The organism is Peptostreptococcus sp. MV1 (assembly GCF_000758885.1).
Classification (GTDB): Bacteria; Bacillota; Clostridia; order Peptostreptococcales; family Peptostreptococcaceae; genus Peptostreptococcus.
Genome location: NZ_JRNB01000118.1, coordinates 1 through 108,797 on the forward strand (window position 1 = coordinate 1; position 108,797 = coordinate 108,797).

66 protein-coding genes and 2 other annotated features are annotated in these 108,797 nt (G+C 37.1%); of the genes, 4 read left to right on the top strand and 62 right to left on the bottom strand.

The features are described from left to right. Nucleotides 1-130 precede the first annotated feature (130 nt). The 16 genes from HMPREF1639_RS07765 to lepA form a co-directional block, all read right to left on the bottom strand. Nucleotides 131-14,449, bottom strand: coding sequence for a cell wall-binding repeat-containing protein (locus tag HMPREF1639_RS07765; protein ID WP_052045475.1), 14,319 nt, complete (start codon nucleotides 14,447-14,449; stop codon nucleotides 131-133). 193 nt (nucleotides 14,450-14,642) lie between these two features. After that, nucleotides 14,643-15,488, bottom strand: a complete 846-nt coding sequence (locus tag HMPREF1639_RS07770) for a CvfB family protein (protein ID WP_036765211.1) — start codon at nucleotides 15,486-15,488, stop codon at nucleotides 14,643-14,645. 34 nt (nucleotides 15,489-15,522) lie between these two features. After that, nucleotides 15,523-16,005 (bottom strand): Cys-tRNA(Pro) deacylase, encoded by a 483-nt coding sequence (gene ybaK, locus HMPREF1639_RS07775; protein ID WP_036765214.1) that lies wholly within the window; start codon nucleotides 16,003-16,005, stop codon nucleotides 15,523-15,525. 63 nt (nucleotides 16,006-16,068) lie between these two features. Next, a complete protein-coding gene (locus HMPREF1639_RS07780) occupies nucleotides 16,069-17,442 on the bottom strand; it encodes a DUF6056 family protein (RefSeq protein ID WP_036765216.1) in 1,374 nt (457 codons plus the stop codon). A gap of 145 nt (nucleotides 17,443-17,587) precedes the next feature. Further along, nucleotides 17,588-18,826 (bottom strand): 30S ribosomal protein S1, encoded by a 1,239-nt coding sequence (locus tag HMPREF1639_RS07785; protein ID WP_036765220.1) that lies wholly within the window; start codon nucleotides 18,824-18,826, stop codon nucleotides 17,588-17,590. 224 nt (nucleotides 18,827-19,050) lie between these two features. Then, nucleotides 19,051-20,544 carry a DUF1846 domain-containing protein gene (locus HMPREF1639_RS07790; RefSeq protein ID WP_036765222.1) on the bottom strand — a complete coding sequence of 498 codons (1,494 nt, stop codon included), beginning with the start codon at nucleotides 20,542-20,544 and terminating at the stop codon, nucleotides 19,051-19,053. A gap of 223 nt (nucleotides 20,545-20,767) precedes the next feature. After that, nucleotides 20,768-21,142 carry a DUF6483 family protein gene (locus HMPREF1639_RS07795; RefSeq protein ID WP_036765225.1) on the bottom strand — a complete coding sequence of 125 codons (375 nt, stop codon included), beginning with the start codon at nucleotides 21,140-21,142 and terminating at the stop codon, nucleotides 20,768-20,770. Nucleotides 21,143-21,277: 135 nt separating this feature from the next. Beyond that, nucleotides 21,278-22,270 carry an SPFH domain-containing protein gene (locus tag HMPREF1639_RS07800; protein ID WP_036765227.1) on the bottom strand — a complete coding sequence of 331 codons (993 nt, stop codon included), beginning with the start codon at nucleotides 22,268-22,270 and terminating at the stop codon, nucleotides 21,278-21,280. 5 nt (nucleotides 22,271-22,275) lie between these two features. Further along, entirely contained in the window at nucleotides 22,276-22,749 is a 474-nt protein-coding gene (locus tag HMPREF1639_RS07805; RefSeq protein ID WP_036765233.1) for an NfeD family protein, read from the bottom strand. A 53-nt stretch (nucleotides 22,750-22,802) separates the two neighbouring features. Continuing rightward, nucleotides 22,803-24,416 (bottom strand): bifunctional ADP-dependent NAD(P)H-hydrate dehydratase/NAD(P)H-hydrate epimerase, encoded by a 1,614-nt coding sequence (locus HMPREF1639_RS07810; RefSeq protein WP_052045476.1) that lies wholly within the window; start codon nucleotides 24,414-24,416, stop codon nucleotides 22,803-22,805. 187 nt (nucleotides 24,417-24,603) lie between these two features. Next, entirely contained in the window at nucleotides 24,604-27,084 is a 2,481-nt protein-coding gene (locus tag HMPREF1639_RS07815) for a U32 family peptidase (RefSeq protein WP_036765236.1), read from the bottom strand. Between the two features lie 212 nt (nucleotides 27,085-27,296). Beyond that, a complete protein-coding gene (gene zapA / locus HMPREF1639_RS07820; protein ID WP_036765239.1) occupies nucleotides 27,297-27,872 on the bottom strand; it encodes a cell division protein ZapA in 576 nt (191 codons plus the stop codon). A 154-nt stretch (nucleotides 27,873-28,026) separates the two neighbouring features. Beyond that, nucleotides 28,027-29,175, bottom strand: coding sequence for a radical SAM family heme chaperone HemW (gene hemW / locus HMPREF1639_RS07825; RefSeq protein ID WP_036765249.1), 1,149 nt, complete (start codon nucleotides 29,173-29,175; stop codon nucleotides 28,027-28,029). 90 nt (nucleotides 29,176-29,265) lie between these two features. Next, nucleotides 29,266-30,126 (bottom strand): nitroreductase family protein, encoded by an 861-nt coding sequence (locus tag HMPREF1639_RS07830; RefSeq protein ID WP_036765251.1) that lies wholly within the window; start codon nucleotides 30,124-30,126, stop codon nucleotides 29,266-29,268. Nucleotides 30,127-30,142: 16 nt separating this feature from the next. Then, a complete protein-coding gene (locus tag HMPREF1639_RS07835) occupies nucleotides 30,143-31,390 on the bottom strand; it encodes a CCA tRNA nucleotidyltransferase (protein WP_052045477.1) in 1,248 nt (415 codons plus the stop codon). 4 nt (nucleotides 31,391-31,394) lie between these two features. Continuing rightward, entirely contained in the window at nucleotides 31,395-33,200 is a 1,806-nt protein-coding gene (gene lepA, locus HMPREF1639_RS07840; RefSeq protein WP_036765260.1) for a translation elongation factor 4, read from the bottom strand. Between the two features lie 201 nt (nucleotides 33,201-33,401). Between lepA and rpsT the strand changes: the two genes are divergently transcribed. Next, nucleotides 33,402-33,668 carry a 30S ribosomal protein S20 gene (gene rpsT / locus HMPREF1639_RS07845; RefSeq protein ID WP_036765263.1) on the top strand — a complete coding sequence of 89 codons (267 nt, stop codon included), beginning with the start codon at nucleotides 33,402-33,404 and terminating at the stop codon, nucleotides 33,666-33,668. A 231-nt stretch (nucleotides 33,669-33,899) separates the two neighbouring features. Here the strand turns inward: rpsT and HMPREF1639_RS07850 are convergent, their stop codons facing one another. From HMPREF1639_RS07850 to HMPREF1639_RS07870, 5 genes are all read right to left on the bottom strand, one after another. Then, nucleotides 33,900-35,522 carry a protein adenylyltransferase SelO gene (locus HMPREF1639_RS07850; protein WP_242847304.1) on the bottom strand — a complete coding sequence of 541 codons (1,623 nt, stop codon included), beginning with the start codon at nucleotides 35,520-35,522 and terminating at the stop codon, nucleotides 33,900-33,902. Between the two features lie 42 nt (nucleotides 35,523-35,564). Further along, complete coding sequence (gene holA, locus HMPREF1639_RS07855; protein WP_036765264.1) at nucleotides 35,565-36,602, bottom strand: DNA polymerase III subunit delta; 1,038 nt, start codon at nucleotides 36,600-36,602, stop codon at nucleotides 35,565-35,567. 12 nt (nucleotides 36,603-36,614) lie between these two features. Beyond that, nucleotides 36,615-37,874: a ComEC/Rec2 family competence protein gene (locus HMPREF1639_RS07860; protein ID WP_052045478.1), complete on the bottom strand. Its 1,260-nt coding sequence runs from the start codon at nucleotides 37,872-37,874 to the stop codon at nucleotides 36,615-36,617. 103 nt (nucleotides 37,875-37,977) lie between these two features. Further along, nucleotides 37,978-39,162, bottom strand: coding sequence for a GNAT family N-acetyltransferase (locus HMPREF1639_RS07865; RefSeq protein ID WP_036765265.1), 1,185 nt, complete (start codon nucleotides 39,160-39,162; stop codon nucleotides 37,978-37,980). Between the two features lie 211 nt (nucleotides 39,163-39,373). Next, entirely contained in the window at nucleotides 39,374-40,279 is a 906-nt protein-coding gene (locus HMPREF1639_RS07870) for a DUF2156 domain-containing protein (RefSeq protein WP_036765266.1), read from the bottom strand. A gap of 323 nt (nucleotides 40,280-40,602) precedes the next feature. On the opposite strand from HMPREF1639_RS07870, the gene HMPREF1639_RS07875 reads away from it, so the two are divergent. Further along, a complete protein-coding gene (locus HMPREF1639_RS07875) occupies nucleotides 40,603-41,469 on the top strand; it encodes a ComEC/Rec2 family competence protein (RefSeq protein ID WP_036765268.1) in 867 nt (288 codons plus the stop codon). Nucleotides 41,470-41,504: 35 nt separating this feature from the next. Here HMPREF1639_RS07875 and HMPREF1639_RS07880 read toward each other — a convergent pair whose 3' ends face one another. The 21 genes from HMPREF1639_RS07880 to HMPREF1639_RS07980 form a co-directional block, all read right to left on the bottom strand. Further along, the gene (locus tag HMPREF1639_RS07880; RefSeq protein WP_036765271.1) at nucleotides 41,505-42,215 is read right to left on the bottom strand and encodes a tRNA threonylcarbamoyladenosine dehydratase; all 711 of its coding nucleotides are present in this window, start codon (nucleotides 42,213-42,215) and stop codon (nucleotides 41,505-41,507) included. A gap of 13 nt (nucleotides 42,216-42,228) precedes the next feature. After that, entirely contained in the window at nucleotides 42,229-43,383 is a 1,155-nt protein-coding gene (dnaJ, locus tag HMPREF1639_RS07885) for a molecular chaperone DnaJ (protein ID WP_036765274.1), read from the bottom strand. A 124-nt stretch (nucleotides 43,384-43,507) separates the two neighbouring features. After that, nucleotides 43,508-45,352, bottom strand: a complete 1,845-nt coding sequence (dnaK, locus tag HMPREF1639_RS07890) for a molecular chaperone DnaK (RefSeq protein WP_036765277.1) — start codon at nucleotides 45,350-45,352, stop codon at nucleotides 43,508-43,510. 164 nt (nucleotides 45,353-45,516) lie between these two features. Then, entirely contained in the window at nucleotides 45,517-46,131 is a 615-nt protein-coding gene (grpE, locus tag HMPREF1639_RS07895; protein ID WP_156955975.1) for a nucleotide exchange factor GrpE, read from the bottom strand. A gap of 30 nt (nucleotides 46,132-46,161) precedes the next feature. Beyond that, nucleotides 46,162-47,166, bottom strand: coding sequence for a heat-inducible transcriptional repressor HrcA (gene hrcA / locus HMPREF1639_RS07900; protein WP_036765280.1), 1,005 nt, complete (start codon nucleotides 47,164-47,166; stop codon nucleotides 46,162-46,164). 275 nt (nucleotides 47,167-47,441) lie between these two features. After that, nucleotides 47,442-49,367, bottom strand: coding sequence for a threonine--tRNA ligase (gene thrS, locus HMPREF1639_RS07905; RefSeq protein WP_036765282.1), 1,926 nt, complete (start codon nucleotides 49,365-49,367; stop codon nucleotides 47,442-47,444). Between the two features lie 150 nt (nucleotides 49,368-49,517). After that, nucleotides 49,518-49,732: a binding site (T-box leader), on the bottom strand. 145 nt (nucleotides 49,733-49,877) lie between these two features. Beyond that, a complete protein-coding gene (locus tag HMPREF1639_RS07910) occupies nucleotides 49,878-51,215 on the bottom strand; it encodes a sensor histidine kinase (protein ID WP_330371709.1) in 1,338 nt (445 codons plus the stop codon). After that, nucleotides 51,208-51,885, bottom strand: a complete 678-nt coding sequence (locus tag HMPREF1639_RS07915) for a response regulator transcription factor (protein WP_036765283.1) — start codon at nucleotides 51,883-51,885, stop codon at nucleotides 51,208-51,210. The genes HMPREF1639_RS07910 and HMPREF1639_RS07915 overlap by 8 nt, the downstream gene beginning before the upstream one ends. A gap of 26 nt (nucleotides 51,886-51,911) precedes the next feature. Then, nucleotides 51,912-52,574, bottom strand: coding sequence for a phosphate signaling complex protein PhoU (phoU, locus tag HMPREF1639_RS07920; RefSeq protein ID WP_036765284.1), 663 nt, complete (start codon nucleotides 52,572-52,574; stop codon nucleotides 51,912-51,914). Nucleotide 52,575: 1 nt separating this feature from the next. Beyond that, nucleotides 52,576-53,325 (bottom strand): phosphate ABC transporter ATP-binding protein PstB, encoded by a 750-nt coding sequence (gene pstB, locus HMPREF1639_RS07925; RefSeq protein ID WP_036765285.1) that lies wholly within the window; start codon nucleotides 53,323-53,325, stop codon nucleotides 52,576-52,578. A 30-nt stretch (nucleotides 53,326-53,355) separates the two neighbouring features. Next, nucleotides 53,356-54,216, bottom strand: a complete 861-nt coding sequence (gene pstA / locus HMPREF1639_RS07930; RefSeq protein WP_036765286.1) for a phosphate ABC transporter permease PstA — start codon at nucleotides 54,214-54,216, stop codon at nucleotides 53,356-53,358. After that, nucleotides 54,209-55,102 (bottom strand): phosphate ABC transporter permease subunit PstC, encoded by an 894-nt coding sequence (gene pstC / locus HMPREF1639_RS07935; protein WP_036765287.1) that lies wholly within the window; start codon nucleotides 55,100-55,102, stop codon nucleotides 54,209-54,211. The genes pstA and pstC overlap by 8 nt, the downstream gene beginning before the upstream one ends. Further along, nucleotides 55,103-55,996: a substrate-binding domain-containing protein gene (locus tag HMPREF1639_RS07940; protein WP_036765288.1), complete on the bottom strand. Its 894-nt coding sequence runs from the start codon at nucleotides 55,994-55,996 to the stop codon at nucleotides 55,103-55,105. It lies immediately after the preceding gene. 287 nt (nucleotides 55,997-56,283) lie between these two features. Next, a complete protein-coding gene (locus tag HMPREF1639_RS07945; protein ID WP_036765332.1) occupies nucleotides 56,284-57,414 on the bottom strand; it encodes an ABC transporter ATP-binding protein in 1,131 nt (376 codons plus the stop codon). A gap of 11 nt (nucleotides 57,415-57,425) precedes the next feature. Further along, on the bottom strand, nucleotides 57,426-58,067 hold the full coding sequence (gene pgmB, locus HMPREF1639_RS07950) for a beta-phosphoglucomutase (protein ID WP_036765290.1): 642 nt from the start codon (nucleotides 58,065-58,067) through the stop codon (nucleotides 57,426-57,428). A gap of 18 nt (nucleotides 58,068-58,085) precedes the next feature. Then, the gene (locus tag HMPREF1639_RS07955; RefSeq protein ID WP_036765292.1) at nucleotides 58,086-59,747 is read right to left on the bottom strand and encodes a glycoside hydrolase family 13 protein; all 1,662 of its coding nucleotides are present in this window, start codon (nucleotides 59,745-59,747) and stop codon (nucleotides 58,086-58,088) included. Between the two features lie 3 nt (nucleotides 59,748-59,750). After that, complete coding sequence (locus HMPREF1639_RS07960) at nucleotides 59,751-62,039, bottom strand: glycoside hydrolase family 65 protein (protein ID WP_036765293.1); 2,289 nt, start codon at nucleotides 62,037-62,039, stop codon at nucleotides 59,751-59,753. A gap of 23 nt (nucleotides 62,040-62,062) precedes the next feature. Then, nucleotides 62,063-62,884 (bottom strand): carbohydrate ABC transporter permease, encoded by an 822-nt coding sequence (locus HMPREF1639_RS07965; RefSeq protein WP_036765294.1) that lies wholly within the window; start codon nucleotides 62,882-62,884, stop codon nucleotides 62,063-62,065. Beyond that, entirely contained in the window at nucleotides 62,884-63,756 is an 873-nt protein-coding gene (locus tag HMPREF1639_RS07970) for a carbohydrate ABC transporter permease (RefSeq protein WP_036765295.1), read from the bottom strand. Before HMPREF1639_RS07970 ends, HMPREF1639_RS07965 begins: the two co-directional genes overlap by 1 nt. 78 nt (nucleotides 63,757-63,834) lie before the next feature. After that, nucleotides 63,835-65,124, bottom strand: coding sequence for an ABC transporter substrate-binding protein (locus HMPREF1639_RS07975; protein WP_036765296.1), 1,290 nt, complete (start codon nucleotides 65,122-65,124; stop codon nucleotides 63,835-63,837). Nucleotides 65,125-65,210: 86 nt separating this feature from the next. Beyond that, nucleotides 65,211-66,200: a LacI family DNA-binding transcriptional regulator gene (locus HMPREF1639_RS07980; RefSeq protein ID WP_036765297.1), complete on the bottom strand. Its 990-nt coding sequence runs from the start codon at nucleotides 66,198-66,200 to the stop codon at nucleotides 65,211-65,213. Between the two features lie 297 nt (nucleotides 66,201-66,497). Here HMPREF1639_RS07980 and HMPREF1639_RS07985 point away from each other — a divergent pair, with 297 nt between their 5' ends. Together HMPREF1639_RS07985 and HMPREF1639_RS07990 are read left to right on the top strand one after the other, a co-directional pair. Continuing rightward, entirely contained in the window at nucleotides 66,498-67,385 is an 888-nt protein-coding gene (locus HMPREF1639_RS07985) for an ROK family protein (protein ID WP_036765299.1), read from the top strand. Nucleotides 67,386-67,503: 118 nt separating this feature from the next. Further along, nucleotides 67,504-67,959 (top strand): low molecular weight protein-tyrosine-phosphatase, encoded by a 456-nt coding sequence (locus tag HMPREF1639_RS07990; RefSeq protein ID WP_036765300.1) that lies wholly within the window; start codon nucleotides 67,504-67,506, stop codon nucleotides 67,957-67,959. Between the two features lie 221 nt (nucleotides 67,960-68,180). On the opposite strand, the gene HMPREF1639_RS07995 is transcribed toward HMPREF1639_RS07990, so the two are convergent. From HMPREF1639_RS07995 to HMPREF1639_RS08090, 20 genes are all read right to left on the bottom strand, one after another. Then, nucleotides 68,181-69,512 (bottom strand): MATE family efflux transporter, encoded by a 1,332-nt coding sequence (locus HMPREF1639_RS07995; RefSeq protein ID WP_036765302.1) that lies wholly within the window; start codon nucleotides 69,510-69,512, stop codon nucleotides 68,181-68,183. Nucleotides 69,513-69,534: 22 nt separating this feature from the next. Further along, nucleotides 69,535-70,116, bottom strand: a complete 582-nt coding sequence (locus tag HMPREF1639_RS08000; protein ID WP_036765303.1) for a TetR/AcrR family transcriptional regulator — start codon at nucleotides 70,114-70,116, stop codon at nucleotides 69,535-69,537. Between the two features lie 141 nt (nucleotides 70,117-70,257). Beyond that, nucleotides 70,258-70,956, bottom strand: coding sequence for an ATP-binding protein (locus HMPREF1639_RS08005; RefSeq protein WP_052045479.1), 699 nt, complete (start codon nucleotides 70,954-70,956; stop codon nucleotides 70,258-70,260). A 40-nt stretch (nucleotides 70,957-70,996) separates the two neighbouring features. Then, entirely contained in the window at nucleotides 70,997-71,719 is a 723-nt protein-coding gene (locus HMPREF1639_RS08010; protein WP_156955976.1) for a DUF6873 family GME fold protein, read from the bottom strand. A gap of 4 nt (nucleotides 71,720-71,723) precedes the next feature. Then, complete coding sequence (locus tag HMPREF1639_RS08015; RefSeq protein WP_036765305.1) at nucleotides 71,724-73,052, bottom strand: HlyC/CorC family transporter; 1,329 nt, start codon at nucleotides 73,050-73,052, stop codon at nucleotides 71,724-71,726. 62 nt (nucleotides 73,053-73,114) lie between these two features. Beyond that, nucleotides 73,115-76,195: an AAA family ATPase gene (locus tag HMPREF1639_RS08020; RefSeq protein WP_036765307.1), complete on the bottom strand. Its 3,081-nt coding sequence runs from the start codon at nucleotides 76,193-76,195 to the stop codon at nucleotides 73,115-73,117. Next, nucleotides 76,182-77,405 (bottom strand): metallophosphoesterase family protein, encoded by a 1,224-nt coding sequence (locus tag HMPREF1639_RS08025; protein WP_036765309.1) that lies wholly within the window; start codon nucleotides 77,403-77,405, stop codon nucleotides 76,182-76,184. Before HMPREF1639_RS08025 ends, HMPREF1639_RS08020 begins: the two co-directional genes overlap by 14 nt. 16 nt (nucleotides 77,406-77,421) lie before the next feature. Continuing rightward, nucleotides 77,422-81,372 (bottom strand): helicase-exonuclease AddAB subunit AddA, encoded by a 3,951-nt coding sequence (gene addA, locus HMPREF1639_RS08030; protein ID WP_036765313.1) that lies wholly within the window; start codon nucleotides 81,370-81,372, stop codon nucleotides 77,422-77,424. Continuing rightward, a complete protein-coding gene (locus tag HMPREF1639_RS08035; RefSeq protein WP_052045481.1) occupies nucleotides 81,362-84,826 on the bottom strand; it encodes a PD-(D/E)XK nuclease family protein in 3,465 nt (1,154 codons plus the stop codon). Before HMPREF1639_RS08035 ends, addA begins: the two co-directional genes overlap by 11 nt. Before the next feature lies 1 nt (nucleotide 84,827). Continuing rightward, entirely contained in the window at nucleotides 84,828-85,499 is a 672-nt protein-coding gene (locus HMPREF1639_RS08040; RefSeq protein WP_036765314.1) for a PD-(D/E)XK nuclease family protein, read from the bottom strand. Nucleotides 85,500-85,521: 22 nt separating this feature from the next. Next, a complete protein-coding gene (locus HMPREF1639_RS08045) occupies nucleotides 85,522-87,756 on the bottom strand; it encodes an ATP-dependent helicase (protein ID WP_036765315.1) in 2,235 nt (744 codons plus the stop codon). A 27-nt stretch (nucleotides 87,757-87,783) separates the two neighbouring features. Further along, the gene (locus HMPREF1639_RS08050; protein WP_036765316.1) at nucleotides 87,784-89,526 is read right to left on the bottom strand and encodes a hypothetical protein; all 1,743 of its coding nucleotides are present in this window, start codon (nucleotides 89,524-89,526) and stop codon (nucleotides 87,784-87,786) included. A 347-nt stretch (nucleotides 89,527-89,873) separates the two neighbouring features. Further along, entirely contained in the window at nucleotides 89,874-91,163 is a 1,290-nt protein-coding gene (locus HMPREF1639_RS08055) for an FMN-binding protein (RefSeq protein WP_036765320.1), read from the bottom strand. Beyond that, nucleotides 91,163-91,687 (bottom strand): FMN-binding protein, encoded by a 525-nt coding sequence (locus tag HMPREF1639_RS08060; RefSeq protein ID WP_036765321.1) that lies wholly within the window; start codon nucleotides 91,685-91,687, stop codon nucleotides 91,163-91,165. The genes HMPREF1639_RS08055 and HMPREF1639_RS08060 overlap by 1 nt, the downstream gene beginning before the upstream one ends. A 77-nt stretch (nucleotides 91,688-91,764) precedes the next feature. Continuing rightward, on the bottom strand, nucleotides 91,765-92,508 hold the full coding sequence (locus HMPREF1639_RS08065; protein ID WP_242847305.1) for a ferric reductase-like transmembrane domain-containing protein: 744 nt from the start codon (nucleotides 92,506-92,508) through the stop codon (nucleotides 91,765-91,767). 235 nt (nucleotides 92,509-92,743) lie between these two features. After that, nucleotides 92,744-96,784 carry a cell wall-binding repeat-containing protein gene (locus HMPREF1639_RS08070; protein WP_036765323.1) on the bottom strand — a complete coding sequence of 1,347 codons (4,041 nt, stop codon included), beginning with the start codon at nucleotides 96,782-96,784 and terminating at the stop codon, nucleotides 92,744-92,746. A 942-nt stretch (nucleotides 96,785-97,726) separates the two neighbouring features. Further along, nucleotides 97,727-99,007 carry an O-acetylhomoserine aminocarboxypropyltransferase/cysteine synthase family protein gene (locus HMPREF1639_RS08075; protein ID WP_036765324.1) on the bottom strand — a complete coding sequence of 427 codons (1,281 nt, stop codon included), beginning with the start codon at nucleotides 99,005-99,007 and terminating at the stop codon, nucleotides 97,727-97,729. Between the two features lie 10 nt (nucleotides 99,008-99,017). Then, nucleotides 99,018-100,313, bottom strand: coding sequence for a branched-chain amino acid transport system II carrier protein (brnQ, locus tag HMPREF1639_RS08080; protein ID WP_036765325.1), 1,296 nt, complete (start codon nucleotides 100,311-100,313; stop codon nucleotides 99,018-99,020). A 128-nt stretch (nucleotides 100,314-100,441) separates the two neighbouring features. Beyond that, nucleotides 100,442-100,687: a binding site (T-box leader), on the bottom strand. An 83-nt stretch (nucleotides 100,688-100,770) separates the two neighbouring features. Beyond that, nucleotides 100,771-106,770 (bottom strand): cell wall-binding repeat-containing protein, encoded by a 6,000-nt coding sequence (locus tag HMPREF1639_RS08085; protein WP_036765326.1) that lies wholly within the window; start codon nucleotides 106,768-106,770, stop codon nucleotides 100,771-100,773. A 485-nt stretch (nucleotides 106,771-107,255) separates the two neighbouring features. After that, nucleotides 107,256-108,620 carry an MATE family efflux transporter gene (locus HMPREF1639_RS08090; protein WP_242847306.1) on the bottom strand — a complete coding sequence of 455 codons (1,365 nt, stop codon included), beginning with the start codon at nucleotides 108,618-108,620 and terminating at the stop codon, nucleotides 107,256-107,258. Nucleotides 108,621-108,797: the final 177 nt, after the last annotated feature.

Consider the following 108,797-nt stretch of genomic DNA (forward strand, 5'->3'; position numbering starts at 1 on the left):
AAGATGCTGTCGCATAAATTTCGGATTTTATTCATCAACGCTAGTTGACAAAGAAGCATTTTATTCATCAACGCTGGTTGACAAAGAAGCAAAAAAACCGGACACTAAGTGCCCGGCTAAAAATATTTTTTTATTCTTCTATGGCGTATTTGTGTGCTGTTTCAGCATAAATTGTATTCGTACCACCAATTATATATAGATATTCTATCTTAGATTTTTCTATATAATCATCAGTTACTTTTACTGGTGTTGATTTTGATAAAAGTATCGGTGCTTTTCTTTTTGCACACACAGGTCCGATTACCAATGCGTCAGGAAATACTTCTCCCGATGCTACAAATACTTCCTTAGAGTCAGGATATGTGTAACTTGCAACTAAAATTGCAGTTTCATATCTGTCTTGTCCGTTAAATCTTCTGATTACTTGTGGCAATTGAGCTTCCAATTTCTTGGATACTGAATTTTGTCCACCTGCAACGTAAACTCTCTTAATGTTCAAATCTTTAAGAGCCTTACTTACCTTCATGTCCATTTGATTTCTTTTAACCAATAGAATTGGTGCGATTTCTTTTGAACCAAGAGGTGCTGTTGCCAATGCGTCAGGGAAATTTTCTCCAGATGCAATGATGGCCTTGTTCACTTTGCCAGTTAATCTTTGGATTTCGTAAGCTAATTCTGATGAAGTTACATATCTGTCACGACCCCAAATTCTTTGAACTTTGTTTTGATCGTATTTTGCTAATTGTGATTTAACATTTTCAGAGATGGATTTGTGACCACCAACGATAATAACTTCACTAGCTCCTAATCTTACAATTTCTCTTGCAACATCATCTTCTAGATATCTTGTGTTATTCAACAATATTGGAGCGTCCAATACGTGAGCCAAAACAGTTGCAGTCAATGCGTCAGGATAATTTCCTGAGTCAGCAATGATTACATATCTTGATTTCTTGAAGAATCTCCTAGAAGTGTTGATAGCTGTGTGAACTCTGTTCTTTCCAGCAACACGTTCAATGTATCTGTGACCGTGTTTTTCAGGTTTTCCTGGAGTCGTTCCACCTGGTTGAGCAGGTGTTGTTCCCGGTTTGTTTCCTGGTTTGTCTCCTGGCTTGTCACCCGGTTTGTAGATAGCTTTGATTGTATCTCCGTCATTGTATTGGATAGGTTTTTCAATCGAAGCATCCCATCTTTCAAACTCATAACCTTTATTTGCAACAACTTCTGGAGCAAATCCTTTCAATACAAGAGCTTTATTTGGATTTACAAATACAGCTTTTGTTTTTGCAGTTGAATCTTTTATTTTTCCTTTTTCTGTTGTGTAGAATGTCACCTTAATATATCCAGCTGGTTTTTCAGAATCATCTTCTTTTGTCTTAGGAATTACATCATCTATAGCTTCGTATTGTGCAGTAACTGTCTTGTCAGCTTTTATTGCGAAGCTATCTTCTGTATCCCAAGATCTAAACTTGTATCCAGTTTCTGGAGCTACTCTAGGCTTAGTAATGTCTTCTAATTTCTTTCCAGCATTTGGATTTACAAAGTACGAAGTTTGTCCAATTAAGTTACCGTTAGTTCCCTTATCGAAGCTTACTGTAACATATCCTTCAGGTTGTGCATTTGGCTTACCTTTTTCATCAGTTGAAGGAATGATGTCTTCTAACTTTCTGAAGTTTCCTGTAACTGTTGTTTCTTTAGTATACTTAGCCTTTGCTGTAGTATCAATATCCCAAGCTTCAAATTCATAGCCTATTTCAGATTTTGTCTTAGGTTGAGGAATTGTTACTTCTTCATTTGGATTTACAAAGTATGTGATAGTTTCTCCATCTGCTATTTGTCCGCCTTTGCCTTTTATTACGAAGTTAACAGTTACATATCCGTCTGGTTTTTGTTGACCGTCTTCAGTTTTTGGAATTACTGAATCAACTGGGTTAAAGCTTGCAGTGATTGTTGTAAGCTTTTCAGTGTATTGAGTAGGAATTTCAGCATTTTGACTCCAACTTCCAAACTCAAATCCAGTGTTACCTTTTGCTGTTGGTGGTGTCAATTTTACATACTTAGTTGGATTTACGTAGTATGTTTTTTCTGTGACAGTTCCGTTTTCTCCTGCTACAAACTTAACTTCTACATATCCGTCTGGTTTTTCTACTCCTGGTTTTCCTTCAATAGCATCCGCAATTGGTGTTGATTTTGCTTTTACAACAACGTCTTTGTCTTCTATTTTAAGTGAATTTTCTTTATCCCAATTCTTGAATTCAAATCCAACTTTTGGCTTTACATTTGGTTTTGTAAGTTTTGCTAAAGTTACACCTGAATTTTTCTTTACATAGTAGTATTTTACATTTGATAAAGTAAGCCCATCATCTGCTTCAAATGTCACTCTTACATATCCTTCTGGTTTTGTGATAGGTTCACTTGGATTGTAAGGAATAATATTCTTAGCTTCATCATAAGTCGCAGTGATAGTTGTTGCTTCAGTAAATTTCTTAGCAGTTGATGGAGTGTAAACATCTCCGTCAGCTTTTTCGCCAATCTTCCATTCTTTAAATGTGAAGTGTTGTATTCCTGTTGGATTTGCTACTGGAATTGTAACTGCCTTGTCTGGATTTACCCGGAATATTTGTGCAGTAGAATCAGTCGCCTTATCCGTTGGAACAAATTTCACTTCAACAAAGTTGTTTGGAACATCTTTTGGTTTTTCTGTACCAGTTTGTGGTATTACATCTTTTGCATATTGCGCAACAAGTGTAATATCTTTTGTGATTTTATCCGTTTCTGGGTCAAAATCTTTTCCATCAACTTTCCATCCTATAAATGTATAGTTTGGTTTTTCAGGGTTTTTAACTTTTGTGATTAACTCATTGTGTTTTACTTTTTGTGATGGGATATAAGTTCCACCACCTGTATTAAATTCAACTGTATGAGTATCTGCATTCCACACAGCTGTTGCGACAGTATCTTCCTTAATCGTATATTTAGCGCCTGGTAAATAAGATTTATCACCAATCTTCCAAGCAACTAATACATAATTATCTTTCTTTAAGTTGACACTGCCAGCCAAAGTAATTTCTGTTCCTACATCATAGGATAAAGCTTCTGGAACATCTCCTGAAGTTTTGTCATCAGCCTTATAAGTCATAGTAACTTTATTAATCTTGAAAGTTGCTACATATTTCTTATCTGTTGTGATTTCTTCATTTTTATCGATATTTTCTAACCATTTATCAAACTTATAGTTGGCATTTGGTTTTGTTTTTGGAATTGGAAGCTTATCTGATCCTACTTTAACTTTCTTTGATGGGTTTACATAATAAGTCTTATCTCCACCTACAAGGCGACCATTTTCATCAGATGTGAATTCAACTTTTACATATCCATCAGGTCTTTCTGATTCATCATCCTTTGTCTTCGCAATTACATTAGGAAGTACTTTGAAATTAAACGTAATAACATAATCGTTATTAAACTTAGCATTTAGTCCTTTATCCCAAGTTCCACCTTCTGCAGTGTAACCTACATTTGGATTCTTAGTAATATCACCAGCTTTACTTGTTAAGTCTACATATTTTTCAGGATTTACATAGTAAACTGTCTTTCCTGTCAATGCTCCGTTAGCATCTGCCTTGAATGTTACTGTGTGATATCCGTATGGCTTGTCGCTTCCGTCAGTCTTTCCTTGTGGAACGATGTCAGCTAATGGCTTATAAGCTGCTGTAATTCTTGTGTCTTTTGTGAACTTTTGTGTTAATTTTTGATCCCAATCTGTAAACTTGTATCCAACACTTGCATTTACAGTTGGGGCTGGTACTGTTACTTTTTTATTAGGATTTACATAGTAAACTGTTTGTCCGCTTAATGTTCTTCCATGCTCGCCCTTATCAAATAACACTTTGATATAGCCAGCTGGTCTATCAGAACCATTAGGATTCTTTTGTGGAATTACATCGCCTTTTACATTGTAAAGAGCTTTGATTGTGTCGCCATCCTTGTATTGGATTCTCTTGTCGATTTGTGTATCCCAGTCAGCGAAGTCATATCCTGTTTTGCGAGTAACTTCTGGTGCATATAGCCTTAACACATGTGACTTATTTGGATTTACAAATAAAACTTTTTTAGTAATAATAGTAGATCCTATAGTTCCTTTTCCTTTATCAACAGTATCAAAAGTAACTTTGATATATCCATCCGGTTTTTGTGAATCATCATCGGCAGTTTTAACTATAACGTCAGGAAGTTCAGTATATTGTGCTTTAACTACAATATCTGCTGGTCCTGTTATTTGTGTTGTATCACTTGTATCCCAAGCGTCTGGAGTAGCTTTTTGCTTCCAGCCAGTTTCTGCTTTAACTGTTGGTTTTGTAATATCAGCAATAGTTTTATTTGCCTTTGGATTTACAAAGTAAACTTTTTGTCCTTTTATTTCTGTTCCATGTTCACCTTTTACAAATGTTACTGTTACATATCCTTCAGGTTGTACATTTGGCTTACCATCTTTATCAGTTGAAGGAATGATGTCAACTAACTTTTTGAAATTACCTTTAACTATTGTATCTTTAGTATACTTCTTAGCAGTTGTAACAGTATCTTTATCCCACTTATCAAATTCATAGCCTGTTTCTGCTAGAGTTTTTGGTTGTGGAAGAGTTACATCTTTAGCTGAATTTACATAGTAAACTGTAACTTCGTCTTTAACAATGCTTCCGCCTTGTCCTGTAATTTCAAAGCTAACTGTCTTGTAGCCGTCTGGTTTTGTGTTTTCACTTCCATCTGGATTTGTCTTTGGAATACGGTCTTTAAAGCCGTTGAAGCTTCCTTCAATTGTTGTTACATCATCTGTATAAACTGTCGGTCTTGTTGCATCTTTATCCCAAGCACCAAATTCAAAACCTGTTTCAGCCTTTGTAATTGGTGGATTAATTGTTACATATTCATTTGGCTTTACATAGAATTTTGTAACTCCTTCAAGTGTACCCTTAGTTGCGTCTGCATCCTTAACCTTAAATACTACCTCCTTGTAGCCTTCTGGCTTTTTGTTAGGAGTTCCATCTTTTTTTGTTTCTGGTATAGCTTTGTCAAGCTTAGTAGCTTTTGCAGTTACAAGTATATCTTCTGTGATTACAAGTGTGTCTTCCTTATCCCACTTTTCAAGCTTGTATCCAGTTTCAACTGTATATCCTGGTTTTACAAGATTAGTATTTCCAAGCTTTATACCTGCATCCTTCTTTACATAGTAGGCTTTTTGTTCTGTTAATTTTAATCCATCTTCTACTGCGAATGTTACTCTTACATAAGTGTCATCCGGTCTTGTTGTAGGATTGTTTACTGGATCGTAAGGAATTATATTTTGGTCATTTGTCCATTGCGCATAAGCTGTCGTATCTCCTTTTAGGTTGATTTGATCGCCGGCTAGATAAATTTTATCGCCTATCTTCCAACCTTTAAATCTTGAATCTTTCTTAGCAAGATTACCCTTGCCTGCAAGTCTGACATCTGCGTCATAATCAACTGTCAAAACAGGAGGTACCTCGCCTGTAACATCAGCTCCGTTTTTATCGTAAGTTAATTTTACTTCTTTTGGCTTAAACATTGCTATATGAACCCTACCTCTTGTTATAGGTGTAGTAGTGTCAATATCTGTACGCCATTGATCGAAGGTGTATTTATCAGGATCATTTGGAGTGGTGCTTGGTACTGCCAGTTGATCAGCTGTAGGTTTAGCACCAGCTTCTAACTTAGCAAGTTTAATACTCTTCTTAGGATTTACAAAGTAAACTATTTCATTTTCATTAGTTTTTGGATTAGTTTTATCTTCGTATGCTTTATTGCCTGTTATTGTACCTCTTCCATCAGTTTCAAAGATGATTACAACATAGCCATCTGGGGCTGTGTCTTTAGGTCCTGCTTTGATTATATTTGGAAGTTGCGTATACTTAGCTGTTACATTTGTATCCTTATCAATAACAGTTGCAAAGTCTGTATCCCAACCGTCATGCTTGTACGTTGGACTTGGCACTACAGTAATTCCTTTAGTATCAAGGTCTTTTAGCTTCTTGCCAGCCTTTGGATTGACATAGAATGTTGTTCGTCCATCTAATACGCCGTGATCTCCCTTTAGGAAGTTAACTATAACATAGCCTTCTGGTTTGGCATTCACTGTGCCATCAGGATTCTTAGATGGAATTATATCATCTAGCTTTTTGAACTCTCCTTTAACAGTTGTGTCAGTAGCATATTTCTTAGCTTCTGTTGTGTCCAAATTCCACTTTTCAAATTCATAGCCTGTGTATGCTTCTGTCTTTGGTGGATGAATTGTTACTGCTTCGCCCTTCTTTACAAAGTAAGTTATAGTTTCACTATCTGCAATCTTTCCAGCATCTTTGCCATCTAACTTTTCAACTACAAAGTTAACTGTAACAAAGCCATCTGGTTTTGTAACACTATCATCTGTCTTAGGTATAACATTGTTTTTAGTGTTAAAGTTAGCAATTATAGTTGTATCGTGCTCATATCTAATATAGTTAGCTAAGCTAAATGCTTTCTTATCACTCTTCCATGATCCGAATTCAAAACCTGTGTTTCCTTCAGTTTCAGGTGCTGTAAGTTTTACATATTTATTAGGGTTTACATAGTAAACTTTTTCTGTTATATCAGAACCATTTTCTTGGATCTTACCATTTGCTCCAGACTTGAATGTGACTGTTACATATCCATCCGGTTTTTTATTTGGAGTACCGTCATCTTTAAGAGCCGGAACGACATCATCAAGAGACTCATATTCTGCAACTACAAAGATATAATCTTTTATATCTATAGTATCTTTTACATCCCAACCTGTATGCTTCCAACCTGTGTCAGGTGTTACTGTAGGCTTTGTTAAGTCTCCTATAGTCTTGCCTGCCTTTGGATTGACATAATATAAGAATTGTCCATCCAACTTATTAGCGTGGTCTCCTCCGATGAATAAGACAGCTACATAGTCTATCGGTTGCAAGTTCGGTGTTCCATCGTCATTAGTTGCCGGTATGATGTCTTTTAGTTTAACGAAGCTACCATAAATAGTTGTGTCCTTCGTATATTGTCTTTGGTCAGCAGGTTTAATGATTTGGTCAGTAGGGTTTGTTCCCGATCTCCATTTATCAAACACATATCCTGTTCCAGCTACTGTCTTAGGAGCTTTTAGTGAAACTTGTCTACTTGGATCTACATAGTAAGTTGTGATTTCATTGTCCGCAATCTTACCGTCTGTGCCAGTTACTTCAAATGTAACTTCTACATATCCATCTGGCTTTGTTGAGCCTTCTAGTTTTGGATAAACTGCTTCCTTTTGGTTGAACATTGCAGTTATAGTTGTATCTTTAGTGTAGTTCACAAAGTTTGCTAGGCTAAAATCACTTTGAGACTTGTCGCTCTTCCATGTGCTAAAATCATAGCCTGTATTGCCGTCTGGTGTAGGTGCTGGTAAGTTTACATATTTATTTGGATTTACATAGTAAACTTTTTCGTCTATCTTATTACCATTTTCTTTTATTACACCATTAGCTCCTGCTTTGAAAGTTACCTTTACATAGCCAGGGTGATTTTCTGTGTCAACATCTTTTAATACAGTCGCCTTTGCAGTTACTACTATATCAGCGTCTTTTATTTCAGTAGTATCTTCTTGATCCCACTTATCAAACTTGTTACCAGTTTGTGCTTCATAAGCTGGTTTAGCAAGTTCTGCATCTCCAAGTGTAAGTGATTTGCCAGCTGCATTTTTTGCATTTTTCTTTACATAATAAGCTTTTTGCTCTGTTAATTTTAATCCATCATCTGCTGCGAAAGTTACTCTTACATATCCTTCTGGCCTTGGCATCGGGTCTGTAGCACTTGGGTCGTAAGGAATGATATTTTTTGAACTTGTATAAGTTGCAGTGATAGTTGTTAAAGCATCAGTAAACTTCTTAGGTGTTTTTGGATTGTAAGCATCTCCCTTAGCATCTTTACCTATCTTCCATTTATCGAATGTGAATGTAGCCTTAGCCACTGGGTCTGCAATCGGAATTGTTACATCTTTCTTAGGATTTACATAGAAAGTCTTTTCTGTAGCATCTTTTGCATTGTTAGTTGGTACAAATTTTACTTCTACATATCCGTTCGGTTTTTTTGTTCCATCTTCTGCAGGAATGACATCAGAATCTTTTTCATAGTAAATCTTAATTGTTGCTTTGTTCTTTAAGGCATATTTTCCATCTTTTGGATTAAGTTCAATTCTGTTGAACTTGTAGCCTGTAAACTTAGGTGCTGTTGTAGCTGTAAATACATCAGATTTTATTGCTTCGTCAGCTGTGCCAGCTTTTTCTGTTGGATATTCAACTCCGTCAATCTTAAATTCATCAGCAATAGGATTGCCATTTAAGTCAAGATATTTAACAAGAGCACTTGCCTTGCCGTAAGCTGCATAGAAAGTTTCTCCATTATTCCTATCTTTAAAAGTTATTGTATAGTCTTCTTTAACTTTTGTTCCATTTGTACCTTTGTCTTGCCATTCTATGAAAGTTTCATTTGCCTTGCTTGGCTTTTTATATTTTCCTTCGACTGCATCTCTTACTTCTTCAAAAGTTACAGGTTCAGGAGTTTTCTCATTGCCATCACAGTATACATAGACAGTAACTTTTGCTTTTCCACCTGTAAATGCACCTGTATTAGCATCAAATACAACTGGGAAGTGAACTTTTGATTTTGATTTGTCGTCTGTTGTTACTTTTTTATTGTATTGGTAAGTGATTGTAGCAGTCGCAGGGTCTGTATAATTTGCGGAGTTCTTATCTACACTTATTCCACTTATAATATAGCCTTTAAATTTAGGTGCTGCTTTTTCAGCGTCTTGATTATAGGCTGAATCTGGAATATTATCACCAAGCTTGCCAATTTTTTCTGTAGGGTAATCTACTCCTTCTATATGGTAAGAAGCATCGATTTCATTGTCATTTTCGTCAACATATTTAATCTTGGCTTTGCCTTGGCCATATTGGGCTATAATTGTTGAGTCCTCTGTAAATTGATGCCTGTCTTTAAGTTTATAACTAGTGCCATCACCTGTTACACGGTCTGCCTTCATTGTCCATCCTGTAAAATCTTCTTTTACACCTTCAGGGTCTTTGCCTGGTATTAGAACTTTAGCATCTGGATTTACATAGTAGAAATATTTTTGTGGGTCTTTTGCCTTTGTTGTTGGATCTAAAGTTACTTTTACATAGTTATCTGGAACATAGTCTGGCTTTCCTTCTTTAGTCTTTGCTTCGTAGATGTTCTTGATAACCTTAACTGGTATAGTAAGTGTTTGAACTTCTCCACTTGCAAAGGTAACTTTTACCTTTATATTTTCAGTTCTGCTTGGCTGAACGCCGTCGTCTTTTTCTTTTAGCTTTTCATATAGAGCAGCCTTTAATGCAGCATCATCTGCATAAGGCTTACCTGCATCATCTACTATAGTTGCAGTATCACCATCGCCTAAAGCTTTGGCCTCACCATTTTTTACTTGAACGGCTGCTTTAAGTTTGTCCTTTGTAAGCTCTTTATCAATAAAGTCGTTAACCCAATTGTTTTTACTATCTTTATATGATTCATGGGCTACAAGCTCACTTGTTTGTGAGAATCTTGGACTGATAAGTGTTTCTTCTATAAACTTGTGACGCTTTGCAAAATCGAACTTGCCGTTGGCTTTTTTATCATCATTTTGTCCAACTATATCTGCTGTCCAATTGATAAGTGTTGATGAGCCGTTTGGTTTAACTTCAGGAATATCTACCCAAGCTTTTGGATTTACGTAGTAAACCTTGTTGTCCTTGGATGACATATCACCTGTTGGTGCAACAGTTACTTTTACATATTCTCCAGTAATGTCCTTAAGGTCGCCCTTTTCTGCTTCACTTAGGAATAGTGGTTTCTTTCCTGTAGTCAATGCTTCGTAAACATTTTTGTAAACCTTAATCGGTATATCAAGTTCTTGTGGGTCCTTTCCATCTGTGAAAGTAACCTTAGCCTTGACTTTTACTGTGCGAATGAGCTCGTCATTGTCGGCTTTCTTCTTTTCATTTACTAAATCATAAACTTGTTTATCTTTTGTTAATTCATTGCCAGCTTCGTCAAATAATTGTATTTTTGCACCTGCTGGAAGATCTTTTTTCTCTCCTTTTTCCATCCAGACTAATTGTTTCTTTAAGTCTTCAATCTTTGGAGAAAAGTCATTTGTCCACTTGTTGTTAGGGTCTTTAAAGGCTTCTGTTCTTACTAGACCAGATGCACTTAGACCTGACCATTCAAACTTCGCAGTAAATACATAGAAGCCTTTTTTATCATTATCAACTATTGTGTTATTGTTTAATAATGGTTTTTCGTCCCATTTTATAAATTTCTTTCCAGTTTCTGGAGTGATATAGTACTTTCCTTCGACCTTATCATTAGGTGTTCCGTCAGCCTTTGTTCCCAATTCTTCTGGAACTGGAAGTAGGTCTGACTTAAGTCCCTTTATTACATCGTAGTTCAGTTCTGTAATATCTTTACCCTCAGCATCTTTACCAAAGGATCCGCCCTTGTCTGCCTTAAAGGTTACTCTTACATAACCATCTGGTGTCTTACCATTTTTTGGAACTTCGATTACTCTTACGTCTTTATAATAGAAGAATATTTGATCTGATCCGGTGCCGTTGATGCCTAAAAATTCATTGGTTTTTTCATTTACATCAAAGAAGAGTTGTTGCTGTGGGTCGCTTACAAGTTTCCATCCTGGAATAGGTCTGTAGTTTCTTGCATCATAATGACGATTACCATTGGAAACAGCTTCTGGAGCTATAATTTGGTATTCCTCAATAAGTTTCTCAAAAACTTTTCTCTTATCTTCAAATTTCTTTTTATTTTCTTCATTTGCTTTTAAAAGAGCGTCATCTTTTAAACCGCTTGTATCTATAAGCTTCAATCCCTTAAAGAAATCTTCGACTTTTGCTTTATATCTTTCATCTATATAGTTGACCTTGTAGTCACGAGTTCTAAATGGTCTGTAGAAGAAGTGGAAGACATTGTCTTTTGCTTTAGGATTGTCTATCGTTTTGCTTGAATCATTAGGATCAGGAATCTTTTCTGGCTCTACTTTAAAAGTTTGGAAGAAAGTGTTGTTAGCCTTTACTCTGTCATTATATTTTTTGTATAGTGCCTTTAAATTATCCGGTAGTTTTTCTTCAAGCTCTTCGTGATTTGCCAAGATATATTCTTCATTTTGCTTGTCTCCACTTGTAGCAACAAGGTAGCCTGTACGCTTGTTATGCAAAGTCTCAGGTATGGTTTTTATTTCTTTACTTAAATCCAAGCTTAGAATGTGATGTACTATATCTACATCTACTCTGTCGTTTGGAACCCAAATTGCCTTTAGATAGATTGGGGATACAACATCGTTGCCAAAGGAATAAAGTTCTGGAACCTTATAAGTGTCTTTATAACTTGTATCTTGTTCAGTAGTATAGTCACCTGTTTTGGCATCTTTCTTGTAGCGGATTACTTCCCAACCCATAAAGTCGTAGCCTTTTCTTGTAGGCTTATATTTCGGTTCTACAAGCTTTTGTCTTTGAATAACTGTAAAGACTTGCTTGTCGCCATCATTCTTTTCTTTTTTTGCAAAAGTTTTGGTCTCTTCTTGACCTTTGTCCCCTACTTGGATGGTCTTGCGTTTTTGAGTTACTTTTGCTTCGTCAATTGAACTTAGCTTACCACCGTTCGGGTCGAAAGTTACCTTCCATTGATAATCTGGTTCGCCCCATTTTGCGTATAGGTTAAGTGGGTGGAAAGGCATTGTTTCTTTTGGATTTTCCCAAATAAGTTTTGTTCCTGCAGGATCCAACGCCCAGCCCTTAAATACCATTTGATCCGAAAGACCTTCTGGACGCTTAACTTTTAACTTGCCATCTTTTGAATCTGTAAATACAAGATCTGATAGGCCTAATTTTTGTAAATTTTCCGGATTGTCTAATAAGTTTTTAGGACCTTCCTTTGTACCTACTTTCTTATACTCATCATTTGAATCTACATCAGGACTTAGGGCCTTGAGTGGGAATTCATAGAAGGTATCCAATTGGTTTTTAGAGTTAAAATAACTGTCATCTCTAATAATTGATGGGTCGTAATTAAATCTCAATGGATACTTGTTACGTTTGTATTTAAATTTAAGATATCCGTTTTCTGTAAATTCTTGACCACCTTTCTTTACGTCCCCATATTCATCGGAATCGCTAAAGAAGACTGATATAAAATCTAGTTGACCTATAGGAAGTTCAGTTCCGTAGTTGTTATAGTATGTCCCACAAGTGTTAGGAGTGATTTCATCACGCTCGTCGTTTAGCCCATTAATTCTATCTTCGTCCACACGGCCATCTTCCTGACTTCCCTCTGCAATTGCTGGCCATGCTTTCATAGGTTCATATCCATAAGGCGTGAAGCCTGTAACTTTCGGGTATCTGTGGCCATAGTCCAGGCCAGCTGTATCTGCCTTAGTTCTCACAAGGTCGTAACGTATTATGGTTTCATCTTTCTTGAAACCGTCCATCCAAAAGTCCATGTGGTGTGGGATGGAAGGTTTGTCCTGCTTAATACCGAAGGAAAGGGTTGTAAAATCATTCCCATTTAAATCTATGCTTGTTCCATCACCTTTATCTATATTCTTCGTATAGCCGCCCCAGCTAGTGTAGTTTTCCATGTCCAGGAATTCATCGGCATTTAATCGATAAGGAGGTGTATCCAAGTGAGTCGGCCAATTTGGAGTAGTATAGTTTGGTCCCCAACCAAAACTTTGATAACCAGGAGTGAATCCTTTGGTTTGTTTGGCATCGTTAGGCCACTTATACATCATCTCATTAAATCTCGCCTTGTAGTGGTATGGCTTACCCGGGCCGCCTAACATGACAGATTTTCCTTTTTTCGTATCGTATCCCCAAATTTCAGGGTAGATGGTGTTTTTTTCAGGTTGTGCATTGGACTTTGTAAAGTAGAGGTCGTAAACTTGTCTATCGTAGTAGATGTTGTAGACAGTCTTGCCTGTTGCGTCCACAGATTTAACTAGGTCTACATTTGCAGGGTCCTTGTTTTGGTTATGAGTTAAATCTTTATTGTAGACAAAGAATTTGTTTAGAAATAGATTTCTGCCACGATTAAATCTTGCGCCGGCCCAAATCTTATCTAGACGCTTTTGGTCTAGGTCTGGGAATTTTAATCCATTTACAGGTTCTATATCCAGGTTTGGCCTTGAACCTGTCTTTTGGTCCTTATAGACACGAGTTCCCATGTAGTCATATTTATCCAATAGACTTGCACCATCTGCATGGTCTGCCTTTTCTGCCCAGAATTGGACAGCGTAGTCTGCCTTTTCCTTGTCCTTCCACACTGCTGTGAAAGTAACTTTATTTGCTGGCATAATCAAATTGGCATCAAGATTTTTGCTAGCTTCATTAGTTCCAACTTTAATTATTTCATTTGCTTTAAATGTTCTTTCAACACCATTTAAAGTGCCCTTTAAATCAACAGATGGTTTCCAACCTTGGAACTCTCCGCCTACTTTTGTAGGAATAGATTCATCGGCAATTTTAGGAATCACTTGTTCATAATAAAGTGTACGAGCTGGAAGTGGAGTGCCGCCTTGTGTGTCAAAAACTACATCGTAGTGGGCACGGTTATAACGGTACTCTAAAATAAAGTTCTCAGCATTTTCTGGAACTTGCATATTTATATATTCAGCTTCCGGAATGAATCCTTTAATCTCGCTGTCATCCAGTGGCTTCACTTGCATAGTTGATCCAGTATTACCTCTTTGAATATTATAGCGGGCATGTTCATCACCTGTACTTCCATCTGGATTTGTGTACTTAGTAAAATCTTCTAAGTTTTGGAAGACGTGTTTGACTTTTATGCTGTTACTTTTAGCATCGTATTTAAAATCTTGATTGTAGGAATATCTTATTCCGTTAGCATCATTTCCTGTTGCGTTTTTTTCATCTGCAGCATCTTTTATAGTTTTGTAATTAATTGTAAAATCTTTTTGTGGTTCTTTATAACCTGCAATGTCAGGTAGAACGATAGGCTTATTGACCTTATCTTTTTCTGCTTGAGTTGCTGATGCACCTACACTGGCGATGTATGGTTGGTAGTCAACCTGATACTTCTCACCTCTTTGGACCTTGTAGTCGGTCCTTAGGGTATAGATTTTTGGCTGGTCTGGATTTTTTATTAAATCCGCAGCCATCTTACCTGCTTCTGGTTTTGCAACCTTAACAGGTGTTATGTTGTTTATGATTTCGCTTTTACTTTTTGACAAATCATTGTGATTGACATTAGCTGCCAATGAGTGTACCGGCATCGATGTCAATATCATTATCATAGTCATTAAAAAGCAAAGAAATCTTCTAATTTCTTTTCTAATCGAATGTCTCATAGCACCACCTCCTAAAATTTATTTTTAAATAGTTTGCCTATTGTCAAGCTTATACTAGTTATATCACAAAATCATTATTTTTTCAAGGTATTGTATTGGTATTCAGTATCTTATCTCAAAGATATAATGTCAAACTAAAAAATTTTACCATAGAAGGACCTAACAATTTTACAGACTTTTTTACGTAGACTCTCTATAGCAACCAAGTACCTTCATTATCCTGCCTGATAAGTCCAGCCTTCATGAGCCTTCCCAAACTTCTCTTGAAATTCTTTTTGCTTGTAGAAAATACCAGCCTTATTTCTTCGGGATCCGACTTGTCGTTAAACCTCATATATCCGTCGTTACCCTCCATATAGCTGACAATATTCTTTGCTAGCCTGTCCAACTCCTGACCTTTTTCAGCCCTAGTTGATAGACCTAGTTTTCCATCTTCATACTTCTTTATAACTCTTAGCCCATTTAAGTGATCTCCCTCTCTTAGACTAGTATAATATTCATCCTTAACTATTAGGCCATAGTAATTCGGTTCTATGCAGACAAGGGCTGTACCGTTACTTTGAAAGCCAAATACATAACCCTCACAGGTATCACCCTTCTTTAAAGGTGACTCCATATTCAGATATGGACCTACATCTGTTGTAGCAGCCAGCCTACCTGACTTGTCAACATATATATAGAAGGGATATTTTTCTTCTTCAAATATCTTGTACTTTCTCTCCCTAAAAGGCACCAATACGTCTCTTTCCAGTCCTATATCTATAAAGCTGCCAATTTCCGAATTGTCGCGAACTTCTAAAATAGCAACCTGGCCTGCCAAGGCCTTAGGACTTTTTTGTGTAGCCACTAGTCTATTCTGTGAATCCTTGTATATAAATACTTCTACTTCCTGATTTAAATTTATACTATTCTTATGTCTTATATTCTGGTTAGGCAGTAGTATATCATCATTTATACCCATAGTTTGTCCATCTAAAAAATATCCGTAGTCCTTTTTTCTCAGGACCTTTAATTTATTTATCTTACCTATTTCTATCAATTTTACACCTCATTAATTTTCTTATTAATACCTCCTAGGCTAGGAGGTCTGCATACTGACCACCTATCAAATCTATCAAATCCTGTGGACTCAATTCAACTTGGTAGCCTACTTTTCCTGCACTAACTGTAATAGCCTCCATATTTTGGGCCGACTGATCTACAAAGGTTGGATAAGCCTTCTTCATACCAATAGGTGAACATCCTCCCCTGATATAACCGGTCACCTTATTTATATCCTTCACATGGATCATTTCAATATTTTTTTCACCACATGCCCTAGCAGCCTTCTTTAAATTCAGATTCTCAGCTACAGGTATAACAAATACATAGTAGGCCTTTGAAGCTGCCTGCGTTACCAAGGTCTTGTATACAGACTTGGGGTCCTTACCCAAGCCGAGAGCAGCACTCACCCCATCCACGTGGTCCTTGCTGACAGGATAAGATAGCTCCTTGTGATTTATTTTTTCTATATCTAAAATTCTCATTACATTTGTCTTGACATTTTTCTTAGCCATTCTACCACCTCTTGCTAGTATTTCAATATTTCGTCTATATATACTTTCCAATCTATATATGAACTATCTTACTAAAACGCTCCCTACATTATAATACTTAGAAATATATTGGTTGACCCAGAATTTTGGGTCCTTGCTACAATCTAAACTTCTATAGGCTGCCATATAGGGATTGTTTGCCTTTATTTTTGGCACTTGAATATTTTCCAAATATCCATTCGTCCTATTATCTATTATAATAATCTCCCTTGCGCTATACTTGGATAAGTAGTTTTTATTAGCCAGAAGAGCATCAGGCAAACTCATGGAAAACAGAACCACATAAGCAAGCAAAACTAAACCTGTGAGTAGCATAGTGAATTTTAAATATCTTTTTCTTATAACGGAAAAGCTAATCAAAGAAGATATAATAAAAAATAAAATAGGAGCAAATGATGGGTTCTTTTCAGTAGATGAAAGCAGCGACATAGAAAAGAAGGACAAGATACCTGCAAGTAGGTAAATCTCCGCCTCCCAATTTTTTTCTACATAAACTAGTCTTGATATCACCAACAGCACAATAGCAACTAGCATAAAAACAAGTATATAATTTACAAATTCATTGTCAAATACAGACACCCTTGATAAACCATCATATAAATCCCTCTCTACAATCAAACTATCTTGAGTAACTATCTTCCTAGATGGAGATGACATCATTATTAAAAATCCTGTAAGCATACTGATCAAGGATAAAATCAGTATGACAAGATCCTCTTTTTTACTTAAAAAGGCCTTGACCAAATAAAAAATCATAATACTAATCACTGATATTGCCAAATTTTCCTGAGACCATCCTGCGAAAAATGATCCCAAAATCAATACCAACATCTTACTAATGCCCAAGGAGTCACCAACTTTGTCTTTTACTTCTTTATCTTTTAAGGCTATTTTTCTGGCCTCAATCAAAACTATCAAGCATATAATGCTTGTCCAAACATATTTGGCAAAACTAGATACACTCAAAAAAGTATTTCCAAATTTGGGCATAGAAACCCATATTACCAAAAATATTAAGCTTGTAATAGCACTATCTATTACTTTTTGACTACCAAACCTGTCCTTGTCAATCATACTATAGTTATACACCAAGTATATAAAGATACAAAAAACCATAGAATTTATTAAATTAGCTATGTTTTCATCCAGCAACAATAAAACTCCCGCTATAAAGTTCCCCACTTGATGAGGATTTACATATATATATTTATACTTTTCATTGGCTATGATATCCGAAATGCTTTCAATTTTAGTCATATTCTTTGAAAACATACTGACCATATCATCAACTGTTATAGGTGTATAGGCGTTAAGGGCTATCATAAGGAAAAATATTAAAAGAATGGCAGCCACCATAAAACAGTTGATATTCACATTTATTTTTTCTAATCGTACCACAAGATTCTCCTAAACTAATTAAAAACTGTCAACCTAACCTATATATAAAAGAGACTTTTTACTTGTATATTAACATAAGCACTTATAACTTACAAAAGAGGGTTGCACTTGCAACCCTCTTTACTAACTTAAGTTTATATTAAAATTATTCAGCTTCAGGTGTTTCATGCTTTTCTTTTAATACGTCTCCGATATTACCTATTGTATCGTCACCAACTGACATATACTGAGATAAATCCTCTTCTGGTTCTCTAGTTAATTCTCTTATTGAAAGCATCATTCTCTTGTTTTCGGCATTGAACTTGATTATGGCAGCCTTAACAGTATCTCCAACGTTTACTACGTCCTCTACTCTGTTAACTCTACCTTCACTCAATTCACCTATTGGTAGGTAAGCTTCAACACCTTCCTTAACCTGTAAGAAAGCACCCTTTTCAATGATTCTTAACACTTGCGCTTCTACAACTGTTCCAACTGATACTTCATCAGCTATAAGCTTCCATGGGTCTTTATCTGGATCCTTAAGGGCTAATGCTATTCTCTTTGTTTCTGGGTCAACGCTCTGAACAAATACGTCAACTTCATCACCAACATTTAATACAGACTCAACTGATTCAACTCTTGTCCAAGATAGATTGTTGATATGTGCTAGACCTTCTACCCCACCTAAATCTATGAAAGCACCATAAGGCATTATGTTTGTAACCTTACCCTTTCTCTTTTCGCCTTCAACTAATGAAGCGAACAGGGCCTCTCTTTCTGCCTTTATCTTCGCTCTTTCAGCTTCTCTCTCAGCCTTTATTCTAGCTCTTCTTTCTTTTCTCTCAGCATCTAAGATCTCCTGAGCAACTTCCCTATGAGAAACTATTATCCTGTTCTTTCTAGGGTTTACCTCTTTAACGTAAGCATCAAGGTCCTGACCAACATACTCACTAGTATCCTTTACAAATTTAGTGTCTATCTGAGATATCGGCATGAACATTGTATATGACTTGTACTGAACATATAGACCTCTGTCTAATGCCTTATAAGCATGTACGTTGATTACCTTGTGTTCATTTAAAGCATCTATTAGTTCCTTAAGATCACTTCTCTGTTCTAACTTGAGAACAGATATTTTAATTGTTGCATCCTTAGGACTGATATTTGTGATAATACCAGTAACTTCATCATCTATCTTATAAGCATCTTCTATGTCCTGACCTCTATCAAGATTTAGTTCACTGACAGGTACTAATCCGTCAAAACCAACTTCAAGACTCAAAATCAAGCTATCATGGTTGATCTTTACTACCTTTCCCGTAATTTCATCATCTACATTGATCTTGCTAAGCTCCTGCTCCTGCATATCTAGTAGTTCTTGCATTGTTAAATTGTTTTCCATTATTAATAACATCCTTTCGTCGCGTAGTATCCATATCTAATATTATAGCATAGAATTAACAAGATTTTACGATAAATTATATTTTTTTCTACTTTTTTTAAAAAAATTTTTTTTAAATTTATTCATGCAAAAAGGAACCTAGCAAATAGCGTGGTTCCTCGCATACATAAATTTATTAGTTAAAATATTGACTATTTTTAAAAAAATCATTTTTTGGATATTTTTTATCCTTCATATAAGTTAGTAGACTGATATTTATCATCGCATGTAACATCTATACCTAACTTTCCAAACACTTGCTCATCATCCTTATTCAAAATAACTGTAGAATGTGCCTGGGCTCCCTTCAAGTCAGATAGCTTGCTCATGGCAAACTGGGCAAGTGTATTGGTCACTGCACTAATACTCAAGGCCAACAAGACCTCTTCAGCATCTAGGGCAGTGTTCCTACTTTTAAGAACATTTTTCTTTAGGTTCAAAATAGGTTCTAGGACAAGTGGTGATATTAGGTGAATATGATCCTGTATGTCAGCTATAGCCTTGATAGCATTTAATATTGCTGCCGCTGATCCAGTCATAGTCTTTGAAAACTTACCCGTTATAATTCTTCCATCGACCAACTCTAGGGCCACTGACTGGCAATCTTCGCACTTACAATGGTCCTTGCTGTACTGTCTAGCAACATTTACAACCTTCCTGTCTTCACCCTTAAGGCCAAGCTCTTCCATGATCATCTTCATCCTGGATACTGCTTCCTTGTCTAGACTACCCTTTTTGTAATCGCATAGGGTCTTGAAATATCTTCTTATAATTTCTTGTATAGCAGCCTCTCTCACTACTTCATCATCTACTATACCAAAACCAACCCTATTTACACCCATGTCAGTAGGCGACTGGAACATACTCTCTCTTCCAGTTATCTTCTCTATTATTTTCTTCAAGACAGGGAATAATTCCAAGTCTCTGTTGTAGTTTATAGTTGTTTCTCCATATTTTTCTAGGTGGAAAGAATCTATCATATTTACATCTTTTAGATCAACTGTAGCCGCCTCATATGCTATATTTACAGGATGCTTTAGTGGCAGGTTCCATACTGGAAAAGTTTCATATTTAGAATAACCTGCTGTTATACCCATCTTATTTTCGTGGTACAACTGGCTTAAACATGTACCCAATTTACCACTATTAGGACCTGGTGCCGTCATTACAACTATAGGTTTTGTAGTTTCTATATAGGGGTTAATACCAAACCCTTGATCACTAACAATCATATCAACATCTGTTGGATATCCACTAGTAGGAGCATGCCTGTATACCTTTATACCCCTTCTTTCTAGCTTGTTGATAAATATTGTTGCTGCAGGTTGGTTCTCATACCTTGTGATTACTACTGAATTTACATCCAGATCATAACCTCTTAGGTCATCAATCAACCTCATAACTTCCATATCATAAGTGATACCAAGATCTCCCCTTACCTTGTTTCTCTCTATATCTCCTGCATAGACACAGATTACTACCTCTACTTTTTCTTTTATATGACTTAAAACTTTTATCTTTGCGTTTTCGTCAAACCCAGGTAAAACCCTCTTTGCGTGTAGGTCACCTATCAACTTACCACCAAACTCTATATAGAGTTTGTCATAGTTGTTTACTCTTTCTAATATATACTTAGATTGTTCTTCTAAGTACTTCTCATGGTCAAAGCCTATCTTCATTTATATAGCCACTCCTATCTTTTTATAATTTTTATAAAAACACTTGACAGACCGAGATATTTATACTAAAATAGAGTTCCATCACAAATTCTAATTGCATGCAGTCTCGACTGTGTGCTTTTTTCAAAAAATAACTTAAGTACTTATTATACATTTATAAGGAATAAAATGCAAGTTCTAGGGGCAAAAAAATAATATTTATTTTGCTCATTTTTAATATTTGCTATAGTTCCTTCTGTAAAATATGTATTTCTTCCTTCAATATCCGACCTATATCCTTGATACCCGCTATTATCTCTCCCCTGGAAAAATTCTTTTCTTCCAATTCCTTGTCAGACATCTCCATTAATAAGGTATAAAACTCTCCAGCTATAAAAATCGAATTTTTAGATTTGTTTTTTTCTATACTTGAAAATAGTAGATCCTCTGCCTGACCTATCTTACCTTCAAATAAAAGTCTCTTGACGCTGATCAGGGTGATTTCTTCCATAGGTGTATACACTAAGTCAAAATCATTTAAACTGCTGTATTTTTTACCCAAGAGCTCCTTATAGACCATCTCTCTTTTCTGACTCTCCATCCTATCTACTAGACCCATATTCTAACCTCCAATTATTAATCCCCAGACAAAGTCCAGGGATTAATACAAAATATATTTCTTATTTGTCTTTTTATATAAAATATCTATAGGAAAATATACCTCAATATGTCTTCTATCAACAAAAGTATATTTTTACTTCCTATTATCATCTGTCAAAACTTCTTTGATACCCTTAAATGTACCTAGGAAATTGACTGCATCTGAAGGAAGGACAAGCTTAGAAGATTCACTTTCACCAAGCTTAACCAAGGCTTCCATTGACTTAAGCGCTAGTATATTGTCATCTACATCAGATTCCTTCATAGCACTAAACACCATCCTTAAACCTGCTGCATTGGCTTCCTGAGTCTGTCTGATAACTGTAGCTTCACCTTCTGCCCTGGCCTCATATGTCTTTCTGATTGCTGAAGCCTCGCCTTCTGCCTCTAGGATCTTAGACTGTTTTTCACCTTCTGCTTCCCTAATCATGGCTTCTTTCTTAGCTTCCGCCTTTAGAATTGCAGACTGCTTTTCACCTTCTGCTATAAGGATCTTAGACTGCTTTTCACCTTCTGCCTGTAAGATTGCCTCTCTTCTTTCTCTCTCTGCACGCATCTGCTTTTCCATGGCAGCCTGGATATCTCTAGGCGGCATGATATTCTTCAATTCAACCCTGTTGACCTTTATACCCCAAATATCTGTGGCTTCGTCCAAGATAGTCCTCATCTTGGCATTGATTAGGTCTCTTGATGTTAGAGTTTCATCAAGATCAAGGTCACCTATTATATTTCTTAGAGTAGTTGCTGTAAGGTTTTCTATTGCTGAAATAGGGTTGGCTATTTCAAACACATATGACTTGGGGTCTGTCACCTTGTAGTATACTACTGTGTCTATCTGCATAGTTACATTATCCTTAGTGATAACAGGCTGTGGTGGGAAATCTACTACCATCTCCCTCAAGTCTATCATGTAGGTCATTGAGTCAACAAAAGGAATCAAGAAATGTATACCCGTCTTCGCTTCCTTATGGAACTTGCCCAACCTCATAATTATACCCATCTTTGCTTGCTTAACGATTCTGATACATCTAATTGCTATAAATAGAATTATAAGTACCAATAAAATCGTGAGAATCCTTCCTATCATACAAGTTACCTCCTATTTTTAAAAAAGCTATTTTTTCTTACTACCAATTTAACACCTTCGACGGCAACCACTTCTACCTCGCATCCTTCTTCAATGGTCTCACCTGTCTTTGATATAGCTGTCCAGTCTTCACCCTTGACCTTGACTAAACCTGGCTTATATGGGCTTATTTCATTTAAAACGATGCCCTGCTTACCCACCACTGCCATAATGTTGGTATCTATGCTTGTCCAAGCATTTTCTTCCTTGCTCCTGTCCATCTTAATCAACTTCTTAGTTGCTAGAAGTAGTAATAGACCTGACACTATAGCAAAAACCAATATCTGTATAAAAACGCTATCCACAAAGTAAGATACTGCTAGGGCACATAGGGCACCCAAGGAGAACCAGACCATGGTAAGGGCTAATGTAGCCGCCTCTCCTATGGCAAAGGCAACTGCTACTATTATCCAGATAATCTTCATACTTAATCCAAACAAGCCAATCCCTCCTCGTATTATATGGTCGTAGTTAAAACTACATTTATATATCTTTAATTATACATCATTTTCATCACATTTGGTATTATTTTTATTAAATCACTAGGGTTTACAGTTGACATTTTTTTGTATATCTCATCACCGCATAGACCGTGAATATATACACCCATGCAGGCAGCATGAAATGGTTGGTACTTAGCACAAAGACTGGCTATAATTCCTGTTAGGCAATCTCCCATACCACCTCTAGCCATACCTTGGTTGCCGGTAGTATTTACAAGTGCTCTATATCCATCTGTTACAATTGTATTCTTGCCCTTTAATACTAAAATGAGCTTATTTTCTCTTGCGTATTTTTTAGCATAGTAGAGCCTATCCTTCTTTATAATTTTGCTGTCCACTCCAATCAACCTAGAAAACTCACCCATATGTGGCGTCAAGACATATCTCGAGCTTATATTCAGGTCAGCCTGGCTAAATATATTTATAGCATCTGCATCTACAACTATTGGAACACTCGTATTAGCTGATATGTAGGATAGCTTGTCTATTGTAGTCTGATTGGCTCCCATACCAGGGCCTATAGCAATAGCATCAGCTGATTTTACTATAGTTTCAACCCTGACCTCATCCCCATAGTTAGATGTCATAGCCTCTATCAGATTATGAGATAGGACTTCTTGTACATCTGGCTGAGTTACCAAGGTAACCAGGCCTGAGCCAGCCTTGACTGCTGCTTCTGTGGCCAACCTAGCAGCCCCGTAAAAGCCCTTAGAACCAGCAAATATGCAGACCCTGCCAAAGTCACCCTTGTGAGCAAAGGACTCAGACCTATCCATTTCTACATCTTCTCTAAGTATAAATCTGTCCTTCAAGTCAACTTCTTCTAGAATATTCAAACCTACACCCAGTCCCTCTACATAAACCCTACCAGTATATTCTTCGGAATCATAGTTGAGAAAGCCCTTCTTGAAATAGTCAAAGCTAATGGTATAGTCAGACCTGATGGCTATACCCTCGTCATCCTTATTATAGGTTGGGAGACCAAGATCTGGATCTAGTCCAGAAGGGGTATCTATGGCAATTAACCTGGTCCTGTTTTTGACCCTATAGGAATTTATAGCCTCAAACAGGGGTCTATAGCTAGATGCAACTGGCCTATTTATCCCTACGCCGAAAACTGCATCAATCAAAAGGTCATAGCCCTTCATCCTAGACATAAGTACCTCTATTTCTGTGTCTAGGTCAGCTATATCCTTGTAGTAGTAAATCTTGATACCCATCTTTTGGGCAATCTCGTAATTAGTTAAGGCCGATGGAGTCAACTTATTAGGATTACCGACAAAAAGTATATCAACCTCCCTGCCTAGAGCCTGAAATTTCCTAGCCAAGACAAAACCATCTCCACCGTTGTTGCCACTCCCACATAGGATACCAATCCTATTAAAGGGAAGGCCCGAGAAAATAGACCTATCAAACTTTTCCAAGTCCATACCAGCTACTCTTTCCTTGGCAGCCCTGTAGAGGTCGTCTTCAATTTTAAGAATCCTGTTAAACGCACTGGTCGCAGCATTCTCCATCAATATTAGTTCACTAATACCGTATTTTTCCATGCACATCCTATCTATCTTGGCTGTACTAGTCTTGTCACCAATATAAATAGCCATAAAATCACTTCCTTTTGCACCTATTCTATCCTTGTCTACAATCGCATTCTATCCTTATCTATAATCGCATTCTATCCTTATCTATAATCGCATTCTATTCTTTTCTACGATTTTTCTACCTATTAAATTCATATCCGAATTAAATCTACATCTACTTTTATCTCATATTATCAAGACTACAAAATAACTAGTCTATCTCCTTATAAAGGTGGCCAGTATTATATGACCTATTCTTTAGCCTATTAAATATACCTGCCTGTCCACTTGTATAGGCCTTCAAAACATGTCCTACTTCATCTGCCCTTTCAAAATTAAATACTATATCAAAGTTATCTATTCCCAAGTCAGACAGGCTATCTAGGTCGTCTATTAGGTTTACTAGCTCGTCAGAATATATAGTAGTCCTACACTCTGGACTCTGTGCTAGCCTGTACCTCTTACCTTGGCTAGATTCTAGATAGTAGATACTCTTGTTACAAAGGGCATCCCTCTTATTCTTCTTACAATCCTTGGTCAAGACGCCCATAGGACAGTACTCGCTAATCATCATCTCATTATTGCCATATACTACATATTCGGTCTCATATGCCTGGCCAAATAATTTTTCCATAGCTCTTAGCTGATTCAGGGATACTTCCTGTGACATACATACCCTACTAGCCCCTATGGACCTATAGTAGTCTAGGGATAGGTCATTTACTACATTGAGCCATGGAGCTACAAGTAGCTTCTTGTCTGGATAATTATCCTTGACCCATCCTATTTGACCGTAGTTGGATACCCTAAAACCCTTCAAGTAGTCTATTTTTTCTTGGTCTATTGAAGACAGGGACCTATATATCCTATTTTCACCCGTCCTCACTATCCTAGGCATATAGTAGTAGATGTCCTTACCAGCCCCTCTTGCCATATCTATGGCCTGACTCAAGGTCACAATATCCCTGTAGTATATGTCAGCTACTGGATAGTCCAAGCTTGCTGACAACTGGTCAAGGTTGGCACAGCTAATATTAAACCTATGCCCCCTATCAATGATGGTATATCCACCTGCCTTAGTTTCTGAAGCATATTCTTCATCCTGTACAGCTAGACAAGGACTTACTAACCTATCCTCATCAAACTTCACCGATGCATAATTTCTCCCCTCTATCATTACCCTTGTCTTGGATATTTCCTCAATAGCCATCCTCCTCAGCGTATTTAATCCACTGATAGGTAGACTGGCCTTGTCATCTATGCTACAACTTATATCCTCTAGGTAGTACGGTGTATTGCCCAGCTTTGACAATTGCTTGATGGCCTTGTCCCTACTCATAGGAACTTTGATAGCCTCTTCAACCTGAACATCCCCCTTCAGAGCTGCAACATTCCCCCTATCATCCCAGATCTTCAAACTAGGCAGCTCGCCTATCTTCAAGTCCAACTCCATATAAAGGGGTCTTTTGACGTATTCTTGACCTGGCTCATAGGTCTTTTTCATCCTATCCAAGAGCTGACCGTCACTAGTCTTAAATACATGAGTTCCCGGTCTTATATCACCTATATAATCAATTTCCACAGTCTGGCCAGGATGTCCAATTGTCCTGATTTCCTTGCCTAGCAAGATTCTTCCGATTGTACCTCCACCTATATTCAGACCATCTCCCTTTTTAAGACTAGCCTCTAATTTCAGCTTCAACCTCTTTGACTTTCTGTTATAGGACTCTACCTTACCAATGTAGAGACCCCTGTTGTTAGGTTTAGAAGAGTTCATTATATCGCCACCTACTTGACCCAATAGGTAACCCCTAGTGAACTTCCTGTTAAATATTACGTATAGGTCTTCTAAATTTTGGTCTGATATGCCAGACTTCCCATTTTCTATGTAGTTGAGGATAGCATCCCTGTATGAACTCACCACTGTTGCTACATACTCAGGCCTCTTCATCCTTCCCTCTATCTTGAGAGATAGAACATTGCTATCTATAATCTTGCCAATTTCTTCTATAGTATTTAGGTCCCTAGGGCTCAATAGGTAGTCACCATCAGTATCTTCATAGGCATCCTGGTCACTATTGTATAGCCTGTACTTCTGCCTACATGGTTGGGCACACCTACCCCTATTTCCAGACCTAGTCCCCAAAACAGAACTCATATAGCATTGGCCTGAATATGATACGCATAGGGCACCATGGACAAATATCTCTATATCTGCCTGACATTGATCAGTAATCTTCCTTATCTCATCTACATTTAATTCTCTTGCTAGTACCACCCTCTTAAAGCCCACTGATTCCAAATATCTCACGTCTTCTAGAGAATGTGCAGCCATCTGGGTACTGGCATGAAGTTCGAAATCCGGTAGAGCCTGCCTAATCCTGTAGGCCATACCAATATCCTGAAGTATCAAGGCATCCACGCTTATAGAATAGAGGTAGCCTATATAGTCCATAAAGTCATCAATTTCAGATTGCTTTATAAGTGTATTTACCGTTACAAAGACCCTACAGTCCCTGATATGGCAATACTCAACTGCCTCCTTCAACTCATCATAATCAAAATTATTGGCACTGGCCCTAGCACTAAAGACCTTACCGCCCAAATATACTGCATTAGCGCCATTTTGAACAGCTGCCCTCAGGGCCTCCATACTACCAACTGGCGCCAAAAGTTCTAAATTTTTATTCATACTACCTCCATACCTATTTATATATCATATCTTTCCTGATATTTTCACATACCCAGTTTATTCCATCTTACCCTAAGCCCTATTATTTTTCTGGACCGGTGATTCAAAAAAGACTACCAGCCTTATGGCCTAGTAGTCTCTTATTATGCTTACATATGATTTTTCTAATCAATACACACCCTATTTCAGCGAATAAGTGTGTGCAAGACCATTTACTTGTTAGTTTTATTTTTTAATTCTTCATAGTTCAACTGGAGATTGTAGGCCTTGTTCTGGAATTCTGCTGCCATATTTTCAGCAACGGCCACCTTATTTTCCATTTCCTTGACCTTCATTTCAAGAGACTTGACCTTCTTATCCACATCTCCACTTACTTGTCCACCATTGGCCTGAAGACTCTTTATAGTTTCATCCTTAGAGGCTAGGTCTGCCTCAAGCTTAGAAATTTTCGCCTTAAGGTCAGCAACCTGGGCATCTGCCTCCTCTAACTTCAATAGGACATTATCAAATTCCTTTTCGACCTCTTCGCTCCTATTTATGTCCTTCTCCTTCATCTGATAGATTTCCTTTTTAAGGTCTTCTATTTCGCTCTCCCTGTCAAATAATTTGTCCGCTATATTCACAGAAGTAAGTATAGCTGCACTAGTCTTGCTAAGGGAAGGAGCAACCTTGCTGATATCCTTTAATTCGCCATCTATATACTTGGCAACCTTTACTATTTCTGCCTCATTCTTTTCACCGGCTATTTGATAATCCACTCCGTCTATCTTGACACTAACTCTATTCATATCCACACTCCTACCTAGAAATATAATAAGAAAAACAATAAACTCACATCTTAAACAACTGGTTCTTACTCTAAACTCTAAGACTTCCAGCTCTATCCAATGTCACATCAAAGTGACTCATAATCGATTTTATACCATTATATCATAAAAAATCCTAGTCGAGTAGTAGGTCCAGACTTATTGTGTCAGATATTTCTAGTCCTGTCTGGCTCAATCTTATATGGTCACCATCCACCAGTATATGACCACTAGCTATATAGGCTTTTATTATATCCACATTTTCCAGATACTTATCCTCACTTATCCTCTTGAGCCTAGTCAAGTATTCAGACTGAGATATACCTCCTATCTTCCTAAGACCCAGTATCAGGTATTCATTTAACCTGTCCTTTTCACTTGTAGTTTCCACAAATAGTCTTGGTTTTTTTCCTGCATCTAAGTTCCTATAGTAGGATTCAAAGTCATTGTGGTTGCTATACCTAGTTCCATTTAGGTAGCCTGATGAACCAAGGCCTAAGCCATAGTACTCCCTGTCATCCCAATAGAGTAGGTTATGTCTACACTCCCTATCCTCTTTGGCAAAATTTGATATTTCGTATTGCTTGTAGCCCTTGCCTGCCAGATAGTCTATGGTATACCTATACATTTGTACATAGGCATCTTCGTCATAGTCAGTCAATTTCCCAGTCTGGTACATAGAATAGAACTTGGTACCCTCTTCAATAATCAGTGAATAGGCTGATATATGGTCTGGTTCAAGCTCAACCACCCTACTTAGGGTTTGTTTCCAGTCATCAAGAGTCTGGCCCTGATATGCAAACATTAGGTCTATATTTATATTTTCAAATCCAATATTCCTGGCCAAGGCGTAGGACTCCAAAAACTCATCATAGGAGTGGACCCTCTCCAAAAACTTCAACAAGTGGTCCTGGCTGGCCTGCAGACCTATGCTCAACCTATTTAGTCCACCCGCTTTCATCACTTCCAATTTTTCCCTAGTCAAACTACCTGGATTAGATTCCATAGTATACTCCACGACACCTGACATATCAAGCTTGGCCCTAACTATTGAAAATAACCTTTCTAGCTGAATAGGCGACAATATGCTGGGCGTTCCCCCACCAATAAAAATAGTCTGGACTCCCTCTATAAGGTTTCCCTCACTATACAGATTCAATTCCTTTTCCAAATAATCTAGATACTCGTCAATTTGGTATTCATTGCCCCTATAGGACGTAAAGTCGCAGTAACCGCATTTTTTCACGCAAAAAGGTATATGTATGTACAAACCTATACTTTTCATAAACTCTCCACTTCAAATTAAAAATGGCTAAACTGCAGGTTACCACAATTTAGCCATATACATTCATTAATCAGTCAAATTCAACCAATATTATATATTACAGTATCCTACTACTGTGTAGTTAGCTGGTATACCATAATCCTTGTCTAAGTTGTCAAATCCCCACTTAGAATCGAACATAGTAACGTCTAGTATTACACCGAAGTATAGCATTACTATACCTGCATCTATCTTATTTAGGTAGCTTCCTCTGTAGTCTTCGCTATCTATAGCTAGTACAACCTTGCCACCATCAACGATAAATCTCCATGGCTGCTTGTTAAGAGCTGATGGAGCCATTCTAGCATATGAGAAGGCATCAAGTAGAGCTCTTTCTTCTAGTACTTCTGGAGTAGCAGCATTTCCCCACTTGTCTATATAAACCATTTCTTCAAGACCGATTCTTTCAGAACCTGTGTCAGATACTGACATGTTAGCCTTAGAGTAGTTGTCACCAGTCTTAGCAGTGTTTTCAATCTTGACATCCTTTTCTGCATATCCTAGAGCTATTAGGGCTACAACTTCCTTGTCTGTTTCTAGTCCAAGAGTCTTCTTTACCATATCTCTGTCAGAGTATGATACCCAACAACTATCTATGCCAAGATCTCTAGCCTTTAATATGGCTCTTTCACCTACATAACCAGCATTTTCTAGGTGCTGTGGCTTGTCTTCTGATATCAATACTAGGTAGTTTGGTGCCTCTATCATTACACCCTGGTAACCTGCTATACCATATAGACGCTTGTAAGTATCGTCTCCAGCAAAGAACTTAGGTTCAATTACTATTGAAGAATCTAGCTTCTTACAATCCTTGATGTAAGATTCTAATTCTAATAGTGCCTTAGTGTCTACTGGTGTTTCCTTAAAATGTCTTACTGATCTTCCATTCATTATTAATGACTTATAATCCATGTCAAACCTCCAAATATTATTGTTTTTGTATTTTTCTGGCTAAATCTAATAGCCTTTCCTTCTCATTAAGTTGAGGTTGAGATATCACCCAGTCTAATAAGGCTTCTAGTAGTATGCCGACTTTTTTTCCCTTAGCTAGACCTCCATCAATGATATCCCTGCCACTTATTTGTAAGTGAGAAATAGAAAAACACTCTCCTGTCTCTATTATATCATTAAATAGATTGAAAATTAAGCCGATATTTGCACATTTTTCAATAATTTTTGCATAAATTGCGTACTTAGCCAAAATATTATCCCTAGCATCCCTCAAAATATACTTTATAGTCAACCTCAAATCATCATCACTAGTATTTTCATTTAATAAATTCCCATACATATCATCCCTTATGGCCCTCCATATAAAGAATGTTTTTTCCATATCCTTCTTTGAATATTTAAAAAATCTCAACAAGGCCTTCAAGTCTCCCTCGTACTTCCTAAAGACAAGAGCCCTTCTTGCAGCCCTGAAATATTCATCACAGGAAAAAATGTCATCTAAGACCATAGCCCTAGCCAGGTCACCCTCGTCAAAATAAAAGTCACCCAACAAATAAGATCTGATATCTAGGTCATTTATGATTGCCAGTTTATTAGTATTAGCTTTAATTATACCCTCAAATTCTGTATTTATTCTCTCTAAGGAAACCTTTTCAATATTTATGGAATTCCTATATATAGATTCCATGGTCTCCCCTTCAATGTCAAAGTCCAACCTAGCCGAAAACCTAAGGGCCCTGAGCATCCTCAAAGCATCTTCATTGAACCTCTTGTCAGGCTCACCAACACACCTGATAAGTCTATTATCAATATCTTCTAGACCTCCAAACCTATCAACCAAACCCACATCATCATTATAGGCCATGGCATTGATGGTAAAGTCTCTCCTAGCTAGGTCGTCCTCTAGGCTTTGACTATAGGATACAGATGTAGGCCTCCTCATATCCTGGTAGTCGCCATCCAACCTATAGGTAGTCACCTCAAAGGCCTCTCCATCCATTAATACTGTTACCGTACCATGCTGGATACCTGTTGGTATTGTCTTTGGAAATATCCTTACTATATCATCAGGCAGGGCATTTGTAGTGATATCCCAGTCATGGGGTTTTTTCCCCATGACCGAATCTCTCACACATCCACCGACTACAAAGGCTTCAAAACCAGCTACCTTTATCATTTCTAAGACCTGTCTGGCAGCGGTTGGAATTTGTATTATGCCTTTCATCTCGCTAGTCATCCAACTTCAATACAGACATAAAGGCCTTCTGAGGAACTTCAACATTACCTATCTGTCTCATCCTCTTCTTACCTTCCTTCTGCTTTTCAAGAAGCTTTCTCTTTCTTGATATATCTCCACCATAACACTTGGCCAAAACGTCCTTCCTGTAGGCAGCAACAGTTTCTCTGGCTATAATCTTGTTGCCGACAGCAGCCTGGATTGGCACTGGGAACTGGTGTCTAGGTATCTCTTCTTTAAGCTTTTCACACATAGCCTTCCCCCTTACATAGGCCCTAGACTCATGTATTATAAAGCTCAGAGCATCAACCTGTTCCTTATTAATTAGTATATCCATCTTTACAAGGTTAGAAGGAGTGTATCCCTTCATTTCATAATCTATAGAACCATATCCCCTAGTCCTAGACTTTAGGGCATCAAAGAAGTCATATATTACTTCGTTTAGTGGTAGCTCATAGTGAAGCATGACTCTGGTATCATCTATATACTCCATGTCCTTCATAGAACCTCTTCTCTCCTGGCACAGTTCCATTACCACACCTACATAATCCTTAGGTACTATAATATCACTGTTTACTATAGGTTCTTCTATCATCCTTATCTCAGTAGGTTCTGGAAGGTTGGCAGGATTTTGTATCATCAAGACCTCATCATCTAACTTTGTCACCCTATATATAACTGATGGTGCAGTAGTAATAATATTTAGGTCAAACTCCCTTTCTAATCTTTCCTGGATGATCTCCATATGAAGTAGTCCTAGGAAACCACACCTAAATCCAAATCCTAGGGCAGCTGATGATTCAGCCTCAAACTCTAGGGCAGCATCGTTAATCTGAAGCTTTTCTAGGGCATCCCTTACATTTTCGTACTTTTCACCCTCACCTGGATATATACCGCAGTAGACCATAGGTGTAGCCTTCTTATAGCCTGGTAGAGGTTGGTCAGTCCTATTGTCTGCATCAGTAATAGTATCACCCACTCTACATGACCTGATGTCCTTGATACTGGCGGCTATATAGCCAACATCACCCGCAGATAGGTCTGGTAGCTCAGTGGCATTCGGAGCCATTACGCCTACCTCTGTAACCTCGAACTTCTTCTTGCTGTTCATCATCTCTATGGTCATACCCTTCTTGACACAACCATCGAAGACTCTAACATAGGCCACAACACCCTTGTAGGCATCATAGTATGAATCGAATATCAGGGCCTTTAGTGGAGCCTGGTCATCACCAACAGGGGCTGGCACGTGTTTTACTATAGCTTCTAGCACGTCCTCTGTATTGATATCGTTCTTTGCTGATATTAGTGGGGCCTCGCTACAGTCTAGGCCTATTAGGTCCTCTATCTCATCCTTTACATAATCCGGCCTGGCACTTGGTAGGTCAATCTTGTTTATAACTGGTAGTATCTCTAGGTCCTGTTCAAGAGCCAGGTAAACATTGGCTAGGGTCTGGGCCTCAACACCCTGGGCAGCATCTACTACAAGTAGGGCTCCCTCACAGGCAGCTAGAGACCTCGATACCTCATAGTTAAAGTCTACATGACCTGGTGTGTCGATTAGGTTGAGGTGGTATATCTCCCCATCATTAGCCTTGTATTGTAGGCGTACATTCTGTAATTTGATAGTGATACCCCTCTCTCTTTCAAGGTCCATATTGTCAAGTAGCTGGGCCTTCATGTCTCTTTCTGAGACTAGGCCGGTCTTCTGTATCAGCCTATCTGCAAGGGTAGACTTACCGTGATCTATATGTGCAATTATGCTAAAATTTCTAGTATTATTCTGTCTATTTCCCAAATAAATTCCTCCTCTTTTATAAGATTCCATATGTATTCACTTTACATTTTACTTTAAAAAGCTGTCAACGTAAAGATGTGTCTTGAAAAATGAATATTTTTTTATTAAATATTGTATTTTAGCTTGATTTTTATCTTTAAGTCTGTTAAAATTGTGTATGTTGATTATGAATTTAGAACATTTATAGGGAGGTGAAGATAGATGGCAAACATTAAATCTGCTAAGAAGAGAATCGGTGTTATAGAAAAGAAGACTGCTTTAAATAGAGTTAGAAAGTCTCAGATAAAGACTGCAATAAAGAGATTCGACGAAGCTGTAGTTGCTGGTAACAAGGAGGAAGCTCTAGCTAAGTTCCAGATGGCTCAGAAGAAGATATATCAGGTAGCATCAAAGGGTACTATCCATAAAAACGCTGCTGATAGAAAGGTTTCTAAGCTAGCTAACAGATTAAACTCTATGAACGCTTAATAAGAGATAATATGGTATCGACGGGTATCATTGATAATTGTGACAACGCAATGTATAGATATATCTTGTGTGTCAAACGTTTGAAAATACTAGATATAATAAATCCACTAGCCTGCTAGTGGATTTGTTTATATCTAGTATTTTTTATTTTGCGTCTATTTTACCATCTATTATCTATACACCTATACTCTATATCTCAATTATATAAGTATATAATTTTTCTTTCATATCCTATGTTCCACAATAGGTTTTGAAGTCTCCAGGTAAACTAGGTCTAGTCTTCCTATAATCCTTCTGGTCATCCCTGTTATCATATGGATTTTTGATTGCTGCCAATAGTCTATTAAATTTAGTCATATCACCCTTCCTGGTCACGTCCTCTAGGGCTTCGTCAACTGCCCAGTTTCTAGCTATCATGGCAGGATTTGCCCCCTTCATTGCTAGGAAGGAATCTTGTGGACCTACCAGACCCTTGGCTATATCATCAGCCAACCTAGTCTTCCACAGACCATGCCAAGATATAAAGTCCCCTGCCTTAAAAAGTTCGCTATCGATTTCTTCATTATATGTAAGACCTATAAAAGTATTTGTATAGTCAGCCTTGTATTTTTCCATCAAGACCAGAAGACCATATACCAGAAGCTCGTCTTCCTCCTTATTGTCTGTCAGGAGACCAAGCTTTCTCTTCATTCCCTCAAAAAAGTAGTCTGAATAGTACTTGTTAAACTTTTCAATCTGGCCACTAACTAGGCCAATAGCCTTGTCCTGGTCATCTGCTATCAGTGGCAATAGGGTCTCAGCCAATCTTGATAGGTCCCATATGGCCATGTGTGGTTGCTGGGAATAGGCATACCTGCCATCCCTGTCTATTGAACTAAAGACAGTATTCTTGTCATATATATCCATAAAGGCGCATGGACCATAGTCGATAGTATATCCTGCTATAGTCATATTATCTGTATTCATAACACCATGTATAAATCCAACTAACATCCAGTCGGCTACTAGTTTTGCCTGCTTCTTGACGATTTCTCCCAATAAGCTTAGATAAAGCTCAGCCTCCTGATGACTGGACCTCAAGTATGGATAATGTCTATCTATGGTATAATCAGCTAGAGCCTTGATATTATTTCCCTCTTCATCTAGGGCTGCAAATTGGAAGCTACCTACCCTCAAATGACTATCTGCTACCCTGACCAAGACTGCTCCTGGCTCCATACCATTTCTGTATACTGACTCACCAGTAGTCAAAACTGCTAGGCTCCTACTTGTAGCTATGCCCAGCTCATTCATAGCTTCACTTATGAGATACTCTCTTAGCATGGGTCCTAGGCTAGCCTTGCCATCTCCACCTCTGGAATATACAGTCCTACCTGACCCCTTAAGGTGTATATCATGTCTCCTACCCGACTTATCAAGATGCTCACCAAGTAGCATAGCCCTACCATCACCAAGTAGGGTAAAGTATCCAAACTGGTGGCCTGCATAAGCCTGGGATATAGGGAAGTCTTTTTCATCCTCAAGCCTGGCCCCTGCCATTACCTCAATACCATAGGGAGACTTGAGAGCCCCAATATCTAGGCCCAGGTCCTTGGCTAGGTCTTCATTTAGGATTAATAGGTCTAATTCCTTGTACGATTTAGGGGCTTCCTTACAATACATTATCCTCGGAAGACCCTTATAGCTAGTATCCATATTAAATATATGTGGTATATCCCTGCTATCTACATTATTTATATTATCTATACTATCTACATGGTTTATATTATCTCTATTAGCTAGGTTATCTACACTATTTATGCTACCTTTATGATTAGCATCCTGCATATCACAGATCTTTTTTAAATCATCCATATACTTACTCCTTATCAAAAATATGATTCTCTTGTCTATAATTTACCCCTTTGAGGCTTTGACAATCAATATTTCTGCTGCAAGTCTATCTACTATCTTACCCTGCTTGATAGCATAATCAAAATCTGATATGAATTCGATAATATCCCTAATAGATGCCTCGTCAAAGTTTTTTGCCTGCCTTATCAACTTATTTAAGACAAAATTTTGAACACCCATGGTATTTCTTATAGATTCGTGGGACATCTTTATCTCTTGAAGGGCCTTGACCTGGAGTATCTGGCTAAACCTTGAAGAAAGTAGGGAAAAGGTCCCCAGAACCGACCCCCCATTGTAGAGCATATCATCAAACAAGCTTAGGGCCATTTTAGTATTTTTAGACCCGATCATGTCTATCATCTTAAAGACATTATCCTCGACATTGTTGGTCAAGAGCTTGTCTATGGACTCCTTGTCCAGCCTATTACCCTTACCTAGATAGGCAGATATCTTGTCTATTTCATTCCTTACATCTACCAGGGTAATAGACGACCTCTTGTCCCTATAGCCAACCAGGTCTATCAGGTAGGTAACCTCTGAATTATTGGCCAAGATACCCCTCTTGTCAAAGGCATCCTTACACCAATTAAGCAGGTCTATATCGTCTAGCTTGTCTACCTGACAAACATCTCCCAACTTGCTGATAGCCTTGTAGAGTTTGGACTTTTTTACATCTATATCACCATAAGAAACAAATAAAACCAAGGCTGTATCCGGCATATCCTCAATAAGCCTGATTAGCTCTGACTCTGCCTCTTCATTAAAAAACTTCCTCTTTGCCTGAAATAGTTCAAAATCCTTGACTAGGACATATCTCTTGTCGGACATCATTGGCAGGGTTTCAATAGCTGACACCATTTTTTCCAAATTGGTCTCCTGGCCATCTATAATGGTCAGGTTAAAGTCTGGCAAAGAACCACTCGCAAGCTCCTTAAAACTAGCCAGTATGTCATCGATGAGTAATAGCTCCCTACCATAAACAAGACTAATATTATTCAATTTCCTATCATTAAATTTTGCTAGTAGGTCACTTCTCTTCATACTTCCTCCACCTTAATTTTCTTTATTATTTTCAAGTTTATACGTCCTATTGACCCTAATATAATATATTTCCAAAAATATTGCAAGTCCAAGGACAAGCCCATAATATACCAATAGAAATACAGGAGACACATGCCTGACCTCAATATTATAGACACCATAATTAGCCAGTCTTTCCAAAAAATAATATACAGACCTCAAAATAGCTTCATTAATACATGCCACCAGGAGGGCTAGGTCTATAGATAGGCAATATGCTACTAAGGATACCATGTCTAAAAAAATAACTAGACCTATAAATGGCAGGACCAAAATATTTCCTATAATTCCCACTGTAGAAAAAGTCTTAAAATTGTATAAGACTAGGGGAATGGTCAATATATTGGCAGCAATACAGGTATTTAAAAAATTAAAATACAGGTACTTCTTCAAATATTTTGAATATATGGCTATAGACAAGACAGCCAAAAAACTTAACTGAAAGGACACATTGTATATTGTATAGGGATTGAATAAAATCATAATAGAGGCTACAAGGCCCAGTACATTGATTATATCCAATCGCCTATCTACAAAATAGGCCATTGCTCCTATTATAGTCAAACCTATAGCCCTAGTAATCGATGGACCACCACCGACCAAAATATTGTATAGCATGAGGCTTATAAAAAGAAAAAATAACCTCTCTAGTCTATTAACCTTACCAAAGACCACCAAAAATATAGCAACTACAATGGATATATGGAGTCCAGAAATAGCCATGACATGGCTGACACCAGCATCCCTAAAATTAACCCTCACATCTTGATCTAGGTCATCCCTATAGCCTAGGACCAAGGAATTCAGTATATCACCATACCTTTTATACATGTCTTTGTTGGCACCTATACAGTAGTCCTTTAGCCTTCCTAGTTTAGAATATAGCCCGGACCTAGCATATATCTCCACACCAGATACCTGTATATAGCTATCTATCCCCTTGGACCTCAGATGTCTTCCATAGTCAAAGTCCTTGAAGACCATATCATCCAAGTTACTCGACTTGCCATATACTCTCACCCTATCGCCTATGTGGACACCCCTATCCTTGCCCGAAAAATCAACAGCAAGTAGATTACCCATATAGTAATTCGTAGACCTCTTCTTCTTGACAATATTAGTCACCAGACCACTTGCCTGCCTAATTTCATTATAGTCTGCCTGTCTAGTAGCTACTTTCGACCAGCTAAGGACAAGTACCATAGCTAGAACAAATAAACCCAACCTTCTCATACAACCACCTCTGTAATTTATAGGCAGTTTTCGACAAATATTAAATAGGCATATTAGTAAACCTTAATTACACACCTTGATTCCACATATTAGCAAATATCAATTATACATACTCATTAATATGGTTGGACTTTGCTTCAAAATTAAATAGGGCCCTTAAATTTTCATTCAGCTCTAGTCCCCTTCTAAAACAAATCTCCTCTATAGACCTATAGGCAAATAAAATCGCTGTCAGTTCGTTAATAGTCAGGCTAGCATCAATCGTGTCTACCTCATCACCAAGATTAGCTAGCTTCCTAGCTACTAGTGTCCCAGATTTTACTTCAAAGCTAAAAATCCCATTATTTTCCTTGATAGCTGGGTCACTAATCTCTATATTAGCCGAAATTGCTTGACAATTTTCATATCCAAGTCTTAGATCAAGATCTTCCACAAACTTTTCCAAATCAACTATCCTGGCCATCATAAATGGTTTAAGATCAAAACTAGCATCCTTTGGATTATCCAAGATATCCATCAGCCTATCATCTACAGCCGTATTAATAGTCACAGACTTGCACTGGGTATTGTGGTTGAATATAAACTTCAAAACGGACTGGTAGGCCTTCATATCATTGTAGTAGACTTCCCTTACAAAGAAGTCTTCCCCATCCATGCTATAGGCAAGATAGGCAGTCGGCTGACCATCCCTATAGCATATATAAATATGACCACCTTCTAGGTCCATTTCCTCAATAAATTCCGAAAAATATTTACTATCTCTAATGGCAGCCCCATTATACCTAGCCATAGCCGATGAATATATATCCACTAGGTCTCCTAGACTATCCTGTCCAGCCTTCCTAAAGCTTCCATCTAGCTTGAATTTTTTCAAATCGATTATATCTAGTTTAACCTCCTGCATATCATAGCAGGTCTCAAACCCATACCTCCTATACAGTCTGTGGTCTATTGGCATCAGGATGGCAAATGACTGGTCCATAGCTCTTATCTGATAAAGCGAGCTCGACATCAAATCTGCCATAAAGCCCCTCCCCCTAGCCTCTGCCAGTGTAGAAACACCCACTATATATGATATGGCTAGGTCTCTGCCTGATACCTTTAACCTATGCTGGTTGAGGTGGATTGATGACAGTATTCTCCCATCCTCTTCTACCACCATGGTTTTTTCAGGCTTGTATTTATTTTTAAAATAGAAGTCTACATAGGCCTGGCTATCATTAAAACAATAGGTCCACAGGTCTCTCACTCCCTGTATTTCATTTATATTACTTAATCTAATTTCCATATTTTCTTTCCTTTCAAAATACGCTTAAATCTATTATATCACGCCACTTGGCTCTGGTGTATTTATACCCTTAAATATATAGAATAATTATACTTACTTTCCATATATAAAAACAGCACCCCCGAATACTTGCATTCCCAAAGGTACTGTTCTTATAACTAATATATTTTGCTTATTTATTTTGAGTTCACTCTAACTTATTTTCTATATCCTATTTTTCTCTAACTGTATACTTTTCTACAAATTTTTCTGGATAATATGACATTTTTGCCTTTCTAAGGCCCTCTACTCCCATATCTTCCTCTCTATTCACCCATTTTACATCTGGGAAAATATCGCATATAAACATCTGGTTGATATATGGGTATAGACCCCTGATATCTGCATTGGCCTTTTCTATATGAACTAGGGCCATATCAGCATTTATCTTTTCTCCCATACTAAAAGCTTCTAGCTTTCCATCTATAAATACGCCGTATATCTTTAGCTTGTCCTTCAATATTGAGTAGTTATCAAATAGTTTCTTCATTCCTATATATTCATCATCTATACTATCTTCAAATTCCTGGTCGCCATCTTTAGTGGCACTCCAAGATTTCAATAGCTCGAAACACTCAGGAAAGTCATTTTCGTCTAAAAGTCTTCTCTCAACCCTCTCTCCATACTCTCTCTTAAAGAAGTTCAGGTGATTTCTTTTACCACTCAATTTTCTTCCCTTTACTGTTCTTAGCTTTTCGGCATCATACACATAGTCAAAGATATCTCTCTCCTCTATGTATTCAAACCTGCCTGGATATAGTTTCTTCAACATCTCTACTACATTTAAGTCTATACCCCTAAAATATATCTTGTTCTTGCCATCATCAAAGAAGTTGATGGCATACTCGATAGCGTCTTGTATCTTATCCTTAGTAGCCAGTGGTAGGATAGAGAATATCTCACCATTATGCTCTCCCACTAGGATAGCAAATCCATCACCTATATGATAATGTGTCTTGTAGGCATGCTGCCACATATATAATGTATTAAAACAATATTCACAAGCTTCATAATCCACCAAATCAAAATACTTGTCTAGTATTGGCTTGGCATCAATATTTATTTCCTTAAAATCCATAAAATCTCCTCAATTCTCATTCTTACATAAAATATTAAAGCGAATTGCTGGTTAATATTTTGAAATTTGTCTATATAATACTACAATATTTTACTTGATTTTAGCTATACTATATATCATTTGACTCATATTATCAAATACCCTATTTTATGGTTTCCTAATCAGTAATCTTTAGCATTTATAATAATCCACCTAATAGAAGACTGTCTCTATAGGAAATATAAAATATATATACTATATCTAAAACTAACTATTTAAGTTTATACCCAACTAGCAAAAATGTAAACCCTATAATTACATTTTAAAAGGAGGATATCGTTTCTATGAAAAAAAAATCTTTTATCAAACTAACCCTAGTTTATTTTGCAATATTTTTAACAGTATTTTCCCTGACTGCCTGCAACTCATACAAGAACCAACTAGAAGTCCATGTAATAGATGTAGGCCAAGGTGACTCCACGCTGGTTGTGACACCAGATCAAAAGAATATCCTCATAGATGCTGGTGAGGACGAATACGCCAGAAATGTTATCCGCCACCTAAAAAAATCCAATATCAAAAAACTAGATGCTGTCATAGGTACCCACTTCGACAGTGACCATATAGGTGGTATAGACAAGGTCATAGCTGCCTTCCCGACATCTACCGTCTATTTTCCACCATCAAAGGCATCAAAGACAGACCTCTTAGAAATCATAGATGTATGCAGAAAGAAAAATATAAAAATCACCCCTCTCAAAAGTGGAGACCAGCTTAAGCTAGACCAAACACTTATAAATGTCTTATCTCCTAGGACTATATCCACATCCGATGAAAACAAAAACTCTCTCATTTTCACCATCTACCAAGATGGTACAAGTTTTATGTTTACTGGAGATGCAGATTCAGAACTTGAAAGAAATGTAATATGCCACTATAGACTCCCCCAGTGTATCTACCTCAAGGTCGGACACCATGGTAGCAAGACTGCATCATGTGATGACTTCATCAAAGCTATCAGGCCACAGATAGCATCTATATCCTGTGGCTACAAAAACAAGTACGGCCACCCCCACCAAGAAACCCTAGATACCCTAAAGAAGTACCAGGTCCAGACCTTCCGTAGTGACCTCAATGGAGACATGGTATTTTACTTTGATGTCAGGGACACAAAAAAAATCTACTCCAAGAAAAAATATGTCTTAGAGTAGAAGTTCTATATTTTAATTAAACATAGTAGAATAGCCTATATTGACCCCAGCAAGTCTCTGACAATATATGATGCTATTATCAGACCTCCAGCCGATGGTACAAAGGATATGCTTCCATTAACCCTGCTGATCCTACCATCTTCTTCAAGCTCTCCTGGTTTACTTGGTTTTTCCTTTGAGTAGACCACTGTCAACTTCTTGATGCCTCTTTGTTTGGCCTCCTTGCGTATTATCTTGGCTAGGGGGCACATCTCGGTCTTGTGTATATCACTTATTTCTATCTTACATGGGTCTAGCTTATTACCCATTCCCATAGAGCTAATTATCTTTAGTCCTCTTTTGTAGCAGGATTCTATCAGGTGAATCTTTGACTTGACCATATCTATAGCATCGACTACATAATCATAATCACACTCTAAGAGCTGGTCAGATGTAGTCTCATCATACAGACAGGCATAGCCTCTTACATCTATATTGGGATTAATATCCCTGATCCTATCTACGATGACATCTACCTTCTTGCGACCTATAGTCGAGTGAAGGGCTGGCAACTGCCTGTTTATGTTAGTTATATCCACATCGTCAAAGTCTACCAAAGTCAGGTGTCCTATACCCGCCCTTGCCAAAGCTTCCACAACATAGCTACCTACACCACCTAGACCAAATACTAGAACTCTAGCTTCATCTAGTCTCTTGACGCCCTGGTCGCCTATTATTATACTAGTTCTTTCTTTAAATTTTTCCATAGTCACCTACAGTCTATTTCGTAAAGAAGTCTTCAATTTTTTGACCCAACTTTTTCTTGCTGCCATTGACTGTTTCTCCACTCTCTTCAGCAAACTTCTTCAGTAGGTCTTTTTGCTTGTCGCTTATCTTCTTTGGTATTTCAACATTTACCTTGATATATTGGTCACCCTTTGATGATGAATTTATACGCTGGATACCCTTGCCCTTTAGCCTAAATACTGTACCAGTCTGGGTACCTGCTGGCATGGAATACTTGACACTACCATCAATAGTTGGCACTTCTAGTTCATCTCCTAGTGTAGCCTGAACAAATGATATTGGCATGTCCATATATATATCGAATCCATCTCTCTTGAAAATCTTATGTGGCTTGACATCTATCCACAAATACAGGTCACCCCTAGGTGCTCCTGGCTCACCAAATTCACCCTGGCCTGCCAGCTTTATCATCTGACCATCATCTATACCAGCTGGTATATTCACCTCAATAGTCTTAGTCTTTCTAACAGAACCGGAACCTCCACACTTGCTACATGGACTTTCTATCTTTTCTCCTATTCCATGACAGTCTGGACACTCTCTCTGTGATGCCATACTACCGAACATAGTCTGCCTAACTTCACTGATTACACCCCTACCACCACAAGTCTTACAAGTAGTCTTGGATGTACCCGGCTTGCATCCTGTTCCATGGCATTCATCACATTCTTCACTTCTATTTACCTTGATGCTTACCTTTTTACCAAATACTGCCTCTTCGAAGGTAATTCCTATGTGCTGTCTGATATCAGCACCCCTCCTAGGTCCCCTCCTCTGAGAACCGCCAAAGCCACCAAATCCTCTAGAGCCTCCCCCAAAGAAGTCTCCAAATATGTCTCCAAATATATCTCCAAAGTCGCCAGCCCCATTAAAGCCACCAGCTCCTCCAAATCCACCCTGGCCATTTACGGCGTCTGCACCGTACTGGTCATAAATCTGTCTCTTCTGTGGATCTGACAATACCTCATAGGCTTCATTTATTTCCTTGAACTTTTCTTCAGCTTCCTTGTTGTCAGGATTCTTATCTGGATGGTATTTCATGGCTAATTTTCTATATGCTTTTTTTAGTTCTTTATCATCAGCAGTCTTCTCTACTCCCAAGACTGCATAATAATCCTTATTGGCCAAAATTTACACCTTCCCCTCTAACTTAACAACAATAGCTTGCGGTAATCCACAAGCCATTGTCATATTTTACCTATCAATTATAGGTTATATTTTTATTACTGTCTAGACCAGACTGACGATTTTATTACTTGTCGTCAACTTCTGTGAAATCAGCGTCAACTACATTGTCATCCTTTGGCTGGCTAGGTCCTTCTTCCTGACCAGCTGACTGGGCCTGTTGGGCAGCCTGTGCCTTAGCATATAGGTCCTGAGAAACCTTCTGGAACTTGCCCATCAACTCTTCAACAGCTGCATTGATTTCCTCTACTGAAGAATTTTCATTGTCCTTAACTTCCCTAACCTTAGCTATAGAGGCTTCTATATCAGTCTTTTCCTGGTCTGATATACCATCACCAACTTCTGCCAATGTCTGCTCTGTCTGATAAGCTAGAGCTTCTGCATGGTTCACAGCTTCTATTCTTTCCTTCTTCTTCTTGTCTGCTTCAGCATTAGCCTCTGCTTCTCTTATCTTCTTTTCTATTTCTTCTTCTGACATATTAGTGTTAGAAGTTATAGTTATCTTCTGTTCCTTACCAGTACCTAGGTCCTTAGCTGTTACGTTTACTATACCGTTAGCATCTATATCAAATGTAACTTCTATCTGAGGTATACCCCTCTTTGCTGGTGGTATGTTAGTCAACTGGAACCTACCTAGTGTAGTGTTGTCAAATGACATAGTTCTTTCACCCTGTAGTACATGGATATCAACTGCAGTCTGGTTGTCCGCTGCTGTAGAGAATACCTGTGACTTCTTAGTTGGTATTGTAGTATTTCTTTCTATTATCTTAGTAAATACATTTCCAAGAGTTTCTATACCCAATGATAGTGGAGTAACGTCTAGTAGAAGTATATCATTTACTTCACCTGTCAATACACCTGCCTGTACTGAAGCACCTGCAGCAACACATTCATCAGGGTTGATTCCCTTGTGAGGATCCTTGCTGATAAACTTCTTAACTGCATCCTGAACTGCTGGTATTCTAGTAGAACCACCAACAAGCAATACATCATCTATTTCTGATACTGATACGCCAGCATCCTTGATAGCCTGCTCAGTTGGTCCCATAGTCTTTGCAACTAGGCTAGCTGTCAATTCGTTGAACTTAGCCCTAGTCAAGTCCATATTCAAGTGCTTTGGACCTTCTGCAGTTGCTGTGATGAATGGTAGGTTTATATTTGTAGTCATTGTAGAAGATAGTTCCTTCTTGGCCTTTTCAGCAGCTTCCTTCAATCTCTGAAGAGCCATATTGTCAGCCTTTAGGTCTATTCCTTCTGCCTTCTTGAATTCACTTGCCAAGTAGTCTATAAGAACCTGGTCAAAGTCATCTCCACCTAGCTTGTTGTTACCTGCTGTAGCCAATACTTCAAAAGTACCATCGCCAATTTCTAATAGGGATACGTCAAAAGTACCACCACCAAGGTCAAATACTAATATCTTCTTTTCCTCTTCCAACTTGTCCATACCATATGCTAATGATGCAGCAGTTGGCTCGTTGATAATTCTCTTTACATCTAGACCTGCTATCTTACCAGCATCCTTAGTTGCCTGTCTCTGAGCATCTGTAAAGTAGGCTGGAACTGTGATTACAGCCTCTGTTACCTTTTCTCCAAGGTAGGCTTCAGCATCTGCCTTTAGCTTCTGTAGGATGATAGCTGATATTTCCTGTGGACTATAGTCCTTGCCATCTATGTTTACCTTATAGTCAGTACCCATATGAGTCTTGATTGATGTGATTGTCCTATCTGCATTTGTTACTGCCTGTCTCTTGGCTGGTTCACCAACTATTCTTTCACCATCCTTAGTAAAAGCTACTACTGATGGAGTAGTTCTCATACCTTCGTTGTTAGGTATTATAGTAGGTTCTCCACCTTCTAATACTGCAACACATGAATTAGTTGTTCCTAAATCTATTCCTATTACCTTTCCCATTTCTATTACCTCCAAAATTTACTTTTAATATCTCTTTAGTTTGCTTGATTTTTATATTATATATTTATTAAATATCTCTCCTATAATCTTCTAGTATAATCCAACTAGAACCACTTGTAACAATATAAATAAGCTATATATTGATCACATATCAACTATTATCTCTAGCAAGAAACCTTGACCATGCTGGCCCTCAATACCTTCTTGTCTAGCTTGTAGCCCTTCTGTAGGACCATCAAAATCTTACCTGCCTCATATTCATTACTGGCCTCCTGCATTACTGCCATGTGAAGGTTAGGATCAAAATCCTGACCAAGTTCAGCATCTATTCTTTCTAGACCTGACTTCTTCAAGGCATCTAATAACTGTTTGTATACCATATCAACACCTACAAATAGGGGACTTTCCTTGTCATCGCAGGCATCCAGGGCCCTTTCCATATTGTCAATAACTGGTATCAGCTCGTTAAAGACCTTTTCATTTGCGTATAGACCGATAGTCGCCTTCTCCTCAGTAGTCCTTCTCCTAAAATTTGCATACTCAGCAGTTAATCTCAGCATTGCATCTTCCTGGTCTTTTAGCTTGTTTTCTAGCATCTTTATCTTAAAGGCTGGTTCACTTTCATCTATTTTTTCCTGGTCACTTCCTTCAGATTCAGAACTAGTAGCTTCATCAATAGTTGCTTCCTCTTCTTCTAGTATTTCTTCATTTTCAATTTTTGTATCCTCTTGGGCAAGCTCCTGGCCCACATCAATCGGATCCTTTACTTCCTTATCCAAATCATACACCCCTCTCAATATCTATAATCATCACTTACCATCTAGTAACATACTCATATAATTCAAGATTGAGTACACCTTTGAATAATCCATCCTAGTTGGTCCTATAAAACTTATCTTGCCCTGAAGGTCATCCTGAACATTGTAGGTAGCTGTAATAATGCTCAAATCTGTACTGACATCATCCCCATTACCGATAACTATATTTAGGTTGTCCTTTTGAATTCCCTTGGTCCTTATCATCTTGGCCAGACTATCTCGCTCTTCCAGCATATTCAGGAAGGACTTGGCCTTGACCATATCGCTGAACTCTGGATAACTAAATATGTTAGTAGCTCCATTCATGGAAATCTTGTAATCACTGTCTGCATTCAGTAGATACACTAGGTCATCCACAATTTCAGAGTACTCACCTATCTCGTACTTGATATAGGCTACCATCTCTTCATCTAGATCACTAAATTTCTTGCCTGATAGCTTGTTGGATAGACTAGTTGAAATCACATTTAACTTGGCCTGCGAAAGCTCCACAAGTGTGTCAAACTCCCTGCTTTTTATCTCACCATTGTCAGCTACCAGTATCAGTAGTATTTTTTCTGGGGATAGGCTGACTAGCTGGATATACTTGATGGTCCTCAGTCCCCTATTCCTATCATATACTGCTACCGTAGTGTAGTTGGTAATGCTGGATAGGATCTTGGATAACTCCTCTATTAGGTCATCAACCCTGTTAAAGTTATTCTCCACGCACTTTCTTAGCATTTCTTTTTCTTCCTCTTCCAACTCCCTATTTCCCATCAAGGAATCTACATACAGCATATATCCTTTCTTGGTTGGAATCCTACCTGCAGACGTGTGGGGTTGGACTAGGTAGCCCAAATCTTCTAGGTCTGACATCTCATTTCTGATGGTAGCTGCCGAAATACCCAGCTTATATTTTTTAGATATAGTCCTCGAGCCGACAGCCTCAGCAGTTTCCACATAGTCCTTTACTATGGCCTTCAATATATTCAATTGTCTCTCTGTAAGATCCATAGCATCACCTTCCCCTTTTATTATCACTCACTAACTTAGAGTGCTAAAACCTTATGTATATATTACACCACTTTTTATAAACCTTGTCAAGGACTTGTATAAAATATTTGTAAATTTCTTTTTTAACACACAAAAGGACTGACCGCTAATCCCACTTTTATGATTTTAGAGTCAGTCCTATTTTTATTTTTTCTTAACTTATATACTTAGCTTTCGCCAACATCCGTATAAGTACAGGCTTAATTAGATATCAAATGAATCTACAATCAAGTCTCCTATAATACGTCAACTTCTACGTGCTCTCTATCAGCTATCTGCTTATTCAACTTTGCTAGGAAGTCTTCAACAGACATCTGACCTAATTCACCTTCATCTCTAGACCTAACTGATAGTAGACCACTTTCCATTTCCTTCTCACCAACCACTAGCATATATGGTATCTTTTCTAACTGGGCTTCTCTAATCTTGAATCCAACCTTTTCTGCCCTGTCATCTAGTTCTACCCTGATACCTGCATCAAACAACTTGCCAACTAATTCCTTAGCAAAGTCGTTGTACTTGTCAGATACAGACAGTACCTTAACCTGGCAAGGTGCTAGCCATACTGGGAACTTACCTGCATAGTTTTCTATTAGTATTCCTATGAATCTTTCTATAGAGCCCAGGGCAACCCTGTGTAGCATTACTGGTCTATGCTTTTCGCCATCCTTGCCAATGTATGTAGCATCAAATCTCTGAGGTAGCTGCATATCTAGCTGGCAAGTACCACACTGCCAAGTTCTTCCTAGACAGTCCTTTAGGTGGAAGTCTATCTTTGGTCCGTAGAAGGCACCATCACCTTCATTTACTATATAATCTATACCCATTTCTTCCAAGGCACCTCTTAGGCCATCTTCTGCGATTGCCCATTCTTCATCAGTACCCATTGAGTCCTCTGGTCTAGTAGATAGCTCAACATGGTAAGTAAATCCGAACTGCTTGTATACCTTGTCTATTAGGTTAATTACTTCCTTCACTTCTGACCTTATCTGTTCTGGTAGACAGTATATATGGGCATCGTCCTGTGTAAAGGCCCTAACTCTCATTAGTCCGTGTAGTGCACCTGATAGCTCATGCCTATGTACCCTACCTCTTTCACCAACTCTCATTGGGAAATCCCTATATGAGTGTAGCTGTGACTTGTAGAACAACATAGCGCCAGGACAGTTCATTGGCTTGATAGCGTAATCTTCTTCATCTATCTGTACAGTGTACATATTTTCCTTGTAGTGGAACCAGTGTCCTGAAGTCTCCCATAGCTTCCTGTTTAGGATTATTGGAGTCTCTATTTCAACGTAGTGGGCTTGTCTGTGAACTTCTTCCCAATACTTCATTAGGGCAGCCTTTAGGGCAGTACCTCTAGGTAGGAATAATGGGAATCCTGGTCCTTCATCTGGTATCATAAATAGGCCAAGTTCCTTACCTAGCTTTCTATGGTCTCTCTTCTTAGCTTCTTCTATCATCAATAGGTGGGCATCTAGGTCCTTCTTCTTTTCAAATGAAGTACCATAAACTCTCTGAAGCATCTTGTTCTTTTCATCACCTCTCCAGTAGGCACCTGCTATTGACTGTAATTTAAAAGCTTTTATCTTCTTAGTTGACTGTAGGTGTGGTCCTCTACATAGGTCTACAAAGTCTCCCTGTCTATACATAGATATTATTTCACCATCCGGTAGGTCATTTATCATTTCAACCTTGTAGTCCTCACCTATTTCAGACATCATCCTAATAGCCTCTTCCTTAGACACTTCAAAACCTTCTATGGCTAAGTCTTCCTTGACTATCTTCTTCATTTCTGACTCTATCTTTTCTAAGTCCTCTGGAACTAGTCTATAGTCTAAATCTATATCATAGTAGAAGCCATTTTCTATTGCTGGTCCTATAGCCAACTTAGCTTGAGGCCACAATCTCTTGACTGCCTGGGCAAATATATGGGCTGAAGTATGTCTGAATACTTCCTTACCCTCTGCATCTTCAAACTTATAGAAGTCAACCTTACAATCCTTGTCCAACTTCTTGTTTAGGCTTTCTAGCTTGCCATCTACAGCACCAACTAGGACGCTTCTAGCAAATCCATCGCTAATTCCCTTAGCTACATCTAAAAGTGATGCTCCATTTTCAACTTCTACAAAGTTGCCATCTCTTAATTCAATCTTTAACATATCTATACCTCCATAATTTAATTCTTTAGTCTTTACTATACTTAGTAAAAGTCCAGGTTTTTTTATACAAGGATCCTTCTTTGAGTCTTACAAGTTTCTCGAGTATTTATAAGGCTCAAATTTGTATAAAAAAAGTCCCAATTCACAAAGAATTGGGACGAATAATCGCGGTTCCACCCAAGTTTCCAGGTATTGCCTGGACACTCAAAAGACTATAAGGTAGTCAACCGAACACTTTCACCTAGGCTACTAAGTTCTGCTCAAAGGTAGTTTTCAGATAGGTCTGTCTAGTTGGACTTGCAGCCGGTGATCCAACCTCTCTGTAGATGATTTTCATCTTACTCTTCCTTTTTCATAGCATATATTTATGATGTTTTCATTCTATCATATTAGTAGTTAAATTGCAAGCAAAATTCAGATTTTTATATTAGCAATTGACCAAATGCTAATATGTATTATTATAAATTAAAGATATAATATACCAACTTTTGTGCACATTTTTCAAAAATATCAGTTGTTTCTACCAAATGCAATCTCAAATTTAGTTCCCTTACCAAGTTCACTTTCAACAGATACATTGGCCCCATGCAATATAGCAGCATGTTTAACTATTGACAGACCCAATCCCGTACCACCTATAAGCTTAGAATGACTCTTGTCTATCCTATAAAATCTCTCAAAAATCCTGTTCAATTCTCCTTTTTCCATACCAATACCTGTATCAGTAAAAAATATCTTTGGTCCATCTAGAGTATCTCCAACCCAAACCTTGACACTACCACCATCCTTGTTGTACTTGATTGCATTCTCACAAATATTGTAGACCATCTCATCTAATATAGGCCTAATACCATAATAGTCAACCCTTTCGCCCTCTATGCTTAACTTAATATTTCTTTTATTAGCTTGGCTAGATAGGCGACTTATAATTTGATTACATAAATCATATAAATCTACATCTTCTCTATCTATATTTGCATAACCCTCGTCTAGTATAGATATATTGATTATATCATTTACCAATTTTATTAATCTAGATGCCTCATCGTATATACGCTTTGAAAAATCAACCATATCCTGAGGCCTTACCATGCCATTTTTCATAATTTCTGCATATCCTGATATAGATGTTAGCGGAGTTTTCAACTCATGTGAAACATTAGCAGAGAACTCTTTTCTCATATTTGCTATAGCATCCTTTTCCCTATTTTGTTCATCTATAGAATTAAGAAGGGGTTGCAACTCTTGATAAGTTGCGTTCTCTAAAGGCTTTTCTAAATCTATATCATTTATAGGTCCTACAATCTTCCTGGTCTGCCAAATAGCAATAAAACCTGACAAAGCTACCATAAAGACAAATATACCACCCATTATAGGTAAAATATCAAGAGCTATACTGGTCATATTGTCTATGGTTTTTGATACCCTTATTACCGTGCCATCATCCAACAAAAGTGCATAATAATACATGTCCTTGCCAAGAGTCGGAGAGGTCCTCTTATCCTCCCCCTTACCTGTCTTTAAGGCCATTTTCACTTCCTTTCTGGATAAGTGGTTGTCCAAGTCCTTTATCCCCTGAGAATCATATAGAACCCTGCCACTAGTGTCTATCCTGGTGATCCTAGTATCCCTGTCTACATTATCTATTTTCTTTAAATAATCTACGCCTGCTATATCAACAGCATTTTTTATATACTTGGCTTCTTGATTTACCTCATATTGCATTATACTGAAATTCTGTTTATATATAATAGCTACTGTAACAATATATGAAACAAACAAAACTACAAAAAGAGATAACATTATCCCTCTTTGTAGTCTATCTTTCATCCTCAAAACCCTATTCATACTTATCACCTATCCTATAACCAACTCCCCTTACTGTTTCTATAAATTTACTCATATTGCCTAGTTTACCCCTTAGAGTCCTGATATGAACATCTACAGTCCTAGTTTCTCCATCAAAATCATAGCCCCATATTTTTTCTAAGAGCACATCTCTGCTAAAGGCTATATTTTTATTTTTCATCATTAACTCTAATAGGGCAAACTCTTTTAAGGTCAAGTATACATACTGACCATCTATCCTTACCTCGTGTTTTTTGGAATCCAAGGTCAAAGTGCCTATAGACAGGCAGTCCTTTTTTTGACTCGATTTATACCTTCTTAAGACTGCCTTGACCCTAGATACCAACTCCATCATTCCAAATGGCTTGGTAATATAGTCATCAGCACCTGAATCCAATCCAATAACCTTGTCGTATTCACTACCCTTGGCTGTTATCATTACAACTGGTATATCACATGTTTTTCTTCCACTTTTTATGTCACCTAATATTGTCAAACCATCTTGTCCCGGTAGCATGATATCACATAAGATTAGATCTGGAATTTCATCTTCAATCCCCTTTTTAAGCTCCCCACTATCTTCAAAACCCTTAGCATCCATGCCTGCTGTAATTAAGGTATAAATCACCAAATCTCTTATATTCTTATCATCTTCAACATAATAAATCATACTACCGCTCCTTCATATTTAATTCATCATTTGACCTTTCCACTTCTATGAAGTCCTGTAATAGAAAATTCTACCCATTCTGCTATATTAGTAGCATGGTCTCCTATTCTCTCTAGGTATTTGGTCACCATTATTAGGTCAAATATCGACTCTCCCCTACCTATATTCTGAGTTTGTATGAACTCTATCAGTCTAGTTCTTACCATCTCAAAATACTTATCAATCTTATCATCTTCTGCCATCACATACCTGGTCATCTCCAAATCATTTTCTACATAGGCCTGTATACTGTGTTTGACCATGTTTTTAGTTGCCTTGGCCATAGTGTCTAATTCTTGAATATCCACAGACAAGTCATTGTTAAATGATAAAACTATATCAGCAATATCTGAAGTTTGGTCACCTATACGCTCCATATCTGTTATCATCTTAAGGGCGGAAGATATTTTCCTCAGGTCCCTAGCTACTGGTTGCTGCTGTAGCAGTAACCTAAGACACAATCTTTCTATATCTTTTTCCATCTGATCTATCTCTTCATCAGCATCTATTACCGACCTAGCCCTATCTCTATCACCATTAATCAAAGCCTGCACAACTTCAGATATAGCAATCTCACAAAGTTGACCCATATGAGTTAATTCTTCGTCTAAAAGTTTTAATTTCCTATCGAAAGAGTTTTCCCTTGTCATCTTAGCCAAACCTCCCTGTAATATAATCTTCTGTACGTTTATCTGCTGGTATAGAAAACAGTTTTTCTGTATTATTGTACTCAACCACTTGACCCATCAAAAAAAACGCTGTATTATCTGATACACGAACGGCTTGTTGCATATTGTGTGTGACCATAACTATAGTATAATCTTTTTTGAGTTCCATAACAAGTTCTTCTATTCTAGAAGTTGATATTGGGTCAAGGGCAGAAGTAGGTTCGTCCATCAGAATTATTTCAGGCTCTACTGCTAAAGCTCTGGCTATGCACAATCTCTGTTGTTGACCACCAGACATACCTAGGGCACTTTTTTTCAACCTATCCTTGCACTCATCCCATATAGCTGCATTTTTTAGTGATCTTTCAACAATTTCATCTAATTGTGATTTAGACCTTATACCATGAGTTCTTGGACCAAAGGCTATATTATCATAAATGCTCATAGGAAATGGATTGGGCTTTTGAAATACCATGCCAATCCTTTTTCTCAACAAGTTAACATCCATACCCTTATATATATCCATACCATTCAATAAGATTTCCCCATCTATCTTGCAGCCTTCAACCAAATCATTCATCCTATTTAGGGACTTTAATAGGGTTGACTTGCCACAACCACTAGGTCCGATAAAGGCTGTTATTTTATTTTTCTCTATCTCTATATTTATATTTTTCAATGCCTTAAAATCATCGTAATATAAGTTTAAATTTTTTATACTTAATATTCCCATTAACCTTTCCTTTCAAATCTATATAAGTTATCAATTTTTTGTAAATTTTCTAGCTACTAGGCTAGATAAAGTATTAATACCAACCGTTAGTATTAATATTATAACGGCTGTAGCATAAGCCTGGTTCATATACAATCCTTCACTCGCAAGTGTATACATATGAACTGCCAGTGTCCTACCCGACCTCATTATACCGTCTGGCACATTAGCTGCTGTACCTGCCGTATACATAAGGGCTGCCGTCTCACCTACTATCCTACCAACTGCCAAGATTACACCTGCCAGAATACCTGGAATTGCAGAAGGTAGTACTATTCTGAATACAGTTCTCAACTTACCAGCACCAAGACCAAAACTTGCCTCCCTATATGAGTCTGATACGGACTTTAGGGCTTCTTCTGTAGTCCTTATAATAATAGGTAGAATCATGATAGCAAGGGTAAAAGCACCTGCTAACAAGGAAAATCCCCATCCCAAAGTATCTACAAAGAACAAGAGTCCGAACAAACCATAAACTATTGATGGTATACCTGCCAGTGTTTCTGTAGTAAGTCGCACGATGTCCAAAAACTTGTTTCCCCTACTCGCATATTCCACTAAAAATATTGCTGCAAAGATACCCAAGGGAACAGCTATCAAAAGCGACAAGATGGTCATAATTATAGTATTTATAAGGGCTGGTATAAGTGATGCATTCTCTGATGTATGTTTAAAGGCAAAGATTGATGGCTCTATGTATGGAATGCCATTTATTAATATATAGGCTACTATACTCATCAAAACTACAAATGTTAAGGCTGCTGCTAATACCACCATAATCGCAACCACTAATGATTTAGGGTGATTTATATATTGCCTCAATCTTTCACCTGAATTTTTTCTATTAACCATTAACTGACCTCCTCTTTAATAGGCTGACACTGACATTGATGATTAAGATAAATATAAATAGTACTAGACCTGTTCCTATCAATGCACCCCTGTGTAGGTCAGTCGCATAACCCATCTCTATTACAATATTGCCTGTCAATGTCCTGACGCCCTTAAATAGGCCTTCTGGCATCCTTGCTTGGTTTCCGGCAACCATTATAACTGCCATTGTCTCACCAATTGCCCTGCCAATACCCAATACGATTCCTGCTACAATACCAGACTTGGCAGCCGGTAATACTACCTTAAAAATTGCCCTTTCATGTGTAGAGCCCAAGGCCAAGGCCCCTTCATAGTGGGACTTGTTGACTGACCTAATTGAAGACTCTGTAACACCAATTATAGTCGGTAAAATCATCATTCCAAGCAATATAGAGGCCACAAATATGGAACTACCATTACCTGCAGATGATATCAGGCCTATAGTCTTCAAAAATCTTGCTATCTCCCTAGTCCAAGGTACCAATACTACCAGGCCAAAGAAGCCATAGACTACTGATGGTATACCTGCTAAAAGATCTATAGCAGCCTTTAAAGGTCTGTATATTATTTTAGGACAGTACATAGCCATAAATACTGATGTCAATATAGCTACTGGAACGCCAAGCAATATTGCCCCTCCTGTTACATATACGCTTGCAACTATCATAGGGAAAATACCGAATATACCTTGATTAGGACTCCAAATACGGCCACTGATAAATTTAACAAATCCTATTTTACTGATAGCAGATATTCCATTTGCAAAGAGAAAGACACATATAAGGGCCACAGCTATGACAGAAGTCATAGCCGCTATATAAAATATTACTTTCATAAATTTTTCTTGCCAGTATCTTGCTTTCATTTATTTAACTACCTCTTCCCAACTCGTAATCTTACCAGTGTATATGTCCTTGACCTGGCTGCTAGTTAGCATATCCACGCTACTATTCTTGTTCACTATAACTGCTATTCCGTCTATTGCTATTACTTGTGCTTCTAGACCTTTTGATAATTCACTTTCCTTTAGTTCCCTTGAAGACATACCTATGTCATAGGCTCCTTCTATTGTCGATGCCATACCTGTAGTCGAATCAGTTGTCTGTAGCTCTATACTGGCATTTGCATTAACTTTTTTGTAACCCTCTATCAACTTTTCCATTACTGGAGATACTGATGAAGAACCTCCTACTGTCAACTTTCCTTCTGGCTTTTGAGACTTATACTCTTTTGCCCCATCAAGCTTTATAAAGTGGTTGTCTTCTACTATCTTCTGACCATCTTGCCCTAATATATAATTTATAAAATCTTTGGCAAGTTCATTTTTGCTATCCTTTTTAAGGGCTATATTAAAGTTTCTAGCTATTTTATAATTTCCATTTTTTACATTTTCTGCACTAGGCTCCGCTCCATCAACCTTTATGGCCTTTACTGTATCTCCTAGTGACCCCATTGATATGTAACCAATGGAATAGTCATCACCAGCAACACTAGTCATCATTACAGATGTACTATTCGTTATTTGTGCATTATTTATAGTTTTATCAACCTTCTTACCCTTGTCCTTAGTCTCTATTCCAAATAATTCCACAAAGGCACCTCTTGTACCTGAACCATCTTCACGAGATATTACTGATATTTCATTTGAACTATCCCAGGCTGACTTGTCGCTAGGTGCTCCTCCTCCACAACCAGTTGCCATAATAGAAACCATGCTCGCCATTACTAAAATTGATGCTATTTTTTTCTTCATTTTCATTTTCAAATCTCCTTTTCTAAACACATTATTCACTCTTGCAGAACATCTCTCCAAATTTCTAACTTAAGTATATATAAGAATTGTTAAATACTAGAGTTGTAGATGTTAAATATATGTAAAGAAAAAGAGAGGTCAGTCTCCTATTTCACTTGAAGCGACTCCCAAGAGTTAGATTTTTAGGTCTAACTACTGGGGGCAACTCATTTTTGTTCATAGAAGATCTGACCTCTCTGTTGTTTTATATTGTTTTATATTGTTTTATGTTATTTTGTAACGTTTTATGTTTTTTATTGGTTTACACCAAATAAGATATTTTCTTCTGTTTCCTTGTCAAAGAAGTGCATCCTATTCATATCAAGAGCTAGCTTTAATGTCTGACCAGGTGTAATATCACTTCTACCGTCAAACTTGGCTATCAATTCTGTTCCCTTAAAATCAAGGTAAGCATATATTTCAGCTCCCATTAGCTCTCTGATTACTACATCGGCATCAAACTGGCTATCCTCTGACATATCAAGGAATACTTTCTCCTTATGTATATCTTCAGGTCTTATACCAATTGTAATAGTCTTACCTACATATCCCTTTTCTTCAAGGTAGGCTGCCTTACCCTTAGGTATGATGAATTTTTCACCCTTGCCTGGTAGGTTGGCTACTATGTCTTCACCTTCCTTTAGGATTTCTGCATCCATAAAGTTCATCTGGGGACTACCTATAAAGCTGGCTACGAACTTATTTACTGGATTATCATATAGAACCTTAGGCTTGTTTATCTGCTGAACTACACCGTCTTTCATTACGACTATCCTGTCACCCATTGTCATGGCCTCAGTCTGGTCGTGTGTTACATATATAAATGTAGCTCCTAGGTCCTTGTGTAGCTTTGATATCTGGGCTCTCATCTCTGTCCTCAGCTTGGCATCTAGGTTTGATAGTGGCTCATCCATCAAGAATACCTTAGGATTTCTGACAATTGACCTACCTAGGGCAACTCTCTGTCTCTGTCCACCTGATAGGGCCTTAGGCTTCCTGTCTAGTAGGTTTTCTAGCTGAAGTATCTTGGCTGCCTCCTTTACCTTCTTGTCTATTTCCTTCTTGTCCATCTTTCTTAGCTTTAGGGCGAAAGACATATTATCGTATACAGTCATATGTGGGTATAGGGCATAGTTTTGGAATACCATAGCTATATCCCTGTCCTTAGGTTCTACATCATTTACTACCCTGTCATCTATCTTTAATGTACCAGAGGTTATATCTTCTAGGCCTGCTATCATTCTTAGAGTTGTAGACTTACCACAACCTGATGGCCCTACCAATACTATAAATTCCTTGTCCTTTATGTCTATATTTACATCCTTTGCTGCCTGGAATCCATTGTCATATGATTTACATATATTTTCTAGTGTTACTGTTGCCATTTTCCTACCTCTCATTCAAAATATAAAGCAATTTTTTCTAGACTCAAGTCACCTGTAGTTTCAAGTCTAAGGTCTGCATCTACACCTATACCAACACTTCTCATATTGCAGGCCCTCATAGCTTGAACGCCTGCCTGGGAATCTTCTATACCAAATACTTGGTCTATATCTAGGCCAATTCCCCTAGCTGACTCTATAAAAATATCTGGTGCTGGCTTGCCTTTTTCTACCTTGGCTGGATCGGCTATAAAGTCTACCTGGTCAAGAAGACCCAAAATTTCTAGTATCTTAGGTGCATTCTTGGAAACCGATGCAAGCCCGATTTTCATATTCTTTTCTTTCAATTCTTTTATAAAAGCCTCTATACCTGGAAGTATATCATCTTTTGTAAGATCATCTAGAAGCTTTACGTATTCGTCGTTCTTTTTGTCTGTTAGAGTTTTTATATCGTCATCTGAATATTTATCTCTTACACTAGCATGCTCGAGTATTTTTATCAAGGAATCCCTCCTTGACACACCCTTTAGAGTTTCATTGAATTCTTCATCGATATCGATACCTATGCTCTTGGCTAAGTTTTTCCATGCTATATAGTGCAATCTTGCTGTGTCAGTTATGACACCATCCAAGTCAAATATTGCTCCTTTTATCATAAAACCACCTCAACTTGCCTAATAATTCTTTATAGCAAGGGCCTCATATGGCTTCAAGGCCACCACCTTGTCCCTTATATCCAAGTCCTTGTAGTTTGAAACCATAAGCTTATAGCTATCTAGCTTATATGCCTTGTCTAGTTCAAATTTTACCGGATTTGAACCAAAGTTTGCAATCACTAGGATACTCTTTCCGTCTATAAATCTTTCGTATGCAAAGACCTCTTTATTTTCCCTATCTATTAACCTGAAATCAGCATCTGTTATTACAGGGTCCCTATGCCTTAATTGTATCAGTTTCTTGTAATAGTAGAATATTGAGTTTTCGTCTTTTAGTGCATTTTCTACATTTATCTCTTGATATCTAGGATTTACCCTCAGCCATGGCTGGCCCTTGGTAAAGCCTGCGTGTTCTTGACTATTCCACTGCATAGGAGTTCTGGCATTATCTCTAGATATCCTGTATACAGCTTCCATAAATTTTTCCTTGGACATGACCTTCCTGTCTAGGACTAGGTCCTTGTAGGCATTTCTAATCTCTACATCCTGGTACTCTTCTATCTCATACCTACAGTTTACCATACCTATTTCCTCTCCCTGGTATATGTATGGAGTTCCCTGCATCAAGTGAAGAATTGTAGCGAACATCTTGGCACACTCTACCCTGTAGTCTGTGTCATTACCCCACCTAGAAATTACACGAGCCTGGTCGTGATTTTCCAAGTATAGGGAATTCCATCCCTTCTTGTATAGTCCATTTTGCCAAGAAGCAAATGAATCCTTAAGGTCTATCAGGTCTAGGTCTTTGATATTCCACTTGCCCATGTCTGTACCTTCTATGATATCCAACATCATATGGTCAAAGGTGAAGATCATATTTAGTTCCTTCCTGTCCTCACCACAGAACAATAGGGCATTCTCTGCATTGGAGCCTGGCGCCTCTCCAACTGTCATACAATCGTATTTAGATAGGACCTCTGAATTCATTTCCTGTATATATTCGTGTAACCTCGGTCCATTCATGTGGTATTCACCAATTACATATTCTCCAGGACCTGCTTCATAGTTTGGAAAATCGGTATACTTGGATATAGAACTGATAACATCTAGTCTCCATCCATCTACTCCCTTGTCCATCCAAAACTTCATCATGTCCCAGATTTCATTCCTAACCTTTGGATTTTCCCAATTTAGGTCCGGCTGTTTCTTTGTAAATAGGTGAAGATAGTACTCTCCTGTTTCTTCATCGTATTGCCATGCAGATCCACTGAAGAACGATCCCCAGTTGTTGATCTTGTCAGACCAAAAATAGTAGTCCCTGTAAGGATTGTCCTTTGACTTACGACTCTCTACAAACCACTTGTGCTCGTCACTTGTGTGGTTGGCTACAAGGTCCATGACTATCTTTATATTTCTATTGTGGGCTTCTTCTATTAGCTCAAACATGTCCTCTTCTGTACCGAAGCTAGACCATATCTTTCTATAGTCGCTAATATCATAGCCATTATCGTCCTGGGGTGACTCGTATACTGGACTCAACCAGATTACATCTATCCCTAGGTCTACTAGATAATCTAATTTAGATATTATACCTCTTATATCACCAAGTCCATCTCCATTTGAATCATAGAAACTTCTTGGATATATTTGGTAAACTACCGATTTTTTCCACCACTGCATATATTATCCTCGCTTTATTACTAATTTATCTTCAAGTAAGTGTTTTTTCTTGTATAGGTCTAGCTCGATTGGGCTTCCCTTTTTCAAACTAACCAATATTTCCTGCTGGCTGACATCTAAGTTTATCAACCTGCCTCTATAGTTGATGTTAAAACTATAGCCATCCCAGTCCTCTGGCAGGATTGGTGCAAATGACAGTTGTCCATCATAGGTCCTCATGCCTGCAAATCCTTGGACAATTGACAACCAAGCACCTGACATACTGGTAATATGTAGTCCGTCATCTGTGTCCTTGTTGTAGTTGTCTAGGTCTAGTCTAGCTGTCCTCTCATACATTCCAACTGCCTTTTCTTCTAGTCCAATCTCGCAAGCTAGTATAGAGTGTATACAAGCTGACAAACTCGACTCATGTACTGTCATAGGCTCATAGAATAGATAGTTATTTTTCTTTTCTTCCTCTGTATACCTATCACCAAAGTAGTAAATACCCTGGAGTACGTCAGCCTGCTTGATATAGCAAGACCTCAAAATTTTGTCCCAAGACCAGTTCTTATTTAGTGGCCTATCAGCTTGTGCTAAGGCATCTACAGGCTGCAGGTCCTTGTCAAGGAAGGTGTCATGCTGGACAAATACACCCAATTCTTCATCGTATGGATAGTACATATTGGCTACTATATCCTTCCACTGGTCTAACTCTGCCTGGCTTATTGCCATACCTTCTAGCTTGTCATTTAACCTGCTTCCCAACCTGTCTATCATGGCCAAGGTAAATTCCATGGTCCAAGCGGCTATAGTGTTGGTATACCAATTGTTGTTTACATTATTTTCGTACTCATTAGGTCCAGTTACACCATGTATCATATACTTTTGACTTCTTTGGCTGTAGTGGACCCTGTCTGCCCAGAACCTTGATATACCCACTAGGACATCTATACCGTAATCGACTATGTAGTCATAGTCACCTGTATAGTTGGCATAGTTGTATATTGCATAGGCTATTGAGCCGTTCCTGTGGATTTCTTCAAAGGTTATTTCCCACTCATTGTGGCATTCTATACCATTGAAGGTAACCATTGGATAAAGTGCTCCCTTTAGGCCCTGCATACTTGCATTGTGGTAGGCCTGAGCTAACTGGTTGTACCTGTATAATAGGAGGTTTTTAGTTACTTCCTCTGGGGCTGTAGATAGGTACATAGGTATTATATAGGCCTCCGTATCCCAGTAGGTAGCTCCTCCATATTTTTCTCCTGTGAATCCCTTCGGACCTATATTTAGTCTTAGGTCATCACCATAGTAAGTTGAGAACAGTTGGAAGATACTGTACCTAATCCCCTGCTGTAGCTTTGGCTTATTCTTTATCACTACATCGGCTATATCCCACCTCTGTCTCCACTTGTCAGTATGTCTCTCAAATAACTTGTCGTAACCTTCCTTTGATGCACTTGCCACTAGTTGGCCTGCCCTAATGGCTAGGTCTTCTTCCTTATGGTCCCTAGTAGTCGTTGTAGCTATAATCTTTTCTAGGCTAGCAGTCTGCCCCTGGCCTAGATTGCAAGATATCTTGGAAGCTACAAGCTCGTCAGCCTCTACTCCTTCGAATCTAGCTAGCTGCCTACCATCAAGAGTCAAGCTTGAAGACATATAGTTACATATAGCAAATCTCTCTACACCAAAGTTGTTTTCTATTGTCTTTGATACTAGGTAGCCAGTATTTTCGTGAGCTACCTTGTCCAAAACCTGCCAGAATTTTTCCTCATAGTTAGAGTCTTCATTCACAACATCAGCATCTATATAAGGCATAAATTCGATTACAGCATCGGAATCAAGGGCCTTTACAGAATACCTTATAGCACAGATTTCCTTTGTATCTATACTTACAAACCTGTCAACATCTATTTTGAAGGCCCTGCCAGACCTGTTTATCTTAAAGCTCCTCCTCAGAAGTCCCTTTTCCATATCAAGCTCTCTTCTGTAGGACTCAATTTCTTCAAGATTCAAGTCTAGCTCTTGACCGTCTATTCTTACATTTATTCCTATAAAATTAGGTGAATTTATCATTTTACCAAAGTATTCTGGGTAACCATTTTTCCACCAGCCTACCTTAGTCTTGTCTGGAAACCAAACACCCCCAATATAAGTACCTTGTAGAGAGTCACCTGAATACTTTTCTTCAAAGTTACCCCTCATACCCATATACTCATTAGCAAGGGACATTATGCTCTCCGAAAATCTTAGTTCATCTTTATTTAATTCATTTTCGATTACTTTAAATTCATTGTATTCGAATACCATATTCCCTCCTGATACCTAGAATCTTATTTTACTGATCCAGCTGTTATACCCTTTATAATCTGCTTCTGTGCAAGGAAGTAGAAGATAATTACCGGTATAATCGCTATAGTCAGACCAGCTAGGGCTAGATGCCACTGCTTTGTATATTCACCAAAGAAGAAGAACATCTTTAGTGGTATAGTCTCTGAGCCTAGTCTGTTGATTACCAATGATGGTAGCAAGTAGTCATTCCATATCCATATTGTATTTAGGATGGCTACTGTCACTGTGATTGGCTTTAATATTGGGAATATAATATACCAGAATACCTGGAACCTATTACAACCGTCTATTATAGCTGCCTCATCTAGTGACCTAGATACACCGTTTATTGTACCGTGATAAAGGAATATTGCCATTGATGAACCAAATCCCAAGTACAAGAACATTATTCCCGGCCTGTTTAGCATACCCAACTTACCAAAGAATGATACTAGTGGTATCATTACCGCCTGGAAAGGTATCAGCATGGCTGCAACAAAGACGAAGAATATCAGTGAACTAACCTTTGACTTAACCCTTGAAAGGGCGTAGGCTGCCATTGATGAAAATATAATTATTATTACAACACTGACAACAGTTATAATGATAGAATTTGTAAAAGTCTGTGCGAAACTCAAATTCTCTGCTGCCTGTGAATAGTTTTCAAGATGCAATCCACCAGGTAACTTTAGGGGGGATTCAAATATTTCTTTCTTAGTCTTTAGTGAGTTTGTCAACATCAAATAGAATGGACTCAACCATAGTAGACTCAACAATGTTCCGACAATACCTAGTATTATATTTTTCTTTTTTGTACTGCTCATTACATTTCTACCTCCCTCTTCTTGTTATAGTAAACCTGAGTTAGTGATATTACTGCTATTATTATAAAGAATATAAGTGCCTTTGACTGGGCATATGCCATCTTGTTTTCCAAGAAGGCTGTATTGTAGATGTTCATAGCAACCATCTGTGTAGAGTTATAAGGTGCTCCACCTGTTAATGACAAGTTCTGGTCATACAATTTGAACGAGTTTGAAAGTGTCAAGAACATACTAACTGTAAAGGCTGGTGCCACTAGTGGGAATATAATATGTCTAAATCTCTGGAAGACATTGGCCCCATCTATCTGGGCTGCCTCTATCAGGTCTTCTGGAATACCCTCTAGGTGGGCTATGTAAATTATCATTATATAACCTGACATCTGCCAAGCTGTCAATATTACCAAGCCCCAGAAGCCTGTCCTAGTAGTTGATAGCCAACCCTGTAGGGCTTCAGTTCCAACTGCCTGTCCTATTGCATCAAATCCCTGTATAAATACGAACTGCCATATAAATCCTAGGATCAAACCACCTATAAGGTTTGGCATAAAGAATACTGTCCTCATAAGGTTGCTACCCTTTATCTTCTGAGTAACAAGAAGAGCCAAGCCCAAACCTATGGCATTTATTAAAACAATTGATACTACTGCAAACTTAGTAGTAAACCAAAGTGAGTTTCTAAAACCTTCATCGCCTAGTAGCTGTATATAATTTGTGATACCCGCAAATTGAGGAGTATTAATACCATCCCAGTTTGTAAAGGAATAGTAAACACCATATAGAAGCGGGATAACTACTACCATAACTAGTGCTATTAAAACTGGTGCCAAAAACAACCAGAAAAATAGACCATTTTTACCTAACTTTTTGTTCATAATAGCCTCCTATAGCTTTTTAAAAACAAGGTGCTGACAAGTTGAAATCAACACGCAGCACCTCAATTTAATCATTTATTACTGTCTAGCCTGTTCCCAAGCCTTCTGTGAAGTCTTCACTATGTCATCCCAACTAGCTTGACCACTTACATATCTTTGTATTTCTGAGCCTAGAGTCTTCTGTCCCCAGCTTGATGGATATCCCATGAATACCCAGTTAATTGTGTTACCTTCTTTTGCATACTTGTATATTGTCTGAGCTAGTGGATCACTGATCTTAGATTCGTCAAACCCCTTATATGCTGGTATAAACTTGAACTGAGTTAGAACATATTCCTTACCCTTTTCAGAAGAGTACATCCAGTTTAAGAAGTCCTTAGCAGCCTTCTTAGTTGCATCGTCCTTAGCATTGTTTACTGCCCAGTACATTGGAACACCAACTGGTAGCTTACCTTCAGCAGCACCTTCTACTGAGATAGGTATCATACCCATATTCTTAGCTAGGTCAGAATCTATCTGTTCTACTGAATTGTATACCCAGTTACCCTGCTGAATCATAGCAACCTTACCCATTGAGAACAACTTTTCAACCTGCTGAGAGTAGTCTAAGCTTGCTGTTGGCTGTACTGAGTACTTGTTCTGCATATCAAGAACATCCTTGAACTGCTTGCCATACTTGAACTCTACATTCTTAGCTGTAAATGCCTTGTTGATATCTCCTTCAAATTCTGGAGAAAGGAACACATTTGATAGGTGAAGTCCTGTTACCCAGTCTTCCTTTGCTGGTAGAGCAAATACTGCATCTAAACCTAATTCTTTCTTCTTAGAATCTAAAGTCTTAACAGCCTCTGATAACTTAGCATAAGTATTTAGGTCTTCTGCCTTGATTCCAGCCTTTTCAAATACTGCCTTGTTGTAGATGAATCCGTAACCTTCCTGGTTGAATGGTAGACCGAATGTCTTGCCGTCAACTGTTACACCATCTAGAGTCTTTGGAAGAGCTTCCTTAGCAACTGGTACATCGCTTAGGTCTTCTAACTTAGTCTGCCAATCCTTAACATCCTGTGGACCACCAATGTTGAATATTGCTGGTTCATTTCCTGAAGAGAACTTAGACTTTAGTGCTGCACCATAGTCACCACCACCGCCTACAGTAGTAATGTTGATCTTAACATTTGGATTTTCCTTCATGTACTCTTGAGCCAACTTGTTGAACTGGTCCTTGAATTCTACCTTGAACTGGAATACATCCAACTGAACCTGGTCTCCACCAGATGACTGGCCACCGCCAGAATTTCCACAACCTGCTAGCATAGAAGTCGCCATAACTCCTACAGCAGCCAAACTTAGTAATTTTTTGAACTTCATAAAAAACCTCCTAAAAAATACTTTTAACACTTACGTTATATATTACATTTATTATAACCAAATCAATATTATAGCTGTATAACCTACTATTCTATCCTGTAGTCTACTATATCTAGCCTATCGACATCTTTTTTCTCAAGTATGTCTATAAGCTTTTCACAGCTACATTCACCTATCTTCATAGAGCCTACATCTACATTTACAATCCTGTACTTATCCTTGTTAAAACTATTAGACTCCGCTCCAAAAGCTCCAATTAATATATCTTTTTCTCTTCCTATACTAGATAAGTAATCAATAGCTCCAGAGAATATCAAAGCATCTGTAATAACTACCCCATCTATATACTGGTTGGCTAGCAAAAGTTTTTTCATAGACTCATAACCCTTTATCTTGTTAAATTCGTTTTCCTCAACCAGGTCACTACTAAAATAAAGGTTCCTCTCTTTTAATGACTGTATATAGCCATCATACCTATCAATTGTAACCATTGAGTCCCTCTTACCGCCAATGAAACCGATTTTCTTGCAACCAGCATCTGCTAGGCGATCAGTCAATTTTTTTGAAGCATCCACATTGTCAGTATCGACAGTATAAATATCATCATACTCTTCACTCTTACCTATCAAGATAAATGGGAACTTTATCTCCCTTAGGTAATTGACAGTTGAATCGCCAATCACTGACCTCATCAAGATAACACCATCCACCTTGTTGGCATTTACCAACCTCTTGATTGCATCTGTTTCATTCTTACCATTATAGGCTATCAGGGTGTCATAGCCCCTCTTACCTGCTGTCTTGGCAACTCCCCTCAGACTTTCCTGAAAAAAGGGATTCATAAAGAAATCGTCATCTGCTGGTAAAACCAATCCAACATTTTTAGATATCCTATTAGCCAGACTACGAGCAATGGCGCTTGGATGATAGTTCAACCTCTCCATAACCTCGAAAACCTTTTTCTTAGTACTATCGCTAATGTCTGGATAATTTCCGATAGCCCTAGATACAGTTGCCTTTGAGACGCCAGCTTCATCAGCCACAGTCTGCATAGTAACTTTTCTTTGCTTCTCCACTTTCGAAAAACCCCCTCACATTTGATAATACATTTAAAGTTACTAAACCGATTTCGTATTAATTTTATTAGTTACTTAACCGGTTTCGTTAACTTTATACACAATATATCACAATTGCTAACCGATTGCAAGGTGTTTTTTATAAATTTATTGAAAATTTTCATAATATAGATTATACTGGTTTTATGATTTACTAACCGATAGATTTTTTGTATTAAAAATATCTTTCGTGACCAGTCATTTATAGTTTATTTTGGAAGGGAGAAAAATGTATAAGGTACATTTTAATAGGAAAATATGAAACAATACATTTGTTTTGATGTTGGTGGTACTGGCATCAAATATGGCATAATTAAAGAAAATGGAAATATACTAGAAAAAGGAAGTATGGATTCAGAGGCTAGAACATCCGGCGGACCTGGAATAGTCAACAAGATGATAAAAAAGACTAAGGATTATTCTAGTAGATATGAACTATCTGGACTCGCTATTTCATCTCACGGCATGATAGACTCAAAAAATGGTATAGTCATGCATGCAGATGACCACCTAATACCAGGCTACTCTGGCATGAAGGTAAAGGAAATAATAGAAAGAGAAACAGGACTAACTTGTGAAATAGAAAATGATGTAAATGCTGCTGGTCTAGGTGAATTATGGCTGGGAGATGACACTGATAGCAGGCTAGTCAGTATGATTACTGTTGGTACAGGTATAGGGGCCTGCCTAATTCAGGATGGTCATTTAATAAACGGTGAATGTATGTGCGCAGGTGAAATAGGTAAAATTGTAATTCCTGGTGGAAGGTTTGAAGACCTTGCATCTGCCTATGCAATGACATCAGGTCTAGAGAAAAAGCTTGGACTAGAGTCCGATAGCCTAGATGGAAAAATGGTATTTGAAAAAATCCAAGCTGGTGACCAGGTATATATTGATGCAGTAGATGTGATGATCGACAAGCTTGCAATAGGATTGTCTACCCTTGCCTACATCTACAACCCTGGTATTATAATCCTAGGTGGCGGTATCATGGCTAGAGACGACTACTTTAGACCTAGATTAGAAACTGCCATGGCCAAATACCTGACTCCTTTGATACTAGACCATACAGAAATTAGGTTTGCTAAACTTAAGAATGATGCTGGTATGATAGGGGCTCTTAGAAATTTCTTGAATAAAAACTAAATTATTTAAATTTAACCTATTTTTATAAACACAAATGCTTACCTATGAGCAAGAATGGAATATATGATAAGATTATAATATAAATATTCTATACATATGAGAAAGGAATTCTAGTACTATGAAAATAATGTTTGTATGTCACGGAAATATATGCAGGTCTCCTATGGCTGAAGCCCTATTTCGCCACATGGTAGACCAGGAAGGCTTGAACGATAAAGTATTCATCGATTCATCAGCAACTTCCTATGAAGATATTGGCAACCCCGTCCATCCTGGCACAAGAAAGAAACTACAGGAATTCGGAATAGGTGTCGAAGGAATGTTTGCCACCAAGCTAAAAAAATCCGACTTAGATAAATTTGACTATATCTTCACTATGGACCAAAATAACATGAACAATATCAAAAGAGAGTTTGGCCCTATTGATGAATCAAAGGTCATGAAATTTATGGACCTGACTGACCATCCTAGGGATATTGCAGACCCTTGGTACACAGGTGACTTTGACCAGACCTACGATGACATCTATGAATCTTGTCTTTGTTTGATGAAACTTGTTAAAAGCAAAATTTAAAATACTAGCCTACAAAAATAGTACACAACAAATAGAGGGCACGCATTCCACACACATTGTACCTACCCCCCCAAAAAAAAGTTAGACCTAAAAATCTAAAATTTGGGAAGTCGGTTCACATGAAAATAAATGCATACCCTCTATTTTTTACTATACTAGCTTTAGTTAAGTCAATTCCTTAAAGCTTTCATCAATAACTTGACCACTGACCATGATAAATCTTATGCTAAATTTCTTGATTTTTTCATATACTTAAATACACTTAAAACTACCACAGATAAGTCGACTAATGGTATTGTCAACCAAATTCCATTTATACCTACTAGCATTGGAAGTAAAAATATAACTGGAACAAAAAGTATTATCTGCCTTAACATAACTAACAAGCCAGCAGTCTTTCCATCTCCAATCGACTGGAAAAATGTCAAGACCATTATCATTAGACCATAAAGTATAAATACACTGTAGAGCATCCTAAAAGCCGGTATACCCATTGCTAGAGTCATTTCCTTAATCCCAAATGCCATCAGCACATTTTTAGTTAAAATTTCTGACGGTATCCAAAATATTCCAGCCAAAACAAAGGAACCCAATGTAAATACCTTAAAAATTGACCTGACCCTATCAAAATTACCTGCTCCATAATTAGCACCTATAGCAGGCTGTAGCCCCTGACTCATACCCCAAATTGGTATAAAAGAGAAGGACAAAACCCTAAGAACAACAGCCATAATCGCCGCAGCCTGGTCCCCTCCATATTTAAAGGCTTGGCTATATAGTAGACTCTGCTGGATTATAGTCAATACCTGCATCAGCATGGCTGAAACTCCTACACAAAATACCTCTTTCGATATAGTCTGCTCATTTCGTATACCCCTTATTTTCACGGTCTCGCTCTTGACCTTAAAGTAATATATTGTTACCAATCCCTGGATTACCTGGGCTGTAACAGTTGCTACAGCAGCACCTTCAACACCATACTCACCCATACTAATCATCAAAATCGGGTCCAAGACAATATTTATAAGAGCTCCAGCTCCCATAATCATCATAGCCCTTTTCATCAAACCTTCACCACGCATTACCATATTGGCAGCCTGGGTAAAATTAACAAATATAGAACCTATAAAAATTATCCTTAAATACCTACTCGCATAGTTAAGTATGTCACCACTAGCACCGACAAGAGCTAACATCTTTTCACAAAATACTATACCCACTATAGTAATTATCGTTGAAAATAATATCACCCAAAATGACAGATTAGCCATTATTTTGTCGATAGTCGACCTATCCCTCTTACCAAGTGCCCTTGATAAAACTGAAGCCGAACCTACACCAATCAAGGTTGATACACCCGTATTAAAATAGGTAAAGGGCATGGCTATACCAACAGCTGTCATCTCCTTCTGACCTAGTATCTGACCAGCAAAAATACCGTCCATCAAAGGATATAAACCTATCACAATCATCCCCAATATAGCTGGAACTGATAGCTTTACCATGATATCAATCGGTCTCATGCTCAATAATTCTTCGCTATTTTTATTCATCACTAACTACCTTTCTAGTCACCTATTCATTCTTTCTCAGTAGCGATAAAAACATATCCTCAAGTAGATATCTTTTTCTAATAAAACTCTCTCTGACACCAAGTAGACCACATGCAAGTATAATTGAGTTAATTATATCCGTCAAATAGTCGCAAAAATCTCTTGATAGTGGCTTGTATCCCACCCTCACCAAAATAGATTGTAACTTTTCCATATTTGTGTCCTTGATTTCACTATATAGCCTTCTCAATTCTTCATTTTCCTGAATTTCCTGCAAAAACATCACATAAATTGGCATATATTCATTGTCATCAAGACACTTATCTACAATAATTTTAGCCATAAGTTCATTAGTTAGATTTCCAGATTCTTCTTCCATCCTTTTGTTCATCAGGTCAAACCTGTACTCACAACCCAAAATCATGACATCATATAATATTTCTGATGTTTTTTTGTAGTGATGATATAGACCACCAATTGACAGACCACTTGCCTTTACAATATCCTGCATAGTCGTGTTCTTGTATCCCTTTTCTAGAAATATTTCCATCGCCTTGACTTGTATTTCTTTTTTTCTTTCTTCACTAGTTAATCTTTTTCTCATAGAGGCCTCCTTACCGATACTATCATCGGTAGCTATATTATACTACTTATTTTAATATTTGGCAATAATAAATACTATCATTTATAAAAAAGTGCAGAATCACACCTATGATTCTGCACTTAAACAATCTGGTCGTCATCACTATTCCAACAACCAGTCAATCAAATTTACAACCCTTATACCCTCATAATTTCCTCTTGTATACCTATCCAGGCTAAGAACTATTTTTTCATAATTGTCCGCTATTGACTTGAGTGGTCTCATCTCTCTATCAAATGTTGCTTGTTCAACCATACTAGCGGTAACTTGATAATAAACCACTTCATCATTTTTCCTAGCAACAAAATCAACCTCAGTACTTCTAAGCTTGCCTATATTTACACGATACCCTCTTCTTAATAATTCAAAATACACTATATTCTCTATAGAAAATCCCAAATCATAATTTTTCCTTGGCAATATATAATTCCTCAAGCCCAAATCTACAATATAAAATTTCCTATTTTGCTTTAATACTTCCTTGCCCACGATATCAAAACGCTCAACTGGATAAAAAACAAACGATTCACACAAGGCATTCAGGTAGTCATCAACTGTATTGGCCGACACTTTACGACCATTAGAAATCAAATAATTAGTAATACTTCTGACACTTACAGGACTACCAATCACACTAGACATATATTTGGCTATCATCTTTAAAAGAGCTATATCATTAATCTTACTATTTTTGGATTTACTTACCCTTCTAAACTGTCTCTCCTCAATATCCCTAACTATAACTGTATTGTAAATTCCTTCAATATATATATCAAATAAGTCGGAATCAGATCCAAGCATAGTTAGATTCAGTCATATTATATAAATTTGAATATCACCCCTAAAACACTATTCCACTACCATAGTCTTTCAAGCCACCAGTCCCCAGTGACACTACCTTCTTGCCATGCGCCTCTATAAACTGCCTGATCATCCCACCATCAGGGTGGCTATCTAGGTCACCAAAAAAACCAATTCTTGCCTGACCCAAGTCACAACTTGCCCCACCTATAAAACCATAATCCATTCCAACTAGGTCAATGTGGCCTGGTCTTATCTTCAAGACATGGAGTCCCCTTTCATTCAAAATCCTGTAGAGTCCCTCGTCTGCTGTTATTACTGCATCCTCACTTACCTGACAGATGGAACAGTTTGCATACCCTTGCTTTACATCGATTATTTCTAAATTTTCCTTTTCTTCAAGCAGGTCTATGAGTCTTGGCTCCATTGATTCAAGTCGACCTATTGCATATCTTCCTGTAAAGGCTATGTTTAGGGCTACATCATGAGGATATTTTTTCCCTAGACTTTTTGTACCTTGAATCAACCTATATTTGCGGTTGGTAGCCAGATTCAATTTTTCACCTAGAATATTGAGATAGTAATCATATGATTCTTTTGAACACACAAAAGTTGACCCATCAAAAAATATTGACAGGTCAACGTGTCCTCTTAAACCTTCATAGAGCTGACTCTGGTCATATGAATCATATATTTCAAATCCCAATACTTCTAGACTATCCCTTATTTCTTTATCCATCCTATAATCTACTATAATATTCATAAAACTAGTCATTGTCCTTATTATTTTCTTTTTCTATATATTCCTTGAATGATATTTCATCATCATTTTTTTCGATTTCCTTGACATCCATCTGAAGCTTTTCTATCCTGTTTTTGTCAAGAGATATTACCTTGACCTTGATGGATTCATCTAACTGGATTTCCTGACCCTCTTCTGGTAGACCATTGATATAGCCCATTACATATCCACCTATGGAGTCAAACTCATCTGATTCTAATTCATTGTAGAGGTACTCATTGACATCTGTCAACTTGGTACCACCATCTACTAGGTACTTGTTTTCAGCTATCTTTACGATTTCTTCTTTATCCTCATCGTATTCATCTTCTATATCTCCTACCAAGACTTCTACTAGGTCCTCTATAGTCAGGAGTCCTGATGTACCACCATATTCATCTAGGACAATAGCTATCTGTGTCTTGGCAAGCTTCATTTCTTCCAATAACTGGGATATCTTCTTGAATTCATAGGTAAAGAAGGCCTCTCTCATATAGTTTTCTACGTTGAAATTTTCCTCTTCCTCGTCTGTCAAAAATACTATATCTTTTATATTTAAGATACCGATTATATCGTCCACACTCTCCCTGTAGACTGGCATCCTGCTAAACTTTTCTTCTCTGAATACTTCCAAGACATCTTCATAGCTTGAATCTACATTTATAGTGACCATGTCAATCCTCTGAACCATGGCATCATCAGCCTTCATATCACCAAATTCAAAGACATTGTTGATTATATCTCTTTCCTCATGCTCCAAGACACCCTCTTCATGGCTGACATTAACCATTATTTTTAGGTCTTCCTCAGTTACCAGTGACTTTGGGTCGTCATCTTCTATCCTAAATATCTTGAATATCACGACAGTCACTATATTTATAATGAATACAAATGGTGTCAGAACTATTATTACTAGCCTTAGTATTTTGGCAAAGGCTAGGGAAACCCTCTCCTTATTGTTGGCTGCAAGAGTCTTTGGAGTCACTTCACCAAATACTAATACTATGACCGTCATGACCAAGGTAGCCATGGCTATACCCTGATTGCCAAATATACTCATAAACAGAGATGTAGATATGGATGTGGCAGCTATATTCACTACATTGTTGCCTACTAGAATTGAGCTCAACAATTTTTTAGGCTGGTCTATTAAATTTTCCAATACACTGGCGCCCTTGACGCCATTTTCCCTTAGGTGCCTAATCCTCACCTTGCTAACTGACATTACTGCTGTCTCAGATGCAGAAAAAAATGCTGATATTATTACTAACCCTATTAAAACTACAACCTGAATCCATAAACTACCAGAATCCAATAAAACCACTCTCCTATTATCGAAATTTATCTTGATTTCATTATAACATAATTATTTTTATTTTACCATGAAAGCTTGACTTTAGAAGATGATTCTATCTCATCAAACTCCACCTCTAGCCTGACTGGTATCATATTTTTAAGCTCTTCCACATGACTGATTATACCCACACTCATATTTTGTCCCTGGAGCTTTTCTAATGAATTCATGACTGTATCCAGTAGGTCCCTATCAAGGCTTCCAAATCCTTCATCCAAGAAAAAGAATTCTAGTGGAGCAGACCCCTTTAATTGTATCTGTGAAGACAAGGCTAGGGCTAGGGCTAGGGATGTAAGGAAGTTTTCTCCCCCTGACAGGGTATCTGCTGACCTTCTCAATCCTCCCTTGTAGTTATCCCTGATGACAAAGGCATAGTCTCCATCTATTTCCAGGGCATACCTGCCATTTGTGATTAGGTCCAACCTCTGCGATGCATCATGCACTATATTCTGTAGGTATATCTGGGCCAAGTACTCTACAAACTTATTTCCCCTTAGGAGCTTTTCAAGTTCTAAAATTGAGTCCATACTGGCCTGGTAGCCTGCAAGATCTTTTTTAAAGCTAGCTACAAGGTCTAAGTCTTGTCCCATTTTTTTATACTGATAGCTGAACCTTGACAGCTTATCCTTCAAGTGGTCGACAACTTCTGTGAGCTTTTTGCATATCTCCTCTTGTTGAACTAACTGAGCTTCATCTAACGACCTACCGCCTAGACTCTCTGACAATAGTTTTATAGAATGACTCGTCTCCAATACTTTTTTGTCATAATCTTCTACTTGAGCTAGGGCTTGGTCGTAGTCATCCCTAGTCAAGGACTCTTCCCTTATCCTATCTATATCCTTGAATTCTTGTCTGGACAAGATAGTTGCCTTCATTCCTTGGGCTACTTCCCGGTCTTTAGATAGTTCATTGTAGGCTTGGGTGATTACCCTTTCTTTTGACTTTAGGTCTTCTAGCTTGTCTATTTGAGCCTGAATATTCCTGCTTAAACTGTCAAAGGCCTCTTCCTTCTTTTGCATATCTTGGTAGACTTCCTCCAAGCTATCTACTCCTAGACCTAATTTTAGGGGACTTAGCCTGCTATCAATATTTTCTATAGACTCATCAAGCCCACTTATATTTGACTTATATACCCCTATCCTGCTTTTTCTTGATTCTAGGTCTATTGTAAGATTATTTATATCTTTTTCTATTTCAAGTTTGTCCCTATGAACCTGATCTTTTTCCTTGTTTAATTTAGCTATTTCCCTTTCCTTTAAACTCTTTAGAGACCTTTCCCTGTCCAATTGGTCTTTGGAGGACTTATAGACTGACCTTATTTCTCCTAAGTCCTTCTTGCCTAAGTCATCTTCTAAGACCTTTATCTCCTCTTCTTCAAGTGATAGTTGAACTTCCAGCTTACCCAGCTTTAACCTCATCTGATCTCTATGGTCAATCAACTTTTCCAAGTTTACTTGCGCCTGGTCAATCTTCATCTTGTAGGCATCTAGGTCTATATCATACATTGCCTGATAATCAAGGCTGACTATTTTAGAGCCACAGACTGGGCAGGCTTGCCCCTGGTGGTCATGATCTAGTAGGATGCTTTTAAGGTCTTTTGCCAGATCTTGAATCCTGACCTGGGTATTTTCCTTGATCATATTATCAAGACCTAATTTTTGGTCTTTTATTTCTTTTTCGAGTAGTTCTAGACTTTTCTTTAATTTAGCTATTTCTTCTTGCCTTAGACTTGACTTGTCTTTTAAAAGCTTGTATTTTGCCTCATTTTCCTCATATTTGGACAGACTTGAGGCTAGCTCATGCAGGCTAGTATTCATCTCCATTAGCTGGTCATCACTTACTAGCTGAATTTTTTCTTCCTCGATTATTGCATCAATTATATTACCGATTTGTTCTTCTATTTTATCTAATTCTTCCCGCTTGACCTCTAGGGATTTTTCTATACTTTTGCTAGTGGTTAGGTCTTTGGATACCAGAGCTTCCTGTTTGGCCTTGTCCTCTTCTTGCTGATTTTTAGATACTTCCAGCTGGTAGGCTTCTCTTAACCTATTCTTATAGTCGCTATCTTGCCTCATGTCTTTAATCTTGCTTTCTAGCTGGCCTAATATATCAGATTCCCTAGCCATGTCTTCATCAAGCTTCTTCTTATTTTTGTCTGCTAGGTTGAGTTCTTGATTTATTTTAACTAGTTGGGCATCTAAATCTTCTATTTTTTTGATATCCGCTTCCAAGCCAAAGTAGGTCCTACTAGTTTCCAACCTAGATCTTAGAAACTCCATTTCTTCTCTTTGACTAGATAAGTTTTTTTCTATTAAATCTAACTTGGCCTTGTCAGACATTAATTTATAAACTTCCCTGTATTCTTCATAGAGCTTGTCCGCCTCTGTTAGACTATTTTTGCTAGAAGCTAGTTCATTATTCACGTCTTTTATATTTTCTTCCAGGTCCTTGTAGGCTTGAGCGGTCACATCTGGATATTCTGCCAGCTTGGCCTGGACTATATTTATCTGGTCATTTACTGACTTCTTATTCCTGGCGAGTGATATATTTAAATCTGTCCCATATTCTTCTAGGTTGAATATCCTCTCCAGCATATTTCTCCTGTCCTTGCCAGTAAGGGATAGGAACTCTCCAAACCTTCCCTGGGGCAATACTACTGACTTTAAAAAGTCGCTCTCTTCTAGTCCCAATATAGATTTTATCTGGCTGTTTACCTCTCCAACCTTGTCTGCTAGTACCTCGTATTCACCACTAGCATCCATTGACATTAGCCTTACATAGTCACTAACTGCTGAAGTCTTACCTGACTTTTCCTTTTTCTTGAACCTCCTAGTAACCATGTATCTAGCCCTATCTGAACCTAGTCCCAGTTCAAAGGTATAGAATATACTGGCCTTGTCCCTGTTGGAATTGATAAATTCCTTGGTCCCCCTAGCTATATTGCCATAAAGAGCCAGGGTCATGGCATCCAATATGGTAGACTTACCGGACCCCGTCTTGCCAAATATGCCAAATATACCCCTGGATGTCAGTGTCTCAAAGTCTATAACCTGCTTGGAAGCATAGCTGTTTATCCCATCAATTTCTAGTCTAATTGGTTTCATTGTCCATGCCCTCCTTGCTGATTAATTTATTGAAGAGGTCGACAAGTTCTTGTCTTGGATTCTTGCCATCATTTTCTCCCTTGTAAAAGTCAACAAAGTACTCACTAATACTGGCCCTATTTATATCTATCATCTCTCTTTTCACCCATGCCTGGTCGCCCTTCAAAACTGGCTTTATCTCAATTATATTTTTTATTAATTTCTTCATCTGCCTAATACTCTCAAGGTCAATGCTATCCTTGGTCTCTATCTCAAAATAGGCAAATATATCCTGGCCTGACCTCTCCTGGCATATTTCCATTGCATCATCTAGGCCAGAAGTCTTAAATAGGCATATAGGCCTGTAATTATCTAGCAAAATCTGGCTAACATCAGGCTCCTGACCTGGCTCCAGGTCTACTAGGTAGACTGATTTGGATGATGTCCTTTCGTTTTTGCTGTACTGGATTGGTGACCCTGAATAGTAGGCCCTGTATTCCTTGGATATCCTCTGCGGCTTATGAATATGTCCAAGTGCGGTGTACTGGGACCTGGCTGGTAGGTCTGATTTTTCAACCAAGAGACTGCCTCCAAGCTCTATCCTACGCTCAGAATCAGATATAGCCGAACCAACAACAAATATATGGCTAAGGGCTATATTGATTTCATCATCCCTATATAGGCCTTCCAAATCCCTAAATATCCTGCCTATTTTTTTCGAATATGTTTCCTGCATCTCACCTATATCGTCAGTCTGGTCATAGGCATCATTTAACCTCTTTTCACTTGGGTAGGGCAGGCTGATTATATTGATTTTTTGTCCCCTTACAGCTAGTTTAGTAAAACCTGGTCTCGCATGGTCTATAGAAAATCCCTTGTAATCCCCTTCTTTAGCCTGGCTCCTTGGGTAACCCAATATGGTAATTCCCAGGCTTTCCACTAGGGGTTTGACTGATTCTAGCCTATCTGGATTGTCGTGGTTGCCGGCAATTATAAATATAGGCCTCTCTCCACCCTTGGCCAGTCTTTCTATAGTCCTATAAAATAGGGACTCAGCACTTGATGGGGGATTGTAGCTGTCGTATATATCACCAGCTACTAGGACCAGGTCTACCTGGTTTGCTTCCACAATATTTATCAGGTTGTCGCAAAATTTGACCTGTTCATCATGTCTATCATGGCCTTCTAGGGTTTTTCCAAGATGCCAGTCTGACGTATGAAGAATCCTCATAAAAACCTCCCTTCTATTAGTAAGAAACTAAATCTCCCCTACTAAATAGGTATATATGTTTTTCCTTTACCTTCTTACCCGAAATATCCTCAAGTGCTCTTGCATAAAGGTCTAACTGTGGCCTATACCTTGCCACTACCTGGTCGTAGTTATCTTGGTTGACATAGTCTGTCTTGTAGTCTAGCAAGACCAAGTCACCATCCTGGTCTTCGAAAAATGCGTCTACTATACCTACCAACATCATCCTTTCACTCTCATCTATTCCTTCATCCCTGTATATCTGGGCTACTCCTATATTGTAGTCAATAGCAGTCTCCCTGTGTAGAAGCCCCAGACTATCTGCCTGACTCATCCTGGCAAAGATTGAAGTCTTGACAAAGTCTCTTATCCACTTCCTATTCACTGTATCCAGTTCTTCTTGCCTTAGTATATTCTTGGCAACCAAGGCCTCTAGGTCAGCCTCTAACTTATTCTCCACAGCCTCAACATTATGGCTTATCTTGGCCAATCCTTGGAAATCCAATAATTCCATAACTAGGTGGAAGATAGTTCCCTTTTCTGCTGAGCTGTAGGATATTTTCTTTTTAGAAGTATGCATAAAGGCTGGCGTCTTTAGGTCTGGTATCTGCCTCTTCATATACATACTCTCGTGCATATCTTGGTCATCTGCCTCCAGTATTTTTTTTACCTCTGACACTGATATACTAGCTGGCTTGAGAGCGCTGGCCTGGTAGTCGTAAGGTTTAATGACTAACTTATTACCCGCTTTCTCATGACCACTAGTCTTGACCTTTTTATTTTCAATATCTGCATCCAAGTCACTTTTCTCCTTATCAGGCTCTTTTCTATCGGCTTCAGCTTTATCATATATAACTTCAGGCACCTCATCTCTAGCTTCAAAATTCTTGAGTCTCTTAAAGGCTGATAACTTGTCTTCAAGATTTACTATCCATTGGCAATCCTTGTAACCCAAATAGTCACATTCATGACCACTTGCATCAAGGGCCTTGCCCCTGACCTCAAGGTTGGCTATAGACATCATAATCCAGTCTAGATAGTTGCTACTTTTTAGTATCTCAAGGCTATCTATATCTCCATCCTGGTTCTTAATCACAGACTTCCAGGCATCTAACTTATTATCGTAATCGTCCACACTAGCAAAGAAAATTAACTTTTCCTTGGCCCTGGTCATGGCAACATAGAGTAGCCTCATTTCCTCAGCTAATTGTTCTAGCCTCTTCTTTTGGTCTATATATTTCTTGGCCAGGCTTGGGAACCTAATCCTCCTAGTCTTGTCTATTATTTCCGGTCCATAACCTAGGTCTTGGTGGAGTGACAACCTATAGTCGCTGGACCTAAAATTAAACTTACCATCTGCATTGGCCACTATTACCACAGGAAATTCCAGCCCCTTACTCTTGTGGATAGACATCAATCTTACCACATTGGCATCCTCTGAGACCTCCTTGGCCTCACCAAAGTCAGCCCCCCTAGTCTTGACCCTATCTAAGTAGTTTACAAAGTTAAATAGTCCCTTGAAGGAAGACTTTTCAAACTTCCTAGCCCTCTCAAAAAATAGCATCAGGTTGTTTTGCCTGTGCTGGCCCATTTCCAAGCCACCAACATAAGCATAATAGCCCGTTGCCTTGAGCAAATACCATATAAACTCATCAAGTGGCATTAGGATGGATTTCTTCCTATAATCCTCTAGCTGGTCCATAAAGGATATGACCCTAGTCCTCAGGTCTTGGTAGTCCTCTCCCAAGTTCACTAAGTTTTCTTGGTCCATACTATATAACTTGTCCAAGAGTCCGTAGATATCAAGGTCTTTGTCTAGAAGCCTCAAAAGGGCAAAGTCTCTAGGCTCAAAGCCATATATTGGCGACCTCATTACAGATAGAAGGCATATATCCTGCCTAGGATTGTCTATTATCCTGAGTAGGTTTTCAAATATGCTGACCTCAATAGTAGAGAAATAGTCCCCACCCAGGTCCGAATAAAGAGGTATAGCAAATTGGCCAAATACATCTTCTATATCGTCTAACTTGGACCTTGGCGACCTTACTAAGACTACTATATCCCTGTAGTCCAACTGCCTATATTTGTCTATTTTTTTGTCAAATATCAAATATGGTTTATCCTTGTTATTGACTATATCATAAATATATGCCCCCATAGCCTGACACTGGGACCTAAAGGCCGATACAATCCTAAATTCTTCCTCTTCAACTGGCTCTAGGTCCATATCCTCATCCTTGTATTTCTTGTCGACAAGCCTGACTTCTACAGGACCAGCTAGGTTATAGCTTTCAACTGTAACTTCCTTAAAAATAGCACCAGGATTCAACCTTTCTTCCTCAGTATAGTCAAGTTCTCCTGTGTCTTGCCTCATTATAGACATAAATACATGGTTGCAGGCCTCTAGGACCTGACTCCTACTCCTAAAGTTGTTGTACAGAAGTATCTTTCTTCCGTCGTCTACTGGTCCCTGGCTAATCCTGTAGCTCATATATTTTTTCATAAAGATCTCTGGCATGGCCTGTCTAAACCTATATATACTCTGCTTGACATCCCCGACCATAAACCTATTTCCTGGCTTGTCCCTTGAAATAGTCGAAAGAATTAATTCCTGAACCATGTTACTATCCTGGTATTCATCTATAAACACCTCTTCATATAGGTCCCTATAGGCTAGACCAATCTTGCTAGGTCCCACCTGGCCATTTGACATTTCAGTTAGAATATCTAGGGCTGTATGCTCTGTATCTGCAAAGTCAATCAGGCCCAAGGCCTTCTTCTTTATCCTGTAGGCCTGCCTAAAGGTCTTGGTTAGGTCTGACAGGGCCCTCATATATGGATATGCCAGGTCTAGCTCCACCCTCACATCATCCATGCTAATATACAGCTTGCCTAGACTCATATTGATTGTCTTTAAGGCTTCACCTGCTACTTCCTTTATTTTTTTATAGTCTTCCTTTACATAATCATCTGCCTTGGAAGATATCCTGAAATTCTTTATCTTGGCTTGTCCAGTCCTATATAGATCTATGACTTCCTTTAGTTTAACAAGGTCTAAATCAGTAAGACCAGACTCCAAATCACCTTCAGTTTTATTATCTGACTCGCTAGTTAAGTTGTGAATACCATCCTTTGATATTGAATCAGATGTAAAACAGTCTAAAATTGGTCTGATATAGGCACAGTGATTCATCAAAAAATCCCTGTATTTCACTAGGTCTTCATAGCCATCAAGCCTATCGATAGCTTGTTCAAGCCTATATACAGATGAAGCCAATAATTTGACTTCATGAAATAGAATAGGACCTAAATAAGACTCAAAAATCTCCTTATCATCCTTATCTTTAGTATTAAATCTCTCAGCTGCCTCGTCCAGCCAAAGGTCTGGATAGGCTGAAGAGTCTACAAAGTTATTTAACATCAAGACTATATCCATCAGGGGTTTGTCATCATTTCTAGCCGAATAAATATCTACCAGTCTCAAAAATCCCTCATTTTTTTCATCATAAAGGTCTTCAAAAAGGTCTTCTATTAGGTCTTTTTTTATCATCTCAACCTCTACAGGATCACCTATCCTGACATTTGGGTCAAGGTCAGTTGCATGAAAGTTATCTCTCACAAGACGTCCACAAAATGAGTTTATAGTTGTAATATCCGCCCTGTTTAATAGTAGCATCTGCCTCTGTAGGTGGTCGCTATCTGGGTCTTTTTCAAGAGCTTCTTCTAGGGCCAAGCCCACCCTTTCCTTCATCTCATTGGCAGCAGCATTGGTAAAGGTGACCACTAATAACTTGTCTATATCTATAGGCTTGTCCTTATCGGTAACTAGCCTTATTATCCTCTCTATAAGGACAGCTGTCTTTCCCGAACCAGCTGCAGCAGCCACTAGGAGGTTTGACCCCCTATGGTCTATTACACTTGCCTGGTCTCTTGTCCACTTAGTCGCCACTAGTTACCACCCCTTTCTCATTATTATTCAAGGCTTCCTCACCATTATTCTTAAATACTTCTTCATCCGTCTGTCTTTTCATTGCTTCTTCATTCTTTTTTGCCAGCACTTCCACTATTTGACTATAACGGCCTGACGCAGCTTTGTTGTCGCCCTTATCCTTCTTAGGTTTCTTGTCAACTGGTATATCTACAACCCTGTAGGCATTAGTCCTCATGGCTGGGTCAAATTGGCAAACAGACCTGTATTCACAGTATGCACAACCATTGGATTCTCCTATCCTATATGGGCTAATATCAATCCTACCACCATATATGTCCTGACATATCTCTCTTGACTTATTCATTACGAAGGTCCTTACAGTATCAAATTCCTCTGGTGACATACTAGTTGTACGACTCTCATAAACAAGTCCATCTTTTTTCAGGGTGACCTTCATTATATCTGAAGCGCCTCCAGCTACTAGGTCCCTATCCAGATGTTCCAATATATCGTAGTCTTTTACTACTAGGCCACTAAATTTATTATCCTGTAATAGTTTTAGGTCTCTTTCACTATCGGATATGGCCACACCATCTCCCAGTCCTTCCAAACTTAGGTCACTATTGGCTAGGTTGGAATAAAGTATGGCTGCTGGCTCTAGCCTACCCGACTTGTCAGCCCTTAAGACTGCATTCATATACATAAACAACTGAAGTTGTAGACCTCCATATAGCCTGGTCATGTCTATATCTCTACCTGAAGACTTGTAGTCAATTACTCTTACAAATTCCCTATTACCATCCAGGCAAGTATCCAGCCTATCAATCTTTCCTATAATATTTACCCTTCTTCCTCCATCCAGGTCTAACCTAAGTGGTGGATAGGCAGCATTAAAGCCAAATTCCAACTCAAAACCCCTAGGTTCAAAATCACCCTTATTTATCTGCTTGGACATATTGTCTATGGCATCCACCAATGACCTATTCAACCTACCGTAAAGGTACCTGTATTTTTCTGAACTATCCAATATATATCCCTGCCTAGACTTTACTAGGTACTCAGAAATACTTGCGACTGCCCCAGCAATATAGTCCTTGTCTATATCCTTCCAAGTCAAAGAGTCCTTGGCCAAGGACTTGGAAAAGTCATCGAGTATCTTGTGGGAATATATACCTGAATCCATTGGAGAAAACTCATTCACAGGCCTCTCCTTGGCATCTAGCCCATACCTCATAAAATATGAAAAAGGACATGATGCGTATTTTTCAATCCTCGATACACTAAAAACTCCGCCACCATAAAGACTCTTGGCTAGATCTAGACCTAGACTAGGGACCTTGTTATCATAACTTTCACTGGACATACTCATTTTTTCTGTCATATCTTTTTCTTCTTCACCGACTAGCTGGTCATATATATAACTAGTATCTAGGTTTGACTCTAGGAAATTTTCAATCCTTATCTTTGGGAATATCTTTGTAATCTTTTTTACCAGGCTAGACATCCTAAGTGCCTTGCCTTCAAAGTCTGACACCGGATATGTAAGAATCAACCTCTCTCTGGCCAAGCCCATAGCTCTGTATACCAAGAAAAGTTCATCGAAGGTCTTGGATATTATATCAGAATCAAATCTTATACCCATTTGACCTATCTTTTCCTTATCTCTATCATTTATCAGGGTCTGGTCACCTATCGTCTTAGGAAATACTCCATCATTTACACCCATCAGGATTAGGACCCTTGTATCTGGATTTTTCATCCTGTCTACACTAGTGACAAATACCTGGTCTCGTGATGGCGGTATTAGGCCTAGTTCAAAACCATCCAAGTCAGCCTCCATCAGCCTCATAAACCTCTCTATCCCTATCCTTTCGTCCCCCAAAAATTCAACCATCTCATCCAATACATCTATAAAGATGTTCCACACTTGTGAATATTCCTTGGCCTTGTAGTAGTCTTCTTCCTCTTTAAAGGCTTCTATCAATTTATTTATCCTATCAGGAAGCCCTATATCTAGGGAAAATTCATAAAGATATGAGGAAATCTCTCTGACTGTATTCTTACCCTTGAGCTTGTCGTGCAGGTTTTTTACAGGTTCCATAGCCCTTTGCCTGATGTCATTAATTATGCTCATATCTATTTCAGAATCATCATCTATATTGTGAACTAGGGGTCTATCCCAGTCTTTAAACCACCTTGTCCCCCTTATACCATTTGCAATTACATAGTTTTCTAGAAGACTAACATCACTTGCCCCTATACCAAGCAGGCCACTCTTTAAGTATGTAAATACAGACTTGTAGGAGTAGTTTTCCTTTTTCATATTCAATATCGATGTCAGCAAGACCAGTATAGGATTAGTTTTTGCCCCTAACTTTTGGTCCAAGAAATATGAAAGTTTGTAATCTTTAAATATTGCCCTGACCAAGTAGGCATAGGAATCTAGGTCTCTTGTAGCCACTGTTATTTCCCTATACCTATAGCCCTTTTGGACTAATTCTACTATCTTGGCAGCCACATACTCTACTTCCTTGTATATGTTTTCAAACTCCAAGATATCTATATTATCTACATCCTTGTCATATTGCTTAGGTCTGTAGAGATTTATATTCTTCTCTAAATAGGCTAGCTCACTCGATGAATAGTAGTTCTCGCTAGAAATATCTATATCTTTTAATCTCTTTAAGCCTTGTTTCCTGCATATATCATTAATTGTAAGATAGGTAATATGGGTCTTTGAAAAAACACTTCTTACCTCTAACTTTGAACCTAGGTCCAGTAGGAGAGATACATAAGTATTTTTAGCTAAGGCTATTAGGCTTTCTATCAGGTCATACTGGACAGGCGTAAAACCTGTAAATTCATCTATAAATATACTGGCCTCTCTAATGTCATCGTAAGCAGTCAGTTTTTTTGAAAACAATTTGATCCAATCTTCTGTATCTATATAGTCTTCTTCCATCAGTTTCGTGTAGGAAGAATAAATCTTGCTTATATCCTCTAGCTTGACCTTCAAGGCTTCATCTTTGGTTTTTACAGCCATGTCTTCAAGCTCTTCTAGGCCTATCTTATTCTGTTTCAATTCAATCAAGGCGTCCTTTACCATATCCACTAGACCAGTCGAATCTTGTGGCATCTTCAATGTCTTGAGTTCCTTAGAAACTGACTCAATTGCCCTGTAAGTAAGCATACCCCTAGCACTTGAACTTAGCTTTTTCTCCTTCAAGCCACCGACCTTGGTAAATACCATATTGGACAGGGTAGACATACTAACCACCCTTATCCTCAGATCTGGATCCCTGTCCTCCAAAAGTCTCAAACTGAGTTTTTTCTCCATCTCAAATGTATACTTCTCTGGCACTAGTATAAATATCGGCCCCTTAGACCCTGACCTGGCCTCTTTGAAGCAAAGGTCTAAAATGGCCTGGCTCCTGTCAGAACCAATCCTACCCCTAATAAATCCTACTCCCATTTTATACCTCCTCTATACTCAATGACCTTATCTCGTCAATAGTCGAATATATCATATGTCTATTTGCCTCATGCTTGTCCTCTGAGTACTCAATTATTACATGGTTGTCCATAGCAGGCTGGTAATAGTGCATACTGATATCACTACATCCTAGTTCCAGTCCTACCGACTCCTTGCATACGTACATATATACTCTTGTCTGCATCCTATTTTCTGCATAGTTTTTTTCTATCTTCCTCTTCTCCGTCTTCCAGTCCCATATATGAAGCCCAACCAAGCTATCATCTTTATAGACCTTCACTAAGAGGTCATAGGTAACCTGGATCCTATCCCTTAGCTCAAGGCTATACTCTGGCAAAAATACTATATTATCGCCGTACCTATCCAAATACGCCCTATATATAGCCCTAATCTTGTCCAATTTCTTGTCATAGTCACTAGCAGGTCTAATAGGCTCAATACCAAGAAAAATCCTCTGGCACATTAGGTGAAAATCTCTACCATAGGACATATTCTCTTCATAGTCCCTGTCAATCTGGCTGTCATCTGACCAAAAAATATGCTTGATATACTTGTCTATAAATTCCTTCTTGTCCCTCTTCCATGCAGCCAGCATATTCTGGCTGTACACCAATCTATCTAACCTATATTTCAAAATTTCTTTTTCAATCATTTTTTTCACCCAATTTTCTATATCACTTATTTTTTCGCATTTCTATATACTTAGTCATTATTTCAAGGTAGCTGGAATCCTTCCTATACATATTTCTATTCAGGCTTTCCACAAACTTATTTTTAGAGTTCAAAAGTAGTAGGCTAGACTTGGCCCTTGTTATACCAACATATAGTAGTCTTACCCTCTCTGATATTAGGTCCAACTTGAGGTCATCCTCATAAGAAGACCTTGTCTTGCCCGGATTTTTCCCTACAATCTTGTCTATATCAATATTGACAAATGCCTCAGGATACTTAAAGTCCGGTCGCAAATACTTCCTATCCACCCTAAAATAATCATCTAGACTAGAGGGAAAGTCCGACTTGTTTATGCCTGTTATAATAACTGCATCCCACTCCATACCCTTGGACTTGTGAAGGGTTGCCAGGGTCACACTTCCAGCCAATGGCTCAGTATCTCCCATGTCATATATGGACTCTATAGCCCCATCAAAGACCCTACTATACCTATTTTCTAGACTAATAGATAGCCTTGCCAGATCTGCCCCCTCATAAGAAACCAAGTTGCTCAAATAAAAGACTATATATTTTGATAGGAGGATTTCATTATTAGTCAAGCTTAACCTGGTCAATATATAGGAAATCAAACCTATCCTATCTGCCTGGCAATAGTCACATATAGACCTAATAGAATCTAGAGCCTTACTCATGTGCTTAGAAAATGCCAGCCTTGAACTATCATCTAGTCTAGTTCTTAACTTACTTAGGCAATCGTCTCTATAAATATCATCATATATTAGAGCTTCATGGTCAAACTTAGCTAAACTTGTAGACAGAGAGTCTAATTCCTCTTGACATAAGTCTAGGTCAAACCTGTCTATAAAGGCCTCCATTATAAGATCAAGGAAGTTTTCCCTTGATGGGTCCAGTAGAAAGTCTAAGGCAAGTTTTAGGTCGCCTATGACCTTCTTTCTAACTTTAGAATCAGCCCCCAGCTTATCAAAGTCAATATCCCTGCTGGCCAAGTAGTCTCCCATCTCATCAGTATCGTAGTTGGAAAATGACAATACTCCTATACTGTAGTTTGGAAATTTCTTCTGATAGTATCTAATTGTCTTGACAACTAGGTCCCGCTCTTCTTCCTGGCTCTTGAGTGACCTTGCCGCTACCATATATCTATCAGTAGTCGGATTTTCCTTGTAGGCTTGTCCCTTTTCCACAGCTTCAATATGTATATTTTCCAGATGTGCTCCGGCCTGGTTTACCAGGTAGTTAGCTAGGTCAATTATGTCCTGACTAGACCTTCCAGCCATATTCATCTCATAGGAATAGTCTGCCTGACAGCAAAAATCCTTGAAGTATTTTGGATCAGAACCCGTAAATGTCCCCGTAATACTTTGGTTTATATCTCCAACCCTAACTAGGTTTTTCTTGGATTTTTTGTGGCTAGCCTTCTTGTATGCAATTATATCTATTATTTTGCCCTGGATTTCATTGGAATCCTGACACTCATCTTCAAATACATAAGTATATCTTTTCTGGTATTTTTCAGCAATTGCCTCATTATCTACCAGTATCCTATAGGCCCTAATCAAGATATCATCGTAGTCAAAATAGCCTTCCTGGTCCAGTATAGACTGATAGTTTTTGTATATTGGACCAATTATCTTCATTATGCCAGCCTCGGATTTGAGCAAATAATCATCCAAGCTCTCTACATCAATATCGGCATATTTAAGCAATTTTATAGTATTCAAGACTATATTTGTAAATTCCCTATACCACTTATCCAAGTGGGCCTGGTCAGATCTCAATTCCTTCTTCAAAAAAGACCTAATCTTAACTTCATTTCCCGGCATGGACTCATATTCATCAATAGCCATCTGAATAAGTAGGCCCTTCCTATAGTCATCGATAATCTGACTCTCCTCACTAACCATGGCTATATCAGTATTTTCCCTTATAATCTTCATTGCAAGAGAATGAATGGTCATAACCTCAAAACCAGCCTTATCAATTCCCTCGTCTTCTAAAATAAACCTTATTCTAGACCTAAAATTGTTGGCAGCACTATTCATATAGGTAAGAACCAAAATCTTGCCATCTTGGCCATCATCCTTCATCTTCTTTAAGAGTTTGGCCACTAGGTTGGTAATTATAAAGGTCTTGCCCGCACCTGGAACAGCCTGGATGCCCATACTACCAGATCTATATTTCATAATTTCTTTTTGGTCTTTTCTAAAAACTATATCCATAGTTGCCTCCTAAATTCCTTACAAAAACTACATCCACAATAATCTCCTGTCACCATCTTGGTCGTAACCATTAATAGCTAAATCTGAATGTAGCAGGTAAATATTCAAAACATCTTGAGGGTTAGATTTTCCGCCTTTTTCATATTCCTCAAGTCCATGGTAATTTTCATCTATTATATTGTCTCTTAAAAAGTCCATCATCGACCACAAGTTATCCATATAATCCCTATTCTTATCTATCTCTAATTCCTTGTAAATTTGGGCAATATTGTCCTCATCGATATTCATAAGTAGGCTATCATCCATATAGGCTAGGTCTGTGTTCAGGTTATTTTCAACCTTCCTTGTATATGATTTGGAACTTGCATCAAATACCAATATATAGTCCCTATTTAGACCTAGAGACCTGTATTCATCCAGACTCATAAGCAATATATCCTTCCTAGTAGCCTCTTCCATCTTTGTCATATTGCCTGTAAAAATACTTGAGTAATTTTTCAAGAAAGTCAGCCTTGCCTCATCGCTAATAGAAATAAAATCGACCCTGTCACAAACCTCCTTGAGTATATTTATAGCCTTTATATCATCACAAAAACTACTTACCAGAATCATGTCTTCAGAATCCACTCTACCCTTTAAGAAATGCCTTTTAAAAAGTTTCTTAACTAGTTCTTGGTCGGGTATCTGTCCAAATGTGTCTTTAGACAAGCTCCTACGAATATCAGACATCAAGTCTTCCAACTTATTCCTTATACTTATATAGCTCTTATCTGGATTAAAAAATCTGACTAATTCAATCTTGTCTTCATCATCTAAAATGTACTCCAAATCGTGATAAATAGCCAGAGCACTAAAAAGGATATTCCCAATATAGGTGCTAGTCACAAGCTTACTTTTAGATAGACGTCTAATCCTATGACCTAATTTTTCACTAATCTGATCCAAATCTCGATCTGATATAGACCTATTGTTAGCTACTATTACTGCAATTCTATCTGTAGCTATTTTTTCTTCATTTATAATATTTTCTAGTGTATTTATCAATCCAATATACATATCATAATAGCTATCATAGTGGATTTCTTCTATTTTTTTACGTAATTTATTTGACCTGTGCCTATTTTTTTGACTACTGGCTAGCATATCTTCCAAGTCTATAAAGTTCTTGTCCTTAGTAAATATTCTATAAGTATCATTACTTAGCAAATCTGTATAATACTTGTCTACCAAACTAGACAAATCGTATATACCCAACCTGTCCATTATAGACCTATACTCAACTATTATATTTTTCATATCATCAAATATATGTTTATTAGATACAGACATCTTAAATCTTCCTATTCTATGAGCTATTGCATCAAAAGGAATTTGGTTCATACTGGCATCCACCATTGCCTCATAAATATGAATAGCAATATTTATGCTATTTGAATTAAGTCCTTGAAAATAACCATCAAGGTATCTTCTATCCACTATTATCTTATTGAGCAAAAAAATAGATGCCAATTTAGGCAAAATCTCCGGTTTTATTCCATCAGCCACCAATGGCCAGTATAGGGTCAGTTGGTTAACTATGTAGACCTGCTTGCTAGTAATAGCAATCTTTTCGTGGTAATTACCAGCAAAGGAAGTTCTTAGAATATTAGCAAGAACCACCTGGTCTAGTGATTTTTGGCACAAAAGATAATTTGATCCTATAAATTGCTCTAATATATTTGATTTTTCTTTACTCGTCGACTGCTTGAAAGTCGTTTTCTTCATTGTCATTTTAGTTCTCCATAAATTGTTTATTAATGAAATATGAAATCTTTTATACTTATTTTATAGAAACTGTAACTTTTTCATCTTCTATAACTAATAATCTCATTTTTTCAACTTTCGTTAGTATATTGCCTTATATTTAGGTATAACCTATCAATTCAATTTTAACATATACTGTAAAGACTTTGAATACTAAAGTCTACGTAGGTATTATTTTTCTTATTTAACAATTATAAAACTCTTAAAACATCAAACACATCATTGTATTACAGTAAAAAAAAATAGCTATGAATATTTTTATTATATTCATAGCTATTTTAATCTTAAATATAAAAAGTCAACTAAAATCTTTTTTAATTAGTTTTTACTTTTTCTATACCCATTACACCATTTAAAGTTGACATGATATTTTCATGTATAGCCTTGGTTGTAGAAGGTATACTAGAAGTCATCTCCTTTATCTTCTTCTGTAACTCTTCAATTTTAGACATTAGAGAAGTATTTTGTTCTTTCAAACTTGTATTTTCAGTCTCAAGTGTTTTCTTTTCTTTTTCTACTTTTTCTTTATCTTCTATGGCTTGCTTTAATTTATTTATCAAATCCTTACTATCCGTATTATCAGATGGATTCACTGCCTTCTTCAAGGCATCATTAACTGCATCCTTGATTCCATTAGAAGAGAAGGTTGCTCTAGAAACGGAGTCTACCTTAGTAGTTTGTTTAGAAATTATTGATTGTATCAAGGTCTTAGCCATTTCGAAATAATCATGGTCATCTCCATTTTCGATTACCTTAATTGATTCGATTTTACCACCCTTTACTTCTACCTCTACTTTTATAGTGCTTTTAAAGCCACTACCTGTACCTTCATATTTTCCATCTTTTAACTTTCCACTTACATCATTAGAATTTTGTAATTCTTCAATTTGCTTCTTTAATTTCTTTATTTCTTCCTTATCAGCTGACTGGTTAGGTTTCTCTGCAGATTGTCCATTCCCTGCACCACTTCCTCCACCAGAAGCTGAGCCTGTACTTGCCCCAGCATTTTTTAGTGCATTTGCAACAGCTGATTTTATACCATTACTCGTAAATGTAGCACCACTTACCCCATCTACATCAGTTGATTGTGAAGAAATAATATTAGGTATAATTCCTGAACACCTATCATAGTATTCAGGTGTTTCTGAATGGTTTTCAACCTTTATATCGGATATCTTGCCATTAGAAACTGTAACCTTTACTTTGATTTCACCGCCATAGCCCTTTGCCGAACCATAGTATACTCCATCTTTTAACTTACTAGGTATGCTTGTGTCGGCAGAACTGGCAGAACTACTACTTCCACTCCTTGAACTCCTACCACTGCTTGAGCCTCTACTTGAATTTTTGTTTTTACTGTTTTTATTATCACTTTTTGAAGTTTTACCAGTATCTGAACTAGAACTTTTACCGCTGGTATTTTTATCTTCAACTTTATCTGTATCCTCTTTTTCGTCATTTTCTGCCATATTATTATCAATTGGCAAGGGCTGTTTTACTATGGAATTTTTGCCTAAACTCATCCCTAGGCTATAGCCGGTAACACCAATAAATACTGACATTATTATACTTATAAGTATAAGCTTATTGATATTTTTACTCATTAATTTCCTCCACTAGCCAATGCGTTATTAACTGCACCTATAATCCCATTGGAACTATAAGTCGCACCACTAACAACTGATACATCTGTACTTTGTTTACTTACTATGTCGGATATCAACGATCTAGCCTTTTCAAAGTATTCTGCATCATCGGAATTTTCTACAATACGAATATCTTTAATTTGTCCTCCTTCTACCCTGACACTTACCTTAACATCCCCATGATAGCCAGGAGCACTTCCTGTATATTCTCCATCCTTATATTTTGAACTAGATGAATTAGAATTAGAACTTGAATCATTATTTGAATCAGGTTTCTTTCCCTCTTCTACATCGCTTCCACTGCTATCATCATTTGCAGGTGAATTAGATTTATCACCTTTATTATCCTCACTTTGCACTCTATTTGATGGTGAACTATCATTTCTTGCCACCTTATTTTTACTTATACTTGTCCCCATTACTATTGCAAGGACTAACAAGAAAGATATTGCAGCAGTTATTATCATATTTTTCTTTTCCATTACACACCTCCAAGTACAATTTAATTTCACTATATCTTTATAACAGTTATATTAAACATATAATCTGCTAATATATCCTACTTTGCAGCTAAACTGGCTTTTTTAGCTGTATACTTTTTGTCTATAATTATCTTAAGCTTGAAGATAGTATATGACATGAAAACAAGACAATAGAAAATTAAATTTACATTTCTTACAAGTGATGATGGCTTTGCTATATAAACCATTAAAACCTGTACAAAAACCATGGCATAAAAAATATATGCAAATTCTTGCAAGCTTTTCCATTTCTTTCCTGTCATTTTTTTTCTTATTAATCTAAATGATGTCACAAATAATGGCAACATTATCCCTATTGCAAATACACCGGCACTAAACATCATTAAGTTTGTCCATAGTGGAATTCCAGTCATTTTTACAATATTTTTGCTATTTAATAAAAATGCAAAAAAGTAATGTGTATTATGAGGTAGAGTAAAGATGCATGCAATAATAGACAATTCTCCCCTATTCATCCTCAATCTTTTTGATATTTTATACTTCATATCAAAAACACCCATATACATGACCAGGATGAAGAATGCTCCTCCCATTGCACCAGAATCTATAGCTCTCATAAATTGTTTTAGTCCTACCACATAGTTAATGCTATATCCATTCAAAAGATAAATTGTATGAATAATAGACATCAAAGAAATTACTGAAGTTACAATGTATATTTCTTTGCAATACTTTTTAATATAGTCAGCGAAATAATAGGCTAAAGCTACTATAATAAAGATGCTTATTTCTATAACCAATCTTATCACTTCCTTCCCCAAATTTTAAGTTGTTTAGAACTTTGTATCCCCAAATTAATGTCGGTCAACTCTTGTGTTAACAATAACCTGATATTTTTTCATAATTAAAACACAGTTCAGTATTATAATTTTATATAAATCATAAATCATGAACTAAGTGCATCATTAAAAACAGCAACATCATAAAATAATTTTTATGATGTTGCTGAATATGTATTGATTTGCTTTAGTATTTCAACAAAAATTTATTGTTAATTTATTGCTTCTTTAAAGTAAATTCTCCTATTAATACTTTTTGCTTGAAAGTACTTTCATTATTTTTAAATTTTCCAAAGTTATATAGGTATAGCTTAGTTGGCTTATCAGCATCTAAAATATCCTTAGCAGGCTTTGACAAGTCAAGAATTTCATCTTCAGTATATGTATCCTTCTCACCCTTTACAACACCAACTGAAAATAATTTAAGGTCGTCCAAAGAGTTAATATCAATCTGATTAAACGCTCCTGCATTCCACTTACCACTCTTGATATCAAATGCATTCGAATAATTCATCCAATAACCACGACTTTTTCCTGCATCACGAGCTATATTAATCTTTTCTTCAGGCTCATACTCTAATTTTGAAACCCTACTCCAATTAGTGAATTTTTCATTAAAACCTACTACTTGATAAGGTACTACTTCAAATGGAATATCAAATTTACCAGTAAACTCTTCTTCCCCTGAGCCTTTAAGTGTTACATTAGCTGTTATTTTATGAACACCCTTTTCACTAAGGTCTATCTTTTTTACTTCATTGGCATCTATTTGAACTTTATCAACAAATAGCTTATCCTCAGCATTTCCATATGTTTGTTTAATAAATTTTTGAAGTTCTTCTGAATCTAACTCGCCCTCAGAGTTTAGCATATTATGATTCTTTGACAAACCTACTAGACTATTTTTGTATGCTGGGATTCCAGATTTTAAACTATCAGGAACTTTTGGTAAAAGCTGAACATTTTTAGTTTTAATAGCTTCTTTAAACTTATCTTCAAGAGCTGATTTTGCCTTTTCTAATCTAAAATGTATAGGTAGTTTAAATTTATAGCTTGAGCCATCAACAAACTTTAATTTAACATCAATCTTTACTTGTGATGTTTTAGAGGCATTTTTGATGGCATTGGCTATTTCTGTGTTATCTACTTCCACATTAGCAGACGCTAATAATTTTTTACCCTCATCCTTCATTGCACTTGGGAATGCAGCCTTTATAAAGTCAGCATTAACTTGTTCCTTGGCCAACTTTTCTATTACAGCCATATTATTTTCATTAGCATAGTCTTTATCTAATGTTATAGTTTGTTCTGAAATTCTATAACCCTTATTTTCAAACTCTTTAACTGCATCTTTAAATTCTTCTGATTTTATCCCTTCAAATGCGAATCTAAAATCTTTTATACCTGACTGATCTAGCTTGTACTGTTCATCACCTGAAGTGAAATCTGCCTCTTTTATAAACAGTCCATAAGATCCAGTTTTGTCAAATGTTGGCCACTCTATTTCGCTATCACTCTTCAGATAAAATATCTTTTCTTTATTATTGTCTTCTCTTGTTGTAACAAGTCTAAATTCAATCTTTTTTCCTATCAAGCTATTTGAAGTTTCTTCAGGCATAGTAAGTTTCTGGATAAAATTTAATTGCTGATTTTGATCAAGTTTATTATTAAATCCATTTACATCTTTCCAATCATTTTTACCAACTTCACTCACCTGAACTTTTTTAACTGTACACTGAATTTTTGTATTATCAAAAATCTGTATAGATTTTATTAATTTAACAGTGTTAGTTTTTTCATGAACTAATCTAAGAGCTAGACCCTTCTTTGTGTCATATCCTAGGTTTTCTTTAGTCAATTTTAACTTACCCTTTATTTCTACTAGTTCCCCACTTTCATGGTTTACATAGCACAACTTTATACCATATTTTTCAAAATCCTTAAATGGTACTTCTATAGGTTTAGTTTGACCCTTTTTAAGCATTTCAGCCTTAAAGCCTATCTTATTAAAGTCTATTTCACTTCCACCCTTATAGTTAGGCTGCAAATCATTCTTTTTTGGTACAGTTAAATTGGCAAAAGCAACACTCGGATCTGCCTTCTTAAGTGCATTTGATATTGCCTCTATCGTTCCTGTAGCAGTATAAGTGGCCCCACTTATAGTATCAACCTTATATCTGTAATCAAGATCTTCATTCATGTACGTCCTTGTCAAGTAATTCAATCTTGGTCTTAACGTCTGTGGTATGCTTCCTTCAACATGCCCTTTTTCAATTCCTAATTTATGTGTACCAAACACATGCTTTGAAAAGATATCGTCTAAGACCTTATTAAAAGCTTCAACTGTATAGACATTTGTTGACTTGTCAACATCCTTCATTACCTTGTTTTCGGCATCTCTTGCAGACTTTAAGAAGTAATTAAGCCTATTAACTTGGCCTGATTTAGCTGCATTTATAGCTCCATTATATCCCTGAATAAATGTCTGGCCATCATCTGGAAGTCCCGGATACTTATCACCAGGCGCAACTTTTAGAACTTCTTCTTTTTCAAATTCTACCTTTTCTATTTTTCCATCTTTTACTGTTACTTTTAACGGTATTGGCTTACTACCTATAAAACCAAATCCATCTCCATAATATACTCCATCTGGATAGTTTTTATTTTCATCTAGTTTAGCAAAGTTTTCTTTTGATAAAAGATTAAGTTTGTCTTTCTTTTTAGGTCTAGGAACCTTCTTAATTTCGGCAGCATCATTAATCTTCTTTATAAGATCATGGCTACCCTTATATAAACTTGCTGTTGTATATGTAGCAGATGTTACTATATCAACCTTGTGTTCATCATTTATTTTCTTAATTCCTTCCTCATTTATCCTATCCGTGTCAGGATTCTCCTTGACAAGCTTGTATAATTTGTCAGAAATAGTATTTAGTTCTTTTAATTTATCTGCCTTGTCCTTATCTAAGAAATAATTATTATCCTTTAGTTTTTCAAACAGCTTATCTCTATTCTTTCCAAAAAATTCTTTATACGTACCTGATTTTGTATCATTATATTCAAACTTTATATCCTTTATCTTGCCACCTTCTACTGTAGCAATTAACTTATTATTCTTTCCACTCATAGCAAGTTTAGAGAAACCTTCTGCTTCTACTTCATACTTGCCATCTTTCAAAACCTTAACTTCATCGTATTCTACAGGATCGTCAGGTTTTTTATTGCCTGGTTCATTGTTATCAGGTTTATTGTTGCCAGGTTTATTGTTGTCTGGCTTCTTTGAATCATTAGACTGAGCATCTTTTATAGTTTTCTCAATGTTTTTAGAAAGACTAGCTGAAATTGAATCTTCCCCACCTAGAAGGTATACAACCTTTGCGTTTTTTTCTAAGTATTTAGATACACTACTATCTAGCATACCAGCTCTAGTCAATAAAACCGGTGCTTTTTTATTAAGCACTAAATTGATTGCAGATAAGGCATCTATATAGTTCATACCATTGGCCAATAGTACCTTATCACTATTCCCTTGATAGTACTTTTCTGCTATTTTAGTAGAGGTTTCGTACCTATCTGCACCAGCAATCCTATCACCCTTCAATCCTTCTATATTCATAGAAGATGATCCACCTATTATAATATTCTTAGATGAATTACTATCTACTATAGATTTTGAACCTTCTGGTAAATTTTTTCCGTTTGTCAATATTATTGATCTGTTTAGCTTAGCAGCTATTGCTCCTGCTGCCAACGCGTCTACAGTGTTACCATTGACAATAATGTTTTCTAGCTTAGAATCCTTATTTAATTCTTCTGCTAATTTGATAGAAGTCTGATATCTATCTTTTCCACTTATTCTTTCAACTTTAAAATTATTAGCCAGTTGATTTTCCAGTGACTTAGATATAGTTGCTTCCCCACCTACAAAAATGACTTTTTTTACATTTAGTCTTTTTAGTTCATCCATTACTACATTTGGTAAACTATCCTTTTTTGTTAGTAATAATGGTGCTTTTAGCTTTGCAGCTATACCACCACTTGCCAAAGCATCCTGAACATTCTGACCTGATGCTAATATTGCTACATCAGAATTCTTGAATGATTTTCTGGATATATTAGCACAAGTCTCATACCTATTCGCTCCACCAATCCTTTCAACTGTTGAATCAGCTGAATCAGCCAGTGCAGCCTTTGGTAATACTGCCATACTGCTTGTTGCCAATGTTGTCGCAAGCAGCACACTTACTACTTTTTTCATAAAGTACCCCCTTGAATTATTTATATACAAAGATAAAACCGCAGTTTTTTCTCTATATAGCCCCTCACTACATATAGTCAAATATGACTATATGCTATCTGCATTCCTACCTTATACAGATCCTTTCTAATCTAATATTACTACTATTTTCGTAATAGTATAATCATTAACTGATATCAATTATATCATGGTTTATATTCTATTTCAATAATGTTTTTAGCAATTTATCTCAAATATTATTTAAGTGTCTATATGTATAAATACATACTATTTTCAATTATTTTATACAAAATTACATTAAAATAGATATCATTAGTTATAATCAAGAAAAAAGCAGTAAATATATTGTATTTACCGCTTCCTATTTTATGAATAGATTTATCCTATAATTATTTTTCTAAAAACCCACAATATCTCATACTATTAAAAGAGCTTTTCCCCTTAAAAAAAATTTTAATTGATGTGAAGCCATATGGTGAATTATATGACATTCTTATACCTATTTTTAATAGGCTAGTTGCATTTCTAAAAATAAATCACTATAGACTATCTTTAGTGAAAACATTCTTTTATCTGGCATTTTTTCGTTCCTTTCATCAATAAAAAAGAGAAGCGTCAGCATTTCTGCCTTTACTTCTCTAATACATATTATTGAATTTTCCAAACATCGTCTGGAATTTTAAATCCTTATTCAAAAGTTATATTTTCTTTTAACTGATTTTCAATATCTCTTTTACCATAGATAATATGATATATTTTTACAAGTTTCTTTTCTTCATCAGGTATATATAATACTAAATAATTTAAATACATACGGTATACAATATACTATTATTGTCCCTAATATACATACCACTAAAATTTAAACTGCTTTCCTGTTTTCTTTTCTCATTAATTCTCCTATACATAATCTAGTCATTAGTATTACATGTAAGTATATTATTAAATTTCATCAAGAGCTTGCTCTATATCTTCTATAATATCTTCTACGTATTCTATTCCAACAGACATTCTTATCAAGTCAGGGCTAACTCCAGCTGCCAACAATTCAGAATCGTTCATTTGTCTGTGAGTTGTAGATGCTGGATGGAGTACGCAAGTTCTAGTATCAGCTACATGAGTAACTATGGCTGCTAGTTTTAATGAATCCATAAACTTAATTGCAGCTTGTCTGCCGCCCTTAACTCCAAATGATATAACTCCTGAAGAACCATTTGGCAGGTACTTTTGAGCAAGATTATACTGGTCGTCCTTTTCCAGCCCAGAGAAAGATACCCAAGAAATTTTGTCGTTTACCTCTAAAAATCTAGCTATTTTTAAGGCATTCTCGAAATGTCTTTCCATTCTCAGATGAAGAGTTTCCAATCCAATACCAAGATAGAATGAGTTTTGAGGTGATGGGATTGAACCCAGGTCTCTCATTAAGGTAGTTGTCATCTTGGTAATATATGCAGCTTTGCCAAAACTTTCGGTATAAACAGTTCCATGGTAAGTTGGATCTGGGCTAGTAAGTCCTGGATATTTAGACTTGTAGTCTTCCCAGTTGAAGTTGCCTGAGTCTACAACTACTCCACCTACTGAATTTGCTGATCCATTCATGTATTTAGTTGTTGAATGTGTAACAATATCTGCTCCCCACTCAAATGGTCTACAAAAGATTGGAGTTGGGAATGTGTTGTCCACTATTAGGGGCACACCATGTTCATGTGCGGCTGTGGCGAATTTTTCAATATCTAATACCTTTAAAGAAGGGTTAGAAAGTGTCTCACCGAATACTAGCTTAGTATTTTCCTTAAATTTAGTACGAAGTTCCTCTAATGATATATCTGGTTCAACAAAGGTAGCCTCTATACCGAGATTTTTCATTGTATTGGCAATTAGGTTGTAAGTCCCTCCATAAATGGCAGATGAAGAAATTACATGGTCTCCAGCCTTTACTATATTTAAAATAGCGTAGAAGTTGGCCGCCTGTCCAGATGAAGTCAGGATACCTGCCACACCACCTTCTAACTGTGTTATCTTATTTGCAACGGCATCGTTAGTTGGATTGGCAAGCCTAGTGTAAAAATAGCCACTTTCCTTTAAATCAAATAAATCTCCCATGTTTTGAGAAGTCTCATACTTAAATGTAGTTGATTGTACAATTGGAACTACTCTAGACTCTCCATTTTTAGGTGAATATCCACCCTGTACGCAAATTGTGTTTGTATTGTATTTTGTCATAATATCCTCCTTATATTCCATATTCAAATTGTGTTAATTTCTCTTTACCTACTACGCTACCAACTAATATTCCGAGTGTTGCAGGCAACAGCCAAGCAAAACCATAAGAGCTTAAAGGTAGTATATCTATAAAGGCTCTTATAAAGCTAATATTTACTACTGATAAAATTGCTTCCATCACACTAACTAGGATTGTAAATAGCAGTGCATACCTAAAACTTTCTTTATTACTTATATATTTTCTAAGCAGCCCCAAAATCATTAGTACAATTACGCTAGGGTATATTGCTAAGTATATTGGTGTAGCAAAATAAACTATTTTTTCAACTCCCATTATAGCAATGCTTCCACTTAATATTGAAAAGAAAATAACTGCATGTTTGTGATTTATTTTTTCACCTGAAATCTTGTGAAAAAAGTTTGCTATAGATGTAATTTGACCTATAGCAGTTGTAATACAAGCTAGAACAACAGCTATTGAAAATATAGAAAAGCCTTGAACACCAAGTATTTTCTTGGCTATAGTCACTAATAAAACACTTCTATCTATATTCTTAGGTAAGTGTGAACTCATACTAGAGCCTAAATATATCAGGCCTACATAAATTACTGCAAGTAGTACAATCGCAATCAAGCCACAGTAGGCAACCACCTTATTTCTCTTGTCACTATCCCTATATCCCCTCCTAATTATATCGCTTATAAACACTGTTCCTATTAAATAGCTAACCAATAAGTCTCCTGTTTGATATCCTTCCAAAAATGAACTTGTAAAAATACCAGACTTTTGTGGTATATCAGCAATTCCAATTGGCGTAAAAATTCCCTTTATTATTATTCCAAGCAGGATTATTACTAGGATTGGAGTTAAAAATTTTCCAACTTTATTTATCATTGTATTTACATCTAATGAGAAATATATTACTATCAAAAAATATACTAATATAAATACTTCAATCGGAACTTTTGGTAATATTGACTTAAGTCCTAGCTCGTATGCCACTGCTCCTGTCCTAGGAACTGAAATATGAGCTGCAAACAACATTATTACTAACAACAAACCTTTTGAAAAATTCCTATGTATGTCACTTGTCATAGATTCAAGAGAACCTCCATTTTTTGATATTACATATAGGGCAAGAACCGGCATCAATACAGCAGAAATTATAAAACCAACTGATGACGAGGTCCATTGACTTCCAGCTATAAATCCAAGCAGGGGTGGAAATATCAAGTTTCCAGCTCCAAAATATGATCCAAATAATGCTAGACCAACTACTAAAATATCTTTTTTCTTTTCCTTCATTTCAATTTTCTCCTTAATTATACTTTGTATTGATGGAGATAATGAGAATCTCATTTTTTAAGTATTCGGTTGCGCACCCCGAACAGCGAGTATTTCGATAAATTTCGAAATAAAAAAGCCCTCGTCCTATAAAGGACGAGAGCATTACTCACGTGTTACCACCTTAATTCATCTTGCTATCACTAGCAAGACCTTATCGAGTACCATCATACTCACAGTGCTATAACAGGCACACCTGTCGCAGCCTAAATCTAAAGATCTCGGTGCGAAGACTCCAAGGCCATGTTCAAAAGCATCTCTCCCATTTCTCTCACCAAACGAAATGTCTCTGTAAGGATTGAACGTCTTTTTACTCTCCTCTTCAACGTCTATTTATTATAATAGGGAGTATACCCTAATTTGAAAATCATGTCAACATATTTTTTACAAACATCACAATATTTTTAACTTTTTTAGCTTACTTGAGTTTATTAACTACATTTTCACTAACTGTACTTGTTCCACCTAGAACTGTTAGCTTTTTACCTGAAGTTATATCCTTAACTTCATTTATCACACTATCATTTCCTACTAGTAATATAGGTGACTTAGCCTTTGCTGTTACTGCTCCTGCTGCTAGGGCATCTACTGCCTTGTATCCATTTGTTACAAATACATGGTTTGCATTTGGATATGCTTGCTTAGCTATCTTGGCAGCTGTTTCAAATCTTGTTGCTCCAGCTATTCTTGTCTTGTTGTTGACGTTTATCTGACCCATTACTCTATCAGATATTGTTGCCTGACCACCAACTACTATTACCTGGCTTGGCTTCCAAGAATTTATCTTAGCCCTTGCATTTGAGTCTAGTTCATTGGCCTTTGTCATCATTACTGGTATTTGTGACTTTGTTGCCAAACTTGATACTGTTAGGGCATCTGCCTCTTTATTGTTTACTCCTGTGATTAGGATTAACTTATCTGAGCCTGTCATGTCCTTTACATTCTGAGCTAGGATAGCTGATGTTTCATACCTATTAGCTCCTGCTATTCTCTTTATGCTTAGTCCCATAGCCTTTAGGTCGTTTTCTGCCTTAACGCTTATTGATGCGCTTCCTCCAACTATTACCACATTCTTGGCACCTAATCTTAGAATTTCTGCTTTCACACTTGCTGGTACATCACTAAATGTAGATAGCAGGATTGGAGCCTTCTTAGCATCTGCATATGATGCTGATACTAGAGCATCTACGTTGTTCTTTCCACTTGCTAGAACTACCGTATCTGCCTTATCGAAGTACTCCTGGCTAATCTTTGTAGATGTTTCATATCTGTCAGCACCTGCTAATCTGCCACCAGTAGTTAAAGTTTTATCCACTACACCATCCTTATATTCTTTGGCTAATGACCAGTCGAATAAGAACTTGGCATTCTGTTTTCCACTACCTTTTACAATTTTTTCATAAGTCTCAGCCTTATTCTTCATTGAATCCATTGCATCTACAGAAACCTCTGCAAATATTTCTCTATCCTTACTATTCCTAGTGAATGAGAACCTAGACGGAAATTCTCTCATCTTACCAGTCAAATCCTTATCCATCTTAGTTTTTTCTACAGTGGCTGGTGTTTTAGATGAACCTAGGCCATTTTCGTATATCTTAAGATCCCAAAGATGTCCATACATACCAAAGAATGGCATGCCATTAAAGTCTACATAGTATTTATATTTACCGTCTTTTTCACTTACAATAGCTGTCTTAACAATCGCTCCATTACCCATAGATTCTTTAGCATCTGTTGCATGCCACAAGACTACAGGAACTGAATACAACTTGGCACCCTTCTTTACTTCCTTATCAGCTATTTCCTTGTCTAGTTTCTTAATATCCAAGGTATCCTTTGATGTCTGTGCAGTTTTAAGAGTATCTGTTTCTTTTTTAACATTATCCATAGCAAACATTATTATGTCGTTTGCAGATTGGAAAGAACTCTTCTTATCAGAATTATAAATATTTCTAGCATTTTCAAGAGCTTTTTCTAGTATTTCTTTGCTTCTTCCCTCTACTAGACCTGACTTTAGCATCTTTTCTGCCATATTAATGCTATTCTTTAACAGGGCCTTCTTGCTAACACTATCTTCATTCTTGTCATTATTGTCGGTTTTATTGCCTTCTTCCTTGCCTATTAGCGATTCCTTAGGTGCATTTGACCAATCTATTCTCAATATAGCTGGCTGAGATGCATCCTTATTTGCATTTCCTGTTTCCTTGGCTATCGCATCCATAGCGTCAACCCATACTCTAACGGCAATTTCTTTTTCACCTCTTTTTGGTCTGGTAAATGAAACCTTTCCTGGAAATTCATTTCCTGCATCTTTATATTTTGAAACTATAGTTGCAGGCACATAATCGTTACCTGTAGCTTCGTCTACAGTATCATATACACCCATTCTCTGTAAATGACCTATTCTCTTCTTACCTGCAAGTACATACTCCATAGAATGGAAACTTAGAGTAAGTTTTACACCCTTGCTAGTTTCCTCAACTTCAACCCTTTTATCCATGGCATCAGCTCCCATTGAGTTTTCAGAACGATTGTCATACTTCATTAAGTTTACTGGTAAAGTATATTTTAATACCTTTTTAGTATTATCATTTTCATGAGAACCACTTCCTGGATTTGTATTGGCATCTACTGTTGCAGTTACTTCCTTGTTTACCTCATAATTCTTAACCCACTCACCAACTACTAGTGTATATAACTGCTGTGTTAACCTATAGCGATTGCCATTTTCCATCCTCTTATCATTGGCAGTTTCAAGAGCTCCATCCAACTTATTTAAATCTTCTTTTTCAAATATAGTCTTAGTAGATCCATCATCGTATACTCTCTCAATTCTAGTAACTACCTTGAAGTCTCTAGCCTTTCTCAATTTACTTGCTATATCCTCATATTCTCCACCGTTCTTTTTTAACAGCTTGTCGGCATATGTCTTGTATTCACTCATCTTGAATACAGGCTTGTTTTCATATGTAACAGCTTCGTTCCAATTTAATAGGTCAAGAATATTCATATCTTTCTTATTGCTAAATTCCACCTTACCATTTTTAGCAGTGATATTGTAGTCAATCGAACTTCTTTGAGCATAATATCCACCCTGATTGTTCTTACTAACCTTTAAGGCCTTATAAGAATCAGGTATTTCTGCAGGAAGCATGTTCGCCGCCACATCTAATGAGGCAAACTTAACATCTTCAAGACTAGGAAGTGATGTTAAATTATTATGTATCAAGTCTATTTTTAGACCTTCTCTCTTGGCTAGATTTTTCCAAGTATCTTCACTAATCTTTGATATATTATTGAACTTTAGGTCTAAATGTTTTAGCCTAGCAAATTCACCAACATAGTCTGGTAAATTTGTCAGCCTGTTATTACCTAGGCCTAAGTTTTCTAAATTGCTAGCACTGCTCAAACTTGAAGGCAATTTAAGCAAAGCATTATCAGTTATTGACAAGATTCTAAGTTCTTTATTGTTCTTAAATAAACTATCAGGTAATATTGATAGGTCATTGGAACTCAAACTTAAATTTCTAAGTTTTTCTAGCGTATCAAAAGTTCCTTCCTTTACTTCACTTAACAAGGTGTTTCCCAGGTCTAGGTCAGTAATTTCAGTATTATTGGCAAATAAGTCCTTGTCTAATACTGCTAGAGGGTTAGATGCTAGTGAAACCTTCTTTAGTTTTTTATTGTTTTTGAATATATCCTTAGGCAAATCTGCAATCTTATTACCATTTAAGTATATTTCTTCCAGGTTGACCGCCTTATCAAATACACCAGCTGGTAGGCTCTTTAAAGAATTTGATGAAAGCTTAATTACCTTGACATTAGGTCCTAAGTCCTTCAAAATACTAATGTCGTATATTGAATTAAACTGACGCTCTAATGGAGCCCCTCTCCAAGTAAGGTCTACTACTGCTGGAGCCTTTTGTAATTCATCAGTACTTATCTCACCATTGTTATCCCTATCTAAGCCAGAGTATAAAAGTCTATTTTTCAAGATTTCCGAACTCAATTTACGCTTTTGTTCAAGGTCGTAAGTTTCATGGAAGCCCTTCCAACCTACATAGGCATCCTTCTTAAATACTATTTTAACTTTAGTATACTTGGTATCCATCATGCCCTTGTCGCTTAGTTTACCGCCCATATAACTAACTAGAACTGCCCCCTCACGAGCCTTTGTTAGGTCTTTTAGGTCCATTGTAAAATAGGCCTGAGTTTTAGTAGCAGGGTCTACGAAGTCTTTCTTTGATTCTTCTGGCCAAGTATTGTCAGTATTTTTAATTCTAAAGTCCAATAGTCCGTCTGCAAAGAATAGGTTTAAGAACCTTGCTGTAATCTTGTCGCCACGCTTTTCAATCTCTACATTTCTGTCAAAGAAACCTTGTAACATAGAAGTTCCCTTTCTACCATCAGCATACTTGGCTTCAAAACCGATAGTATACTTGCCATCAGGTGACTTCTCTAGGTCAGCTATATCAATTTTCTTAAGCCCTTCTAACTCCTTAGCTTCTTCCTGTGGTAGTTCAACATCTTCCTCTTCCTTAACATTGTCAGACCAAGTTATACTTGAATTGTCATCTAAGAAAAATTCAACCTTGTTCTTTGCTCCTACATCACTATTCCAATTCTTTATGATTGGATCATCATTGCCATTTGGCTCGTTCATAAAGTCATTACCACCTGAGTTTTTAAGGAACTTATTGTCCTGTACTGTGTAACCATTAATTATAACTTGCTTAATATGTGGGGCTAAACCATATACCAATGACCTGTGTTCCTGTAATTCAGCATCACTCTTCTCTTCATAGCCCTTCAAGTTAATTATTATGGACTGTTCTCTTCTCTTTACTTCCTTGATGGCATCCTTATAAAATTGTGCCCATGTCATGCCTTCTGGCTTCTTGTCAGGAGTTTCATACTTTAGGGTAGAACCATCAACAAACTCAATAGCAAACCTGTGGTTTCCTTTCTTTTCTTCGACCTTATTATAGGCATTTAATAGGTTTTCATCCTTGATAGTAAATTCCCTAAGAACCCTATTTTCGCCTGCACGAGAATTTCTTTCTATTAAGGAAAAACGCTCGTCAAATTTAAGCTTCCAACTTGTATATACATCAACTGCTTCATCAACCTGTTTGATATCACCCTTATTTTGAATAGTTGTTCCATCTACACTGATACTCTTTATCCTACTTAATACTTGTAGTTTATAATCATTAATATTTGTATCCATAGAAACTGAGAACATATCTATACTTACACCCTTGTCCTTACCTTCATTAAGAGGTCTGATACCGTATACTGTAGTCTCTAAACTTCTTAGATTAGCATCCTTAGTATAGATAGTTCTGTTCTTAGTATATCCAGATGTATCTGTATCATTAGTTGGTGGATTTACTTTGTTATCGTCATTAGGCTTTTCAGTTTCTTTCTGATCTTCTATTATTTCTCCTGACTTGACGGCAATTTTATACTGGTCAGACTCATAAATACCTGTCTTACCATCCTTTAACTTTATTACTAGCTTATACTTATTTCCTTCTTCACCATACTTATTTAGGGCAGCCTTGTGCTTTTCAAAATTTTCTGGCTTACTATGTAGGTCTCCATAATCCCAGGCTGGTTGAGTTGTAAAAGTAAATTCATCTATCGGGAAATTTTCTCCATTGATTTCAACAGATGTCATATTCTTATAATAGCCATCCATTTTTGCTTTTTTTCTATCACGATCGCTATCGTACTTAAACTGAACCTTTACTTTTCCATCAGCAACTAGAACTTTATTAAACTCTTCTGTTGGTATTCCTATTTTTTCATTTTTACCAGGATTAGCCTCTGTTCCCTCTGTATTATTTCCAGGCTTTTTATTTTCATCATCAGCTGGAGTCACATCTTTTCCCTTGCCTTTTATAATCCTAGAAACTTGATCATTAGTACCACTTTTGTAATCTAGTTGGTGTATATCTCCACTACCCTTCATTTTTATACCTATAACAACATCTTTTGAAGGTTTTAAATTGAAGGCATTTGCATGAGCCTGCCATTTATCATCCTTACTCTGATAATCTGCAGTATGACTTTTATTTATATCACCACGAACATCTTCAAATTCGCTAAAATCAAACTCTGTTCCGTTGATTATAACTTTGTCTATTTTATTGTACCATTTGTTAATAACATCTTTGCCAAGTTCATACTTTTTAAATGTAAACTTAATAGGATGTGTATCTCCATATTCATCAATCCTGATGCTTATATAGTCCCAAATATTCTCCTCAGCAACCTCATCTGCATATGCACTACCTATACTCTGACCCAGTATATGCATTGTAGGTGCTGTCGAAGTTCCAAGCATTGCTAATGACAAAGCAATACTCACAATTGCCCTTCCTTTTTTTCTACACTTCTTACAATACGTCATTTCAATTTCCTCCCAAATTATATTTTTAGAACATTTAATGCTATTAATACTAAATTTGATGCGACATATATAATAGTTCTTAATTACCCAAATAGTATATCATATCTTAACTGCGATTACTATTCAATATTATTAGTTATTTATTAACTATATTTAGTTTTTTTAGCTAAAATCGTCAAAATAACGACTTATATAAGATTCTTTTTTAAAATCTATATACTATCATAAGTAATAATTTAAGAGGTATATTATGACCCTTTTTAATATATTTAAAACTAATTGTATCAAATCACCAATAATTCTAATATTTTTAATAATGCTTTTGTTTCTAATAAAAAAACGCAAATGCTACGATTTGACCTACAAAAATTATAAATCAAATTAAACAAGCATTTACGCTATATATCTTCTATAATTCATTTAAAAATCATATATTTTTTTAAAAAACATATCTATTCAAAATATATTGTATGTTAATCTTATTCTTAAAAATGTATCCCTTGTGAAAATTCTTTTTTTCTAATTAGATAATAGAAAACTAGCATTATTAGGGCTGTTATTATCCACGTTATTGGATATACACTCATCAAACGAGCAAAAGATTTAAGATCCCTAAAAAATACAAAAACCCAAAAAATCCTAAATATGCAAGAACCAGTCATAGTTACAAGTGCAGGTAAAAGAGAATGGCCCATTCCCCTCAAAGCACCTGCTCCAACTTCATAAAATATTGCTATAGATGCAAACATCTCTACTTCCAGCATCCTTATTATTGCATAATGTATTACCCTTGGATCAGTAGTGTAAAACCTAATCATACTGTGCCTAAAAAATACAAAAGTTTGGCTCATTACTAGAGTGAAAAATATCCCCATAACTATACATATTGTAAAAACTTTTTTGCACCTATCATAATATCTTGCCCCAAAATTTTGACTGGTAAAGGTGACTGCTGCCTGGGCGAATGAATTAGTCACAAAATAGGTGAATATTTCAAAGTTAAGTGCTGCAGCAGATCCAGCCACAGCATATGAGCCAAAGCCATTAACTGCTGACTGTATGCATACATTTGATATTGAAAATACCATACCTTGAATTCCTGCAGGGGCCCCGATTTTAAATATATTCACAAGATGCTCTTTACTTATACAGAGTTTCCTAACATTTAATCTTATTACCGAATTCTCATGTAGTAAAAAATATACAACTATAGCCGCACTTACGGAATTGGCAAGGCTGGTTGCTATTCCAACACCTATGACATCCATGCCAAAAACTATGACAAATAGAAGGTTAAGACCAATATTCACAAATCCAGATACTATTAAGGCGTAAAGAGGTCTTTTTGTGTCCCCGATTGACCTCAATATAGCAGCTCCAAAGTTATATATCATCAAAAAAGGCATACCTAGGAAATATATTCTTAGGTAAAGACTGGCCAGGTTGATTACATCATCTGGTGTACCTATCAAACTCAATATAGGCTTGGCTATGAGTTGACCCAAAGCCAATAATAAAAATCCACTTATTATAGCTATGCTCACACTCGTGTGAACTACTTCTTCGACCTTATCCTCTTTTTTTTGCCCTATATATTTTGCAATTACAACGTTACTGCCTAGCGATAGGCCTATAAATAGACTGATCATCAGATTAATCACAGGTCCATTTCCCCCAACAGCAGCTAGTGATCGACTACCTGCATATCTGCCAACTACAGCCATATCTGCAGAGTTGAATAACTGTTGCAATATGCCACTTGCTGCAACAGGCAAGGCAAATAATAGTATCTTAGCTAGTAAGGGGCCATTTAACATATCTATATAATTTTTTTTATTCTCTTTATTCACTAGTATCACCTTCTACATTCACAGTTTATATGTTTATACCTATACAGTTAGAGTTCATTCATATAATGAAAAAAGACCCTAGTAAAAACTAGAGCCTAATCACGTGGCTACGTCCTATTCTTCCAGGCAGCTTCCCACCAAGTACCTTCAGCGCTAAGGAGCTTAACTTCTGTGTTC

Coding starts and splice junctions, on each gene's coding strand:
- pstB (WP_036765285.1), bottom strand. CDS start 53,325: ATGGGAATATTAAGTATAAAAAATTTAAACTTATATTACGATGATTTT.
- HMPREF1639_RS08020 (WP_036765307.1), bottom strand. CDS start 76,195: ATGAAACCAATTAGACTAGAAATTGATGGGATAAACAGCTATGCTTCC.
- HMPREF1639_RS08005 (WP_052045479.1), bottom strand. CDS start 70,956: ATGCTTGGATCTGATTCCGACTTATTTGATATATATATTGAAGGAATT.
- HMPREF1639_RS08000 (WP_036765303.1), bottom strand. CDS start 70,116: ATGAGAAAAAGATTAACTAGTGAAGAAAGAAAAAAAGAAATACAAGTC.
- HMPREF1639_RS08025 (WP_036765309.1), bottom strand. CDS start 77,405: ATGAGGATTCTTCATACGTCAGACTGGCATCTTGGAAAAACCCTAGAA.
- HMPREF1639_RS08060 (WP_036765321.1), bottom strand. CDS start 91,687: ATGGAAAAGAAAAATATGATAATAACTGCTGCAATATCTTTCTTGTTA.
- HMPREF1639_RS07860 (WP_052045478.1), bottom strand. CDS start 37,874: ATGAGAAGGTTGGGTTTATTTGTTCTAGCTATGGTACTTGTCCTTAGC.
- HMPREF1639_RS07875 (WP_036765268.1), top strand. CDS start 40,603: ATGAAAAAAAAATCTTTTATCAAACTAACCCTAGTTTATTTTGCAATA.
- HMPREF1639_RS08050 (WP_036765316.1), bottom strand. CDS start 89,526: ATGACAATGAAGAAAACGACTTTCAAGCAGTCGACGAGTAAAGAAAAA.
- HMPREF1639_RS07810 (WP_052045476.1), bottom strand. CDS start 24,416: ATGGCTATTTATATTGGTGACAAGACTAGTACAGCCAAGATAGATAGG.
- dnaK (WP_036765277.1), bottom strand. CDS start 45,352: ATGGGAAAGGTAATAGGAATAGATTTAGGAACAACTAATTCATGTGTT.
- HMPREF1639_RS07785 (WP_036765220.1), bottom strand. CDS start 18,826: ATGGAAAACAATTTAACAATGCAAGAACTACTAGATATGCAGGAGCAG.
- HMPREF1639_RS07995 (WP_036765302.1), bottom strand. CDS start 69,512: ATGAATAAAAATAGCGAAGAATTATTGAGCATGAGACCGATTGATATC.
- HMPREF1639_RS07815 (WP_036765236.1), bottom strand. CDS start 27,084: ATGAATAAAAATTTAGAACTTTTGGCGCCAGTTGGTAGTATGGAGGCC.
- HMPREF1639_RS07965 (WP_036765294.1), bottom strand. CDS start 62,884: ATGAGCAGTACAAAAAAGAAAAATATAATACTAGGTATTGTCGGAACA.
- hrcA (WP_036765280.1), bottom strand. CDS start 47,166: ATGGATCTTACAGAGAGACAATTGAATATATTGAAGGCCATAGTAAAG.
- HMPREF1639_RS07945 (WP_036765332.1), bottom strand. CDS start 57,414: ATGGCAACAGTAACACTAGAAAATATATGTAAATCATATGACAATGGA.
- HMPREF1639_RS07960 (WP_036765293.1), bottom strand. CDS start 62,039: ATGGTATTCGAATACAATGAATTTAAAGTAATCGAAAATGAATTAAAT.
- HMPREF1639_RS07790 (WP_036765222.1), bottom strand. CDS start 20,544: ATGAAGATAGGCTTTGACCATGAGAAGTACTTAGAAGAACAATCTAAG.
- HMPREF1639_RS07795 (WP_036765225.1), bottom strand. CDS start 21,142: ATGGGTCTAGTAGATAGGATGGAGAGTCAGAAAAGAGAGATGGTCTAT.
- HMPREF1639_RS07915 (WP_036765283.1), bottom strand. CDS start 51,885: ATGATTTATTATGTTGAAGATGATAAGAATATAAGAGATTTGGTGATT.
- HMPREF1639_RS07985 (WP_036765299.1), top strand. CDS start 66,498: ATGAAACAATACATTTGTTTTGATGTTGGTGGTACTGGCATCAAATAT.
- HMPREF1639_RS07955 (WP_036765292.1), bottom strand. CDS start 59,747: ATGCAGTGGTGGAAAAAATCGGTAGTTTACCAAATATATCCAAGAAGT.
- ybaK (WP_036765214.1), bottom strand. CDS start 16,005: ATGGCTAAGAAAAATGTCAAGACAAATGTAATGAGAATTTTAGATATA.
- HMPREF1639_RS07975 (WP_036765296.1), bottom strand. CDS start 65,124: ATGAAGTTCAAAAAATTACTAAGTTTGGCTGCTGTAGGAGTTATGGCG.
- HMPREF1639_RS07765 (WP_052045475.1), bottom strand. CDS start 14,449: ATGAGACATTCGATTAGAAAAGAAATTAGAAGATTTCTTTGCTTTTTA.
- HMPREF1639_RS07940 (WP_036765288.1), bottom strand. CDS start 55,996: ATGAAAATGAAGAAAAAAATAGCATCAATTTTAGTAATGGCGAGCATG.
- HMPREF1639_RS07970 (WP_036765295.1), bottom strand. CDS start 63,756: ATGAACAAAAAGTTAGGTAAAAATGGTCTATTTTTCTGGTTGTTTTTG.
- HMPREF1639_RS08040 (WP_036765314.1), bottom strand. CDS start 85,499: ATGATTGAAAAAGAAATTTTGAAATATAGGTTAGATAGATTGGTGTAC.
- pgmB (WP_036765290.1), bottom strand. CDS start 58,067: ATGATAAAAGGAGCAATATTTGACTTGGATGGTGTCATAACTGACACA.
- pstA (WP_036765286.1), bottom strand. CDS start 54,216: ATGGTTAATAGAAAAAATTCAGGTGAAAGATTGAGGCAATATATAAAT.
- HMPREF1639_RS08055 (WP_036765320.1), bottom strand. CDS start 91,163: ATGAGTAAAAATATCAATAAGCTTATACTTATAAGTATAATAATGTCA.
- HMPREF1639_RS08045 (WP_036765315.1), bottom strand. CDS start 87,756: ATGGATATAGTTTTTAGAAAAGACCAAAAAGAAATTATGAAATATAGA.
- HMPREF1639_RS07850 (WP_242847304.1), bottom strand. CDS start 35,522: ATGGATGATTTAAAAAAGATCTGTGATATGCAGGATGCTAATCATAAA.
- HMPREF1639_RS07835 (WP_052045477.1), bottom strand. CDS start 31,390: ATGAAAGGCATAATACAAATTCCAACCGCTGCCAGACAGGTCTTAGAA.
- HMPREF1639_RS07865 (WP_036765265.1), bottom strand. CDS start 39,162: ATGGAAATTAGATTAAGTAATATAAATGAAATACAGGGAGTGAGAGAC.
- brnQ (WP_036765325.1), bottom strand. CDS start 100,313: ATGAAGGAAAAGAAAAAAGATATTTTAGTAGTTGGTCTAGCATTATTT.
- HMPREF1639_RS08010 (WP_156955976.1), bottom strand. CDS start 71,719: ATGAATATTATAGTAGATTATAGGATGGATAAAGAAATAAGGGATAGT.
- HMPREF1639_RS08070 (WP_036765323.1), bottom strand. CDS start 96,784: ATGAAAAAAGTAGTAAGTGTGCTGCTTGCGACAACATTGGCAACAAGC.
- HMPREF1639_RS08075 (WP_036765324.1), bottom strand. CDS start 99,007: ATGACAAAATACAATACAAACACAATTTGCGTACAGGGTGGATATTCA.
- holA (WP_036765264.1), bottom strand. CDS start 36,602: ATGAAGAGAAGTGACCTACTAGCAAAATTTAATGATAGGAAATTGAAT.
- HMPREF1639_RS08035 (WP_052045481.1), bottom strand. CDS start 84,826: ATGGGAGTAGGATTTATTAGGGGTAGGATTGGTTCTGACAGGAGCCAG.
- pstC (WP_036765287.1), bottom strand. CDS start 55,102: ATGAAAGCAAGATACTGGCAAGAAAAATTTATGAAAGTAATATTTTAT.
- HMPREF1639_RS08085 (WP_036765326.1), bottom strand. CDS start 106,770: ATGACGTATTGTAAGAAGTGTAGAAAAAAAGGAAGGGCAATTGTGAGT.
- HMPREF1639_RS07880 (WP_036765271.1), bottom strand. CDS start 42,215: ATGGAAAAATTTAAAGAAAGAACTAGTATAATAATAGGCGACCAGGGC.
- thrS (WP_036765282.1), bottom strand. CDS start 49,367: ATGTTAAAGATTGAATTAAGAGATGGCAACTTTGTAGAAGTTGAAAAT.
- HMPREF1639_RS07910 (WP_330371709.1), bottom strand. CDS start 51,215: ATGAATAGGGTTTTGAGGATGAAAGATAGACTACAAAGAGGGATAATG.
- HMPREF1639_RS07830 (WP_036765251.1), bottom strand. CDS start 30,126: ATGGATTATAAGTCATTAATAATGAATGGAAGATCAGTAAGACATTTT.
- HMPREF1639_RS07990 (WP_036765300.1), top strand. CDS start 67,504: ATGAAAATAATGTTTGTATGTCACGGAAATATATGCAGGTCTCCTATG.
- zapA (WP_036765239.1), bottom strand. CDS start 27,872: ATGAATAGAGTTAGTGTCAAGATAGACGGAGTGGATTATCAAATAGCC.
- rpsT (WP_036765263.1), top strand. CDS start 33,402: ATGGCAAACATTAAATCTGCTAAGAAGAGAATCGGTGTTATAGAAAAG.
- hemW (WP_036765249.1), bottom strand. CDS start 29,175: ATGAAAAGTATAGGTTTGTACATACATATACCTTTTTGCGTGAAAAAA.
- HMPREF1639_RS07870 (WP_036765266.1), bottom strand. CDS start 40,279: ATGGATTTTAAGGAAATAAATATTGATGCCAAGCCAATACTAGACAAG.
- phoU (WP_036765284.1), bottom strand. CDS start 52,574: ATGACAAGGGAAAACTCTTTCGATAGGAAATTAAAACTTTTAGACGAA.
- HMPREF1639_RS07800 (WP_036765227.1), bottom strand. CDS start 22,270: ATGATAGGAAGGATTCTCACGATTTTATTGGTACTTATAATTCTATTT.